Source organism: Salinisphaera sp. C84B14 (genome assembly GCF_040361435.1).
In the GTDB taxonomy this organism is placed as follows: Bacteria; Pseudomonadota; Gammaproteobacteria; order Nevskiales; family Salinisphaeraceae; genus Salinisphaera.
On sequence record NZ_APNL01000007.1, the window covers coordinates 57,672 to 173,014 of the forward strand.

The window sequence follows — 115,343 nt, forward strand, 5'->3', positions numbered from 1 at the left end:
TCCACGAGCACGCCGAGCGCCACGACCAGCCCGATGACCGCAACCTGATGCAGCACGCCGCCGCCCATGGCATAGACCGCCAGCGCCGAAAGCGTGACCAACGGCAACAAGGTGGCCACCACCAGCCCCATACGCCAGCCCATGAAGCACACCAGCACCGCCATCACCGCGGCGATCGAGCTCAGCAGATTGAGCGAAAGGTTATGCAGGCGATCCTGGGTGAGCGCCGGCTGATAGAACACTTCGCCGATCTCGAGCGGCGCGATGCGTTCGCCCACCTCGGCAGCGGCCGCGCGCAGCCGCTGGCCGAGCTCGACCTGGTTCTGGCCGCGTGCGGCCACCACCTCGACGCCCACCGCGCGCCGGCCGTTGTACCAGAACTCGTCGCGGGGCGGCGACTCGGGCATGAGCGACACGTCGGCGATCGAGGCCAGCGGCAACGTCTGGCCGGAGACCATGCGAATGGGCGTTTCGCCGATCTGTTCGATGCTCTGAAAATCGACCTGCGGATTGAGGTTGATGGAGGCATCGCCCAGACGCAGCGAGCCACCGCCCTTGACCTGATTGCTTTCGTTGATATCGCGCGCGATGCGGGCCAGCGATAGCGCATAGCGATCGATCACCGCATCTTCGATGGCGACCGTGACCTGGCGACCGGGGTCGCCATAGAGCGAGGTCGAGGCCACCCCGTCCACGTCCAGTAGCGCCTTGCGCAGGGTTCGGGCGCCCTCGGCGAGCTCCATGGGCGAGGCATCGCCGGTCACCGCCAACATCATCAGGCTCGAATCGATGATGCGGTCGTTGACGCGCGGCTCCAGCACGCCGTCCGGAAAATCGCGCTTTGCGTTGTCCAGCGCGACCCGCAGCCGATCCCATACCTCGGCGGTGTTGTAGACATTGCCGCGCAGCTCGATCGAGAAGACGCCGACATCCTGCTGGGCGATCGCGCCCAGCGTATAGATCTCGTCGATCTCGTTGATCTGCGTTTCCGCTGGCTCGAGCACCAGCCGCTCGACCCGCTCGGCGCTGGCGCCGGGAAACGGAATGATCACGATCGCGCCGCGATAGGGAAAGGAGGGGTTCTCCTGGCGGTCCATCGTATAGAAGCTGACTGCGCCCGCGATCACCAGCACCCCGACAAGCGCTGCGATCAGGCGCGCATTGGTCAGAATGCGATAAGGCCAGTCAGTCACCGCCAAGCACCCGGATACGGGCCTGATCCGCGAGGTTGTCGAGGCCTTCCAGCACCACGCGGTCGCCGGCGTTGAGCTCGCCGCGAACCAGCACTTTGCGATCCACGATCTCGAAGGTTTCTACCGGCACAGCGTGGGCGCGCCCGTCCACGGCCCGGTAAACGAAGGTCTGGTCGATACCGCCGGGGCGGGCGATGGCATCCGACGGCACCAGCACGCCGGGCTTGGGCGGCACCGATACGTGCCAGACCACGCTCATGCCCGGCACGATATCGGCCGACTTGTCGATGCCGATGACGGCCTCGAACAACCGCCCCGGCCCGCCGGCCGCATGGGAGACGGCGGTCAGGGTGCCGGTAATCTTGCGATTGTCGAACAACGGCAGGGTGAGCTGGGCCGGCTGTCCGGTTTCCACCGAGGCGAGCAGGCGTTCGGGAATGCCGATCGCCACCTCGATCTTCTGCGCCCCGGACAGGCCCACGATGGGCTGGCCTGGCGGCACCACCTCGCCCGGCTCGAACAGCACCATCTCGATCGTCCCGTCGATAGGTGCTCGCAGCGTCTGCTGGGCCACGCCGCGACTGGCCTGTTCGAGCTGGGCCTGGGCACCGCGCAACTGCGCCCGTGCCGCCTCGGCCCGGGCGCGGGCATTCTCCAGTGTCTGCTGAGTGGCGGCATCCCGCGAATACAGGGTTTGCGCGCGATCCAGATCGCGTTCTGCCTGGTCACGCTGGGCGCGCGCCTGGGCCACCTGGGAACGCGCCGCATCCTCGCCCTGCTCCAGCCCCGGCTGTTGCAGCCGCGCGATCACGTCCCCTTTCTTGACCGCGCTGCCGACCTGAACTTCGATATCCGAAATACGCCCGCCGATCTGGAATGCCAGCCGGGCCCGGCTGCCACCCCGGGTCACCCCCGACAAGGCAAACGTACGCGGCTCGTCGTTGGGTTCGACCTCGACAACGCGCACCGGCTTGCCCTTGGCGACCACCGCCGGCGCGTTTTCGGCATGGGAACCACAGCCCACGCCCAGCAGCGACACGGCGAGCGCAAACACCGCTGCCCCGACCTGTACGGCGCTCGGGTAAATACGCATCCGCGCCATCACGCCGCCCGTAACAAGTAACGGACATGTGCAGCCCTCAAACACCGGCCGCAGACAAACCCGGCGCGTTGCCCCATACCCAGCGCCGGCATGCTGGCCGAGCATATGGCATGCCGCAAACGCTCGTTATTGAACCATTGCAGGCAAGAGACGGTCTTTAAGCTACGACAGAGACTGCCGATAGTCCGATTGAATGCATTCACGGCCCTGCTCGGACGTGCATCGGGCACAAACAGGCCCAGGGCGGCGCGGATGCCGACCCGGCCTTGCCCACAGTTGCCGCCCGTGAAGCCTGGTTGCATTATGAAATTATTCATCGCCTATCTTTGCCCGAAGACCGTGTCATGACAGAAATAAGCGCCTCCAAGGCCACGCCCGAACCGGCCCCGCCCAGCAACGCCTTGTTGAGCACCGAGCTGCTGCGTAGCGTGGCAAGTCTTTCGCGCTTCATGCGCGTAAATGGTTCCTTGCGCAAATCGCTGCCGCGGGGCGAAGGCGATGTCGTACTCGTGCTGCCGGGGCTTGGCGCCGGCGACTGGTCCACCTGGCCGCTGCGCCGGCTGCTCGGCCAGATCGGCTATCGCGCCTTCGGCTGGGACCAGGGAACCAATTCCGGGGCCCGCCATCTCTATGCCGGCGCCGCGCACCGCTATGAGCATCTGCGCGATACCGTCGGCGGGCCGATCAGCATCATCGGCTGGAGTCTGGGCGGCGTATATGCACGCCGGCTCGCCAAGGACTACGCCGCCGATACGCGCTGCGTGATCACCATGGGCTCGCCGTTTGCGCATGCACCGAGCGGCTCGAACATCGCCCGGCTCTATCGCCGCCTGCATGGCCACTATCCCGGCGGCGACGATCGCGCCAGTCCGCGTATGGTCGCGCCTCCGCCGGTGCCGACGACTTCCATATTCAGCCGCAGCGACGGCGTGGTGCCCTGGCAGTCCTGTCAGGAAATCGCCGGCCCCATCGCCGAGAATATTGAAGTCACGAGCAGTCACTGCGGCCTTGGCTACGACCCTGCCGTTGTCTATGCCGTAGCCGACCGACTTGCCCAGGCACGGCGCCCGGCCTGGAAACCGTTTCGGGTACCCGGTCAACTGCGTCGAAAACTGGACCTGGGTTTCGCCTGATATCGGCACCGGCGCATCGTTGACCGGCTGCCCGGCGGGCAACACTCGCGGGGTGACCGGCACGCGGCGACAGCCAGCCCGCATGGTCAGCGGCAAAGCAGGCTTCGCCTGCAAGTGCAATCCGCGTTCTACCGCTGCCACCATTTTCGCGTCTCCTCCGCACGCTGATGCACCCAAATATTGTTTTTCGTTCTTGTCCCGTTTCTTCGACGGGTTCAATCCCACTAGGGCGTCTAATCGATAGCACAGCAGAATCAGTACAACTACCGATTTTCTTCGCAATACACTGATTGCGCAGTATGAAAACTGGCCTGCAAAGTGCCCGAAAACCCAAGCGGGACCAGCGCTTCTACCGTTGTCCCCGGCCCGGCGAACAATAGCGGAATCGACCTCAATTCGACAAGATTTCTTTTCTTAGTTGGGAAAAAATTACCCGCCGTGCGCTAAACACAGGCGGGTTTCATCGACCATGAGGACAACAACGGCGGTCGCGCAACGACCGCCGCTTTAATCAGCCCGCGGCGGTCAGCCGGGTATAGGCTTCGCGATACTTGGCCGCGGTGTTGTCGATGATCTGCTGGGGCAGGCGCGGCCCGGGGGCCGTCTTGTTCCAGTCGAGCGTTTCCAGATAGTCGCGTACGTACTGCTTGTCGAAGCTTGGCGGGCTCATGCCGACGGCATAGTCCGACACCGGCCAGAAACGCGAGGAGTCCGGGGTGAGCACCTCGTCGATCAAAACCAGTTCGCCGGCCGCATCGAGACCGAATTCGAACTTGGTATCGGCGATGATGATGCCGCGTTCGCGTGCGTAGGCCGCAGCATTCCGGTAGATCGACAACGTGGCGTCGCGCACCTCGGCCGCACGCTCGGCGCCGATCAGTGCCACCACCGCGTCGAAGTCGATGGCCTCGTCGTGCTCGCCCGCCTCGGCCTTGGTGGACGGGGTGAAGATGGGTTCGGGCAGCGCCTGGGCCTGCTCGAGCCCGGCCGGCAGCTCGATACCCGAAACCGCACCGGTGGCCTGATAGTCCTTCCAGCCGGACCCGATGATATAGCCGCGCGCCACCGCTTCGACCGGCAGCGCGTTCAGACGCTTGACCAGCATTGCCCGGGAGCCGACCTGCTCTATTTCGGCGTCGGTGAGCACCTCGGCCAAGGACATGTCGGCACGGTGGTTGGCGATATCATTGGCAAAACGATCGAACCAGAAATTCGATACCGCCGTGAGCACTTCGCCCTTGCCGGGAATGGGATCGGGCAGGATCACGTCGAAAGCCGACAGGCGATCCGTGGCCACGATCAGCAGATGATCCTCGCCCACCGCATAGACATCGCGCACCTTGCCCCGCATAAGCAGCGGTACGCTGTGCAGGTCGGATTCGAATAAGGTATCGGGCATGAGGCTAGGGCCGCTGCGGCGTTCGCTGAATGACGGACGCGATTCTAGCAGCGCCGCCGCCCCGATCGGTCATCAAGCCAGCCAGTAACGTCCGCCCGTGGCGATAACCACCACCACGAGACCGAGCACGAGATTGATCGCTGCAAACAGGCGCAGCTGGCTCATGGCCCTGCTCGCGTCCGCCAGCGCGCCGGCCGACAGGGCCACGCGCACCCGCCGCCAGGGCGAAAAGAACATATGCCCGAACAACAGAAACATCGCCCAGCCGAGTAGCTGCATCAGGTGAATATACAGCGGTGCGCTGCCCATGCCCCCGAGCATGAAGATCATGGTGTTGCCGGTCACCAGCAGCACGATGATGGCGATCCATACCCACAGAAAGAAACGCCCCATCGCAGTGGACAGCAGCGGCAGGCGATCGGCCAGCGGCACCGACGAGGCAGCCGGGCGCAGGATGCCGACCAGAAAGAACAGGCCGCCCACCCAGATCACGGCAGCGAGGGCATGCAACGATAAAAGAACGCTCATTCAAGCTCGACTGACATAGACAATCGGCAAAGCGTAAACTAGCGCCGCTATTCGATCCACGGTTTTAAGCCATGCCCCGTTCCTCGCGCGCGCCCATCATCGCCCCTTCGATTCTCGCGGCCGATCTGGCCGCCCTCGGCGATGAGTGCGAAGCCGTCATCGATGCCGGCGCCGACTGGATTCACTTCGATGTGATGGACAACCACTACGTGCCGAACCTGACCTTCGGCCCGCCGGTGGGCGCGGCGCTCGCCAAGCGGCTCAAGGCCCGGCATCCGAACGTACCGATCGACGTGCATCTGATGGTCAAACCCGTCGATGCCATGATCAGCGCCTTTGCCGAGGCCGGCGCGAGCTCGATCACCTTTCATCCGGAAGCCAGCGAACACGTCGATCGCAGCCTGCAGCTGGCCCGCGATGCCGGCTGCAAGACGGGGCTGGTGTTCAATCCGGCCACCCCGCTGGAGTGGCTGAAATACGTGCTCGACAAGGTCGATATCGTGCTGATCATGTCGGTGAACCCCGGCTTTGGCGGCCAGGCGTTCATCGAGGAGGCGATCGGCAAGATCGCCGAGGCGCGCGAAATCATCGACGCCTCGGGTCGGGATATCCGCCTGGAGGTCGACGGCGGCATCAAGACCGACAACATCGCCCGCGTGGCCGAGGCCGGCGCCGATACCTTCGTGGCCGGCTCGGCGATCTTCGGCCAGCCGGATTACGCCAAAGTCATTGCCGACATGCGCGCCGAGCTCGGCTGAGCAACGCGGGGCGATACGCGTATCGCCCCGCCCGTTCGCTGCAGGGTCGCGCTGCCCTGCCGGGTGATCAGAACCGATAGCCGATGCCGGCGCTATAGATCATGGCGTTGATTTCGAGCTCGATATCGGCATCGCCGACCGCGATATCCTCGCCGTAGCCGAGCAGGCCCAGAGTGTCGGCCAGGGCGGCGTTGTTGAGCCGTACGTTCACGTCCGACAAGCTGCCCTTCACCGTCGCGCCGCCGATATAGCGGGCGTCGACAAAGCCGAAGAACCCGCCCTGGGGCGAACCCACGTCCACGCCCGCCTGCAGGATATAGCCGGGCGTCGACGACACGTCGAAACCGGGATCGCTGACCTCGGTAAGCACGTCGTTGCTGATCTCGGCATCGTAGTTGTAAAGATATACCCCGCCCGCGCCGACATAGGGGCGCACGAAGGCATCCGGGAAGGGGTGATAGGTGAGCGTCATCATGATCGGCAGGCTCTTGACGCTGCCAAGCTCCTGACCGAGCGGCGGGATGCCGGTATCGAGCAGGCCGGTGGCGGAATTCACGGCCGAGCCGAGATCGCCGAGGGTCTGACCCAGCGCCTGTTCAAGCACGCTGTCACCGGTTACCAGATTGGCCAGATCCGCGGTGGGCGCCAGCGAGCGATCGCGCAGCGTGCCCGGCTGGGAAACGAAATCGATATCGATCGGCTTGCCGATGATCGTTTCCAGCGACAGATGCCGGCCCGTGCCCGGGATGTTGTAGCCAATGCCGATAGTCGCGATCGCCTGATTGGCGATCGTGGCCTTCGCACCTGCGATCGGGCCGTTGTCCACCGCAAGCGATGCCGGAAACTCCACGCCGGACAGGGTCAGCTCGCTGCTTTTCAGCGCGCTGAAATCCAGATAGGACACGGCCGGCTTGAGATAGAGCCTGTCCTGAATGAAGCGATCGTAAAAACCGTCGTTCGACGGCTCGCTGCCCTCGTCGCGGCCAAGCGAAGGCAAACCCTCGTTATCGCTGGCCCGCGCGATGCGCTGAGGGCCCATCCATGCAATGGCCACGAAGCACAGGGCGAGCGCCCACGGCGCGGGACGAACGTTGATAACAGGCATGACAGTCTCCTCCTGGGTATGAGTACACGGCCTCACGCCTCGCTGCCTGTTATCCCCCACGACTGCACGTCATCGAAAAACGCGGCCAACCTTCTGATTGCGCGCTATTTATTTTCTTGACGGGCGATACGCCGATCGGCGGAAAGCTATCACCACGGCTTTGAAAAAAACAATTCAACGTCATGCGCCTAAACAGGCTCGCGCGGCCAGATCCGCATGGATATTGGCTTTAACCCCAGAATTGCCGGAATCAAAATTTTCCGATGCCCGTTCTTTTCCGAGCGACTCACCGGTGCTGCGCGCAAAAACACTGCCAAAACAGCGACCTTGAGCGCAGCTCAGGCAGGATTCGAATATAACGCCCGGTACGACTAGCCAGAGACGAAGTGAAACGCCCTGCCCAGGGCCTGACGCGCGTACGCCGTCGCAGGCGCGCTCGTCGTCGCGGCCGGCACTCGGCACGCCCGTGTTTGTTCTGCCGTGCCCGGCCTGCCCGACTTGGCAAGCCCGGCCAGATAAGTCAGCATTGCGGTCGTAGTGGCACTCGACGTGCCCAAGCCGAACGACAAGACCGACATGAAATCGAATCGATTCAAAAACACCGCCAACCGCGCCTTTGATGCGGCCTGGCGATGGCGAGAAGGCGACTGGCGGGGCTGAAAAGCCCGGGCATGCCCTCGCGCGTATTTCGACCGGCCGTCAGGCCAATCGAGCGCGCACTTCTTGCGATTTTCGATCGAGTGATTTCATGAACAATTCGTCTTCTTCCCACCGCGAATCGACCCATTCGCTCCACCACCCGCGCGTGCCGCTGGTGGTCGAAGCGCTGGCCGATCTCGACACCCCGCTTTCGACCTATCTGAAGCTGGCCGATGCGCCTTATTCGTTCCTGCTGGAATCGGTCCAGGGCGGCGAGCGCTGGGGCCGGTATTCGATCATCGGCCTGCCCTGCGCCGAGCGTATACGCGTACGGGGCCATACGCTGGTTCACGAACGCGACGACGAGATTCTCGAACAGATCGAGACCGACGATCCGCTGGCCTGGATCCAGGCCTTCAACGATGCACGCCCGCTGCCGCGCCTGCCCGAACTGCCACGCCTGACCGGCGGTCTGGTCGGCTATTTCGGCTACGACACGATTCGTTATATCGAGCCGCGTCTGGCCGCGGGCGGCGCCGGCAAGAACGACCCGCTCGATCTGCCGGATATCCTGCTGCTGATCGCCGAAGAGCTGGTCATTTTCGACAACCTGTCGGGCAAGCTCTACTGCGTGGCCCACCATGTCGAGGGCGACGCGGCCGACCGGGAACGCGTGGCCGAGCGCCTCGATGCCCTGCTCGACCGCCTCGAACAGCCGCTGACCACCAGCACGACCCGCGCGAAAGCAGGGGAAACCGCGGCCGAACTGCTCGACGACAGCCGCTTCGTATCCGGGCTGACGCAGGCCGGTTATGAAGACGCGGTACGGCGTATTCGCGACTACACCCAGGCCGGCGACGTGATGCAGGTGGTGCCCAGCCAGCGCCTGTCGGCGCCGTTCAATGCCGAGCCGATGTCGTTGTACCGAGCGCTGCGCAGCCTGAATCCGTCGCCGTATATGTACTACTTCAACTTCGGCGATCACCACGTGGTGGGGGCCTCGCCGGAGATTCTGGTGCGCGCGATGGACGGCGAAGTCACCGTGCGGCCGATCGCCGGCACCAGAAAGCGCGGTGCCACGGACGCCGAGGATGAAGCCCTGGCCGAGGACCTGCTCGAAGATCCGAAAGAAATCGCCGAGCATCTGATGCTCATCGACCTCGGACGTAACGATGTCGGGCGCGTATCCCAGCCGGGCAGCGTGAAGCTGACCGAACGCATGGCCATCGAGCGCTACTCTCACGTCATGCATATCGTGTCGAACGTTACCGGCAAGCTGCGCGACGACCTGACCCCCATGGACGCGCTACGCGCGGCCTTTCCCGCCGGCACGCTCTCCGGCGCACCCAAGATCCGGGCGATGGAAATCATCGACGAAATCGAGCCGGTCAAACGTGGCGTCTATGGCGGTGCCGTGGGTTATCTGGCCGGCAATGGCAGCATGGATCTGGCGATTGCGATTCGTACCGCCGTACTCAAGGACGGCGAAATTCATGTCCAGGCCGGCGGCGGCATCGTGGCCGATTCACAGCCGACCGCCGAGTGGGAAGAAACCATGAACAAGGCCAAGGCGGTGATGAAAGCCGCGGCGATCGCCGAGCGCGGGCTGAGCACGCGGGCCCAGGCCAGTACACCGCGCAACGGGGGTGACGCATGATTCTCATGCTCGACAACTACGACTCGTTTACCTACAACCTGGTGCAGTATCTCGGCGAACTCGAGGCCGAAGTGCACGTGGTGCGTAACGACCAGGTCACGGTCGAAGATATCGAAGAACTCAAGCCGGCCGGCATCGTTGTCTCGCCCGGCCCCTGCACGCCCGACGAAGCCGGCGTGTCGGTCGAGCTGATCCAGCGCCTGGCGCATCGGCTGCCGATCTTCGGCGTGTGCCTCGGTCATCAGGCGCTGGGCCAGGCCTACGGCGGCCAGGTCACCCGTGCCCGTCAGGTCATGCACGGCAAGACCTCGGTGATTCGCCATACCGGGCGCGGCGTATTCGAAAATCTCGCCGACCCGCTGACCGCGACGCGCTATCACTCGCTTATCGTTGCCCGCGACGGCCTGCCGGGCGACTTCGAGATCACCGCCTGGACCGAGACCGAAGACGGCGAGATGGACGAAATCATGGGCCTGATCCATACGCCCACCGGCGCCGAGGGCGTGCAGTTCCATCCGGAATCGATTCTGTCCGAACACGGCCATGAAATGCTGCGCACCTTCCTCAAGCGCTGCGGCGAAGGGCGCCCGGGCACGGGAGATACGCAGTGATTGATAAAGAACTGATGAACCACATCGTCGCCGGCCGCGACCTCTCGGCCGAGCGCATGCACCAGGCGATGACCGCGATCATGACCGGCCAGGCCACCGAAGCGCAGATCGGCGGCTTTCTGATCGCCATGCGCATGAAGGGCGAAACGGTGCCGGAAATCGCCGCCGCGACGGCGGTCATGCGTGAGCTGGCCACCGATGTGCCCGTCGATGCCAACCTGGCCGATCAGCTGGTCGATACCTGCGGCACCGGCGGCGACGCGGCCGGGCTGTTCAACGTATCCACGGCGGCAGCGTTCGCGGTGGCCGCTGCAGGCGGTCATGTGGCCAAACACGGCAATCGCTCGGTATCGAGCTCGTCCGGCAGCTCCGACCTGCTCGAAGCCGCCGGCGTGGCCCTCGATACCTCGCCCGAGCAGGTGGCCGAATGCATTCGTCGGCTGGGGGTAGGTTTCATGTTCGCCCCGGCTCACCACGGCGCCATGAAATACGCGGTCGGCCCGCGTCGCGAACTGGGCGTACGCACGATCTTCAATATCATCGGTCCGCTCACCAACCCGGCTGGCGCCCGCAATCAGGTCATGGGCGTATTCAACGGCCATCTGTGCGAGCCGCTGGCCGAGGTGCTGCAGCGCCTGGGCAGCCGCCACGTCATGATCGTGCACGGCGAGGACGGCCTCGACGAGCTGTCGATCAACGCACCCAGCCGGGTCGCCGAGTTGAAGGACGGCAAGATCTCCACCTACAAGATCGCGCCCGAGGACGTCGGCCTCGAACGCGGCTCGCTGGACGCGCTCCGGGTGAAGTCCGCGGCCGAAAGCCTGGATATCGTGCGCGACGTGCTCGCCGGCAAGGCCGGGCTGGCCCTGGACATGGTCGCCTTCAACGCGGGTGCGGCGCTGTATGTGTCGGGTAACGCGCCGGATATCGCAGCGGGCGTGGCCAAGGCACGCGACGTGCTGCTCAGCGGCGCGGCCGGCGACCGCATGGCCGCGCTGTGCGAACTCACACAAACGATGACCGGCCGCGCCGGCATGGTGAACGCATGAGCATTCGTACCACCGATACCATTCTCGATCGCATCCTGGCCCGCAAGGTCGAAGAAATCGCGGCGTTTCGTGCCCAGACCTCGCGCGCCGAACTCGATGCCGCGGTCGCGCGTGCCTTCGCCCCGCGCAGCTTTGCCGACGCGCTGCGCGCCAAGGCACCGCAGGCCGTGATTGCCGAAATCAAGAAGGCCTCCCCCAGCAAGGGGTTGATCCGCGAGGATTTCGACGTTGCCTGGCTGGCCGAACGCTACGCCGCCGGCGGCGCGGCCTGCCTGTCGGTACTCACCGATCACGATTTCTTTCAGGGCGATAACGACTTTCTGGCCCTGGCCCGCCAGGCCTGCGACCTGCCGGTGCTGCGCAAGGATTTCATGATCGATGCCATCCAGGTCGATCAGGCCCGTGCCATGGGCGCGGACTGCATCCTGCTGATCGCCGCGGCCCTGACGACCGAGCTCATGACAGAACTGGCCGAGCGCGCCTTCGAGCTGGGCATGGACGTACTCGCCGAAGTGCACGACAGCGAAGAACTCGAACGTGCGCTGGAGTTGCCGGAACGTACGATTCTGGGCATCAACAACCGCGATCTGCACACCTTCGAGACCACCCTCGATACCAGCATCGATCTACGCGACACCATCCCCGCCGACCGGCTGGTGGTCAGCGAAAGCGGCATTCATACGCCGGCCGATCTGGCGCGACTGGCCGACGTGGGCTTCGGCGCCTTCCTGATCGGCGAATCCTTCATGCGCGAACCCGACCCCGGCGCTGCGCTGGCAACCTTGCTCGATCCTGCGGGATAGCGCGTTACGACACGGCGGCCAGCACTTTTTTTGACCGCAACCGGCCCCATCGTCGGGCCACCGTATCGACCATCACGATCTCGAATGAAAGCAACCATCGATTGGCAGGGCCAACTGCAGTTCTCCGGCACCGCGGATAGCGGCCACGAAGTCACTATCGACGGGCCGCCGGATATCGGCGGCGAAAACGCCGGTTTCCGACCCATGGAGATGATTCTGCTGGGCGTGGGTGGCTGCAGCGCGATGGACGTGATGCATATCCTCAAGAAATCGCGCCAGGACGTGACCGGCTGCCGTATCGAGGTGGACGGCACCCGTGCCAGCACCGAACCGAAGGTGTTCACCGACATTCATCTACAGTTTTTCGTCTCCGGCCAGAACCTCAACGAAAAACATGTCGCGCGCGCGGTGCAGCTGTCGGCCGAGAAATACTGCTCGGCCTCGATCATGCTGCAAGCGAGCGTGAACATCACCCACGACTACACGATCGAAACCGTCTGATCGGCCCATGCGCGGGCGTTGCGCTTGACGTACGCGCTCGCGCGCGGATACTGCGCCATTTCATCGCCCATCGACCCGGTCGGTCGACGCAACGTCTGGACCCATGCAGCCGAAATAATGGGCGCTACGGCCCCGTCATCGGTTCATGCAGCCCGCGTTGAGCTCAGCCGCCCTGGCCCACACCCCATCCCGAATTCGCCATGGAAAAACTGCGCCTGCACGGCTTCAACAATCTGACCAAGTCGCTGTCGTTCAACATTTACGACATCTGCCATGCGCGTACGCAGGAGCAGAAGAAGGCGTATGTCGCCTATCTGGACGACATGTTCAGCGCCGACCGCCTGACCCAGATCCTGACCGAAGTCTCGGACATCATCGGTGCGCATATTCTCAATATTGCCCGGCAGGACTACGAGCCGGAAGGCGCGAGCGTGACCATCCTCATCGCCGAGGAGGCCGCCTACGACGGGCCGACGCCGGATGCGGTGGTCGGGCATCTCGACAAGAGCCATATCACGGTCCATACCTATCCGGAGTTTCATCCGGATAACGGCATCTCGACCTTCCGCGCCGATATCGACGTATCCACCTGTGGCCTGATCTCGCCGCTCAAGGCGCTGGATCATCTGATTCACAGCTTCGAATCGGACGTGGTATCGATGGACTACCGGGTGCGCGGTTTCACGCGTGACGTGGACGGCGTGAAGCACTTCATCGATCACGAGATCAACTCGATCCAGGACTACATCCCGGAAGACATCTGCAACCGCTATCAGATGATCGACGTGAACGTGCTGGCCGAGCGTATCTTCCATACCAAGATGCGGCTGACCGAATTCTCGCTGAACGATTACCTGTTCGCGGAAAAAGCCGAAGACCTGTCCGAAGACGAGGCCGCCGAGCTGACCGATCGGATCGAGGCCGAGGTGAACGAAATTTTCTACGGCCGTAATTTCGCCAACGACGCTCAGGACGGCGAATAGCCCCGCGCGCCCTGGCATGGCGCGTATCGTGCATGATTATGCGCGTGGTGGCGGGTGTGCCGTCGTCGATCGCAGCCTGTGTTGTCCCTAGCGAGGTAGAACCGTGGAGTTGCGCCCCGACCAGTTTCAGCGCCAGGTCGACAGCCAGCCGCTGGCGCGCTGCTATGTACTGGCCGGCGACGAGCCGTTGCAGGTACTCGAAGCCGCCGATGCTCTGCGGGCGGCGGCACGCAAACAGGGCTTTGACGAACGTGAAGTCCTGCATGCCGAGCCGGGATTCGACTGGGGCCAGCTGGCAAGCGCCGGCGCGAGCCTGTCGCTGTTCTCCGAAAAACGCCTGCTGGAACTGCATCTCACCGACAAGGGCCCCGGCAAGCCCGGCAGTGCCGCGATCAGCGATTACGCCAAGAATGCGCCGGATTCCACGCTGCTGCTGATTCTGGCCACGCCGCTGGCCGCGAGCGCGCGCAAGAGCGCCTGGTACAAAGCCATCACCAAGGCCGGCGTGGCCATGTATGCCTGGCCGCTGCCGGGCGCGCGCATGGCGCAATGGGTGGAACAGCGCGCGCGTGCCAACGGTCTTGCGCTCGATCGGGACGCGGTCGCCCTGCTGGCCGAACAGACCGAAGGCAACCTGCTGGCCGCCGCCCAGGAAATCGACCGGCTCGCCCTGCTGCACCCGAACGAAAGCATTGGCGCGACCGAAATCGAAGCTGCCGCCAGCGACCACAGCCGCTTCGGCATCTTCGACCTGCCTGCCAAGGCACTCGCCGGCGATAGCGCCAGCGCCCTGAAAACGCTGGCCAAACTGCGCGCCGAAGGGGTGGATGCGGTGCCCATCACCTGGGCGCTGGTACGCGAAATCCGCATGCTCTACCAGGCCGCGCTGGCCGCGCGCGCCAACCGCCTGGACGCCATGCTGGGCAAGATCTTCATGCCGCCGGCGCGCAAGCGCCAACTCGGCGAGGCGGCCACAAGGGCCGATCCGGCCATGCTCGCCGAGCTGCTGCGCCGCGCAGCCCGGCTCGATCAGGTCAACAAGGGGGCAGCCGTCGGGCGCGCCTGGGATGAACTGGTAACATTGACCCTCGGTCTGGCAGGTCAGCCGCCGCGCGCGTCCTGCCTCGTATCCAATCGTTTTCAGTAACCAGAACTCATGAGCGCCAATCTAAGCGATCGCGAAAACCAGGACAGCAGTCCGCAAAGCCGTATCGAACGGCAGATGCAGGCCATGGGCAAACGCGCCCGTGCCGCCGCCCGGCATATGGCCGCCGCCGAGCCAGGCGCCAAGAATGCCGCGCTGTTCGCGATTGCCGAAGCGCTGATCGCGTCGCGCAGCAGCATTCTCGCCGCCAACGCCCGCGATATGCGCGAAGGCCGCGACGAGCTCGATACGGCGCTGCTCGAACGTCTGGAACTCAATGACAAGCGCCTCGAACAGATGGCCGAGGGGCTGCGCCAGGTCGCGGCCCTGCCTGATCCGATCGGCGGCATCACCGACCTCAACTATCGGCCCTCCGGTATTCAGGTCGGGCGTATGCGCGTGCCGCTGGGCGTGATCGGCATCATCTACGAATCGCGCCCGAACGTCACCGCGGACGCGGCAGCGCTGTGCCTGAAATCCGGCAATGCGGCGATTCTGCGCGGCGGCTCGGAGGCAGCACACAGCAATCAGGCGATCGCGGCCTGTATCAGCCGCGGGCTCACCGATGCCGGCCTGCCGGCCGACGCCGTACAGGTGGTGGAAACCACCGACCGCGCGGCCGTCGGCGCGCTGCTCGACATGCCCGAATACGTGGACGTGATCGTGCCGCGCGGCGGCAAGGGCCTGATCGAGTTCGTCTCCAACAATGCGCGCATGCCGGTCATCAAGCATCTGGACGGCGTGTGCCATGTCTATATCGACGACCATGCGGATCTCGACAAGGCCATTGCGATCGCGGTTAACGCCAAGACCCAGCGCTACGGCACCTGCAACACCATGGAAACGCTGCTGGTGGCCGATTCCATAGCCGAGCGCGTGCTCAAGCCGCTATCGCAGGATCTGCGTCAGGCGGGGGTGGAACTGCGCGGCTGCCAGCGTACGCGCAAGCTACTCGGCACGGGCGTGAAGCCGGCCTCGGACGCCGACTGGGCCGAGGAATATCTGGCCCCGGTGCTTGCGATTCGTATTGTCGACGACATGGACCAGGCCATCGACCATATCGAAACCTGGGGCTCGCACCATACCGATGCGATCGTCACCGAAAGCGTGACCCGGGCGCGGGCATTCATGCGCGCCGTGGATTCCGCCTCGGTGATGGTCAACGCCTCGACCCGGTTCGCCGACGGCTTCGAATATGGCCTGGGCGCCGAGATCGGCATTTCCACCGACAAGCTCCACGCGCGCGGGCCGGTCGGGCTGGAAGGGCTGACTTCGCTGAAGTACGTCGTATTCGGCGACGGCCATGTCCGCTAGCGCCCTGATCGTTTCGGGAGAAACATTTTGACCACCGCCCCTGTCGGTGTCCTTGGCGGCACCTTCGATCCGGTTCACAACGGGCATCTGCGCCTGGCCATGGAACTGGCCAGCGCGCTCGATATGGCCCATGTGCGCCTGGTGCCCTGTGCGCGGCCGCCGCATCGCGGCGCGCCCACGGCATCACCGGGCCAGCGTTCGAAATGGATTCGCGTGGCCGTGAGCACCGAGCCGCGGCTGCGCCTGGACGATCGCGAACTGCTGCGCGACGGACCGTCCTATACCGTGGATACGCTGGCCTCCATGCGCGCCGAAATGCCGGATACGCCGCTGTGCCTGATCATGGGCCGCGATGTGTTCGCCAAGCTGCCGCGCTGGCATGAATGGGAACGCATCTTCGATAGCGCGCATATCGTGCTCATCGACCGTCCCGGTATCGACTGCGAGCTCGACGGTGCAGCCGCCGACGCCCTGGCCGAACGAGGCACCGATAGCCACGAGACGTTGCATCGCGAGCTCGGTGGCCATATCTATACCTATATGCCGCCGCCGCTGGTGATTTCGGCCAGTTATATCCGCGAGCTGCTGGAGCGGGGTGAAAGTCCGCGTTACCTCTTGCCCACCGCCGTGCTCGACGACATTATGGATGCAGGCGTCTATCAGTCCCAACCGGCCACGGCCGCGAGTCAATGAATCTACAAGACAAGCCCGAAAACGCCCACAACAGCGATCCACAGGTTAACGCCTTGCTGAAGCTGGCCATCGAAGCCGTCGACGAACTCAAGGGCGAATCCGTCCAGGTGCTCGACGTCGCCGAACTGACGACCATTGCCGACCATATGGTCATTTGCAGCGGCCGCTCGGCACGCCACGTCAAGCGCCTCGGCGAAACGGTGATCGCCCACGCCAAGGAAGCCGGTATTCAGCCGCGCGTGGAAGGCCTGAGCCAGGCCGAGTGGGTGCTCATCGACCTCAACGGCGTGGTGGTGCACATCATGCAGCCGGTCACGCGTGCCTATTACCAGCTGGAAAAACTCTGGGACATGGACGCGATCGCCGGCGAAAGCTCCACCACGCACTAGTTCCGTCGCGGCGTCGGTTATGCGAATACGCCTGCTGGCGGTGGGCCGGCGCATGCCCGGCTGGGTTACCGGTGCCTACGACGACTACGCCCGTCGCCTGCCCCATGAATGCCGGCTGGAACTCACCGAAATAGCACCCGGCAACCGCAAGGGCGGCAAGCCCGAACGCGCGATCGCCGATGAAGATCGGCGTATCTGCGATGCGCTCTCGCCCGATCTGGACGTGATCGCCCTGGCCGTGGACGGCAAGCCCTGGTCGACCGAGCAGCTGGCCGGACAAATGCGCGAATGGCTGGCCGACGGCCGTGATCGTGCCCTGCTGGTCGGCGGGCCGGACGGCCTCGGCCCGAACAGTCTGGCCCGGGCGAACCGGCGCTGGTCGCTGTCGCCCTTGACCCTGCCGCACCCTTTGGTACGCGTGATCCTGGCCGAACAACTGTTTCGCGCCCACAGCATTCTCACCGGTCATCCCTACCATCGCGGCTGAGCACGCCGCCGGGCGTGGATCGGGGCGCGCTTGCAGTGGCATACGCTGTGCGCCGACAATCGAGCGCATGGCATCGAATTCCCATAACCTGCCCTGCCCATGCACACGTCGACGCAAACCGCGGTGAGCGTCTCGTGTCTGCCCGAGGCCGATCCCGAGCCCACGCGTATCGAGATCCTGGTCAACGTCTCCAAGGGTGAAACGCGTGCGGCGCACCTGGAAAACGGCGTGCTGCAGGAAATCTATATCCAGCGGGATGCGACCGGCAGCGTGGTCGGCAATATCTACCTGGGCAAGGTGCAGCGCGTACTCGCGGGCATGCAGGCGGCGTTCATCGACGTAGGCCTGCCCAGGGCCGCCTTTTTGCAGATTTCGGACATGGTGCGCCGCCCGGCCGAAACCCAGGACGTGGCGCCACGCATCCAGAACCGGCTCAACCAGGGCGACCGTATCCTGGTCCAGGTGTCCAAGGATGCGATGAGCAGCAAGGGCGCACGGCTGACCACCGACCTGGCGATTCCGTCGCGGTTTCTGGTCTATATGCCCTACAACCCGCGTATCGGCGTCTCCGCCCGCATCGAGAACGAAGCCGAACGCAACCGGCTGCACAGCGCCGTTGCCGGCATTCGCGAAGAGCTGGGTCTGACCGGCGGTTTCATCGTACGTACGGTCGGCGACGGCGCGCCCCACCATGCCCTGGCCGCCGACATGCGTTTTCTGGCCACGGTCTGGAACGATATCCTCCAGCAAAGCCGTACCGTCGCCCCGGAGACCCTGCTCTACGGCGATCTGGCGCTGCCGATTCGCATGCTGCGCGACATGCTCACGCCCGAAGTGGCGGCGATCACCATCGACGACGAAGCCGCCTGGCAGGAAATGACCGGCTTCACCCAGCGCTTTGCCCCCGAGTTCACCGAACGGACCTGCCACTACACCAAGCCGGTGCCGCTGTTCTCGCAATACGGGATCGAAGAAGCCATCGAACGCGCCCTGGCACCGAAGGTGCCGCTGCGCTCCGGCGGTTTTCTCATCATCGAACAGACCGAGGCGATGGTCACGGTGGACGTGAATACCGGCGGCTACGTCGGCACCCGCAGCCTCGAACAAACGGTGCTGCGTACCAATATCGAGGCCGCCAACACGGTGGCCCGCCAGCTGCGTCTGCGTAATCTAGGCGGCATCATCGTGATCGACTTCATCGACATGGTCGATGCCGAGCACAAGGCCCAGGTGCTCACCGCCCTGCGCGCCGCGCTCGATGCCGATCCGGCCAAGACCAGCGTGGGCGCTATTTCGCCTCTGGGACTGGTGGAAGTCACCCGCAAGCGCACCCGCGAATCGTTGCAGCAGCTCATGTGTCACCCCTGCGAGAGCTGTCAGGGCCGCGGCTTCGTCAAGACCGGCGAGACCGTCTGTTTTTCGCTGTTTCGCGAAATGGGCCGGCTGGCCCGCAGCCAGCGCGTCGAGGAACTGCTGATTCTCGCCGCTCCGGATATCATCGGCCTGTTGCTGGATGAACTGGCCGGTGCCTTTCACGACGTCTGTGCCGACACCGGGCTCGCGGTGCGTCTCCAGTCCGAATCGCTCTACACGGCCGAACAGTTCGATCTGGTGGTGATGTAAGCTGTGAGGCGCCACGACGCCCGCGAACGCCCCGGCTTGCCGCCGGACGTGCGCGATCGTCGTCGACACCGCAGCGCCGCGCCGGCCCGGTCCAGACTGCGGCGTCGCCGACACGCCTTGCGAACCCCGAGCGCGCGGCCGTGTCGAAACACCAACGCCGCCGTCCGATCGCCGCCCGACACATTCATGCCCGCTAAGCGCTTCGCCAATACAGTTTCACGCCGGCAGGCCATGCAGCGTTCGTATCGCGCCAGGGGTCAACGCCTGCCGAGTCGAGACAACGCGCCCGCGCATGGCTAGTACGACGATCATCAAACGCGCGTTCGTCGTTACGCTCGCCAGTCTCGTGATCCTGGCCGGCCTGCTGGTGGGCGGCGTGCGCCTGATCGATCATCTCGTGCCCGGCTATCGCGAAGCGCTGGCCGAACGCATCGGCCGGCGTATCGACGCCGATATCGATATCCAGGCCATCGAACTGCGCTGGCAATGGAACGGCCCGCTGCTGGAGCTGGCTGACGTGCGCGTGACCCGCCACGGCTTCAATCAGCCGGCGGTGACGCTCGCCAGCCTGGGCCTGCATTTTTCCTTTACCGACCTCATTCACGGCAAACGCCTGCCGGACGGGCTGACGCTGGAGCGGCCCACGCTCACGCTGCGCCGCGGCGAAGACGGCCGGCCACAGCTGGCGTACTGGTCGCGGCCGGGCGACGCGCCGCTGGACTGGAACACGGTCAACGAGCGCATGGCCATGCTGCGTTCGGCCCGGATCAGCGATGCCGATATCACCCTGCTCGACGCGCGCCTGCCGGACGGGCGCGGTCGTATCGAACGCCTGGATGCGCGCATCGCACGCAGCGAGAACGAAAGCTATGGCCTGCAATTCAACCTCGACGGCCTGAACTGGCTCGAGCACGCCCAGGGCCAGGCCCGTTTTTCCGGGCGTCTGCCGAACATCGATACGGCCGAATTCGAATTCAGCGTGGACGGTCTGGATACCCCTTCGCTGGCGCGCAGCACGCAGCTGATCGAGCCGGCACTGCGCGAACGGCTCTCCGGCGGCCGCCTGGCGGCCACGGTCGACGGCCACTGGCAGCAAGGGCAGCTGATCAACGCCGAAGCCCAGCTCGATCTGGCGGCGATCGCCGACACCGCGACCGACGCCGATCTGGTGCCTGCGCTGTCTGCCACTTTCGAGGCAGCCGGCATCGCGCCAGCGGCCGACGCAAACGCCAGCGCTGACGATATCCGACTGGCGATGACCGCCTTCGACGGCGACGCACCCGGGCTGGATCGCTTTGCGCTGACCGGCGCGATCGATCTCGACGAGCCGCGCCTGCGTATCGACGCCCGCCATCTGCCGGTGGGTATTGCCACGCGTCTGGCCCGGCTGCGGATCGACCGTCTTGCCGATACCGCCGTGGATGCGCAGGTCGACAATCTCGCCCTCACGCTCGGTAGCGATACGCCGTTGCAGCTGGCCCTGGACTTCAACCACCTGTCTATCGACGACCCGGCCATCACGGTCGGCCCGCTGGCAGGCAGCTATTACCAGCAGGGCGACAACCACATCCTGCAGTTCAAAAACGCCGGCGGCACGCTCAGCGCAAGACGCTATCTGCGCGGCGAACTGGCGGTGGACGACCTGGACGGCGAAATCGCCTGGCAGCGCCGCGACGGCGGCTGGCAGATCGACGCCCGCAAGCTCCAGCTCGCCAGCGCCGAAGCCGAATTCAAAAGCAGCGGCCGGATACGGCTTCGGCCCGGTCAGGCGCCGGTAGTGGATCTGCAAGCAAGCGCCAGCGCCCCGCAGGTCGCACGCCTGCTCGCACGTATTCCGCAGGCCGACGACCTGCCCAACGAAAAACTGCGCGACTGGCTGCCCAAGGCCATTACCGCCGGCACGCTCGACAGCGCCACCCTGGAACTGCGCGGGGCCATGGACCGGTTTCCGTTCGCCAACCCCCAGGGCGACGAACGCTTTCATCTGGAACTCGTGGGCCACGACGTCGACGTGACCTACAAGGACGACTGGCCGCCGCTGACAGGCGCACGCGGCAAGCTCGTACTCGACGGCGATGATCTGCGCGTGGACGTGGCCGCCGCGCGCATGCTGGACGTAGACCTCGGCCCGGCCACCGGCCGGGTGGAAAACGTGCGCGAACCGGTGCTCGAGATCGACGGCAAGGCACGCAACGCTCGGGCCGAGAAGATGCTGGCCTTCTTGGTGCGCTCGCCGCTGCGCGATCGCTTTGCGAAAATCGTCGACGCGCTCAAGGTGACCGGCCCGGCCGATCTGTCGATCGATCTGCGCATACCGCTCAAGCCCGAGCTGGGCGACGTAAAAGTGTCCGGCGATGTGCGGGCGCGCGGGGCGACGCTGCGCACTGCGGCCCTGCCCGGCCCGATCACCGCCATCACCGGCACCCTGCACTTCGACGACGCACGCGGGCTGAGCGCGCGCTCTCTCAAGGGCAATCTGCTCGGGGTGGCGTTGGATGCCGACGTGGTGCCGGTGGCCGGCCAGCGCCAGCGCATCGTCGCGCGTGCTCGGCTGCAGCTGCCGCAGGACGGCGCGGCGGTCGCCCACTATCTGCCCGAGTCGTGGCTGCGCTATGGCCACGGCGCGAGCGATTTCAACGTGGCCTTCGAGGTCGCCCGCAACGGCGACGTGTCCGACATCGACCTGAAAAGCGACCTGCGCGGCCTCGCCCTCGAGCTGCCGGAGCCGCTAGGCAAGCCCGCCGACCGGGCCGCGCCGCTGGCCATCACCGTGGCCGGCGATGCCAGCCGCGTACACGTCGGCTACGACGGCCGCGTGGATACCACCGTGCGCCTGCGCGACGGCACGGTCACCCGTATTCAGGCGCTGCTCAACGACCGCAGCCTCACCCCGCCGGATCAAGACGGTATCTGGATCGGCGGTCGGGCCGATCACGTCGACGGGCTGGGCTGGTTCACGGTGGTACAGGATCAGGTCGAAGCCGCCACCCGCGCCGCCGCCCAGTCCGGCAGCAGCGCCAGCGCACTGGATTTCATCGGCGGTGATATGCGCATCGGCGCACTGGCCTTCGACAACCGCTACTTCCAGAACACGCATCTGCGCGCGCAGACCATGAACGCGCGCCCGGGTTGGCGGATCGATTTCGAAGGCCCGGATACCCAGGGCCAGGTCACCTGGACCCAGCCCGCCGGCGGCAATATCAATATTGCCGGCAATCTCGCCCGGCTCGCGCTCAGGACACGACCACAGCAGCCCGTGGCCGCACCGGTCGAGACCAGCCCGATCATCTGGCAGGACATCGACCCGGCCGACCTGCCCCATCTGGATGTGTTCGTGGCCAATTTCGAAGTCGACGACACCGACTTCGGCCAGGCCGAAGTCAAGGCCCGCGCCCAGCCCGACGGCTGGCAACTCGACCGCTTCCAGCTCAAGAACGGGGCTATGGAGGGCTGGGCCACCGGCCGCTGGATTCACGACAACGGCCAGACCCAGGCCAGTGCCCAGACCCGCTTCGAGGGCGCCGGCATGGCCGGGCTGCTGCGAACTCTCGGCTATCCGGCCAGCGTGAACGCCGATTCCACGCGCCTGCACGCCCGCCTGAACATCGCCCCGAACCCGGCCGGACTGGATCTACGCGCGCTCGACGGCCAGGTAGAACTCGCCCTCGACAACGGCACCTTCACCGCCGTGGAACCCGGCGCGGCACGGGTGCTGGGGCTGGTTAACCTCTACGTGCTGCCACGCCGCCTGCGCCTGGATTTTCGCGACGTGGTCGACGAGGGACTGGCCTTCGACAAGGTACGGGCGAACTTCACAATCGAGAACGGCAACGCCTACAGCGACAATGTACGTATCGACACGCCGTCCTCGCAGATCCGCATGAACGGGCGCATCGGCCTGGCCGCACGCGACTACGACGAACGCGTGACCATCGTGCCCAAGGTGGGCAGCGGCGTGACCGTGGCCAGTACCGTGCTGGGCGGCCCGCTGGTGGGCGCGGCGGTATTCGCCATGCAGGAGCTGTTCAAGAAACCGATCAAGAAATTCTCGAGCATCGCGTATACCCTGAAAGGCAGCTGGGACAACCCGCGCATCGAGCAGCCCAGCGCCGAAGAATAGCCCGACCGAAGAAGCCCGCCATGACCGCCGATTCCAACCTGCCCCACGTCGCCGCCATCCAGATGAACTCGCGCGGCGAAGTCGCGCCCAATCTGGCCTGTGCCGACGACCTGCTCGCCGATGCCGCCCGGCGCGGCGCCCAGCTCGCTGTGCTGCCGGAGAATTTCGCCCTGATGGGCGCCCATGAAACCGACAAGATCGGCGTGGCCGAGGCCGACGGCGCCGGCAACGGCCATACGCCGATCCAGGACTTCCTGGCCGAGGCGGCACGCAAGTACGGCCTGTGGATCGTCGGCGGCACGATTCCGCTGGCAAGCGATGAGCCCGATCGTGTCTATCCCAGCTGTCCGGTGTATGCCGACAGCGGCGAACGCGTGGCCCGCTACGACAAGATCCACCTGTTCGACGTGGGCGTGCCGGATTCGGCCGAGGCCTATCGCGAGTCCGCCACCTTCGTGGCCGGCCCACCCACGCCCCATGTCGTGGATACGCCGATCGGCCGGCTGGGGCTGAGCGTGTGCTACGACCTGCGTTTTCCCGAGCTCTATCGCGCCATGGCCGCCGAGGGCGCAGAAATCGTGGTCGCGCCATCGGCGTTCACCCATACCACCGGCAGCGCGCACTGGCACGTGCTCACGCGTGCCCGGGCCATCGAAAACCTGGTCACGATGATCGCGCCCAACCAGGCCGGCCATCACGCCAACGGCCGGCGCACCTATGGGCACAGCCTGATCATCGACCCCTGGGGCCAGATCAAGGCCGAAGCGAAAAGCGAAGCCAACGAAGTGATTGTCGCCCCCATCGACCGGGCCCGTATCGCCAGCCTGCGCGAAGGCTTTCCCTGTCTGTCGCATCGACGTTTGTTCTAGGGCCTGCTAGAAATAGCGCATTGATTGACTGCGCTGTTTTCAAAGGAGCGCCCGATGGCCCGTCAGATCCAGTTCGCCGAGACCGGTGGTCCTGAAGTCCTGAAACTCGTCGACGTCGAGCCGCGCGACCCCGGCCCCGGCGAAATCCGTATCGCCAACCGTGCGGTCGGGCTGAACTTCATCGATATCTACGTGCGCAGCGGGCTCTACCCCTCGCAGCCGCCGAGCGGGCTGGGCACCGAGGGTGCCGGCGTGGTGGATGCCGTGGGTGAAGGCGTCGAGGATTTCGCCGAGGGTGATCGCGTGGCCTATGCCCAGGGCCCGCTGGGCGCATACGCCGAGTTCATCACCATGGACGCCGACAAGGCGATCGCCCTGCCGCAGGCCATCGATTTCGAAAGCGCCGCGGCGGGCATGCTCAAGGGCCTGACCGTGCAGTATCTGCTGCGCCAGACCTATGCCATCGGCGAAGACGACACCATCCTGTTCCATGCCGCGGCCGGCGGCGTGGGTTCGATCGCTTGCCAGTGGGCGCATGCGCTGGGCGCGCACGTGATCGGCACCGTATCGAACGAAGACAAGGCCGGTATCGCCAAGCGCAACGGCGCCTGGATGACCATCGACTACACCCGCGAATCAGTGCCCGAACGGGTGCGCGAGCTCACCGACGGCGCGATGGTACCCGTCGTCTACGACTCGGTCGGCAAAGACACCTGGCAGGACTCGCTGGCCTGCCTGGCCAAGCGCGGTTTGATGGTGAGTTTCGGCAACGCCTCCGGCCCCGTCGAAGGCGTGAATCTGGCCGAACTCAACAAGGGCGGCTCGCTGTTCGTGACCCGGCCCAGCCTGGGAGGCTATGCCGACACCCGCGAACGCTTCGAGATGATGTGCGCCGACTTCTTTGCGGTGCTCGAATCCGGCGATGTGCGGATCAACATCGGCCAGCGTTTCGCGCTCGAAGACGCCGCCGAGGCCCATCGGGCCCTGGCCAACCGCGAAACCGCCGGCTCGACGATCCTCACCCTCTGATCGTGCCAGCGGCGCCCCCAACGAGGCGCCGCGCGGTGTTAATGTGATGCGATGAAAAACGCTATCGATATCGCTTCCGATACCCTGCTCGGCCGTGCCGGCATCGACGCCGGCCAGCTGCAATCCGCGCTTCGGGGCCTGATGGTACCGGGCGTGGACTATGCCGACCTCTATTTCCAGATTCTCAAGAACGAATCCTGGATGCTCGAGGACGGCGTGGTACGCAGCGCGGGCGCGTCGACGTCACAGGGTGTGGGCGTGCGTGCCCTGGCCGGCGAGCAGACTGGTTTTGCCTATGCCGACGAGCTTGCCTTTCCGGCCTTGACCCGGGCCTCGCAGGCGGCGGCCGCGATTGCCCGGGATGGCAAGAGCGCAACCGTGAATGCGCTGACCCGTCGTGACAGCGGCGCGGCCACGCGCTATGCGCCGATCGACCCGTCTGCCACGCTCGACGCCGATGCCAAGGTCGCGCTGCTACATCACGCCGACAAGATCGCCCGCGATGCAGACGAGCGCGTGGTGCGCGTGACCGTGTCGTTGGCGGGCTCCTCAGACACCATGCTGGTCGCGGCCTCCGACGGCACGCTGGCCGGCGACGTGCGCCCGCTGGTGCGGGTGAACGTGTCGGTACAGGTTGAAGAAAACGGCGTGCGCGAATCCGCCAGCGCCGGCGGCGGTGCGCGTATGGGCTACGACTATTTCGGTACGGCCACCGGCGACGGGGCCGACCGCGTAGCCGGCTACGCCCGCGAGGCCGTACGCCGTGCATTGGTCCGCCTGCACGCGGAACCCGCGCCGGCCGGCAGCCTGCCAGTCGTACTCGGTGCCGGCTGGCCGGGCGTACTGCTGCACGAAGCGGTCGGCCATGGCCTGGAGGGCGACTTCAACCGCCGCGGTTCGTCGAACTATTCCAACCGCATCGGCGAAAAGGTCGCCTCCGATCTGTGCACCATCGTCGACGACGGCACGCTCGACGGGCGCCGCGGTTCGCTGGCGATCGACGACGAAGGCAGCCCCGCAGCCTGCAATACGCTGATCGAAAACGGCCGTCTTGTCGGCTACATGCAGGACAAGCACAACGCCCGCCTGATGGGCATGGCGCCGACCGGCAACGCGCGCCGCGAATCCTATGCGCACACCATCATGCCGCGCATGACCAATACCTATATGCGTGCCGGCGAAAGCGCGCCGGCCGATATCCTCGCCTCGGTCGACCACGGCATCTATGCAGTGAATTTCTCCGGCGGCTCGGTGGATATCACCTCGGGCAACTTCGTGTTCTCGGCCGACGAGGCCTATCGCATCGAAAACGGCAAGATCGGCGCGCCGATCAAGGGCGCCACGCTCATCGGCAACGGCCCGGACGTGCTCGAACGTATCTCCATGGTCGGCAACGACCTGGCCCTGGATGAAGGCATCGGCGTCTGCGGCAAGAATGGCCAGAGCGTGCCGGTGGGCGTGGGCCAGCCCACGCTCAAGGTGGATGCGATCACCGTCGGCGGCACCCAGCAGGGATGACCGCGCCGGCCGACCGAGGCTGAAGGTGGCGCGTCGATCGGCCAGACCGCGCCCGAACTCAAGCGCCGCTACCACCTCCGTTCGTATCATCGGCGGCGCCTGGCGCGGGCGGCGCCTGCCGGTGACCATGGCCGAAGGCCTGCGCCCTACGCCGGATCGCGTACGCGAAACCCTGTTCAACTGGCTTGCCCCGCGTATCGAGGGCGCGCGCTGCCTGGATCTGTTCGCCGGCACCGGCGCGCTCGGCCTGGAAGCGCTGTCGCGCGGAGCGGCCCACGTACAGTTCGTCGAACGCGATCGCCAGGCCATTGCGTCGCTGCGTGCCGTGCTGGACACGCTAAACGCCGCCACGCGCGCCACGCTGGTTCAAGGCGATGCGCTCGCGCTGACCCTGGCTACGCCCGCGCCGGATATCGTGTTCGTTGACCCGCCGTTTGCCGCCGAACTGCACGGCCCGGCACTGGATCGGGTGCTGGCCGCGCTGCCCGGCCATGCGCAGATCTATCTCGAATATCCGGCCCAACAAACCGATGCCCTGCATGCACTGTTTGCCGACCGCTTGGACATACGCCGCGCCAAGCGCGCCGGCGACGTCGGCTACTGCCTTGCACAGCCGCGCCCTGCCAGCGAAGATGACCCCGCATCTTTGATTTCGTAATCCATGCTCGCGCCGCGCGCACAGGCACGCGCGCGAGAAACGCCTGAGGAGAACTACGTGCGGTCAGCGCAACACAACCGGGGCCACGGACACGGCGGAGTGGGCGACAGATGAGTAGCGCACCCAATATCCGGGCGGCTTATACCGGCACCTTCGACCCGATCACCAACGGCCATGCCGACGTCATTCGACGCGCGGCCGGCATGTTCGACGAGCTGATCGTGGCGGTGGCCAGCAACGCCAGCAAGAAATCGATCTTCGATCACCAGGAGCGCGTCGAACTGGCCAAGCAGGTGCTGGCCGACGTCGATAACGTGATCGTGATGCCGGTGAGCGGGCTGGTGGTCGATTTCGCCCGCAAGCACGGGGTGAGCGTGCTGGTACGCGGCGTGCGCGGCGTGGGCGACTACGAATACGAAAAACAGATGGCCGTGATGAACCGCCATCTCGCTCCGCAGGTGGATACCATCTTTCTGGCCCCCTCGCCCGAATATGCCCACATCTCCTCCACGCTGGTCCGCGAGATCGCCTTCCTCGACGGGCGTATCAGCGGGCTGGTGCCCAGCCTTGTAGCCGACAAGCTCCACGAGAAGACCGGCGGCTAGAGCTCGGCGACTACAGGCGGTATCGTGATGATCCGCCTTTCGTTTTTCGCGGTAATGCCCATGTATGTCCGGCTTCGTCTGATCGCCTGCTCGGTGCTTGTTTCGTGCCTGCCGCTATCCAGCGCGCTGGCGGGCAACGACACACCGCCGGCCCCGGCCGTGGCCAGCGCCCATCCGGCGGCGACCGCTGCCGGCATGGAAGTGCTCGACGCGGGCGGCAACGCCTTCGATGCGGCGGTTGCCATCACCGCCGCACTCGCCGTGGTCGAGCCGCAGGGCTCCGGGCTGGGCGGCGGCGGCTTCTGGCTGCTGCACGACGCCGAAAACAATCGCGATGTCATGATCGACGGCCGCGAAGAGGCGCCGGGCGCGGCCACCCGCGACATGTATCTCGACGACGACGGCAACTTCGTTCAGGAGCGCTCGCGCAACGGCGCGCTGGCCGCCGGCATTCCGGGCGAGCCGGCCGCGCTCGCGCATATCGCCGAACGCTATGGCAAGCTGGACCTGGCGCGTACGCTCGCTCCGGCGATCCGCCTGGCACGCGACGGCTTCGAAATAAACGACCACATGCACACGCTGGCCGAGTACCGCCGCGACGTGCTGGCGAAATACCCCGCCAGCGCCGCGCTGCTGCTCGACGCGGACGGCGCCGTACTGCCTGCCGGCACCCGCTTCAAACAGCCCGACCTGGCCGCCACGCTCGAGGCCCTCGCCGAACGCGGCCGCGACGGTTTCTACGACGGCGACGTCGCACGCCGGCTGGTCGAGGCCGTGCGCAGCGCCGGCGGTATCTGGACCCGTCAGGACCTTTCGGACTACGACGTTATCGAGCGCGAGCCCACGCGCGGCACCTACCGCACGCCCAACGGCGAATACGAGATCGTATCCGGCTCGCCCCCGTCGTCCGGCGGCCCGGTGCTTGTCGAAGCGCTCAATATCCTCGAAGGCTTCGACTGGGGCACGCTCGACGATGTCGAGCGTCGCCACGTCACCATCGAGGCCATGCGCCGCGCCTACCGCGATCGCGCCGCCTATCTGGGCGATCCGGACTTCGTGGATATGCCCATCGCCCGGCTGATCGACAAGAACTATGCGGCCGGTCTGCGCGTGGGCATCCGCATGGATCGGGCCACGCCCAGCGATGAACTCGCCGGCGTGACCGCCGAGCGCGCCAGCGGCCACCACACTACCCATTTTTCGGTCATCGATGCCGAGGGCAATCGCGTTGCTGCCACCCTGTCGGTGAACTTTCCGTTCGGCTCGGGGCTGGTGGCCGCGGGCACCGGCGTATTCCTCAACGACGAGATGGACGATTTTTCGGCCAAGCCGCTGGCGCCCAACGGCTATGGGCTGGTCGGCAGTGAGGCCAACGCGATCGCACCCGGCAAACGCCCGCTGTCGAGCATGACGCCGACCTTCGTCGTGGGCGACGATCGCGAGATCGCCCTCGGCACCCCCGGTGGCAGCCGTATCACCACCATGGTGCTGCTCGGCGTGCTGGACTTCACCCACGGCGGCGACGCCGCGAGCGTGGTCGGCAAACCGCGCTACCACCACCAGTATCTACCCGATCATGTCGAATACGAGCCCGGGGCATTGTCGTCGGATACGCGTGCCGGCCTGGAGAAACTTGGCCACAGCCTCGAACGGATCAATCGCCATTACGGCGACATGCACGCGGTGATCTGGAACAAGGCCGAGAACCGAATGGACGCTGCCTCCGACCCGCGCGGCATCGGCTGTGCTGCGATCGGCGACAGCACACCGGTCTGCGAGCACGAGTCGCGCGATACGCAAACCGCGACCGCCGACTGAGCGCCCGAGTCGCAGGCCGGTCCTGGCGAAGGGCCAATCGCAGGCCCTGACCTCAGGCCAAAAAAAACCGGCGGCTCCTGCGAGCCGCCGGCCATTGTCGCCGGGCCTTTAAATCAGCCCTGGTCGTTGGGCCGATTGGCTTCGACCTCGATCTGAATATCGACTTCGTCGGCGACCATCGGCACATAGGCATCCATGCCGAATTCGCTGCGCTTGATTTCGGTTTCGGCCGAGAACCCGCAGGTATATTTCTTCTCGTCCATCGGATTGGTCTTGCAGAAGATGTCGTCGACGTCGAGCGTGACCGGCTTGGTGGTGCCGTGCATGGTCAGCTCGCCTTCGACGGTGGCCTCGTCGTCGCCGTCGAAGCTCACGCGCGTGGACTTGAACGACATCTCCGGGTACTGGTCGACTTCGAAGAAGCCTTCGGTTTCGCGCAGGTGCTCGTCGCGCTTGTCGTGGCCGGTATCGACGGTGGCCGGATCGAGGGTGACGTTCACGCTGCTGGTGTCGCCTTCGCGATCCATCACGATTTCGCCGCCGGTAACATCGATACGGCCGTGCATGGTGGACAGCCCCATATGGCCGATCTCGAAGTTGCCGTAGGTATGCGACGGATCGATCGTGTAGGTTTCCGCTGCGTTGGCGCTCATCGCCGTCGCGGCGAGTAGGCCGGTCGCGGCCAGGCTAATGATGGTTTTATTCATACTGTTCACTTGCTTGCGGTTTTGGATTGTCGTGACTGCATCCGAGTGTATCGAACTTCGGGTAAACGCTGGCTGTACAGCGCTTTTACTTGTTCACGCAGAAGAATCTCGAGAGCCGCGATGCCCGAAGGCCCCGAAATAAGACGCATGGTCGACGATATCGCAACCGCGGTCGGCGGGCAGGATGCCGACGCGGTATTTTTTGCCTTCGAGCGCTTCAAGGGATTCGAGGCCGCGTTGGCCGGGCGCCGTATCACCTCGGTTCAGGCACGCGGCAAGGGTGTACTGGTGTTCTTTGCCGCGCGCGGCGACGACGGCCCCTGGTGCGTTTACAGCCATAACCAGCTATACGGACAGTGGCGCATCGGGCGCGCCGCATCGCTGCCGACAACGAAGCGACAGCTGCGCTTCGCGATCAGCGCCGGGCCACGGGCGGCACGCCTGTACAGCGCCTCGGATATCCGCCTGGTGCGCCCGGACGCGCTCGACACGGTGCCCTATCTAGCCCGGCTTGGCCCCGATTTGCTCAACGATGCCGATGTGGACGATCACCGGCTGCTGCAACAGCTCGACGACCGGCGCTTTTGCGGCCGTGCCCTCGGCACGCTGCTGCTCGATCAGCACTTCATCGCCGGCGTGGGCAACTATCTGCGATCCGAGATCCTGTTTGTCGCCGGCCTGCATCCGCGCTACAAACCGAAGTCGCTGAACGATTCACAACGCCGCCGACTGGTGATTGCGACGCGGACGATGATCGAACAGGCCTATCGGCTCAAGGGCATCACCAACGACCCCGACCGCGCGCAGCGACTCAAGGCGCAGGGCCAATCCTTTCGCGCGCGCCGGCATCGGGTTTTCGGTCGCGCTGGGCAGGCCTGCTACGACTGCCGCGCAGCGATCGAAAAAACCACCGTTGCCAGCCGGCGGCTGTACCGCTGTCCGAACTGTCAGCCCGAACTCAGGTAATCAGGGTATAGACGAAATAGCCGGCCAGTCCGGCCGGCACCAGCCCCGCCAGCACCCAGAAGCCGTCGCGGCCAGTCAGACCCAGGCCCATGAAGGCGATGGCAAAAGCCGGCGCGGCCGCGGCGAAGGGAATGATCTCCAGCGGCACCATGCACACGCCGAGCACCACGCAGGCCAGACCGATCAGGCGGGTGGATGCGCCCTGTACGAGCACGGTCAGGCGCGGGCGTACCAGGCGATCGATACGCTGAGTCCAGGGTGTGAGGCGACGCGATACCTGGCGATAGCGATGCCGCTCGATCGACAGCCGACGCAGGCGCTTGGGCAGCCAGGGGTGGGCCTTGCCGAAGATCAGCTGGGTGGATACCAGGGCGATCGATATGCCGCAGACGCTCGGGATGCCGGGTACCGCCCCCGTCGGCAGCGCAGCGATCAGGGCCAGGATGAGCACCAGCGGGCCATAGCCGCGCTCACCAATGACCTGCAGCACTTCCCCGATCGACAGGCGGTCGTCGGCGCTGTTGCTTTCGGCATGGGTATCGGCACTGGAATCCAGCGATTCCAGCAGTCCGGTCAGGGTCGGCTGTTGGCCCATCGGGGCCTCTGTTGCAAGGGACGAATGCACCTCAGATTAGCATGCCGGCGGCAAGGTTCCCGAGCGGCTTCTACTGCTTTATTGTATACAGCATCGATTTTCCCACGGCGGTGATCAATGCACTACAAACGTCTCGGCAGCACCGGTACGAAAGTCTCGCCCCTGTGCCTGGGCACCATGACCTACGGCACCCCGGAATGGCGCGAATGGGTGCTCGACGAACAGGCCAGCCGGCCGTTCATCAAGCAGGCCCTGGATGCCGGCATCAATTTCTTCGATACCGCGGACATGTATTCGCGCGGCGAGTCGGAGCGCGTGGTCGGCAAGGCGCTGACCGACTACGCCCGGCGCGACGATTTCGTGCTTGCCACCAAGGTCTTCATGCCGATGGGCGACGGACCGAACGAGCGCGGCCTGTCGCGCAAGCACATCATGAGCGCGATCGACGGTTCGCTCGAACGGCTGGGCACCGATCACGTCGATCTGTATCAAATCCATCGCTGGGACTACGACACGCCCATCGAGGAAACCATGGAGGCGCTGCACGACGTGGTGAAGGCCGGCAAGGCCCGTTATATCGGTGCCTCTTCCATGTACGCATGGCAGTTCGCCAAGGCCCAGCAGGTGGCCGAGCGCAATGGCTGGACGTCGTTTTCGACCATGCAGCCCATGTACAACCTCGTCTATCGCGAAGAGGAGCGGGAGATGCTGCCGCTCTGTGCCGATCAGGGCGTGGGCGTGATTCCCTGGAGCCCGCTGGCGCGCGGCGTGCTGGCCGGCAAGACGACCCAGGGCGAAGGCGGCGAGTCCAAACGCGCACAGACCGACGAGAACACGCGCAAATGGCAGCTCGGCGGCGATATCGACACGCCGGTCATCGCCGCGCTACGCGAGGTCGCCGACGCGCGCAACGTGGCGATGGCGCAGATCGCCCTTGCCTGGGTGGCCTCGAACCCCGCGATCACCGCGCCGATCGTGGGGGCAAGCAAATCGCACCATCTCGAGCAGGCGATTCAGGCCATCGATATCGAGTTGAGCGCCGACGAGAAGCAAAAGCTCGAAGCGCCCTACGTCCCCCACCCGATCGCCGGCCACGAATAGCCTGCCCCGCCGCCGACGGCAAAGCCGGGCCGAGTACCCGGCTTGCCCTAGGTCAGCCCGCGGCGGCGCGAATACGGCCCAGCAGCTCGTGGGTCGGGTAGCCGTCGGCGGTCAGACCGTTGGCCTTCTGGAAAGCGCGCAGCCCGGCGCGGGTGTTCGGCCCCATGATGCCGTCCGGCGTGCCGGTGCCATAGCCGAGCTGGTTGAGCAGGCCCTGCATGTCCTTGATCTCGGTACGCGACAGGCTTGCCAGGGTGCGCGGCCAGTCGCCGTACACGCCGGGCGCGCCGTCGAGCCGGTCCGAGAGCAGGCCGACCGCCAGCGCATAGCTGGTGGCATTGTTGTAGCGCAGAATGGTGCGAAAATTCGGCCCCACCATGAAGGCCGGGCCGTGGGCACCGGCGGGCGCGATGATCGACGCCGAAACCAATGACGGCAGGCCACGGCTGTCGACCGCGCGTACGCCGGCGTCCTGCCACTGGGCGCTGCTGCGACGGGTGTCGAGCTCGGCCTGGGCATAGTCGAAATCAGGCGGCAGCACGACCTCGCGGCCCCAGGTCTGGCCCGGCTGCCAGCCGTTCTTTTTCAGGTAGTTGGCGGTCGAGCCCATGACGTCGGCAATGCTGCCCCAGATATCGCGACGCCCGTCGCCGTCTTCGTCTACCGCATAGGCCAGAAAACTGGTGGGAATGAACTGGGTATGCCCCATCGCGCCTGCCCAGGAACCGCGCATGCGCTCGCGATCGATATCGCCGTTTTCCACAATCTGGAGGGCCGCATAGAGCTGCTCTTCGGCAAAGCCCGTGCGTCGGCCGTCGTAGCCGAGTGTGGCCAGGGCATCGATGGTTTCGTAGTTGCCGAAGTTGCTGCCGTAGTTGCTTTCCACGCCCCAGATGGCGCCGATGATCGTGGCCGGTACGCCGTAGCGGGTTTCAGCCTCACGCGCCTCGGCGGCATGGCTGCCCAGCTGCTCGCGGCCCTGGCGGATACGCGCATCGGAAACCGCGCTGTCGAGATAGTCCCAGATCGCCCGCGAAAACTCGGGCTGGCGGCGGTCCAGTTCGACGATACGCGGTACGAACTCCGAGCCCTCGAACGCGGCGTCGAGGGTGCGCTCGGACACACCGCGTGCGGCGGCACGCCGGCGAAAGTCCGCGACCCAGCGATCGAAGCCGGCGGCGTCGCGCACCGCTTCAGCCGGGACCGCCTGGGTGGCTGGCGGCGCCGACATGCGCATATCGGCTGCCACATCGGCGCTGCCCTGTGCCGTATCCGAAGACTGCGCCGTCTCCACCGACTGCGATGCGCAGGCAGCGAGGGTGAGCGCGCCCACCGGCAATAACAGATGACGCCAGCTGTTCGAGACGAACCGTATCCGCATAAGACCAACCTGCTGAAAAGAGAGCCCTAGATTACCTCGCCTGCCGCCTTGGCGGAGGCCCACGCCCACTGGAAGTTGTGCCCGCCGAGATGGCCGGTCACATCGACCACCTCGCCAATGAAATACAGGCCGTCCACGTCGCGGGCTTCGAGCGTAGCCGAGGACAGCGCGTTCGTATCGACGCCGCCGATTGTAACTTCGGCGGTCCGATAGCCTTCGGTGTCGTCGGGGCTGAACGGCCAGGCCGAGAGCTGATCGACCAGGGTCGTCACGGCGGCTTCGTCCAGCTGCTTGAGGCGTGCATTGCCCGAGGTACAGCGTTCGGCCAGCCAGTTCGCCAGCCGGCGCGGGAAACGCGTCGCGAGCGCGCTGGCCAGCCGGGCGTTCGGTCGCGCAGCACGTTCGTCTTCGAGCCAGTCGCCGACGGGCGCGCCAGCAAACCAGTCGATGGCCACGGTATCGCCGGGCTGCCAATAGGAGGAAACCTGCAGCATGGCCGGCCCGCTCAGACCGCGGTGGGTAAACAGCAGCCCGGCTTCGAACAGGCCGTCGTTGCAGGCGGCTTCGACGGTTGTCCCGATGCCGGAAAGCTCGGCGAACGCAGGGCGCGCCGCGCCCGCGACGATGAACGGTACCAGCGCGGCACGGGTGGCCCGTACCGGCAGGCCGAAGTCGCGTGCAATACGATAGCCGATGCCGCTAGCGCCCATTTTCGGGATCGACAGACCGCCGGTGGCCACCACTACGCTTTCTGCATGCCAGATCCCGGCGGATGTGGTCACCTCGAAACCGCCCATGGCATCGCGAGCCACGCCGTCGATCGACGTGTTCACGCGAATCTCTGCGCCGACCGCCGCGCATTCATCGAGCAGCATCGCCACGATCTGTTTCGAGGATTCGTCGCAGAACAGCTGGCCGCGCTCCTTCTCGTGATAGGCAATGCCGTGGGCCTCGACCAGCGCGATGAAATCGGCCGGCGTGTAGCGCGCCAGGGCCGACTTGCAGAAATGCGGGTTCGCGGACAGGAAGTTGTCCGGAGCGCTGTACAGGTTGGTGAAGTTGCAGCGCCCGCCGCCGGACATGAGAATCTTCTTGCCGCAGCGCCTGCTGCCCTCGATCACGACCACGCGCCGGCCGCGCGCGCCGGCCACCGCTGCGCACATCAGCCCGGCCGCGCCGCCGCCGAGTACGATCACATCTGTCGATCGATTGCCGCCCATCTGGCCTGCCATGATGACTGAACAAAAACCGCCGAACCAACCCGGAACACGTACGAATCGGGGCTTTCCAGCGCGTGATTGTCGCACGGGCGCCGCTGCTGCCGGCGCCCCCGTGCAACAGGAACGCGGCACGCTGCGTTAACTGAAACTTGGTTTCGGCTCAGATAAAAGATATATTTTCCGAACTGCCCGTGGCGTTGCGGTCGCCGATGTCGGATATTGAGCCCAGCCCGTGACGGCGCGCGACGCTGGCGAACATGCCAGCCGCACTTACAAGAAGACGGCCCCAGCCGCAGCGCGCGTGGTGCGAGAACGTTAAGACTTACAACAATACGTAGGAGGCTTAAACGCCATGCTGAAGAGACTCTCGCTGCCCCTGGTGGCAGGCCTTGTCGTCGGTCTGAGTGGCTGCGGCCTTGTCTACAAGCCCACCGGCCACGTGCTTGCGCACTATTCGCAGGACGAGGTCGTACCCTATGTCATCGCCAGCGGCGACCTGGATCTGGCGTCCTGCGGCACCGGCATGGGGCAGCACCAGCTGCTGGGATCCTTCAGCCGCGTGATCGGCCGTCCCTCCAACGTACTGCTGAACACCAGCCTGCTTGCCGGCCTGTGCGCCGAAGCCCAGGCCCAGGAAGAGCAGCTGCGCTTTGCGCGTGCCCTGCGCGATGGCAATACCGAAGAGGCGCGCGATGCGCGTATCAATTCCCAGCGCCTGTTCCGGCGTACCGCGCTGCGCCGCTATGCGGTCTATCGCGACACCGTGGATGCCTTCGGAGAGCTGGGCACCGGCGAATGCCCTTCGCTGGGCAACGACGTCGAGGAATTCGAGTACATGGCCGGCACGCTGACCTCGGTCCAGGCCGTGCTGAGCGATATTCAGGCCTCGAGCAGCGTGGGTGTGCCCCAGGATGTGGCCGCCCGCGCCGGCCGGGCCACCGAGTGCATGGATAACGAAAAATGGTGGGGCGTCCCGAACGCTCTGCAGGCGGTCGTCTGGCTGAGCGTGCCGGGCACCACGCCGGACGGCAAGGACCCCTGGGCCCAGCTCAAGGAAGCCGCCGACCACGGCGAAAGCAAGGGCATGCCGATGGCGGCCATGCTCTACGCGATCGCCGGCTTCGGCCAGTCCGACGAGGCCCGCGAGAAAGAAGGCATTCGTCAGGTCGCGAAAATCTACAACGCGGGTGAAGCCCCCGAGGACTATCTGATCTTCAGCGAGGTCGCCTACGCCCAGGCGCTTTATCTGTCCGATCGTATCTGGACCAAGGAAACCGGCCAGCGTACGCCCTTCCTCGCGCTCGGCGATTTCCCCGGCGAAGACAGCGGTGAATCGGATTCGGACTTCGACGCGGACAGCTTCCTCAACTGATGACAAACCACAACAACGACAGCGGATCGGTTACGGCCGATCCGCACGGCGACGATCAGCCCAAAACCTATAGCGCCGGCCGTAACTGGCTGATAACAGTACCCGTAGCGGTGCTGTTGCTCCTGGCAATCCTGTTTGGCACGAGCGCGTTCATCCATGGCCAGCTGCTCAGCCTGGGCGGCGATATCTGGCGGGACTACAACATGCTCCGCGTCGACATGGCCGAACCGGCCTGCGACCCGGACATGGATATCGATGCGCGCGTGGCGCAAAGTCAGGCAAACGCCGCGCAGCCCGATGAAGACAGCCTCTTCGATGCCGGGCCGTCCGACCCGGCGGCGCTGCGTCAGTCGCTCGAAGCCCAGCGCAGCCAGTGTGTGGCCAGCTACGAGCGCTACGAATACAACCAGCAGGTCACATCGACCTCGTCGCTGCGCGCATTTCGCTCGCTCGAGCTGGGTATGGGACGGATCAACCAGCTGGGCCAGGAATTCCAAAGCTATATCCTGATCCTGCTAATCATGATTGGCGGCTTCGTCGCGCTGGTCCTCAACGAGCAGATCGCGCTGCGCGTGCCCCGGTCCCGGCTCGATTACCGCGTCAGCGCCGGCTCGCAGGTGGTGGCCAACATTGCCATGGCGGTCAGCGGATTTGCCTGGCTGCGCCTGGACTCGGGCGGTGACTTCACGCTCAATGCCCTGTGGCTGGTGACCTTCCTCGTACTGGCCATCGCCGCGGGCTATCGGTTCCTGCGTGTTCCATCCCATGCCAATGACAAGGGGTCGCTGCTCTACGCGTCACTGACCGTGCCGCTGTACTGCTGGCTGGCGCTGGTCAGCATCCTGTATTTCTTTGTCAGCGAGGGCTATCTCTCCGGACCAGCCATCCAGCTGGGCAAGATGCTGCGCTTCGCCGACCTGTATACCGCGATCGGCCTGTACGTGTGGGTGGGCATGATGCTCAAGCACACGCGCATCGCCGAACTGCTGTTCGGGGTGTTCCGCTCCTGGGAGATGCGCCCCGAGTTCGTCGTGATCATCGTGGTCCTGGCCTCGGCCTGGCCGACGGCCTATACCGGCGCCTCGGGCATCTTCGTGCTTGCGATCGGCGCCGTGATCTATCAGGAGCTGCGTATCGCCGGCACCTATCGCCAGCTGGCGGTGGCGTCGACTGCCATGTCCGGCAGCATGGGCGTGGTGCTCAATCCCTGTCTGATGGTGGTGATCATCGCCGCGCTCAATCGCCAGGTGACCACCGACCAGCTGTTCGGCTGGGGCCTGTATGTGTTCGCGCTGGCCGCGGTGATCTTCACCGGCTTCGTTTACCTCACCCGCAAGAGCCGGCCGCATCTGGCCACGCCCGACGATGCCATTCCGGCCACCCGGGTCGCGCTGGGCCCGATTTTGCCCTATGTGGTGATCGGCTTCGCGGTGGTTTTCGTCTATACCCATCTGCTGGGTCAGTCGTTCAACGAGTTTTCGGCGCCGGTGATCCTGCCGCTGGTCATGCTCGCGCTGCTCGGCTATGACCGTTGGCGTGCCCAGCGTCTGTACCAGGCGGCGATCTACAAGGCCGACCGCGGTCAGGCCGCCGGGCCGGCGTACAAGCCGTCGGGCTTCTGGAACGCCCTGCGTGCGGCCACGGCGGAAACGTCGGTGCTCATTGGCGCACTGCTCATGCTCATGGTGCTGTCGATCGTGTTCGGCGGCGTGATGGAGCGCTCGGGCGTGATGGAACTGTTCCCCGATCAGTTCGCCAGCGTGTGGTATGCCACGGCCGTGCTGGTGATCATGCTGGTCGCGATCGGCATGATCATGGAGCCCTACGGCGCCATTATTCTGGTGAGTGCGACGCTGGCACCGGTCGCCTACGACAACGGCATCAACCCCATCCATTTCTGGATGATGGTGCTGGCCGCGTTCGAGCTGGGCTATCTCAGCCCACCGGTGGCGCTCAACCAGTTGCTGACGCGCCAGGTGGTGGGCGATGACGAGATCCAGGCCGCCAAGGCCGAGGTCGCCAACGACCCCAGCTTCTGGCGCCGGCATGAGGGCATGCTGCTGCCGATTACGGTCATGGCGACCACCCTGTTGCTCGTCGCCTTCGCGCCACTGGCCTTCATGCAGCTGTTCTGATGCAGGCCTGCTGGGCACATGAATAACAACATCAGGCAATCAGCCCGTAGCACTAGAGAAGATAACCCCGGAGGATATGATCTATGCTGTCCCGAAAAATGACCTCTTATCTGGGTGCCGCCGTGGTTGGCGCCGCCGCCCTGGTTGGCGGCGCGCTGCAAACGGCAAGCGCCCAGGAAACCCGTTCGCTGTGTATCTACGATCCGATCGGCGCGAACGGCTTTATCTACCAGTCGTTCCAGGACTATGTGGTGCAGGCACGTGAATGGGGCATCAAGCTCAACACGCGCGCCTATACCGATGAAGCCGTCGCCTCGAACGACTTCAAGGCCGGCAAATGCGACATGGTGGGCATCACCGGCATTCGCGCCATTCATTTCGTGAAGTTCGCGGGCAGCCTGGACATGGCCGGCGGCCTTCAGAGCTACGACCAGGTCAAGACCGCTATCAAGGTGATGTCGAGCCCCAAGGCGGCCGATCGCATGAGCGAAGACGGCAATGAAGTGGTCGGCGTGGTGCCGCTGGGCAAGGCCTTTTTGTTCGCGCGCGACAAGTCGTATCTGGAAAGCCTGGACACCGTCGCCGGCAAGAAGATCGCGGTGATGTCCTACGACAAGCAGGCCTCGACCCTGGCCAACGTTGCCGGTGCGTCGCCGGTGGGCGCGTCCATCGCCTCGTTCGGGCCGATGTTCAACAACGGCAGCGTGGATCTGGCCTATGCGCCGTCGTTTGCCTACAACGCGCTCGAACTCTACAAGGGCCTCGGCGAGCAGGGCGGCATCGCCGACTTCGTGCTCGGCATGCTCTCGGGCCAGCTGATCATCCACGAAGACAAGTTCGACGACGGCTTCGGCCAGAAGTCGCGTGAGTGGGTGTTCAACAACATGTTCGACTCGACCCTGCGCCGGGTGAAGAACGCCGACGAGGAAATCCCGGACAAGTACTGGGTGCATATCTCCGGCGATCGCGACGCGAACTACCGCGAAATGTTCCGCAATACGCGTGAGCAGCTGTGGGACCAGAACTGGTACGACCACGAAATGCAGCACATGCTCAAGAAGATCCGTTGCTCCAGCGATGCCGGGCTAGCCGAATGCAGCCAGGCGAGTGAAGGCGGCGCGGTCAACTGATCGACCGATGCTGTACCGACCCGTCGCATGGATCATCCTGCGACGGGTTTTTTTTATCCGACGGGGCCATATCCGGCGCGTGACCGCCGCGCCAGGCGCCACCGGCATCCATACATGGAGACGCCTCTGCGACCAATCGCTGTCTGGCCCTCGTCGCGAGGCAGGCGTAGGCTCGATCGCTGCGCCTTGCAGCGCGTCTTTGAGCCACGGCCGCGCACCGCCGGCGGCCGTATCTGGCGTAATTATTGCTCCATGAACGCATGACACGGCCACGCACTCGAGCGCTGCGTGCCGGTCGATCCGCACAGGGAAGGGGAAGTCGATAATGGAATTCATTGAAACAGTGCGCGCCGCGGTCGAGGCCGTGACCTCGCCGATCAGCAACTTCATATGGACCTATATTCTGTTCTACCTGCTATTCGGCGCCGGCCTGATCTTTACCGTCGCCACCCGCTTCATGCAGTTCCGCATGCTCGGCCACATGGTGCGCATCACCTTCGATAGCCGCAGCAGCGATCAGGGGGTGAGTTCCTTCCAGGCGCTGGCCACTTCCCTGGCCGCGCGTGTGGGCACCGGCAATCTGGCCGGCGTGGCCCTGGCCCTCTGGGTAGGCGGTCCGGGCGCGGTTTTCTGGATGTGGATGACCGCGCTGGTGGGCCTGGCCACCACCTTTATCGAGTGCACGCTCGGGCAGGTCTACAAGATTCACTATGCCGACGGCGTATATCGCGGCGGCCCGGCCTATTACATCGAAAGAGCCCTCGGCCAGCGCTGGATGAGCATTATCTTCGCGGTGTTTCTCATCATCGCCTACGGCTTTGCGTTCTCCGGCGCCCAGGCCAACACCATTGCCAAGGGCATGGAGGGCGCCTTCTCGATCCCCACCTGGGCAACCGGCATCGCCCTTGTGGTAATGGCCGGCGTGGTCGTCTACGGCGGGCTTCGCTCAATCGCCAAGACCGCGGAGAAGATCGTGCCGATCATGGCGATCGGCTATTTCCTGGTCGCGGTTTATATTCTGATCGCGAACTACGATCAGGTGCCCGGCATGTTCTGGCTGATCATCCAGAGCGCGTTCGGCTTCGGGCCGGCCGTCGGCGGTGCGGTGGGTTATACCATCAAGATCGCGATGGAAAACGGCATCAAGCGCGGCCTGTTCTCGAACGAGGCGGGTATGGGCTCGACGCCGAACGCTGCGGCTACCGCCGAGGTCAATCACCCGGCCGCTCAGGGCCTGGTGCAGTCGTTCGGCGTGATCGTCGATACCCTGATCATCTGCAGCTGTACCGCGGTGGTAATCCTGCTATCCGGCGTGTATGACCAGATGCTGACCACGCAGACCGACGCCTCGATGCAGGGCATTCAGCTCACCCAGGACGCCATGTCGGATCATCTGGGCAGCTTCGGCTCCGGTTTTATCGCCATCGCCATCCTGTTCTTTGCCTATACCTCGATTCTGGCGAACTTTGCCTACACCGAAATCAACGTGGAATACCTCGCCGGCAAGCACCACAAGAAGGCGATCACCATTCTCAGGCCGCTCATTCTGGCCATGGTCATGATTGGCTCGATGGCCACGTTGTCGTTCATCTGGGATTTCGCCGATCTGGCCATGGGCCTGATGGCGACCACCAACCTGGTGGCGATCCTGCTACTGTTGCCCATCGCGCTACGGGTGCTCAAGGACTACGAGCGCCAGCGCGCCGAAGGCATAGAGGAGCCGGTATTTCACCGTGCCGTACTCAAGAATCCCGATCAGGTGGAACCGGGCATCTGGGACTGACCTCAGCCGCGTAGCCCATGGCACAGCGCGGCAGAAGACCACGCCCGCCCAAAAAAAGGCCGACCGGCAAACCGCCGGTCGGCCCGCGCTCCCGGGCAACTTGGAAGCAGGCTAGTGCCTGTTAACGCGAATGAAATCGCGCCGCACTCTATTCTTTTGCAAGACAGGGCGCAGTGTGCGTTGTGTCGCGAAGGTACATGAGCGCGCTGAAACGCCGTATGGCAGGATTTTGCGCAGCGACACGGCGATTGGCACTCGGGTTAGCAGGCCCTAGAGGACAGCCTTGCCCTGCCACCTCAGGTTCACGTTCTTGTCCGATGCGCGTTCGCGGGCGCTGGCAATCAGTGAATCGAAATCTTCCGGATTCTCGAGCGTTTCCCGAATCCTGTCCGGATCGTCGCCTTGCTGGTCGGCGATCGCCCGCAGTATTTCAACGCTGGTGTCGGTCTTTTCGCTGAGTTCGGCGAAATCGGTCATGGATCGTATCCGTTGAGAAAACGTCGACCTTATCAGCCACGCTCAGCCCGAGTTCAAACCGAGCGGATTGCGCCCTGGAATCAACCCGGCACCCCGGGCACGGCGCGCGGTCGCCGTACAGGCGTTGTGCGCCCCGGCCATGCCGACCCGACATGAGCATGGCCCAATGCCGGGTCGGTCACTCCCACGATATCGACACTTCGTTCACGCCGGCCCGCGCCGCTACAGGCTAGCGGGTGCTGCGCGCCGGCGCGCCTTACTCAGGCCGCGTTGGCACGCGTAATCGGCGCGCGCTTGCGGCTGCGACGGGTCGAAGGCCAGTTGGCCAGATCCACTTCGTCGCGGATCTCCCGGCAAACCTCGATCACGCGATTAAGCTGGCTATAGCTATGGTTGCAGTTGACCGACAGCCGGATCAGCGAGCGCTTGGTCGCGGTTGCCGGCGCACAGAATACCGAGCCGAATACGCCCCGTGATTCCAGCGCATCGCGCAGGATGATCGTCTGCTCCTCGCGGCCGGCTTCGAGCGCGATCATCTGCGCTTCGCCGCTATCGACGTTATAGCCAAGCGCGTCGAGGTGCCGACGCAGGTAGGCCGCGTTGGCGTGCAGGCGATTGCGCTCGTTGTCGGCGCGCTTGATCAGATCGAGCGTCCGCGAGAGTGCAGCAATATCGTGGGGCAGCAGCGAGGAGCTGAAAATCGCCGGGAACGAGTTGTACTTGATGAACTGACGCAGCCGCTCGCTGCAGGCAATCACGCCGGCGCGCCCGGCAAAGGCCTTGGCCAGACTGGCGGTGACGAAATGCACCTCGGACTCCAGGCCGAGACCGGCCACGAGACCGCGGCCCTGCTCGCCATGCGTACCCAGAGAGTGAGATTCGTCAACGATGATCACACACCCGTGGCGGTTGGCCACTTCGACGATCTCCTTCAGGGGCGCGATGCTGCCGGTGGTGCTGTAGATCGAGTCGACCACGACGATGCCGGGGCCGTTACGGCTGATCATCGTCTCCAGATGGGACGCATCGTTGTGCCGGAATGGCTTCCATTCCAGGCCCGCGCTGCGTACGCCTTCCCAAAGCGAGGCATGCGCAAACATGTCGACATAGACCGGCGTGCCCGGGGCGCCAATCGCCTGGATCAAGCCGACGTTGGCCGCATAGCCGGACTGACAGAGCAGACTCGACTCCATGCGCATCCAGCGTGCCATGCGCCGCTCCAGATGCAGCTGCGGGCTGTCCCCATGCAGGTACACGCCGGACATGACGACGGTATTGTCCGATCCGCGCAGGCAATCGATCTGGGCCTGGATCACCTCCGGATGGTTGGCCAGATCCAGATAATCGTTGGTCACCATGAGGATGGCGTTCGCATCGGGCTGACGGCCATGCATGATATGCCCGCCCTGCCAGGTCTTTTCGACGCGCTCACGAAAATAATGGTCGACATGGCGCTGCAGAAACGCCGGTTCGGCGACAGACGTCGGGCACAGCGAAGAGTGGCGGGAGACTGGGAATTCGTTCATGACAACCTCGTATTGATATTGATATGACGGTTTATTGCCTCATTCGACTGACGCCTGGCCAGTCCGGCAATTTTCTATTTAACTCTATTTATATTAAATAGATGTGCCATACCAAACTACACGTCGTTAGTCGCGTGCAATTTTATGTTTATCAATACATGGCCGAGCCGCCATGGAATACATGATTGAAAAGCATGCGACAGCGCGCGCTTTCTGCTGCCGCGCGAACTTTTCAGCATCCGCCGCATGTAAGGCGTATCAGTCGTTTGCGCCGTTCGAGTAGAGACTGGCCGCCGCCCGTCGCGCGGGTCTCACATCAGCGAATAACCCACCGTGTCCAGCCATTCGAGATAGCGATTGAAGGTCGCTGTGGGTCGGGTTATGCCATGTTCGCGCGGGTCGGATTCGAACACCGCCCAGCGATAGATGCGCGCGCCTTCGACACGCTCTGCCACCCGCATATGCGATTTCCAGTGACGATAGGCATCCGATGGCGCGCTGCGCGCGCGATTCATGAAGGCCGGATCGAGCAGGTTGTCGCCGGCGCGCAATAATCGGATGCACTCATCGGGCGCATCCAGGGCGACGGCGCGCTCCACCATCGCCCGGTGCTCGGCTTCATCGACGATCACCAGCCGATAAAGCCCTCCATCGCCGTCGATGAGTACGAAGCCGGTGGGGTTGAACACCATGTAGTATTCCACGAACTCGTAGCGCGAGCGCAGCGTGGCCAGCAACTGCCTTATCGTGTCGTCGCCGAGCAGCGGCGGCACGTCGACGTCGAACACGTCGATCGCGGTCTTGAACGTCTCCAGTATATGGGTGTGCTGGAGTTCGCGGATCGTGCGGTTGAGGTGCTCGTACACGTTGTGATCGCTCTTGCGGATATAGCGATCGATCACGCCGTCGTTAAAGCCTTCGACGGCCTCCGCCTCCGTGGCCACCCCGGTGAACAGAATCTTCTTGATATGGGGATCGCGAATCCGGCTACAGAATTCCAGGCCATTCATGCGCGGCATGGCGTAGTCGATCATCGCGATCGAGATACGTGAAAAGCGGTTGGTGAAATGCATCTCCCGCGCCAGCGCTTCGTTATCGAGCGTGACCCGGCGGCGCCCGTCACGCTCCTCCTCGAGGCGAAAGAAGCGCTGGCGCGACGGGCTCTCATCGTCGCGATCGTTGATATAACCCAGGGCCTTTTCGGTGGAGTCGAACAACAGATACGGCAGATCCGCCTCCAGCTGCAGGCTCAGGTTGCCGAGAAAATCGATGTCGTCGTCGACGAGCACGATCTGGGTGGGATGAAAATACGGCGCTAAACGGGTTCTATTCATCGCGACCTACCGCAGGGAACAACATTACGAATTCGGTATAACGTCCGACCACGGAACGACAGCGGATATCGCCGCCGAAACTCTCCATCACCATACGCGCGAACGCCAAACCGATGCCCGTACCCTGGCCGTGCGGCATACCGGAATAGAACCGCTCGAAAATGCGCGGCAACACGTCCGGCGCAATTCCGGGCCCCGTGTCTCGAAAATACAGGCGGTGGGCATCGCCCGGGCCCTGCTCGATCCATATCCGGATATGGCCATCGTCCACGCGGGCCAGAAAATACAGCGCGTTCTTCAACAGATTGAACAGCACGTGCACCATCAAAAGCGGCGAGCCAAGAAAGCGGAAGTCCGACTCCGGTTCCCAGTGCACCCGTTCGCGCTCGCGCGCCGAATGAAACGGGTAGCGCTCCAGCGCCGTTTGCACACAGCCGCCAATCGACGTGACTTCGAAGGTGCTTTGATCGATGGTGGTACGGCTCGAGTTCACCAGCAACATGTCCAGAATGATGTTGGTGTACTCCGCTTCCGTATTGATGCGATCGAGCACCGCATGCATCTCTCGATAGTGCGCGGTACGTATACGCTTGACCGGTAGCCCCTGGGCCCGCGCCATTTCGAACCCCTCGAATATCGCCGGCAGATAGTTCTGCAACCCGCGGGCACCGCTTCGAATACCCAGCAGCGGCGTCCGCAATTCGTGTGCCATCGTGCCCACCGCCGATGTAATGGCCGCGAACTTCTCACGCGCGACCAGCTCGGTCTTGTAGTTGAATACACTGCCGCCGAGCAGCGCGAAAAGATAGGTCGGTACCAGTTGGCGCAGCGTTTCGGACTGTTCGCTCATGTCACCGCCGATCGCGAGATAAACCAGGCAGGCCGCCACCGTACCGATCAGCGCCATCAGCATGATCATCAGCCAGTCGAACACCAGCAGCACAAGAAACAGCGATGCCGCCATCGTCGAGAGGGCCCAGACGGTGACGAACTGGTTCATCAGCGACATGAACACGAAAAAGAAAGGCAGCTGATAGACCAGGATAAGGAACCAGTAGACGGTAATGCCGCGCCGCCATTCGCCGGCGCGAAACAGCTGGCGCTCGAAAAGCATCGGCAGCGCAACCACGACGCTGAACACACGCAGCCATATGCTTTCGAAGACCTGGGGCTGGAATTCGGTCCAGTACAGATAAAAAAGCGGATGCCCCACGACCGCCACGATCGCGAACATTCGCATATTGGGCAACGAATAGGTCGCACTCTGACTGAGTGAGGCGAGCAGGCGCACCCGCAGCCGTCGGCACAGATACGCGATTTGCCTGAAAAGCAATGTGATTGGGCGCAACAAAACCACGTTAGCGACCCGGATGCCGGGCCCGCAGTGCGGGTGTTCGTTGATATAAGTCGGCGAGCATCGCCTCATCCTATACTTTGCCCGGCAGAATTCGTAGTATCGAGCTTCGGGTTTCATGTCTTTTCAGCGGCTTGTCATACCGTTCGCGCTATCATTCGAGTCTGCAATCGCCCTTGAGGCCTTGGAAAAAATCATGCTTTCCCATCGCTGCGCATGCGTCGCCATTGACCGCTTCTTGAAGCGGTACACGATCCCTCGGCCATGAGTCGCCTGCCCCGCCGCCTGGTCGCCGTCGCGCTCGCGCTCGGCGTCGTGCTCGCAAGCCAGTTCGTCGTGCTGGGGCTGAGTTATCGCGCCGACACGATCACGGCCACGGCGGTGCTTGTCCTGACCCTGTTCTCGATCACCGCCGCGCTGGTTTTGTGCTGGTATGCGCTACGCGAAATCCGCGTCGACGACGAAAAGGCCATGGCGCCATTGATCAGCTGGCTGGACCAGTCGGATATCGTCGGTCGCGCGGCCGCGCGCCGACCACCGATCATTCGCGGTGCCAACGCCCGGCTGGTCGACGCGGTAGAGAACCTCGTCGATCGCGTGCAGCGCTATCACGACAAGCTGCTCGCGCGTCACCAGCGTGTGCAGCGCCTGCTGCGCAACGTCACCGATGTGCTCTATCACACCGATCAGGACGGCCGTATCACCTGGATCACCGATACGGTGACCGACATGCTCGGCTACCGCCCGGGCGAACTCGAAGGCCGCCCGCTGTCCGATGTGCTGGCCAACCCGCACGATGAGCGGCTGCTGTTGAGCAGTGCACAGCTGCATCGCCACCCCACGCGGGTGTACCGGCGCAATGGCGATATCGCGTGGCTGCTGATCTCGTCGCGCCGTATCGACGACGCCGAGGGCAACGCCATCGGCAGCGAAGGCATTTGCCGCGACGGAACCCGACTGATCGAGACGCAACAGGCGCTCAACGACGAAAAGGAACGTGCCCAGGTCACCCTCGCCTCGATCGGTGACGCCGTGATCACCACCGATGCGAGCGGCGCGGTGGACTACCTCAACCCCCGCGCCGAGCAGATGCTCGGCGTAAATATTCAGGACGCCATCGGGCGGCACTTCGACAAGCTCTGCGATTTCGTCGACACGGCACGGGATGTGGCCGTCAGCGGCCTCGTGAATCGCTGCCTCACCCAGGGCACGCTGCAGGAACACGACGAAGACCTCACGCTTTACGACCGCGCACCGCAAAAGACCGGTCATACCGTGAAGGTCACCATCTCGCCGATCCGCGATAGCGCCCAGCGGGTCAGCGGCGCCGTGATCGTGCTGCACGACATCACCCGCCTGCAGCAGATTTCGCGCGAGATGACCTACCAGGCTAACCACGACCTGGTGACCGACCTGCCCAACCGGCGCGCGTTCGAACAACTACTCGATCAGGCGCTGACCGAGGTGGACGACAAGCACAGCCATGCCCTGTGCTATATCGATCTCGACCAGTTCAAGCTGGTCAACGATACCTGCGGTCATAACGCCGGCGATGAAATGCTGCGCCAGATCGCCGCCCGGCTCGGCGGCTGTATCCGCGGCAACGATACCCTGGCGCGGCTGGGCGGCGACGAGTTCGCCCTGATCATGCGCAACATGTCGATCACCGATGCGCAGTCGAAAGCCGAGGATCTGCGCACCGCAATCGATCGCTTTCGTTTTCGCTGGGACGACAAACTTTTCCGGCTGGGCGCGAGCGTCGGCGTGGCCTCTATCGACCGCGAGGCGGTGGATGCCACCGAACTGCTGCGGCGCGCCGATACCGCCTGTTACATGGCCAAGGAGAAAGGCCGTAATCAAGTGTATGTCTACCGCGGAGACAGCGACGAAACGCTTACTCGCCACGGCGACATGCAGCGCATGCAGCAGATCAGCGAGGCGCTGGACAGCGACGGCTTCGAGCTGTTCGCCCAGTTCATACAGCCGATCGACCGCCGCGAGCACCAGCGGTGCGGTGTGGAGCTGCTGCTGCGCGTGCGCGACACGGACGGCTCGATTCTCTCCCCGCAGAATTTCCTGATCACCGCCGAACGCTATAACGCCGCGCCGCGTATCGACCGCTGGGTACTGCGGCGCGCGATCCGCCTGATCACCAAGGCAGGCGACGAACACGCGGCCATCGAGCACTACAGCATCAACATCTCCGGCCAGTCGATCACCGACGAACATTTCGTGGACTACGCCCGCGGGCTGATCGAAGCTTCCAGCGTCGATCCACGCCGTCTGGTATTCGAAATCACCGAAACCGCGGCAGTCACCAACACCCACCGCGCCGGCGAGCTTATTCACTCGCTGCGCGCGCTGGGGTGCCGGTTCTCGCTCGACGATTTTGGCAGTGGCCTGAGCTCGTTTTCCTACCTCAAGAATCTGCCATCGGATTTCATCAAGATCGACGGCAAGCTGGTGTCCAATATTCTTACCGATCCGGTCGAGCGATCGATCGTGGAGGCCATCAATCAGGTCGGCCAGGCCATGGGCCTGCTGACCGTGGCCGAACACGTGGAAAGCCGTGCCATGCTCGATGCGCTGCGCGCCATCGGCGTGGACTATGCGCAGGGCTATCACGTGGCCCGCCCGATCCCCTTCGAGATGCTCTCCGCGGCGCTTGGCACGCGCGAACGGGTGGTCCGAGCACGCTGATTGCGCCGCCGCGGAATCCACAGCGCGCGCGGAGCGCGTAGTATCGGAATAAATCCCGATAACGAAAGACCTCGATGACAGCTGTTCACAAAATCGCTGTTCTGCTCGCCCCGCTGTGGCTGGCAGCCTGCAGCCTCATGCCGCCGGCCGATTTCCCGGTGGAAGACAACGTCGATATCGACCGCTATATGGGCAAATGGTATGTCATCGCCCATATTCCGCCGAGTGCGACCGAAAACGCCTACAACTCGATCGAGCGCTACGAACAGACCGAGCCCGGTACCATCGAAACCACCTTCACCTATCGCGAGGGCGGCTTCGACGGCGAACAACAGACCATGCACCCGGTGGGCAGCGTGCTCGAGGGCACGAACAACGCCGTATGGGCGATGCGTTTCTACTGGGTGCTGCGCATGCAGTACGTCATCTCCTATGTCGACGACGACTATCAGACCACGATCGTGGCCCGCGACAAGCGCGACTATGTCTGGATCATGGCGCGTACGCCGCAGATCGACGAGGCCACCTACGATTCGCTCGTCAAGAAGGTCGCCGACTACGGCTACGACACCGCCAAGCTGCGCAAGGTACCGCAACAGCCGCTCGATGCGCGCGACGACGGCTAGACAAACCCTGCACACCACCTGCGATACCGTGCCGGCCACCTGAGGCCGGCACGGCCCGACCTGGATTGATTTGAACGACGACTCGACGCAAAGCGAGGCGCCGCGGGACGAGTGGCACCGCCTGTCCCGGCTCTGGCCCTATCTGTGGGAGCATCGCCTGCGCGTGGGACTCGCGCTGGCACTGCTGATCGGCGCCAAGGGCGCGACGGTGCTACTGCCGATCGTACTCAAGCATATCGTCGACGCGCTCGACGCCAACGAAAGCGCGCGCGTGACCCTGCCGGTGGTATTGCTGCTGGCCTACGGCGCCCTGCGGCTGGCATCGGTCTTGTTCGGCCAGCTGCGTGACCTGGTGTTCGGCCGGGTCACCGAACGCGCGATGCGGCGTATCGCACTCACCGTATTCGAACACCTGCACGCGCTGGACATGGACTTCCACCTGTCGCGGCGTACAGGCGGCTTGTCGCGGGATATCGAACGCGGCATTGGCGGCATCAGCTTCCTGCTGCGCTTCATGCTGTTCAACATCATTCCCACGCTGCTGGAAATCGCCCTGGTCGCCGGTATTCTGCTGTTCTACTACAGCGCCTGGTTCGCGGTGATCGTGCTGGTGAGCGTGGTCGTCTACATCGCGGCCACTACCCTGCTTACCGAATGGCGTACCCGTCATGTGCGCGAATCCAACCGGCTCGACGCCCGCGCCAATACACGCGCCGTGGATAGCCTGCTCAACTACGAAACCGTCAAGTACTTCGGCAACGAACGCTACGAGGCCGACCGCTACGACCGCGAGCTGCGCGAGTGGGAGGCCGCACTGCGCCGCTCGCGCCTGTCGCTGGGTACGCTCAACACCATCCAGGCCACCGTGATCGCCATCGCCATCACCGCCATGATGATGCTGGCCGGCACGCGGGTGGTCTCCGGCGACATGACGATCGGCGATCTGGTAATGATCAATGCCTACATGATCCAGCTGTTCGTGCCGCTGAACTTTCTCGGCTTCGTTTATCGCGAGCTCAAGAAATCGCTCGCCGATACGGCCCGCATGTTCCGTCTGCTCGATGTCGAGGCCACGGTCGCCGACGACCCTGACGCGCGGCCGCTGGCGGCCACCCGCCCCGAGGTGCGGTTCGAAAGCGTCGCCTTCGGCTATCAGGCCGAGCGCCAGATCCTGCGCGGTATCGACTTCGCCATCGCGCCCGGCAGCAAGCTGGCCGTGGTCGGCCAGTCGGGGGCCGGCAAGTCCACGCTCGCGCGCCTGCTGTTTCGCTTTTACGACGTCGATGCCGGGCGTATCACCGTCGACGGTCACGATATCCGCCGGCTCAGCCTGGCCAGCCTGCGTGACACCATCGGTGTGGTACCGCAGGACACCGTGCTGTTCAACGACACCATCGAATACAACATCGCCTACGGCCAGCCCGGCGCCACGCCCGAAGCCGTGGCCCGCGCCGCCCGCATGGCCCACTTGGACGGGCTGATCGCACGCCTGCCCGACGGCATGGACACGCTCGTGGGCGAACGCGGGCTCAAGCTCTCCGGCGGCGAGAAACAGCGGATCGCCATCGCCCGGGCCATTCTCAAGAACCCGGCGATCCTGATCTTCGACGAAGCCACCTCATCGCTCGACAGCCATGCCGAACAGGCGATCACTGCCGCGCTGGCCGAGCTGGCAGCCAACCACACGACGCTCGTGATTGCCCATCGACTGTCCACCGTGGTCGATGCCGACGAGATCGTGGTCATGGACGACGGCCGTATCATCGAACGCGGTCGGCATGCCGAACTTCTGGCCGCGAACGGCCACTATGCGGCCATGTGGCGGCTACAGCAGCGCGAATCCGGCTAGCGCCTAGCAACCTGCCTTATCGCCCCTGGGCTTGCCGGACGGTCAGTCCGCTGCCCGACGCCGCAGGAGCAGGCTGATCAGCGCCAGCGCTGAAAGCACCGCCACCGCCATCGAAAAGCCGATGCCGGCGGTGCGTAGACCCAGCGTCTGCGCGGCCACACCGATGCCCACCACGGGAATCGAGATGGCGACATAGAGCACCACGAAGAAGGTGGAGGCCACTTCGCCGCGACGCGCGGCCGGGCTCGCGGCGGTCACTGCCCCCATCCCGGCCCGGAACGCCACGCCCTGGCCAATGCCGGCCACGATCGCGCCGGCAACCAGAAACGCCAGCGACGATTGCAGGATGGCCAGTGCCACCAGGGCAATACCCACGATCAGGCCGATACAGCCGAGCGGCAGGCGCCAGCGCTCGGGCAGGCGCGATTGACCGACCTGGCCCAGGGTCGACGCCACGAATAAAAGGAATCCCACCGCGCCGGTCAGCGCATGGTTGTCGTAGTTCAGGATCTTGCCCATAAAGGCGGGAGCAATGGCCGTGAACAGACCGAGCACCGAAAACCCCGCAAAACCGGCGATGGCCGCCGGAATGAACACGCCGCGTACCGCGGCCGGCACCTGCAGGGACTGAATCCGCAGACGTGGCCGCGCAGGCCGTTCGGCGGTTTCGGGCACGAGTGCGACGGCCACACCCGCCAACGCAATCAGCACGAGGTCGGCCACGAAGCACAGCGTGAGCGGCGCCGGCAGGTACTGCGACAGCACGCCCGCGAACAGCGGCCCGAGCCCCAGGCCGCCCATGTTGGCGGCGGTGGCGATCAGGGTGGCGCTGCCGGCCCAGGCTGCTGGGGCCAGCTCGACGACGGCCACGGTGGCAGTGCCGGTGAATATGCCCGCCGAAATACCCGATAGCACGCGCCCGAGCAACAGCGGCGCCAGGCCGCCGCCCCACAGAAACGCACAGGCGCTGGCGGCCGAGAACATCAGCCCCAGGGCCAGCATGGGCCGACGGCCGAGCTGGTCCGACCAGCTGCCGGTCACGATCAGCGCCCCGATCACGCCGACCGCATAGGCGGCAAAGATCACCGTGATGATCAGCTGCGAAAAACCCAGCTCTGCCTGATAGATCGGATAGAGCGGCGTGGGCAGCGTCGTACCCATCATGGTGACGACGAACGTAAGCGCCGCGCCGAAGAACAGCGCGGTGGATCGATTCGACTCGGTCATTCGATAATCCTGCAAATGGCCAGCACGTCGGTTCCAACGTACAAGCGACTGAACGGGCTCAAAGGCTAACAGCCTTCATTATGCAGCGACATCGTCGGCCACCGAGAGCGGCCACAAAAAAGGCCCGGCTGGGCCGGGCCTTGGCGAGCGCATCATACGCAAACGCGATCAGCTTTCTTCGAACCAGCCATCGATCTGGTCGCCATGCTCATCGATATAGCTCTGGATGGCTTCTTCGTAGCTCGTTTCCTGGGCCTTGTACATCGCGGCCTGGAGATCTTCGAGATCCAGCTTGTAGTTGCTCAGGAAGGTGGCGACTTCCGGGTAGTCGTTCTTGAAGCCCTTGCGCGCGATCACGTCGACGTGCTGCGCTTCGCCCAGCGTGCCTTTCGGGTCGTCGAGAAAACGCAGGTCCCAGCGTCCGAACATCCAGTGCGGCGTCCAGCCGGTCACCACGATCCATTCGTCGCGCTTTTCGGCTCGCGCGAGCGCGGCGGTCATTGCGGCACCGCTGGCCGACACCAGGCGATAGTCGCCGAGTTCATAGGCATCCATCGCCTTGTCCGACAGCTGCATCAGCCCCGCCCCCGGATCGATGCCCTGGATCTTGCCGTCGAGCTTGTCCTGTACCTCCGGCTTTTTCAGGTCTTCGATCGAGGCAACCTGGTCTTCCGGCACATAGCTCGGCACGACCCAGCCCAGACGGGCACCGTCGTACATCGTGCCCAGGTTGTCCACGTCGTCCTTGACGCGTTCCATGTACTCACCGTGGGTGTCCGGCAGCCAGGCCATGAGCATGGCGTCCAGATCGCCGTTGGCCACACCCTGGTACTGCACGCCGATCGCCGACAGCGTGAGCTTGACGTTGTAGTCGGTGTGTTCCTCGATGACCTGTTTGGCCAGCTTGGTGATGAACTCGGCATCGGCCCAGGCCGTCCAGCCGAACTCGATCGTGTCGTCGGCGGCCTGGGCCGAGCCGAACGCGCCGAACGTCAGGCCGGCGGCCATCGCGGCCGTACCCAGCCACTGCTTGAATGAATGCTTATGCATGCTCTCGGTCTCCCTTCGAATGATCTGATGCCCCGATAACGCCCGGCTTCCGGTGCGCTATATCAGTTGCCGGGCGCGTCCTGTCGGCGCCCGAAAAACTCTTTCAACCGCGTACTGATCGCGGTGCGCTGGCGGCTGCGCTGGGCAAAGCTCTGGGTGAGACGGTCGAGGATGATGGCCAGAATCACCACCCCGAGCCCGCCTTCGAAACCGGTGCCCAGACGCAGCTGCTGAATGCCCGCAAGCACCGGGTCGCCCAGGCCACCGGCGCCAATCATCGAGGCGATTACCACCATCGACAGGGCCAGCATGATGGTCTGATTGATGCCGGCCATGATCGAGGGCAGCGCCAGCGGCAGCTCCACCTTGAACAGCAGCTGTAGAGGATTGCAGCCAAAGGCGCGCCCGGCCTCGACGTTCTCGGCCGGGACCTGGCGAATGCCCAGGTTCATCATGCGCACCGCCGGCGGCATGGAAAAGATCACCGTCGCGATCGTGCCCGGCACGCGGCCGGTGCCGAAAAAGATCACCGCCGGAATCAGATACACGAACGCCGGCAGCGTCTGCATGAAATCCAGCACGGGGCGTACAAACGCCGCCAGCAGATCGCTCTTGGCCATGGCCACGCCCAGCGGCAGCCCCACGCCGAGCGCGGCCAGGGTGGCGGCAATCACCAGCCCCAGCGTATCCATGGACTCCGGCCACAGATCCATGCCCATGACCACATAAAGCCCCAGCAGCACGAACAGTGCGAACTGCCAGCCCACCCGCCAGAGCGCGAGTACGGCGAGCACGCCGAACACCAGCTGCGGCGGCAGATAGTTGAAAAAGGCGGTGAGGTTGTCGGCGACGAAGCTGATCGCATCGGCGATGGCAGTAAAGAAGAGGTCGAAATGCGTCTGCATGAAATCGACGACCGCGGTAAAGCCCTCGCCGATGGGCAGATCGACCACGAAAGCGTCCTTGAGCGCCTGCCAGAACGCGCCGATACCGGCGTAAAGACTGATCATGCCGCCCCCTTGTCCGTACGATCGAGCGTATGCAGCAGCGTCGCCCGTGAAATCGTGCCCTTGTAGCGCCCGCCCTCGTCCACGACCGGCACCGGGTACGGGCTGTGTGCCACCTGGGTCATGAGCTCGGTCAGCGGCGTATCGACAGAAACCGGCTCGATCTCGTTGATGAAGGCATCCTCGATATGCCCGTCGTCGCGTCGCCCCAGGCCGTCGATACAGGCGATGAGCGAATCGATACTCACCACGCCCTGATAACGGCCGCCGCGATCGTGCACCACGGCCGCCGAGCCATCGTGACCGCGCAGGCGTTCCAGCGCGGCGCGCAGACTCACCCCGGGCCGCTCCATGACCGTGACCTGATCGCGCCGGGCCACGTCGGCAGCGGTGAAGACGTGGCTGACATCCACGCCGCGGAAAAACGAGCGTACGTATTCGTTGGCCGGTTCGCGCACGATCTCCTCGGGCGTGCCGACCTGGACGACCGTACCGCCCTGCATGATGGCGATGCGATCGCCCACCCGCATGGCTTCGTCCAGATCGTGGGTGATGAACACCACCGTCCGGGCCTGCTCGGATTGAAGCCGCAGCAGCTCATCCTGCATCTCGGTGCGAATAAGCGGATCAAGCGCCGAAAACGCCTCGTCCATGAGCAGAATACCGGGATCGACCGCCAACGCCCGCGCCAGCCCCACGCGCTGTTTCATGCCGCCGGAGAGCTCGTCGGGATAACTGTGGGCGTTGGCCTTGAGACCGACCGCATCCAGTGCCGCCAGCGCTTTCTGCTCGCGCTGTTCGCGCGCGACACCCGCGACGGCCAGGCCAAAGGCGGTGTTTTCGATAACGCTTTGATGCGGCATGAGCGCAAACGACTGAAACACCATGCTGATCTCACGACGACGCAGCGCGATCAGCTGCTTGCGTGTCATGCGGGTGATGTCCTGGCCGTCGATACGAATCGAACCTGCGGTCGGCTCGATCAGGCGATTGAGCATGCGAACCAGCGTGGACTTGCCCGAGCCGGACAGGCCCATGACCACGAATATCTCGCCTTCCTCAACCTCGAAACAGGCGTCGGACACGCCCACCGTCATGCCGGTGGCGGCAAATATTTCGTCCTTCGTCTGCCCTTTTTCGATGCGCTCCAGCGCGCGTTTCGGGTGCGCGCCGAAAACCTTGTAGACGTGCTCTACCGATAATTTAGTGTTCAAACGCCCCCCGACGCTTCCCCCAGGAACTCGCACTACCCTAACGCAATTTCCACGCCAGTGCGGCCCCTGCCCGCGACGTTCAACGCTCGGACGGCCGCTCGGAATTCAGTCGAGCGCGCGTATCCAGAAGACCAGGCGCTTGTCTGTTTCCCGGCCCTGATCGATATCCTGCCAGCGATAAATCGCGCCGATATCGTCGCGACGCGCAAAACCGCGACGCTGCCAGAACGCATCCAGCGGCTCGTAGCCGGGCGGCCGCAGAGGGTGGTCTTGGGGACGCTCGACCGTGCAGAAGCAGGCATGTGAAAAATCGCCCGCCTGTCGTGCCCAGGCCTCGCGCTCGTCGAAAAAGCGATGCCCGAGACCGTGGCCGCGATAGTCGCCCAACAGCAGCGATTCGCCGAAATAGAACACTCGATCAACGTCGAAGCCGGCCTCGGCGAGCGGCGCTTTGAACGCGGCCTCCTCGTCTGCCAGGGGCAGCGCGGTGGTCGCGCCGACGAGCCGATCACCGTCGTGTACCAGGAAAGCGAGTGAGCGCGGCGAGTTCACGTAGGTCGCCAGATACTCGCGCTCGTAGTCGAGATCGCCGTCGTAGAGATAGGGGAAATCGCGAAACACGCGGATACGCAATGCCGCCAGCTCATCCACATGCGCCTGGATTTCACCGGCGCTGCAGCGCTTGGTGGTCAGTTGTGCCATGGCCTGCGAGCCTGCCGAACGGGTCTTACACGAGTGTAAGGCTTGCGCGGGCGCAGATGCACGCGAACAGCCGTTTGCATCAGCGCTGCTTCAGCGCGATATGCGGTCAGTCCACGGGGAGAAAAAGATGGTGGCCGGAGGTGGAATCGAACCACCGACACTGCGATTTTCAGTCGCATGCTCTACCAACTGAGCTATCCGGCCAGATCGTGCAAGCGATCTTGGAGAGCGCGTATTAAACCGATCCCCGCGCCCAACGTCAACCTCGGCGACGTATCGGTGGGCTACTGTTCGGGCGGCACGTAGTGCGTTTCGGCGGTCTGGCCGCTGCCGAAGAAATATTCTTCGGTTTGCTCCATCAGGAACTCGCGCGCTTTCGGGTCGGCCAGGTGCAGGCCGTACTCGTTGATCAGGCGCGTCTGTTCGGTCATCCATTGCTGCCAGGCCTGCATCGACACATTCTCGTGGATGCGTTTGCCAAGCTCGCCGGGTAGCGGCGGCCGCGGCAGGCCTTCGGCCTCTTGATCGAGTTTGACGCAGTGTACGGTGTGGCTCATAGCGCTAGCGTGTGTTGCGGACTGTCCAGAAGCTTGGCAATGGGCGCCGGCACGCCGGGACGCGCGTTGGGCTCGAACCATTGCAGCGAGCCTTCCATGATACGTGCCCCACGCCCGGCCTGCACACGCGTGGCATGAATCAACAGCTCGAAATGGGTGAAGCCGTGATGGATGGGCGCAAGTTCCTGCGCGTTTTCCACGGGCAATCCGAAGCGCGTCGCGCATACGTCGGCGATATCGGCATCCACTGCCACTTCCGGCAGGCTCCATAGGCCGCCCCATATGCCGGCGGGCGGGCGTTTTTCCAGCAGCAGGCGATCGGCCGTATCGGTGACCACCAGAACCCGGGTTTCGCGCTGCGGGCGCTTTTTGCGCTTGCGCGGTGTGGGGATACGCGCCTGGTCGCCCTGTGCATAGGCCGCGCAACCCTCCGACAAGGGACAGCGAGGGCAGTCGGGCGCACTACGGGTACAAAGCGTCGCGCCCAGATCCATGATCGCCTGGGTGTAGTCGGTTACACGCTGTTTCGGCGTATAGCGCTCGGCCAGCTGCCAGAGCGGCTTTTCGTAGGCGGCGGTGCCGGGTGTGGCCGTGAGCGCGGCCAGGCGGGCGATCACGCGCTTGGCGTTGCCGTCGAGAATCGGTGCCCATACCCCAAAGGCCTGGGCCGCGATCGCACCGGCGGTGGAACGACCGATCCCGGGCAGCGCCATCAGCGCTTCGACATCGCGAGGGAACTCGCCGCCGTGCTCGGCGACCACGGCCTGGGCCGCAGCGTGGAGGTTGCGGGCCCGTGCGTAGTAGCCCAGGCCGGCCCAGTGCGCCATGACGTCGTCGCTGGGCGCGGCTGCCAGCGTTTGAACATCGGGAAAACGTGCCATGAAGGCATTGAAGTAATCGATGACGGTGGCCACCTGGGTCTGCTGGAGCATGACCTCGGCCACCCATACCCGATAGGCGCTGCGTGGATGCTGCCAGGGCAGGTCGTGGCGGCCGTGGACATCGAACCAGGCCAGCAGGGCGTCGGCTATCGCAGCCGGGGCGCGTTCAATCGCCGGAGTAGGTGTCGTCTTCATAGTCGCTGGCCAGCCGTTCGATGGATTCGGCGGTCACCCGCGCCTGGCGGCGCAGTTCGCGCGCGATGAGATAGGGGCCGATCAGGGGCGGCACCCAGAAGTCGGGCTGGATTTCGGCGGCAAACACCATGCGCGTGGTGTTCGCATCCTCGGCGCTGAACGTCCAGTCGGCAAAGCCCGCCTTGATATCGCCCGCGCCCGGCACGACCTGCATGGCGATCGAATCCGGCGGCGTCTGCTGGTAATGCATGACCTGTTCGATGCGTTTGCAAAACAGCGCCACGCATAGCCGGATGGTCGAACGCAGGCGCTCGCCCGGCAGCCGCTGACTGGCGATCACGCTCGGGTTGAACTCCGGCAAGCGCTCGTAATCGCTGGCCGCTCGAAAGGCCTGGCGCTGCGAAACCGCCAGGCGCATGGACGCCGCGATGGTATAGCGGTCGTGCTCGCGTTCGACCTGCATGGTTTCGATCACCGCCGCGGCGGCCGGGCCGGCCGCGACGACGAGCGCGAGCGCGGCCGCGCAAGCCGCTACGCGCACCCGGCTGCCCGTCATGGCCCGCTACTGGGCCGGGGATTGGGCGTTTTCCTGCGCGGCGGCCTCGTTGTTCTCGCCGGCGCGGTTCTCTGCCTCTACCCCGGCATCGCCGCCTTCGCCTTGTTCGGCGGGCGCAGCCGGCGTGCTGGCGCTATCCGTGCCGTCGTCAGCGGCCGCCTTTTTGCTGCTGCCGCCCAGCAGGCTGTTCAGGCCTTTTTCGATACGGGCACGCGTATCGGCATCGACTTTCTTGCCGCGCTCTTCGAGCTTTTCGCGCACCTTGTTCTTGAGGTCGTCCGATTCTTCCTGCAGCCGCTTTTCAGCCGCGCCGCGCAGCGCAGTCTTCACGTCGAGGCTGTAGTCCGGCGACAGCAGGTTGCCGGTGAGCTTGATCGGCACCTGCAGGCCGGCCAGGTCGGCGAGTTTGCCGGAGCTGTCTTCCGGCACCATCGCGGCGACCGTGTAGTCGAGCTGGTTGTCGGCCAGATCATAGCTGCCCGAGCCGGTGGCCTGAAGCACCCGCGTGACCAGATTCAGGTCCTTGCCGGCCAGCACGCCGTCGCTGATGCTGAAAGACGCCGCGAACCGGTTGAACGGCGTCTGCTCGTCGCTGCCGATGCCCCCGGCATCCGAGCCGACCTCGTCGCCGGCCAGCCGCGTACGGGCGGCTGCGATCACCTCGGCCAGATTGAAGCCGTTAAAGGCGCCGTCGCGCAGATCGAAGCTCAGATTGCCGTTAAGCGCACGCTTCATGGAGGCCACCTGCTTGCCGGCGCTGGTGACGTCCACGCTCATATTGGCCAGCGCGGCGACCCGGTCGGTATCGGCCACGTCCTTGAGCAGCGGCTCGAACTGCAGGCCGTTGAGGTTGCCCTTGAACGCATAGCGCGGCGTATCTCTGGAAGCATCCACGCGCGCGCTCACGCGCACGTTGCCGTCGTAGAGATCTGCCGTGAGCGGCTCGATGGTAAGAACGCCGTCGCGTGCCGCCACCGTAAGCTCGGCATGGGTGACCTCGATATTCGCGGCCGTCAACGAACCGGCCGACAGCTGACCGTTCAGGCGCAGATCCTTAAGCGCCGACAGGTCGATCTCGGCGGCTTTCTGCTTTTCGCCGCCGCCGGTTTCGGCCGGCTGTTCGCTCTGGGCCTGCTCGGCGCTGCCCGGCGGCAGATAGTCGTCCACGTTGAGCTGATCGAGATCGAGATCGAACTTGAACGCGGGGCGCTCGAAGTTTTCGACCCTGGCCGACCCTTTCAGCGAGCTTTCGTCGAGCGTGGCGAGTATCTGCTTGAACTCGGCACGGTCGTTGTTGATATCGAACTGGGCATCGAAGCCCGCCGAGGACAGCGCGCCGGACTTCTGCGTCGCCGGCGCGTCCATGCCCAGTTCGTTCATGACCGCGCGCGGGTCGAAACGCTTGAACGTCACGCGCCCGGCATAGGCGGGCTTGTCGTTGAGCCCGATGCCGTCGACGTTGGCGGTGACGTTGAGGCCGGCGCCCTGGAAGGTCATGCCGGAAAGCTTCAGGCGGCCCTCGGCGGCGTCGTATTCGCCGTTGCCGGAAAGCGAGGCCTGCTGCTTGCCGTTGGGCACGCCCTCGCCCGTGGCCAGCACGCTGAGCGTCATGTCCGAAAAGCGATAGAACTGATCGGCGATATTGGGCTCGACCCGGGCCACCAGGTTGAAGTCGGCGGCAAGATTTTCCTTCGGTGCGGCGAGATCGCCGGAAAAATCCAGCCGTACCGGCTGGCCGTCAACGAGACGCCCCGTGCCCAGGCGCACGCCGGTCAGGCGATAGTCCGCGCCGGTGGTTTCATCGCGCCAGGAGATGGCGGCATCGGACACATCGATCGCGCCGATCTGCAGCGATTCCAGGGTGAAGCCGCCCTCGGTCTGGGTCCCGGTATCGACGTCGTCGTCGGGGGCTTCGGTCTGCTCGGCTTCCTCGGCTTCGGCCTGACCCTCGCTCAGGTGTTCGCTGATATCGGCCCAGTTACTGCGGCCGTCGGCGTTGCGGGCCAGGCGCAGGCGCAGGCCGTTAAGCGTAACCGTGCCCACCTCGATATCGCGCTGAATCAGCGGCAGCAGCTTGACGCTCACTTCGGCGGAATTCATTTCCGCCATCGGCTTGTCGCCAAAGCCCTCGGCGTTGGCCACCTCTACCCGGCCCAGCTCGAGACCGAGCCAGGGAAAAACCGACAGGCCAATATCGCCGCTGATGTTCACCTCGCGTCCGATCTGGCGTTCGATGGCGGCGTTGATCTGCGGCTTGTAATCGTTGGGGTCGAAAATCAGCGGCAGGGCGATCACCGCCACCACGATCAGCGCAACGAGCACGCCCAGCACGGCAAGCAGAATGCGAAGAGTACGTTTCATGCGGGCAAGGCCATATTGAGAATTGTCAAAGCGGCGCGCGGCACGCCTGGGTCGGGGCCAGTGGACCACCCGTTGCCGCCGCGTGTTCCCGGCGAACGATGGCGCCTGCATCCCGGCCGGCGCAAGTCGCATGCAACCGCGAGGCGCGTTATTCTAGCGCGTCTCGACAGGCCGTACGGCCCGATCGACGCGGCAGCAGGAATCTTAATGCCGTATCGGGCGCGCATGCCGCGACCGTCAACGGCCGAGATACTCTCGCAAAAAGCCGCCAAGCTCGGCTGCACAAGCCAGATCACCCATCACTATCGACGACGTCGGACAACATCATGCAGATCGAAGTCAACGGTGCCCCCACTGAGTGCGCGGAGCATGCCACGCTCGCGCAGCTGGTCAGTGACCTGGGCTATGGCGATCAGCGTATCGCGGTGGAACACAACGGCCAGATCGTACCCCGCGAGCACTACCCGCAGACGATGATCGGCCCGGGCGACACGCTCGAAATCGTGCATGCCATCGGCGGCGGCCAGGCTGTGGCCGAAGCCGACAGCCTCACTATTGCCGGGCGCAAGTTCGAATCGCGTCTGCTGGTCGGTACGGGCAAGTATGCCGATCTCGATCAGGCCGATGCCGCGATTCGGGCCTCCGGCGCGGAGATCGTCACCCTGGCAATTCGGCGCACACCGGCGCTGAACGACCCCGAGGCGGCCAAAAAGCGCAACCTGCTGGACATCATTCCGCCGGAAAAATACACGCTGCTGCCCAATACGGCCGGCTGTTTCAATGCCCAGGATGCGGTGCGCACCTGTCGCATGGCGCGCGAACTGCTCGACGGCCATAACCTGGTCAAGCTCGAGGTGCTGGGCGACAAGAAGACGCTCTATCCGGACATGAGCGAAACCCTGGTCGCCGCACAGCAGCTCGTCGACGACGGCTTCGAGGTGATGGTGTATACCAGCGACGACCCGATCGCCGCGCGCCGCCTGGAAGACATCGGCTGTGTCGCGATCATGCCGCTGGCCGGGCCGATCGGCTCCGGCCTGGGTATCCAGAATCGCTACAACGTGATCGAAATCGTCGAGAACGCCAACGTACCGGTACTCGTCGATGCCGGGGTCGGCACCGCCTCGGATGCCTCGATCGCCATGGAAATGGGCTGCGACGGCGTACTCATGAATTCGGCCATTGCCCATGCCAACAAGCCGGTACTCATGGCCCAGGCCATGCGCCACGCCGTGATCGCCGGGCGCATGGCGTTTTTGGCCGGGCGCATGCCGCGTCGCCGCTATGCGTCGGCGTCTTCGCCGATGACCGACCTGCCGTTCTAGCGTTATCCGCCGCCGGCTGTTCGCCTTGCGGACAATGCCGGGCGAACGTCGTATTTGCCAGGAAGAGATGACGTGAATACAACGCACGCACGCCGTATCCGCAGCTTCGTACGCCGCGAGGGCCGTCTGACCAGCGGCCAGCAGAAAAACCTCGACCTGCTCTGGCCGCGCTATGGCCTGAGCATGCCCGAAGCGCCTATCGACTGGGCCGAGGAATTCGGCCGCGAAGCGCCGCGTACGCTGGAGATCGGTTTCGGCGCGGGCGAAGTGCTGGCCGATTTGGCGACACATCGTCCGGACGAGGACTTCATCGGCATCGAAGTCTATCTCACCGGCGTCGGCCGGCTGCTGGGGGCGATCGATGCCGCCGGAGCAACAAACGTACGCGTATTCAACCTCGACGCGGTCGAAGTGCTGGCCGCCGGCTTTGCCGATGCCAGCCTCGACAACGTGCTGCTCTACTTCCCCGATCCCTGGCCGAAGAAACGCCACCACAAGCGGCGCATCGTGCAGCCCGGCTTTGCCGACGAGATCGCCCGTGTTCTCAAGCCGGGCGGCCTGTGGCGGCTGGCCACGGACTGGGAAAACTATGCCGAACACATGCGCGAAACGCTCGACGCGCACGCATCGTTCGAGAACATCGGCGATCGCGACGGCTTTGTAAGCGAACCGCCGCGTACCGGCACGCGCTTCGAAGCCCGCGGCCTGCGCAAGGGCCACGGCGTATTCGATATGGCCTATCGCCGCCTGCCCTGAGTCATCGAGCCTGCCGCGCGCCATCGAAAGGCCCGTTTCAGCCCCGGCCGCTCGCATGTGGCACCGCTTTTGCTAACCGTGAACGGCATGGCAGGAGGGGCGCTCACGACAACGCCGTTCGTCGAATGGCGAGTAGCGAAGGTTCGACGATGCCTGTACCTTCAAACAACGGGGCCGAGGACAACCGACATTACCGCTGTTCGGATTTGCGCGCCGGTCGACCTCTTCGTCGACCAAGCCAAGCGCAGCGGTCGGCGATAGTCGCAGGCGAATGAAGCGAGGCGAATACATGAATCAATCCAGCGCTGACCAGCGCAAGGACCGCAACATCATCCTCGTGGCGCTTAACGCCATCGATCAGGCCTTCGGCTGGCTCGAGCGTATTGTCGTCGCCGGCAGCGTCCTGGTCATGGCCGGCCTGATGAGCCTTCACGTCGTAACAAGCCTGCTATCCGGCCTGTTGACCGAGTACGAGACGACGCCGGGGCTGACCTGGCTTGCCCACATCAACGCAGTCATACCCAGCGGCATTGCCGGCACGTACGAAGTGACCGAAATGCTCATCGTGGTGATGACGTTCGTGGGCGTGGGTTATGCGGCACGCTGTGCCCGCCATATCAGCATGTCGGCGATCTACGACCAGCTCAGCGGCTGGCTGCGCAAGACGCTGCTCATCATCATTTGCCTGGGCACCGGCACCCTGATGTTCTACTTCGCCTACAAGTCGGCCCAGTACGACATGACGCTTTATGAACGCGGCCGTACCAGCTCGGCGCTGGGCATCCCCCTGTGGACGGTCAATCTGGCGCTGCCGATCGGCTTTACGCTGGCCGGCGTGCAGTACCTGCTGACCATCGTTCGCAACCTGGTCAGCGACGATATCTATCGCTCCTTCAACGAAAAGGAAGAGTATTCCGACGTACCGCTGGACGACAGCGGCCAGACCCACGCAAGTGCCGAAAGACATGGCGTCTGAGCGTCGGCAGTGGCCTGCAAGCAAAATGATGACGAGGGATAGCGCATGCTGATGTGGTTGGGCTTGATCATGCTCGTGCTTTTGATGCTCGGGTTTCCGATGATGGTGCCGCTGGCCGTCGGCACGCTTTACATGATGTTCACGGGCATGACCTTCTTCGGTCCGGACCAGGCCGTGAGCTGGATGATCAGCGGCGTGGGCAGCTGGGTACTCGCCGCGGTGCCGATGTTCATCTTTGCCGCGGATATCCTCACCAAGGGCCATACCGCGAATCGCCTGCTCGATCTGGTGGATGCCTTCACCCGCCACATGCGCGGCGGTCTGCCGATTACCACGGCTGCTTCCTGTGCGCTGTTCGGCGCTGTCTCCGGCTCCACCCAGGCCACGGTGGTCGCCATGGGCGGGCCCATGCGCCCCCGGCTGCTGGCCAAGGGCTATTCCGACAAGTTCGCCCTGGCGCTGATCATCAACGCCTCGGATATCGCCCTGCTGATCCCGCCCTCGATCGGTTTCATCGTCTACGGCGTGGTCATGAAGACCTCGATCGGCGACCTGTTCCTGGCCGGCATCCTGCCGGGGCTGTTGATTCTGGGCATGTTCGCGATCTACTGCTATATCGGCGCCATCGTCCAGGGCATTCCGGCCGAGCCCAAGGCCAGCTGGGGCGAACGCTTTACCGCGCTGCGCAAGACCCTGCTACCACTTGGATTTCCGGTACTGGTCGTAGGCGGCATCTACGGCGGCTATTTCAGCGCGGTGGAAGCGTCGGCGGTGGCGGTCGCCTATGCGCTGATACTTGAAGTGGTCATCTATCGCCAGGTCTCCATTCGCGATCTTGGCCCGCTGGCCCTGTCGACGGGCATGATCACCGCCGTGGTGTTCATCCTGGTGGCCGTGGGCGCGGCGTTTTCGCAGACGCTGGGCACCGCGGGCGTGCCCGAACAGCTGCTCGGCCCGGCGATCGATGCCATCGGCGACAATCAGATACTCGCCCTGCTGCTGATCGCGGCCGCCTTCTTCGTGGGCTGCATGTTCGTCGATCCGATCGTGGTCATCCTGATTCTGGTGCCGATCTTCAAGCCGCTGGTGCAGTCCGCCGGACTTGATCCGGTTCATGTCGGCGTCATCGTGACGCTGCAGGCCGCGATCGGCTCGGCCACGCCGCCCTTCGGCTGCGACATCTTCACCGCCATCGCGGTATTCCGTCGGCCCTATATGGAAGTGATTCGCGGCACCCCGCCGTTTATCGCGATCCTCATGCTGGCGACCTTCATACTGATCCTGTTTCCGCAGATCTCGCTGTTCCTGCCGTCGATCGGGGGGCAGTAGCGAAGCGGGAGCGCAGAACCACGCCGATTGCGGCCTATGGCCAACACCGACGCGCAGCGGTCGGCGCGACACGGCCCATGCACACCAATCGCGCCCCGTTACGGGGCGCTTTTATGATGCAGGTAGAGTCTTGCGATGACCGTACTTCGCACCGCACGCCAAGACGATCTGAACGTGCTCATCCAATGGATCGGCTCGCCGCAGCAGTGTCTGTATTGGGCCGGCCCCCGGGTGTCGTATCCGATCAACAAGGCGCAGCTGGCCTAACAGATCGAACGGGATCGTGCCGATGCGTTCTGCCTGGTCGGCACGCAAGAACTGCTGGGCTTCGGTCAGGTGATGCCGAAACCACGAAACCGTCTTCATTTCGCCCGGCTGATCGTCAGTCCGTCGCAGCGCGGCTAGGGTTACGGATTCGAACTCGTGAACGCGCTACTCCGCTGGGCTCTGGCCCGGCAGCCGACATCCGTTTCTTTGAACGTATTTCGCGATAACGCGGCAGCGATTGCGGTGTATCGGCGACTGGGATTCACCGAGGCCGGTCCCGTGGCGGACTATTCCCGGTCCGCGGCGCTGCATATGCGCTACGCACGCTGAGTTCGGCGTGGCGGCGCTCGCCCAGCAACCACCGGCGACGCTGTGAATCGGTCCAGCAGCGCACACGCGCGAACATAAGACGACCGGCGCGGCCGTTGCGTAACCCGGGCACCGTTTCAGACACAAAAAAGCCCGGGCAGCGAACTGCCCGGGCCGGGTTGGCTGGGTCTGACCGCCAGGTCAGCCGTGCTCGCCAAGCACGTTTTATTCGTCGTCGCTCGAGCCGGTTTGCTTGACCGCACTCAAGAGCGCGTCGAGCGATTTCTGAGCGCCGTCGCCAACGTCGTTGACGAAGGTCTCACGCACCGGTTTGACCATCTTGCGGAACGCCGCGCGCTGCTCGTCGTTGAGCTCGATGATTTCGATATCGCTCTTGGACTTGATCGTGTCCAGACGCTCGGAGTTGAACTTCGTCTGGATGTCGTAGCCCGTCTTCACCAGCTGCTGGGTGACGTCCTTGACCATCTTCTGCTGTTCCGAAGACAGGTCTTCGTACCAGTCCAGATTGCCCATCAGGGTCGCCACGAACTGCGACTGCTTGGCAAAGATCATGGCCTTCTGTACTTCGTAGAAGCCCATTTCCTCGTGCGCGAAGACCGGCTGGATGTTGCCCTCGGCCTGGCCCTGCTGCAACGCGCTGTAGAGCTCGCCATAGGCAATCGTGATCGGCGACGCGCCGTAAGCCCGATAGGTCGAGCGCAACAGGCTGTTATCCATCACCCGGATTTTCAGGTTCTTCATGTCGGCCGGGGTCTTGATCGGCTTGTTGGCCGTCCAGACCTGATAGCCCTCGGTCAGTTCCGCCAGCGGCACGAGGCCACGGTTGCGAAACGAGCTCTGCCACGCATCGCTTTGCAGGAACGTATCGGAGTTGAGCGCCTGGGCGGTCGCCCACTGGTCCGACGGCATGACGAAGTTCAGGCTCAGCAGCTGGCTTTCCGGCACGGTGCCGCCGAGCGCGCCCGAGCCGAAGCCGATCTGGATCGCGCCGTTCTGGACTGCGTCGTAGAGCGCGGAATAGCTCGAACCCCACTTGCCGTACGGCAGCAGCTGCACGGTGATGTCACCGTCGCTCTTCTCTTCGATCAGGTCCTTGAATTCCTTGGCGTACTGGTACTGGACGCTGCCCTCGATCTCTTCGAGACCGAAGCGCCAGGTTTCGGCGTTTGCCGAGCCCGCGACCGTGACGAGCCCGAACGCGATGGCCAAACCGATGGCTTTGAGCCGCATAAATCCCCCTTCGTGGATTCTGAATAGAGTGGTTTCACTAAATGGTAAAGGCCGGTTCATGTCAAGCCAGGCGGCGCGGCGAACCGGTTTATCAATCGCCGCAATGAACCGGTCACAGTGGTCTTGCAGCGTGATCCACAACGTATGCAAAAGCTGCGCCGGGCGGATACGACATCCTGCGATCCAGCGCACTGCGGTGGTATGGTTGTCGATCGATGAGCGCGGTTTAAGCGCCCGTTCATCGTTACCCTGTTTGCGCATCCTGGGCGGTGTCATCGCATCGCCCGCACGCGCCAACACCGGCCGTACTGGGAGTATCGCAACATGTCCGTTATCCATCCGATCGTCGCGGTGACGGGTTCATCCGGTGCCGGCACCTCGACCGCCCGTATTGCGTTCGAGCACATCTTCCACCGGCTGCACGTACGCGCGGCTTATATCGACGGCGATGCCTTCCATGCCTATAGCCGGCGCGAGATGGCCAAGGCAGTTCGTCGCGCGACCATTCGCGGCGAGAATTTCAGCCATTTCGGTCCGGGCGCCAACCGTCTCGATCGCCTGCAGAAACTGTTTGCCGAATACGGCGATCGCGGCACCGGCGAGACGCGCCGCTATCTGCACGACGAAATCGAAGCCGCCGAGTTCGGTCTGGAACCGGGCACGTTTACCGAGTGGGGTCCGATCGCTGCCGATACCGAACTGCTGCTCTACGAAGGCCTGCACGGCGGCGTGGTCACCGACCAGGTGGACGTGGCCCAGCACGTGGATCTGATGGTGGGCGTCGTGCCCACCATCAACCTGGAATGGATTCAGAAGATTCGGCGCGATATCGACGTACGCGGCTATGCACCAGAAGACGTCGCCAAGGTGATCCTGCGGCGCATGCCCGACTACGTGCGCTATATCACGCCCCAGTTCACCCGCACCGACGTCAATTTCCAGCGCGTGCCGCTGGTGGATACGTCCAACCCGTTCGTGGCCCGCGACGTACCCAACGATGACGAATCCATGGTGGTGATCCGGTTCCGCGATCCGGCGCACTGGGCGGTTGATTTTCCCTATCTGCTGACCATGATCCATGGATCGTTCATGTCGCGCCCGAATACCGTGGTGGTACCGGGCACGAAAATGCGCATGGCCATCGAAATCATCATTGGACCGATCATCCGGCGCCTGCTCGAACAGCGCGAAGCCGCGCTGTCGCGTTGAGCGCACCCGACACGTCAATAAAGAAGACCTTCATGCAATACCGCAAACTCGGCCGCAGCGATATCGACGTCAGCCGTATCGCGCTGGGCACCATGACCTTCGGCGAACAGAACAGCGAAGACGAAGCCCACCGCCAGATCGACTATGCCCTCGATCAGGGCGTGAACTTCATCGATGCCGCAGAGATGTACCCCGTGCCGCCCAAGGCCGACACCCAGGGCCGCACCGAGGAGTACATCGGTTCGTGGCTCGCCGCCTCCGGCCGGCGCGACGACGTGGTGCTGGCCAGCAAGGTCACCGGCCGCTCAAAAATGGACTATCTGCGCGACGGCTTCGAAACGCGCCTGACGCCAAAACAGATTCGTAGCGCCCTGGAAGCCAGCCTCGACCGCCTGCATACGGATTATCTCGACCTGTATCAGGTGCACTGGCCGGACCGCTCGACCAACACCTTCGGCAAGCGCGGTTACACCCATGCCGAAGACGACGACGCCGTACCCATCGAGGACACGCTGGGCGAACTCGGACGTCTGGTCGAGGAAGGCAAGATTCGCTGCGTCGGCCTGTCCAATGAAACGCCGTGGGGTCTGATGCGCTATCTGCGCGCGGCCGAAAACGAAAACCTGCCGCGCGTGGTGTCCATCCAGAACCCCTACTCGCTGCTCAACCGCACCTTTGAAATCGGCCTGGCCGAATGCGCCGAGCGCGAGGACGTCCGCCTGCTGGCCTATTCACCGCTGGCCTTCGGCATGCTTACCGGCAAGTATCTCGACGGCGCCGCGCCGGAAGGCGCGCGCCTGACGCGCTGGGAGCGTTTTTCACGCTATACCAACGCCCGCGGCAAGCAGGCCACCGCCGACTATGTGGCGCTGGCCCAGAAGCACGGCGTGGACCCCGCCCAGATGGCGCTGGCCTATGTGAACAGCCGCAGCTTTCTGACCTCGAACATCATCGGGGCAACCACGATGGAACAGCTGGAAACCAATATCGCCAGTGCCGATATCGAGCTTTCGGACGAACTCGTCCAGGCGATCGAGGCAATCCACGCCGATAACCCAAACCCCTGCCCGTAGCAACAGCGGGCTAGCCGTTCAACCGCGGGCGCGATCAGCGCCTGCGGTTTATTGCTCCGGCAGCAAACCAGCTGGCTGTGTCGGCTGGCTTCATGGCCGTTGGCCGTAGCAGGCCTGCTTTCGCAGACACGCGTTATCAGCGCGAAAAAATCATCTGTTGAATGGTCTATTCTTGGGCCGGGTTAATAACGTATGGCCGTTGGCGACATAGCGGTAGTACTCGATACCCACATCGCTAAAGCCCGGCTCGTCACGCTCGCCGATCGCATCGACCACGAACTCGTCGTGCGCGGGCACCGGGTCCAGCGCGGCGACGCGGCCGTCATGCAGGGCAACATACTGATCCTGATCAAGATCCAAGGGGTCGCCCAGGGCGCTCATGAAGTTGATCCGCTCGGCTGCGCCACGCCAGTCGTCGGCCACGCGCATCGGCAAGGCCTCGGCGGCATCGCCGCTGCCATAGCCCAGCGCCAGCCAGCGCTGGCCGTCCAGATTCACGTCTTCGCGCAGCGCCTGCACGAAGCCGGCCGCCAGCCAGGCTGGCAGCGCCGCCGTATAGAGATTGCCCAGATCGCGCATCATCTCGCTGCCCAGTGACAGCTTGGCAACGACCAGCTGTTCCCAGAATTCGCTGCCGCGCAGGCTGCGCAGCAGCAGCGACGCCAGCGGAAAGGCATCGTCGCCGCTCAGCCCGGCCTGTACACGCTGGCGCATGTCCGGGGCCGCGCCGCCGATCTCGGCCAGCAAGGCGTCGTAGTCCATATTGGCCTCGACACAGTAATCGCGCAGCTGGGCGCGCGCGGCGTCATCGCCCTCGGCGAGCGCGAACAGATAGGCCATGGCCCAGCCGGAAGCCGGCATCTTGTGATACGGCCGGTGCATGAACACCGCATCCACGCCCCTGAAATAATCGGGCCCGCGCTCGCTCTGGCGCGCGAGCAGCGCGTTCATGGCATGACGGGTGGCATCGATATAACAGCTGGTCGAATAGCGACCGTTGAATACCGGCAGATCCTGCATCTGCCCGTCGATGCGGCTGGGCTGGCCGCGAAAACGGGCGAACGGCTTGCGAAAATCCACCATGCGATAGTCCGAGGCGCTGCCCGCGCCGGCCAGATCCACGTGCAGCAGCCGCGGCTCGGCTTCGAGGAGCATGGCCACCGCCCCGGCGCCCTGGGTAGGCTCGCCGCTGCTGCCGCGCTCGTATTCGGCGATATCCGAACAGATCACGATCGCCTTGCGCGTGGCCCCGTCGGTGGCCAGATAGCGCAGCGCGCCCTTCATTGCATATACGCCGCCCAGACAGGCGTGCTTGTATTCCGGCACCTCGCATTCGCGCGACATCGCCGGCATTTCGTGGGCCGCCAGCGCATCGTCGAGCATGCCCTTGACGATTACCGAGCCGGCCGAGTTGTCGCTGGAGGATTCCGTGCCCAACGCCAGATAGCCGATCTCGCGCGGGTCGATATCGTAGGCCTGGATCAGGCGCCAGGCCGCGTTCGCCGCCAGCGTATACACGCTCTGTTCCGGGCCGCGCATACGAAAACTGCGCCCCACGACGTTGCGGATCTTGTCCCAGGGCTGGTCGTTCCATTCGCACCAGTCGGCGAGCTGTACACGATAGGGCGGCAGATATAGCGCCAGTCCACTGATTCCAGGCATCGCGGTCTCTTGTCTTCGCGGGCATGCCGAACGACGGCAGGCCGATTTGAATGGCGGTATGCTAGCAAATGCTGCGCTTTGTATTACGCATGGCCACTGCGCCGCCACAATGCTTTCGCGTATCCTTTCGCCCTCTTCTCGACTGGCCCTGGGCTTAACGAATGAGTGCCGCACCGCTTTCGCCTGCCACCGCCCGCGCGCACAGCAACATCGCCCTGATCAAGTATTGGGGTAAACGTGATGCCGCGCTCAACCTGCCGGCCGTGGGCTCGATTTCGATCACCCTCGATGCGCTGTATACCGATACCCGGGTCGGGTTTCATGCCGGCATCGATCGCGACAGCGTGGATATCGGCGGGCGCAAGGTCGATGCCGCCCCGTTTACCCGCTTTCTCGACCTGATCCGGGCACGCGCCGGTATCGAGCATCGAGCACGGGTGGAATCCTGGAACAATTTCCCGACCGGCGCGGGCCTGGCGTCGTCGGCTTCCGGCTACGCCGCGCTGGCCGTGGCGGCCTGTCGCGCCGCCGGCCTCGACACGAATGCGCGCGAGCTGTCGATGCTCGCCCGCCAGGGCTCGGGCTCGGCCGCGCGCTCGATTTTCGGCGGCCTGGTGGAGATGCATCGCGGCGACAGCGATAGCGGCGAAGACGCCTACGCCGAACCATTGCTTGGCGCTGCGGACTGGCCGTTGGCTGTGGTCGTGGCCATTACCGATCGCAACGCCAAGCGGGTGAATTCCACTGCCGGCATGAGCGGCCTCGATGAGCGCTCCGACTATTACGACGCCTGGGTGGCCCGTGCGCCCCGCGACCTCGCCGACATGCGCGACGCCATCGCCGCGCGCGATTTCGAAACCGTCGGCGCGCTCACGGAAATGAGTTGTCTCAAGCTGCATGGGCTGATGCTGTCGACACGGCCCGGCCTGCTCTACTGGAACGCAGCGACCGTGGCGGCCATGCACGCCGTTCGCGAACTGCGCGAAGCGGGCACGCCGGTCTACTTCACGATCGATGCCGGCCCCCAGGTCAAGGCGATCTGTGCGCCCGAACATACCGCCGAGGTCGCCCGCGTACTGGCCGACGTGCCCGGCGTGCTCGACACCCGCGTCAGCGGCCTCGGCCCGGACGCCCATCGGCTCGACTGAACGTGATCGTCGAAGCCAGCGCCCCCGGCAAGCTGTTTCTGGTCGGTGAGTATGCGGTGCTCGACGGCGCGCCGGCCCTGCTGAGCGCGGTCGATCGGCGCGTGCATGTCGCCTGCGAGCCGGCGCCGGACGGGCACTGGCGGCTCACCGCGGACAATCTTGGCATTCATGGCCTCGATCTGGGCAACGACCTGGATATCCCGGCCGGCCTCGACGCCGAAACCCGCCGCAGGATCGCCGTCTTCGAGGCCGTACGCGCCCACAGCGCGCAGGCGCTCGGCGCGCATCTGACAGCACAGCACGTCGCCATCGACAGTCGGGCTTTTGCCCAGGACGGCCACAAGCTCGGCCTCGGCTCGAGTGCGGCCGTGGCCGCCGCGCTTACCGCGGCGCTGTCGCAGGCCAGCGGTGAAACGCTCGATCGCGCCGCCTTGGCAACGCGCGCGATCGCGGCCCATCGCACAGCCCAGAACGGCCGTGGCAGCGGCGGCGACGTCGCCACCGCCGTCTACGGCGGGTTGATCAGCTATACCCGCGATCAAACCCCGATACCGCTGACATGGCCGGCCGATCTCGCCGCCCATGCTCTGGTGACCGGCACCGGCGCGAGCACGCCCGACCTGGTCGCCCGCGTTGCCGACTACGCCGCCCGGGCGCCCCAGGCATACGGCCGATACCTCGCACAGCTGCACGCGTTGGCCGACCGCGTCATCGACAGCCTGGCCGATAGCCGCGCCTTCATCGCCCTCGCAGCCGACTATTTTGCTGCACTTTGTCGACTGGATGCCGCCGCGCATGCGGGCATCGTCACAGCGCAGCATTTTCGTCTGGCCGAGCTGGCCGCGCCCCATGGCGGCACGTTCAAGAGCTCGGGGGCGGGAGGCGGCGATGTGGGACTTGTGTTCACGCATCGCGGCGACGCCGAAAAGCACCTGCGCGAGGCGCTGGAAACGGCCGGCGCACGTTTCGTCGACCTGCAATTTGGCGCGCCCGGCGTGCGCTGCGAAACACGCCCATCGCCGGGCTGACACGCGGGTACGATAAACTGCGCGCCTGATTCCTTCGCGCGAACCCGGCTGCGGCTGGGTTGTGCCTCTTCCTACACGCTTTCGATCGCGATGAGCCAATCCCGGATACCCTCGTTCTACAAGTTCTCCGTGGCCAACCGGCTGCGCGTTCTGCTCGAACGCGAGGTGATCGACGAACGCGAGTACGAAATGCTCGTCGCCGGCACCCACCTGATGAACGCCGATCAGGCCGATCGGCTGATCGAGAACGTCATCAGCGTGTTCGGCCTGCCCATGGGGCTGGGCCTGAACTTCCAGATCAACGGACGCGACTACCTGGTGCCCATGGTGGTGGAGGAGCCCTCGATCATCGCGGCGGTGAGCTCCGCGGCCAAGATCGTGCGCGGCGCGGGCGGCTTCGAAAGCCATGCCGAGCGCCCGCTCCTGATCGGCCAGATCCAGGTCGTGGACGTACCGCATGCCGCCCGCGCCCGCCAGGCGCTGCTGCAAAACGCCCAGGAAATTCTCGACCTGGCCAACAGCCTGCACCCGAACATGGTCGCCCGCGGCGGCGGCGCCCGCGAAATCGAGGTGCATACCCACGGCACGACCGCCGACCACGGTGAAATGCTGGTGGTGCATCTGCTGGTGGATACCCGCGATGCCATGGGCGCGAACCTCGTCAACACCATGTGCGAAGGTGCCGCGCCGCTGGTGGAGAAGATTTCCGGCGGGCGCGTGTTCCTGCGCATTCTCTCCAACCTCACCGATCGCGCGCTGGTGCGCTCGAAGGCGGTCATCCCCACCGATCGGCTGGCCGCGGGTGATTATTCGGGCGAAGAGGTCCGCGACGGCATCATCCTGGCCAACGAGTTCGCCGAACTCGACCCCTATCGGGCCACGACCCATAACAAGGGCATCATGAACGGCATCGACGCCGTGGCGATCGCCACCGGCAACGACTGGCGCGCCATCGAAGCCGCTGCCCATGCCTATGCCGCCCGCACCGGACGCTACAGCTCGCTGACCCGCTGGTACGCCAACGCCGACGGCGATCTGGTGGGCGAACTGGATATTCCGCTCAAGGTCGGCACCGTCGGCGGCCAGGTCGAGTCCAACCAGGCGGTACGCATCGCGCATCGCGTGCTGGGTATCGAATCGGCCGCGGAGCTGGCCCAGGTGATGGGCGCAGTGGGCCTGGCCCAGAACTTTGCCGCCATCAAGGCACTATCGACCCACGGCATCCAGCGCGGCCATATGACCCTGCATGCACGCAGCGTGGCCATGGCCGCCGGCGCGGATGCGGCGATCTTCGACGACGTGGTCGACCGGCTCGTCGCGGCCGGCGATATCAAGGTCTGGAAGGCACGCGAAATCATCGCCGAGCTCGAAGATACCGCCCGCGTGCAACAAACCGCGGCCCAGCCGCGCCAGCAGGTCATCGAGCACAGCGATACCGCCGGCGATATCGGCTACGGCAAGATCATCCTGCTCGGCGAGCATTCCGTGGTCTATGGCCGGCATGCCATCGCGGCCCCCATTCCGCTGCACGTACGGGCAGAAGTCACTGCCCAGGCGCGCCATATCGAGCTGCTCATCCCGCGCTGGGGCGTGGAAATGCGCCTGGCCGAGCCGGAGCGCGGCGTGAGCTCGCTGCATGCCTCGATCACGCTCATCGCCGAACGGCTGGGCCTGGCCGAGCGCGGCATGCGTATCGACGTGTTCCCGCATATCCCGCGCGCCAACGGGCTGGGCGCCTCGGCCGCGCTCGCGGTGGCCGTGATCCGGGCCATGGCGCGCTGTTTCGGTATCGCGATCAGTGAGCGCGAGATTTCCAACCTGGCCTTCGACTGCGAAAAGATCGCCCACGGCACGCCGTCCGGCATCGACAACACGCTGGCCACCTTCGGCCGGCCGATTCTGTTTCGTCGCGACAACGCGAACAGCCGCGCCGAGATCCAGGATCTGACCACCCCGCAGCCGATACCGGTCATCATCGGCCTGTCGGGCGTGGCCACGCTCACCATGCAGACGGTGGGCAGCGTACGTGCCGCCTGGCAGAAAAACCCCGAGCGCTACGAGTCGATCTTCTCGCAGATCGATACGCTGGCCCTGGCCGGCGCCGAGGCCATGCGCAAAGGCGATCTCGCCGAGCTGGGCGAACTGATGAATATCGATCATGGCCTGCTCAACGCCCTGCAGGTGTCCTCGCGCGAAATCGAGGAACTGGTGCAGATCGCGCGCGACAACGGCGCGCTCGGTGCCAAACTCACCGGCGGTGGCGGCGGCGGCGCGATGATCGCGATCAGTGAGCCCGAGCGTACGCAGACGATTGCATCCGCCATGCGCAGCGCCGGCTACAACACATTCATTACCGAAATTCGTTAACCCTTCATGTCCGCCCCTTCTACCGCCGCCCCGATCGTGTCCTTCGACGACGAGCCGCTCATTCTCGTCGACAGCGAAGACAACGTGCTCGGCTACAAGCCCAAGGCCGAGGCCCACGAAGGCGACGGCGTGCTGCATCGCGCGTTTTCGATCTTTCTGTTCGACGGCGCCGGCAAGGTGTGGCTGCAACAGCGCGCGCCCGGTAAACAGCTCTGGGGCGGCTACTGGGCCAACAGCTGTTGCAGCCACCCGCGCCGCGGTGAAACCGTCGACGCCGCGGCCGGCCGCCGGCTGCACGAAGAACTCGGCGTGAACGCCGATCTCACCTTCCTGTATCGCTTCGAGTATCACGCCCGATTCGGCGATGTGGGCGCCGAACACGAGCTGTGCTCGGTCTATGTCGCGCAATCCGATACGCCCGTGGCCGCCAACGTTAACGAAATCGCGGCGAGCCAGGCCGTCAGCCCACAGACGCTGGATCGTGAACTCGTCGACAACCCCTCGCTCTACACGCCCTGGCTCAAGCTCGAATGGCCGCGTATTCGTGCCGAGCACTGGCATACGGTCGAAGCCCTGCTGGCGAACTGAACCTCGCCCCAGTGCTTTAGGGAAGCTCTGCATAACCTGTCACGGTCGCGCCGGCGTGCTTTGCGCGTGATTGACAAGGAAGTGAGAGCGTAGCGTGCTCGTTGCACGGTAGCAAACACTGACGCCGATCAAGCGCGCGCAAAGCCCCGGCACAGAAGGGGTTCGGCCTCACCGCCGCCGCGGCCGCGTTGACAAGCTTGACCTGCCAATAAGGCAGGCGCTCCGCCTGGACGCCTTGCCGCACCGTCTGTGAGGACTCGAACGCGATCCGTGAGAGGTTTATGCAGAGCTTCCTTAGACGCGCGGCCCGCCTTCCAGGCGCCGCTCCAGCCCGCCAAACAGCGCTTTGGGCGTATCGCGCGGCATCAGCCGGGCCGTTTCAGGTCCGGAAAAACCGGTGGCCGGGGACACCCCCACGACACGCCACTCGCCCGCGTCGCGAGCCACGGTATAGCGCGTGACCCGGCGCATGCCGTGAGAGTCGATGAGCGCGACTTCCACCTGGCGCGAATCGCGCCCTAGCGATCGCAGACCACAGATATCGAAGCGCTGGCCGGCATAGTGATTGTAGGTATGCGCATAGCGAGCGATCAGCGACTCGCGAAGACGTGCGGTATAGCCCCGGCGTTTGTCCTTGCTCAGCTGCGACCAGCGATCGCCGAGCCGATGACGGGCAATCCGCCGAATATCGAAATCCTGATCGATGCGCTGGGCAAGCTTGTCGTAGCGATCGTCGAACGAGAGCTGCTCGCCCTGTTTCATGGTGGTCAGCAACAGGCTGTCGAAGCGCTCGACCACCGCCTGGGCCGGCTCGCTGGCGGCCGCGCTCCATACGCCCAGACACACGACGATCACGACACTGGCCACGATACAGGTCAGGGTCTGCTGCAAAGAGTCGCTATAAACGCCCATGCTCGGCTCCCGGCAATACGATCGATGGGATGAATCACGACAAAAAATCAGACCACGGGCAACGGCCCACAGTTCGCTGCCGGCACAGGCTGTCATCGAATCTTCATACCGGTGGCCATAGCGGATAGGCGAGCGGTATTTGACCGCCCCGCGCTTTAGTGGCTAGCTAGCGCGCCATCGCTCACTCTCGCGCCGGGCGAACCGGCTTGCCTGAACATGGCCCACGACGCCTCCACCGATATCCGCGCCCGTATCGAGGCTGCCCTCGAACGCGCCCTGCCGGGCGCAACAACCGAACCCGCACGGCTGCACGAAGCCATGCGCTATGCGGTACTCGGCGGCGGCAAGCGCATCCGCCCGCGGCTGGTGCATGCCACGGGCGAAACGCTCGGCATCGCCGCCGAACGCCTGGACGCGCCGGCCACGGCGGTGGAACTCATCCATGCCTATTCGCTGGTCCACGACGACCTGCCGGCCATGGATGACGATGCCCTGCGCCGCGGCCAGCCGACCGTGCATATCGCCTACGACGAGGCGACCGCCATCCTTGCCGGCGATGCCCTGCAGAGCCTGGCCTTCGAAGTGCTGGCCGGGGACCCGAGCGTGGCCGACTGCCCCGAGATCGGTGCTGCGCGTACGCATACGCTGGCCCTGGCCTGTGGCTCGCGGGGGATGGTGGGCGGCCAGGTTCTGGATATGGCCAGCGAAGGCCGAGCCATCGATCAGGCCACGCTCGAGCGCCTGCATCGACACAAGACCGGCGCCCTGCTGCGTGCCTGCGTACGCCTGGCCGCGGATACCCAGCCGTCGCTTAACGTCGATTGCCGCGAGGCGCTCGATCGCTTTGCCGATCATATCGGCCTGGCGTTTCAGGTACGCGACGACGTGCTCGATATCGAATCCGATACGCAGACCCTGGGCAAGACCCAGGGCGCGGATATCGCCCATGCCAAGGCCACCTATCCCGCCCTGCTCGGCCTGGACGCGGCCCGCGATTACGCAAACCGTCTGTACGAGCACGCGCTCGCGGCACTGGCACCATTCGGCGACGATGCCGACCCGCTGCGGACGATCGCTGCCGAGATCGTCAAGCGCGACCACTAGCCGCGCGCACCAACCGACTCAGGTACCCACGACTAAAACGCGCTCTGCGTCGACGATCATCGCCTGGGTGTTGCTCAAGGGCCGCAGCGCGAGCTTTGTGCCATAGGTGGCCATGATCTGTTCGGCGGCCTCGGCAAACGGGGCGTTGCCATAATGCGGAACCGGAAAGAAGTCGATCAGCCCCAGCCCGCTAAAGTCCTCGAGATCGGCGGCTGCCGAGAGGTCGTCCATCGCCTGCGCATATTCGATATGCGGTGCGACGACCATCGCGCCTGCCGATTCACCCAGGTAGGGCGTGCCCGACTCGACTTCTTGAACCAGATCTTGATCGGCGCCTGTCCTTCGCAGTTCCTGGCGTAGATAGAACGTATTGCCGCCGCTGACGTAGATATAGTCGTTGTCTTGCAGCATGCGGCGCCTGTTTTCTGGCTTCGCCGTTGAAATATCCAGCATATCGACCTCGAGGCCCTGGCGCTGCAACGCCTGCCGCCCCTGCTCGACGTAGAAATTCACGTTCTCCACCACGCTGGCCGTGGCAATGAAGGTCACGTGTTTGCCTGCGCCGTCATCGCCGACAAATCCTGCGAACGCATCTTCGACCTGGGCAAACGACGAGGACAGGAACAGTTTTTTCATCTGCTTTCAAATCCCGATTCTTTCAAAGCCATTCGCTCGACGCGATCGAAGCTCATGTCAGGACTCATCCGAGCGCAGGCCCAGCGTGCGCAGCCGCAGTACCCAGCGGCCAAGCGCGCGCGCACCCACCACGACGCCGAACGCCAGCACGCAGCGCAGGGCGACAACCACAACCTGCAACCACTGGCCCCGTGTCGGCGAGCCCGCACCGGCCTCGCGCTCCAGAAGCACGGCCTGTACCGCGTTCCATATCAGCTGTGGCAGGCCATGGAGCAATACCACCGTGCCGGCTACGCCGAAAGCGATCGCCGCGACCGACTCGGCAGTCAAGCCACCGGTGTCGACAGGCTCGCTACCGGCGCCACTCATGGCGTTGGCAAGCCACGGCGCGCCAAGCCACAGCAAAGCGGCCAGGCTGATCGGCATCACCAGCTGCAGCAGCACGCTCAGCTGCAGCAGCGACGCGTCTTCGACCGGATCGCCCGCCCATGCGTACGGCACACTCTGGACAGCCACTAGAAGACCGCGCGCCACCAGGTAGAGAGCGATCAGCCGGATACCAATGACCGCCAGATCGCGCGTGGCCATCGTCTAGTTGGACCAGGTGGCGGTGTAACGCAGCGTCTTGTCGCCGTTGGCAGGCACATCGATCTGCCACTGGGCGGTATTGGCGGGCGTCTTGTCCATGGCTTCGGGCTCGGCCGATTCGACGGTCGCGCCCTGCGGCAGATGTTCGATGACGTTTACCGTGGCCGTATCCGCGCTGGCGTTATACAGCTTGATTTCGATGGTACGACGCTGCTCGTTCTCGCCGGTGTTCTTCTCGCCTGTCTTGCGATCCTCGACCAGACGCCGTTCACTGGTCAGATCGAAAGCCGTGCCGAGCGTGAGCGTGACCGGCGCCTTTTTCGGCGTGTCGTCGATACGATCCTCGCCCATCAGCTGCGCGCTGCCCGCGCTATCGTAGATTCGCACCACGCCGGCCGGCAGCGGTACATCGGCCGTATTCTCGAATGCGAGCCGAATCTGGGCATGGCTGCGCTCGCCGTCGCGGCTCACCGAATAGAGGCTGTTCTCGACGCGATAGCTGCGCTCGGCCTCGAAGGTCTGCGGGGCCATGATCGACACCGCACGCGTGCCCCCGGCAGCCACGTCGAGCCCGTTGTCGAGGGCGTAGCGATAGCTATCGCCGCTGGCCTCGGGCGCGCCGGCATCGCTTTGCTTGGCTTCGGAGCGGGCCATCATCATCGGCGCCGGCGCATTGCCGCCACTACGCGCCACATCGCCGGCGACCAGCCAGGCCTTGTCGGCGGCCAGACGTGCGCCGCCCCTGTTATCGATCACGGCCATGCTGGCCAGTTCGAGCTGGCCGGCCTTGGCGTCGAAACGCCCGGTATAGCTGGCCTGCCAGCTCGGCCCGTCGATCTGGTAGATCGCGGTCAATGCCTGCTTGCCGGCCTTGTCGGCATCCAGATCCAGTTGCAGCCTGTCGCCGTTGTCCGTATCGGCCGGCCAGGCGACGCGCCAGGGGGAATCACCGGTCAGGCGCTCGATGCGGTCGTCGATACGTACCAGCAGCGTATCGCCGTTGATGCCCACGAGCGTGGCCTCGCGGGATCGCGCATCGCCGGCATCGTTGTCACGCAACAACGTGACCGACTGGCCGATACGCGAAGCCAGCAGTCCCTGGCCGTCGTTGTCGCCTGCATCCGTGCTGAGGCCGGTCAGGCGCACACCCTCGCCTTCGAGCCAGACGGTATCGGCACGCAGGCGCCCGGCCAGCGGCCAGCCAACGGTCTGGCCGCCGGCTTCGAGCTCGATATCACGCGTGTTCTGGACCACGGCCGCGCCGCGGTTGTACAGCGCCATGGCATCGACGCGATTCGTGTCAGACGAGGCACCCGCCAACGCGGCCAGCGGTGCGAGGCTGGCCGGCAATACGACGACCAGTGCTTTGAGCCAATACGGTGAATGCTTCATGAAGACGTCGATTCCTGTCGCTTGTGGGCCGGCGTTTCATGCCGGTGGATATAAAACAGGCCTACGGCCAGAACAATCGCCGGAATGCCGGCGAGCGCGGTGTAGCTGAAAAACGGCATGTATCCGAAGTTGTCGACCACCCAGCCCGAATAGCCGCCGATGTACTTGCCGGGCAAGGTCATCAACGACGAAAACAAGGCGTACTGCGTAGCCGTGTATTGAGTGTTCGTCAGGCTGGATAAATAGGCGATGAACGCGGACCCGGCCATGCCACCCGAGAGATTGTCCGCCGACACGGTCAGCGCCAGCGACAGCAGGCCGGGATTGCCCGGCTGCCAGGGCATGTTCAACGAAGGCGCCCATAGAAAGGCAGCCGGGTCGGCGCGCATGGCCATATCCATCAGGCCGCTGTTGAACAGCTGCATGGTTTGCGCGTCCGCGCCCTGCGAGGCCAGCCAGGCAAAGGCCAGATTGGTGGACGCGGCCAGAATGGCGCTGGCCAGCAGCGGTTTGAGAATGCCGTAGCGCACGATCAGTATGCCGCCGAGCGCCGCGCCACCCAGCGTCATGGCAATCCCGAACAGCTTGGTTACGCTCGCGATCTCGTTGAGCGAATAGTGCATGTCCAGGTAGAAGGGATTGGCCATTACGCCGAGGGTGATATCCGTAACCCGGAACAGGCTCACGAACAGCAGAATGATGATCGCCGGCACGCCGTAACGGGCAAAGAAATCCACCAGCGGACAGACCACCGCGCCGAGCACCCAGCCATAGGCCTTGCGTAGCGGCTCGGGCAGAAAAGCGCAGCGCTGCAGATGCGCCTGCACCCAGGGTTCTTCCGGCAGCAGCGAGGCCCGGGCCGACGCTTCCGGTTCGGCCACCAGCAGCACCGTGATCATGCCTACGCCCACCAGGCCGGCCATGACCAGATAGGTGAACGGCCACGTTGTGCCGGAGGCGATATAGAACGCCCCCGCGCCGGCGGTGAGCAAAGCGATGCGATAGCCGGCCTGATAGGTCGCCGCCATGGCGCCCTGGATGCTTTCATCCACGGCCTCGATACGCCAGGCGTCGATGGCCACGTCCTGGGTGGCCGAGGAAAACGCGACCAGCAGACCGAACCAGGCGAGCGCGGTCAGATTTTGCGTGGGATCGGTCAGCGCCATGGCGACCAGCCCCACGATAAGCCCGATCTGGGCGAGCAGCATCCAGGCCCGTCGTCGGCCCAACAGCCGGCCCAGCACCGGCAAGGGAAAGCGATCGACCACCGGCGCCCAGAAGAACTTGATCGAGTACATCATCCCGATCCACGAGAAGAACCCGATCGTGGTCTTGGATACGCCTTCCTGGGCCAGCCAGGCCGAGAGCGTGGAAAACACCAGCAGAAACGGCAGCCCCGACGAGAAGCCGAGGAACAGCATGCCGACGACCCGCGGCTGGACATAGACCTCGAGTGCTGCCCGCCAGTCGCGCTTGGGCGGGGTATTCGCGTCGGCAGCGCTAGAACTGGACATCGTAATCGATCGTCAGCGGGGCATGATCGGACAGCCGCTCGGCGCGATACACCGATTCGGCCGTGGCCTTCGCGGCCAGTCCGGGCGTGGCGACGTGATAGTCGATACGCCACCCGACGTTGTTGTCCCAGGCCCGGCCGCGGTTCGACCACCAGGTGAACTGGTCTTCGTTGGGGTTGATCTCGCGAAACACGTCGACCAGCCCCATTTCGCCGAACAGGCGATCCATCCATTCGCGCTCGTGGGGCAGAAAGCCCGAGTTCTTCTTGTTGTTCTTCCAGTTCTTCAGGTCGATTTCCTTGTGCGCGATATTCAGGTCGCCACAGACCAGATAGTCGCCCGGCGCGGCGGCGCGTGCAGCCAGCAGTTCGGGGAAATGCACCAGATAGCGCTCCTTGGAATCCTGGCGATGATCGCCCGAGGAGCCGGAGGGCGCATACAGGCTGGCAATGTTCAGGTCGCCCTCGGGCATGGCAAAACGCGCTTCGATATAGCGGCCTTCCGCGTCGAACTCGTCGTGGCCCATGCCGCGAATGATTTCATCGGGCTCGCGCTTGGAATAGATGGCCACCCCGGAGTAGCCCTTGCGATTGGTCGCCTCTTCGTAGAAGCAGTGATAGCCCTCTGGCCAGAACGCGGCGACGCCCTCCAACTGATGCTGCTGGGCCTTGAGTTCCTGGATACAGACCACGTCCGGGTCCTGGGTGGCCATCCACTCGAAGAAACCCTTGCGCTGCGCGGCTCGAATACCGTTGGCGTTGAAGGACATGACCCGCATCGACGACTTCCTTGTTTGACTCATATGACTTCGCGAACAAGCGCTTGCCCGGCGGGTGGCGGTTTGCGAACCGGTCGCCGCGGCTGTGCGCAGGCCTTATCATACGTACTTGCCAAGCCTGCACGATCCGACCACCCCGGGAATCGCCCATGCCTGCCGAGCCGACCGACCCCAGCCAGGATTTTCTGGCCCTTGCCGATAACTACGACGCGCTCAAGTTCGGCGAGTTCAAACTCAAGTCCGGCCGGGTGAGCCCCTACTTCTTCAATATGGGCGCGATCGCGTCCGGCGCCGGCATGCAGCGCCTGGCGGCCGGCTACGGCGCCGCCCTGATGCGTTCGGGCATCGAATACGACAGCCTGTTCGGCCCGGCCTACAAGGGCATACCGCTGGTGGCCACCGTTGCCTGCGCGCTGGCCGACCATGGCCTGGACATCCCGTTTACCTATAATCGCAAGGAAGCCAAGGATCATGGCGAAGGCGGCACTCTGGTCGGCGCGCCGCTGGGCCAGCGCGTGGTGATCGTGGACGACGTCATCACCGCCGGGACCGCCGTGCGCGAAGCCATTGCCATGATTCGCAACGCCGGCAGCGAAGTGGCCGGCGTGCTCATCGCGCTCGATCGCCAGGAGCGCGGCGTGGATAAGCGCTCGCCGCTGCAGGCACTGGCCGCCGACGAGGGCATTCCCACCGTGGCGGTGGCCACCCTCGACGACGTGATCGGCTATGCCGAACGCGCCGGCCTCGCAGAGGACCGCCTGGCCGCAATCAAACAATATCGCGACGAATACGGCGTGCTGTGAGCGAACACGCAGCGGGCATCGATCATGGCGTTGGCCTCGACCGGCCCACCCGCTATGCGTTGATCGCGCTTGCGCTGGCCCAGGCACTCGCGCTTTACGCCCTGGCACGCGCAAGCGACGCAAACGTCGATCTTCGCTGGCTGTACGGCGGCTGTGCCCTGGCCGGCCTGTTGCCCCCGCTGTTTTACCTGGGCTGCAACCGCTTCTACGACTGGCGCAACCTGGTCGCGGCCTTGCTGGCCGGCCCGCTGCTGTTCGCGCTCGGCTGGCATCTGGGATGGCTGTACGGCCCGGCCGCTGCCGGCAGCAACCCACCGGACGACTTCATTTTCAGCTTCGCAGTAAGCATGGGCGTGGCGGTTTTCGTGCTCGCCAGCTATCTGCGCGCCTGGTCGGCCCATCAACGACCGGTCTTTCGCTATCCGGAACTGTTGCTCTACACCCACGAGCAGCTGTTCAGCATCGTCCTCGTAGTCGTCTTTTCGGGCATCGCCTGGGCGCTGCTTGCGCTCTGGGCCGCGCTGTTCGACGCGATCGGCATTCGCCTGTTCTCCTGGCTGTTCCAGCAGCCACTTTTCGTTTGGCTTGGCCATGGCCTGATCGCCGGTATCGCGCTGGCAGTCATCCGTAGCCAGCCGCGGCTCATCGCTACCTTGAGCGCGATGACCCGTGCCCTGCTACGGGTCCTGCTGGTGCCGGTGGCCACTGCGATCCTGCTGTTCGTGCTGGCCCTGCCCTGGGTTGGCCTGGAACCGATATGGGACACCGGCCAGGCGGCTTCGCTGATGATGGCCCTCAGCCTGGTGCTGCTGGCCCTGTTCGCCACCGCATTTCTGCCCGACGCTAGCGACAGCGGCTATCCCCGGCCGGTACGGGCGCTGATCTGGCTGGCTGTCGTCATATTGCCGATCAACGTGGCCCTGGCCGCCTGGGCACTCGGGCTGCGTATCGACCAGCACGGCCTCAGCGTCGACCGGCTCTGGGCCGCGATCATGCTGGCGTTTATCGCCGCCTACGCGCTCGGCTATGCGCTGGTCATCCTCTGCTCGCCGGCAAAGGCCAGCGCGCGGCTGCAACGAATCAACGTCGTGCTGGGGCTGGTGGTGGCCGGCACGCTCATTCTGGTCAACACCCCGTTGGCCGATCTGCGCGCGCTGAGCGCCCACGATCAAGCGCAACGGCTGCTCCAATCCCGCATCGCACCGGAGCGATTCGACTATGCCTACCTGCGCCGCGAGCTCGGCCCCTATGGCATGGCCGAGTTAAAGCGCCTGCGCGACAGCGATTTTGCCGCCGAGCACCCCGCGGCCGCCCAACGCATTGCCCGCGTTATGAAAAGCCCGACGGCTGCAGACCCCGAGCCGTTGCTCGATACCCGCGACCCCGAGGCCGTCGCCGCTGCTTTTGACATCGTGCCGAGCGATGTTCGCGTGCCGGAACAAGTCGCGAAACTGGCCGTGCAGGCAAGCCCGCGCTGCCTGCGGTCGCCGCGGCAATGCCGGCTCGTACAGGCAGTGCACGCCGACATGACGTTCTGGTGGGAGATCACGCGCAGCGGCGGTAACAACCGCTACGGCACGGCGTTCGCCGAAATCGATGGCCGATGGCGCAACGTCGGCTCGGTCGTATCGCGTGGCTGTCGCGACAAGCCGGCATCGGCAGATGACGATCACACCGCCCCTCGTGCCCTGGGCGGCCCGTTCGCCGCGTTTGTCGACGATCACTGTATATACGTCATCGATCCAAGCGCCGATTTCCTGACCCGGCGCGGTGCGCTGCGCTAATTTTGCGCTTTGCAGCATATTCCTAACCGTCGGATTCTTATCGATTCATTGCTGCCTTCGGAGCGGACGAAGAGGCCGTGAAGCCTTTTTACGGCGCGGTTTTCAGGCCACGAGTCCGGCGTATTTGCCGGCTGGATCTGCGACCAAAGCACTATCGGTGCAAATTGCACACAAAAAAAAACTTAAATCAATACCCAATTAGGCCGATAAGAAAATTGTCATCTTCTACCGGCCCATTTAATGCTCAACCGTCTGACTATCGGCTCGCGCCTCGCCCTTGGCTTTGGGCTATTGACGCTGCTCCTGATCATCGATACCGCCGTGGCGACCTACGGCCTTAGACACGTGTCGGCAACCGCCGACCGCGCCATTCAGGTCGATACCCAGGTCGCCCTGAACGCGGTCAAGCTTCAGAACCAGGCGCTGGATGCCCGGCGCTACGAGAAAGACGTCTTGATCAGCATCGACGATGCACAGGAACGTGCGGCGTTCAAGCAGAAATGGGACGACAACTACGCCGTACTGGCCGAGGCCGTGCGCCGTGGCGCGCAAACCGCCGAAAGCGATGACCAACGCGCGCTATATCGGCAGGCCGCCACACTGCTCGGCACCTATGGCGACGGCTTCAACCGAATCCATGACCGCATCCGGGATGGCGAGCTGGTGTCGACCAACGCCGCCGACGCTGCTCTGGAAGAGTACAAGGCGCCCATTAACCAGTTCGAGCAGATTGCGCACGATATAGACATCGAAGCCGAGGCCCATATGGCGGAAATGGTCGAGGTGATGGACGCTCAGCAACAGCAGGCGCTGGTCGCGCTGCTGGCTTTCGCGGCGGTCTGCGTCGTGCTGGCCGTACTGCTGGCGTGGCTGATCACCCGCAGCATCACCCGCCCGGTGCGGTATGCGGTGAGTGTGGTCGAGGATGTGGCGGGCGGCAACCTGCGCCGCGATATCTCGGTGGACGGGCGCGATGAAATCGCCCAGTTGCTCACCGCGATGAGCAAACAGCGCCAGACCCTTGCTGCTCTGGTACTCAGCCTGCGCCAGCTCAGCGAAAGCGTTTATACCGGCGCCCGCGAGATCGCGCTGGGCAACGACGAACTGAGTACGCGCACCCAGGAGCAGGCCGCCAACCTGGAAGAAACCGCTGCATCGATGGAACAGATGACCTCGACGGTCAAGCAGAACGCCGACAACTCGGCGCAGGCCGATCAACTCGCGCGCCAGGTGCGCAGCCGCGCGGGCGAAGGCAACGCGGTGGTCCAGACCGCGGTCCAGGCCATGGACGAAATCAACGCCTCGAGCCGACGGATCAGCGAAATCGTGGGGCTGATCGACGATATCGCCTTCCAGACCAACCTGCTCGCACTCAACGCCTCGGTCGAAGCGGCCCGTGCCGGCGAGCAGGGCCGCGGCTTTGCCGTGGTGGCCTCGGAGGTACGCAACCTTGCCAGCCGCAGTGCGGCTGCGGCCAAGGACATCAAGAAACTCGTCGAAGACAGCGCCAACAAGGTGGCCGACGGCTCCAAGCAGGTGGCCCTGTCCGGCGAGGTGCTCAGCGAAATCGTCGAATCGATCAACAAGGTGGGCGATCTCATCTCCGAAATCGCGGCCGCCGGCAACGAACAGGCCAACGGCATCGACCAGGTCAATATCGCGGTATCGCAGATGGATACCATGACCCAGCAGAATGCCTCGCTGGTCGAGGAGTCGGCGGCAGCGAGCGTGTCGCTGGAAGAACAGGCGGCCAGCCTCGACAAGCAGATCGCATTCTTCCAGCTGCCCGATCAGGCGACGAACGCGCCAGCGCCTCATGCGGCGGCCGAAAAGACGCCGACGGCCACATCGAGCAAGCCGAGCACCGCGCCTGCGCCTGCAAAACCGAAGCAAAGCGCGGCCAGAGCCCAGTCGAAGCTCGAGGAAGAAGACGCCGACTGGGCCAGCTTCTAGGCCCGATTAAACACCACCGGCAAAGCGCCCGACCCGGCCTGGACTTCAGGCCGGCTCGGGCTCGTTGGCGGCCGGGGGCTCGGCCGGCTGACGGGTGATCTGGGTGCCCACGCCGGCATCGGTAAACAGCTCCAGCAACACCGCGTTTTCCACCCGGCCATCCACGATATGGGCCGAGGTGACCCCCGAAGCCACGGCATCCAGCGCGCACTGGATCTTGGGCAGCATGCCGCCGTGAATCACCCCGCTGTCGATCAGTTCCCGCACCTGCCCCGGTGCCAGGCCGGTCAGCAGATGGCCCTCGCCGTCGAGCACGCCGGGGGTGTTGGTGAGCAGCATGAGCTTTTCGGCTTCCAGCACGGAGGCAATCTTGCCCGCCACCAGGTCGGCGTTGATGTTGTAGCTGCGCCCGTCCGCGCCCACCCCGATCGGGGCGATCACGGGGATGAAGTCGTCCGCCTCCAGACGCTTCACGATATGCGGATCGATATGCGACACCTCGCCGACGAAGCCGAGGTCGGTATCGTCACCCACCAGGGCGAGCTTGCGGGCATGAATCAGCCCGCCGTCCTTGCCGGTCAACCCGACCGCACGGCCGCCGTGCTGGTTGATGAGATTCACGATCTCCTTGTTGACCAGCCCGCCGAGCACCATTTCGACCACGTCCATGGTTTCCTCGTCGGTGACCCGCATGCCCTTGATGAACTCGGTCTGCTTGCCGACGCGCTCGAGCAGCTTGCCGATCTGCGGCCCACCGCCGTGCACCACCACGGGATTGAAGCCGACCAGCTTCATGAGCGCGATATCGCGGGCAAAACCGGACTTCAGTTCGGGATCGGTCATGGCGTTGCCGCCATACTTGATCACCACAGTCTTGCCGGCAAAACGGCGGATATAGGGCAGGGCTTCGCCCAGCACGCGGGCCACGCGTGCGGCCTGTTCGGGATCGAGAGACATACGTTTGTTCTGTTCGAAAGGCGTCATGCGCGACCTCAACGGGTGCCGGTCGAACCGAAGCCGCCTGCGCCGCGCGCGCTGTCGTCGAAGGCCTCGACCACCTCGAGCTCGGGGGCGACCACCGGCACGAGCACGAACTGGGCAATACGCTCGCCGACATCGATGGTGAATTCGGCCGTGCCGCGGTTCCAGCAGGACACCATCAACGGCCCCTGATAGTCGGAATCGATCAGACCGACCAGATTCCCGAGAACGATGCCATGCTTATGCCCCAGCCCGGACCGCGGCAGAATCATACCGGCCAGGTTCGGGTCGGCGATATGAACCGCAAGCCCGGTGGGAATCAGCTCGCAGGCCCCCGGCGCGAGGGTTAGCGGCGCCTCGAGCATGGCGCGCAGATCGATCCCGGCCGAACCGGCCGTGGCCCGCTGCGGCAGATCGAAATCGCGACCCCAGCGCGGGTCGAGTACCTTGACTTGCAGGCTGGCCATTACAGCGTTCCTTCGGATGAATCGGGCAGCAGGCCGACTTCGGCGGCCATGCGCTCGGCGATAAGCGCGACGAGCTGTTCGGCCAGCTCGTGCTTGCTGGCTTTCGCGAGTTCACGCTCGCCGCCTTCCCAGACCACATAAAGCGCGTTGTCCTCGCGCCCGAAGGCATGCTCCGGGCCGACGATATTGCCCGCCACCATGGACAGTTTCTTGCGCTCGCGCTTGGCCCGGGCGCTGGCCTGCATGCCCGTGGTTTCGGCGGCAAAGCCCACCGTGAACAGATAGGGATGGGCGGCGGCCACGTCGGCAATGATGTCGCGGGTGCGAGTGAGCGCCAGGCTGGTATCGCCTTCGGATTTCTTGATCTTGTCGGCGGCGGTGGTCGCTGGCCGATAATCGGCGACCGCCGCCGCACCGATGAACACATCGGCGCTATCGATTACCGCCATGACGGCCGCGTGCATATCTGCCGCCGACTGGACGTCCACCCGCTCCACGCCGGGCGGCACGTCGAGCGCGGTCGGCCCGGAGACGAGCGTAACGATCGCGCCCGCATCCACGCAGGCCGCGGCCAGGGCATAGCCCATGCGGCCCGAGGAATGATTGGTGATGAAACGCACCGGATCCAGCGCTTCGCGCGTAGGCCCGGCCGTGATCACCACATGCCGGCCCGCAAGCAGACCATCCTCGCTGGTGGCATCGAAATAGGCCGCGACGGCGTCGCGAATCGCTTCGGGTTCGACCATGCGCCCGGCCCCGGTTTCGCGTTCGGCGAGTTCGCCTTCCGCGGGGCCGACCATATGTACGCCGCGTGCAAGCAGTGTTTCGACATTGGCGCAGGTCGCGGGATGGGCCCACATGACGTGGTTCATGGCCGGGGCAACCAGCACATCGGCATGGCTTGCCAGACACAGCGTCGACAACAGATCGTCCGCGCGCCCCGCGCACAGCCGGGCCAGCGTATCGGCCGTGGCCGGCGCGATCACGATCAGGTCCGCCCAGCGAGCCAGTTCGATATGGCCCATGTTCAGTTCGGCGGTCTCGTCCCAGAGGCTGTCGCGTACGCCGCGACCGGACAGCGCGGCCAGCGTCATCGGCGTGATGAAGCGCTTCGCCGACTCGGTCATCACCACCTGAACCTCGGCGCCGGCCTCCACCAGCCGACGCGTCAGCGCGGCCGCCTTGTACGCGGCGATGCTCCCGGTAACGCCGAGCAGAATTTTGCGATGGGCAAGCATGGACATGCCCAGCATTGTACCTATCTGACTGGACGCCGCCCGCCCCGGACGACAGGATTATCAATTCAGCATGAAGCTATTTTCAGAACATGCTGACGATCAACTGCTGCGACTGACGTTGACCAAAGACAGGGGGCATTGCATGGGTATCTCCGACTGGCCGGCCGCGGAGCGGCCCAGGGAAAAACTGCTGGCGCGCGGCGCGGGCGCGCTTTCCGACGCCGAGCTGCTGGCGATATTCCTGCGCGTGGGCGTACGCGGCGCAAGTGCGGTCGATCTCGCCCGTCAGCTGCTCAGCGAATACGAAAGCCTCGGCGCGCTACTGGCCGCCGACCAGCAAACCTTCTGTGCGACCCGCGGCCTGGGCGTGGCCAAGTTCGCGCAGCTGCAGGCCGTGATGGAAATGGCCCGTCGCCACGCCACGGAAACGCTGGCCGAGGTGGACGTGCTGTCCGCGCCCGAGGCCACCCGGCGCTATCTCACCCTCAAGCTAGCGCATGTGCCGCACGAGGTGTTTGCCTGCGTGTTCCTCAATACCCGCAATCACGTCATCGCCTTCGAGGAACTCTTTCGCGGCACCATCGATGGCGCGGCGGTCTATCCACGCGAAGTGGTCAAGGCCGCGCTGCGCCACAACGCCGCGGCCGTCATCCTGGCGCACAACCACCCGTCCGGGGTGGCCGAACCCAGCGCCGCCGACCGCGATATCACTCATCGCCTGGCCGACGCGCTCGCGCTGGTGGACGTGCGCGTACTCGATCACCTGGTCATCGCTGCGCGCCAGACCGTCTCTTTCGCCGAACGCGGCTTGCTGTAACCTCGATAACCCAAGGCATTCAGACACCTTAACGCTCGCGTTAATGTTTCGTTAATTTAAAATTAAGATGATGTGCGCAGACAGACGCTCTGTCCGCAGCCGGAACCGCTTCCGGCACCACCGATTTGGAGTACATCATGAAAAAGACCGCGATCCTGCTTAGCGCCGCCTGCGTACCGTTTGCCGCCATGGCGGCCCCGACGAACCACGAGGGTCCGAGCTATACCTATGTCCAGGGTGACTACATCCCCTACGGCAAGATCGACGGCACCAGCGCCGACTACGACGGTTTCGGTCTCGAAGGTTCGGCCGCAATCGTGCCGCACGTCTACGTCAAGGGCCGGTATGACCGTCTCGACGTGGACAATTCCCGTACCGACGTCGACCGCGGCAGCCTGGGCGTGGGCCTGAACGATTTCTACGACTACGGCGGCGCGGAAGGCACCGGCCTGGGCTACTACGGTCAGGTGTCCTACGAGCGCCTGCAGTTCGACGACGTCGTCGGCAGCGCCGATACCAGCGCGACCGGCTACGGCATCGACGCCGGCCTGCGCTGGATGGTCGATCCGGCCGTCGAAATCAACCCGAACATCGGCTATGTCGACTACGGCAGCAACTCCGGCGACGGCGTCGATCTGGGCAAGGCCGACGGCATGCGCTACAGCCTGCGCACGGTTGGCTACCTGACCGACAACCTGGCGCTGTCGGCCGAATACGCCAAGACCGATTACGACATCGGTGCTGCCGATCTCGACTTCGGCAACGAAGTCCGGGTCGGCGCGCGTTACAGCTTCTAGGCGAACGCGTATAGGTTCATGCGGTCGCGCGGGTGCGCGGCCGCGGTCCCGGCACCCCGCTACGGCGGGGTGTTTTATTTAAGGAAGCTCTGCACAACCTGTCACGGTCGCGCCGGCGTGCTTTGCGCGCGATTGACAAGGAAGTGAGAGCATAGCGTGCTTGCTGGACGGTAGCGAACACTAACGCCGATCAAGCGCGCGCAAAGCCCCGGCCCGCAAGGGGTTCGACCTCACAGACGCCGCGGCTGCGTTGCCAGGCTTGACCTGCCAGAAAGGCAGGCGCTGCGCCCGGACGCCTTGCCGCACCGTCTGTGAGGACTCGAACGCGATCCGCGAGAGGTTATGCAGAGCTTCCTTAAAGCCTGCAAGCCGTTGGTCTTTGACAGACTTCAAAGGCAGCGCCACCATCGTATAAATCCTTTCTGTTCAAATCCTTGAGCAGAAAAGACCTCCACGAACAACTCAGAATGATCCACATGAAAAATACTGCCATTGCCCTTGGGCTCGCCGTTGTGCCGTTGGTTGGCTTCGCCGCACCCAACGATATGCCCGGCGCCCCGAGCTACAGCTACTTCCAGGGCGACTGGGTCGTCGACGGCAACGCCAACGGCACCGGCCAGGATTACGACGGCTACGCGCTGGAAGGCTCGGTCGCGATCACGCCGAATGTGTTCGTCAACGGCCGCTACGACTGGCTCGACGTTGACAGCAGTTCGTTCGACGCCAACCGCACCAGCATCGGCATCGGCGCCAACGACTTCTACGACTTCGGCCGCGGCGACGGCACCGGCGTAGGCTACTACGGTCAGGTCTCGTTCGAGCGCCTGAACCTCGAGAACGTGCCCGGCACCGGCAATCGCGACGCCGATTCCAACGGCTATGGCGCGGATGTGGGCCTGCGCTGGATGGTCGACCCGCAGATCGAAATCAACCCGCATCTGGGCTGGGTCGATTACGGCACCCTGGGCGCCGGCCTGGGCAGCGCCGACGGCATCCGTTATGGCGTACGCGCGCTGGGTCATATCAACGACGCCGTCGCCCTGACCGCCGACTTTCAGGCCAGCGATATCGAAACCGCGAACCGCGATCTCGGTTTCGATAACGAAATCCGCCTCGGCGCCCGGGTGAATTTCTAGTACCCTGACGCACGCTGTGGGCGGCTCGCTTTGGCGATGCCGCCCGCGATTTCTGGCGCACAACGGTTGTGTCGCGCGGTTTTTGATGGTTAAATGCGCGGCTCGCTGACGCATGAGCGCGCGACCCAGGAGTTAGTCATGTCCCAGATCTGTCAGGTTACCGGCAAGAAGCCGGTCACCGGTTACAACGTCTCGCACGCCCACAACAAGACGAAACGTCGCTTTGTGCCCAACCTGCACTGGCACCGTTTCTGGGTGGAATCTGAAAAGCGCTATGTGCGCCTGCGCGTCTCTGCGAAGGGCATGCGCATCATTGACCGCCAGGGTATCGACACCGTGCTTGCCAAGATCCGCAAGCAGGAGAAAGCATAATGCGCGAAAAAGTACGCATGGTCTCGACCGCGGATACCGGGTTCTTCTACACCACGTACAAGAACAAGCGGAACACGCCCGACAAGCTCGAGATGAAGAAATACGATCCCAAGGCGCGCAAGCACGTGATCTTCAAGGAAGCGAAGATCAAGTAAGCGTTCGTCTATCGGCACGAGCCGATCAGGATTGCGAAAAGCCGGCCGCGAGCCGGCTTTTTCGTGTCCGGTCGTTTTCCCGGGCAAGGCTGCCCCGTGGCGTGCCTGCCGGGCGGCGCTCAAGCAGGTGCGAGTGGAACGGCGCGGCCTGCCTAGCAACGACGGCTTTTCGACGTGGACAGCGGCCGCTATCCGCGTTCGAGCAGCAGATTGCCCTTGCGGTCGACCGAAGCGGACCAGCCCGGCGCCACCCAGGTCGTCGTCACGGTTTCGCGCAGAATCGCCGGGCCGTCGAAGCACTGACCCGCGCGTAGCGCCTGTCGCGCGTAGACCGGCACCTCGCCATCGCAGCCGTGGACGGCGACCGTTTCGGCCGGCGTCGGTGCGCCCGTGCCGGTTTCGATATCCGGCAGCGCCACGTCGGGCACCGGCCCGGCCCGATGCAGGCGCAGATTGACCAGCTCGACGCTCAGATCGAAACGATGCCCGTAGCGCGCTTCGTGGGCCTGGTGGAACCCGTCTACCAGCTCGGCCGGCTCACGCCAGGCGAGATTGAGCGACGCGCTCTGGCCGGCGTAGCGCAGATCGGCGCTCAGGCGTTCTTCGATATCGACCGCGTCGATGCCTTCGTCTACCAGCTCGTCGCGGGTGGCCTCGCGCAGCGGCGCCAGCCAGGCATCTATTTCGTCCGCGTCCATCTCGGCCAACGGCTGCAGAATACTCAACGAGCGCTCGCGTGAGCGCCGGGCAACGAGCATACCCAGCGCCGACAGGACCCCGGCAAACACGGGAATGAGCACCCGCTTCATGCCCATGCCCTGAGCCAGTGCGCAGGCATGCAGCGGCCCGGCGCCACCGAAACACAGCAGACTGTCGTCAGCCACGGATTCGCCGCGGGCCACCGAAATCACCCGCAGCGCGCCGGTCATGGCTTCATCGGCGATGCGCAGAATGCCCGCGGCGGCTTCTTCCACCGACATATTCAACGGTTCGGCGATACGCGCGACCGCACGGCGCGCGGCCTGCACGTCCAGCCCCATATGGCCGCCCAGCTGGGTCGAGGCCGGCAGGCGCCCGAGCACCACATGGGCATCGGTCACGGTCGGCTGCTCGCCGCCCTTGCCATAGCAGGCCGGCCCCGGTTGCGCACCGGCCGAGGCCGGGCCGACCTGCAACAGGCCGCCCGCATCCAGCCACGCGATCGAGCCCCCGCCGGCGCCGATGGTATGCATATCCACCATGGGCACGGCCACGGGATAGCCGGCGATCCGGGTCTTGCTGGTCAATGCCAGTTCGTCGGCCACCAGAGCCACATCGCTGCTGGTGCCGCCCATATCGAGCGTGAGTACGCGCTCGAGTCCGGCCGAACGCGCCACGAAACGGGCGCCGAGCAGGCCGCCGGCGGGGCCGGACAACAGCAGGTTCACGGCGTTGTCGGCGGCCTGATCGACGCCGACCGTGCCGGCCGCGCCGTGCATGATCGCCACCCGTTCCAGCGCGTTTTCCAGGCGCCGCAGATAGCCGCCCACGGCCGGCCCGAGCGCGGCGTTCAGCCACGTTGCAATACCGCGTTCATACTCGCCGTATTCCGGCAGCACGCGGCTGCCGCGCGCGATGGCCAGCTCCGGCAGTGCCTTGCGCAGCGCGGATTCGATGGCGGCTTCGTCGTCGCCGTTCAAGAAGGCGAACAGCAGGTTGATGGCCACTGCCTCGACGCCCGCCTCGCGCAGCTGTGCCACAAGCGCGTCACACATCGCCTCGTCGAGCGCCACGAGCGACTGCCCCAGCGCATCGCTGCGCGCGTCGACCTCGAAACACAGTTCGGACGCCACCGGCACCGGGTTGGGCGCGGGTTCCAACGCATACAGCTCGCGCCGGGCCTGGCGGCCGATGGTCAGCACATCGGCAAAGCCCGTGTTCGCGATATAGGCCGTACGCGCCAGATTGTTTTCCAGCAGGGCGTTGGTGGCCACCGTAGAACCATGCACGATGCGCCAGTCGGCGGCCGCCTCACCGGCAAAATGGCGTACGCCGTCGATCACGGCCTGCTCCGGTGCCTGCGGCGTGGACGGGATCTTGTACACCGCCAGCGCGCCGTTCTCGCGGGCGATCACGTCGGTGAAGGTACCGCCGGTATCCACGCCCAGCTCGCCGGCGCTGCGCGAAATCGATTGCGGCTTTGTCGAACGATCGTCGTGGTTTAGGGTCATGATCCTGTCAGCGGATGATTCGGCATCGTCGTCCCCGTGTTGTACGGGCTGGACGCTGTCGGTGTGCCGGGAAACCATCATGAAAAGCGATTTGAAGCTCGTAGCGCAAGGGCTGGTCCGCGATTATGCCGGCCGACGCGCGGTCGACGGCGTGGATCTGTCGCTCGCCCGCGGCGAGGTGCTGGGCCTGCTCGGGCCCAACGGCGCCGGCAAGTCCACCACCCTGCGCATGCTCGCCGGCACCCTCGCGCCCGGCGCCGGGCGCATCGAGATCGCCGGCTTCGACATGGCGCGCTCGCCCCTGCAGGCCAAGCGCCATCTGGGCTATCTGCCCGAGCATCCGCCGGTGTACGCAGAACTGACCGTCGATGAATACCTCACCTTCTGTGCCCGGCTGCACCGTATCGGCCGCGGCCAGCGCCCTGCGGCCATCGACCAGGCCAAGGCCGACTGCGGGCTCGAGGACGTGGGCCGGCGCCTGATCGGCAACCTGTCCAAGGGCTATCAGCAGCGCGTGGGCATTGCCCAGGCGATCGTGCATCGTCCGGACGTGCTCATCTTCGACGAACCCACCGCCGGGCTCGACCCGAACCAGCTGCGCGGTATCCGCGAGCTGGTGGCACGGCTGGCAGCGCGCCATAGCGTGATCGTATCCAGTCATATCCTGTCGGAAATCGAGGCGGTCGCCGCACGCGTGGTGATATTGCACCACGGCCGGATCGTGCTCGACGAGCGCACCGGGGGTATCGAGCATGCCCCGGCGATGGTCGATATCATGCTGCGCGCCAGCCCCGATCAGGACACGCTGGCCGCGCTGGCCGGCGTCCAGTCAGTGCAGCGCATCGGCGACGGCCGCTGGCGCATTGTCCCCGAAGCCGGGCGCGATATTCGCGGCGCGCTGGCCGAAACCGCCGTGCAACAGGGCTGGCAGCTGCTGGAAATGCAAAGCCACACGCCCGATCTGGAGAGCCGTTTTCGGGCCCTCACAAGCGACAGCCCGGACCACGCAGCATGAATGCCACCCGTGCCATCACCGCCCACGAACTCAACCGGCTGTTCGTCTCACCGCTGTCGTGGACACTGCTGGCCGTCACCCAGCTGCTGCTGGGCATTCTCTTCGCCCTGTCGCTAACCGACATCAGCCTCAACCCGCAAACCGTGGGCGAGTACGACGGGATTTCCGCCATCGTCGGCGGCGGCGTGTTCCGTTTTGCCACGGTGGTGCTGTTGCTCGTGGTGCCGCTTTTGACCATGCGCGCCTTTGCCGAGGAGCGTAAGAGCGGCAATCTCGACCTCATGCTGGCCGCGCCCGCGCCGCTCTGGGCCATCGTGCTCGGCAAGTTCACCGCGGTGATGGGCTATCTGAGCCTGATGTTCGTGCTGATTGCCGCCATGCCGCTGTCACTGGCCCTGTTCACGCCGCTGGATCTCGGCCTGTTGTACGCGGGTCTGATCGGCCTTTGGCTGGTCATGGCCGCTTTTTCGGCCATCGGCCTGTTCGTGTCGTCGCTCACCCGCGAGCCCACGCTGGCCGCGGTGGCTACGCTCGGCGTGCTCATGCTGCTGTGGCTGTTCTATGCCGTATCGACGTTCGACTGGCAGCCGGTGGTGCTCGGCACCACCCTGCCGTTCGGCGATATCGCCCATGCGCTGTCGCTGATCGGCCACCACGATGCGCTGCTGCGCGGGGTGTTCTCGAGCGCGGACGTGCTCTATTTCCTGATCTTCACCCTGTGTTTTCTCGCCCTGACCGTGGTGCGACTCGATATGGATCGTCACTGATGCGTGCCAGTCACGGCCTGTCGCTTGCGCTGATCGTTGTCGCCGCGCTCATGGCCGGCGCGGTCAGCCAGCGCTTTTCGATCAGCGCGGACTGGACCGCCGGCAATCGCAATTCGTTGTCGCCTGCCAGCCGGCAGGTGCTGGATGCCCTCGACGCCGGCCCCGTTTCCTTCACCGCCTATATCTATCCCGGCCCGCGCCGTGCCGAGGTCGCCGAGCGGCTGGAGCGCTATACCCGCGCCAGTTCGCAGGTGCATCTGGACTTCGTCGATCCGGCCCGCGACCCGCAGCAGGTGCGTGCGCTGGGCATCGGCGATCAGGGCGCGGTTCAGATCCGCTATCAGGGGCGTAGTCAGACGGTGACCGACTTCAGCGAAAAAAGCGTAACCAACGCCCTGCAGAAGCTCTCGGTGGCCAAGAACCAGTGGATGGTGTTTCTGTCCGGACACGGCGAACGCTCGCCTGCCGAGGAATCCAACGGCGGCTACAGCGAACTCGCGGCCGCGCTCGATGCCCAGGGCATGGCTACCCGCAGCCTGAATATCGCCGAGGCAGCGGCCATTCCCGACAACGCGGCCCTGGTGGTCGTGGCCAGCCCCCAGCGCAGCCTGCTGCCCGGCGAAGTGCGCATGCTGCGCGACTATGTCGAGCGCGGCGGGGCCCTGCTCTGGGCCGACGACCCCGGCCCGCGCTATGGTCTGGAACCGCTGGCCCGGGATCTGGGCCTGAGCTGGCTGCCCGGTACGGTCATCTATCCGGATTTTCGCGAGCTGGGCACCGGCCACCCGGCCATCGCGCTGGTCGCCAACTATCCGAATACGCCGATCACCGAAAACCTGACCCAGATCGGCCTGTTCCCCTATGCCGGCGCGCTGGCACGGCTCGATAATGCCGCCGCCAAAGGCTGGAAAGCCGAAACCTTTCTGCGTTCGAGCACGCGCAGCTGGCTGGAAACCGGCCCGATCGACGGCCAGCAAAGCCTGACCTTCCAACCCGACCAGGGCGATATCCGCGGGCCGCTGGACATGGGCATCGCCCTGACCCGTGCCGTACAGACCGACGCCGGCCGGTTCGCCCAGCGCGTAGCCGTCATCGCCGACAGCGATTTCATGACCAACGGCCATCTCGAACGGCTCGGCAACCGCCCGCTCGCCCTGGCCCTGTTCCAGTGGCTGGCCTTTCGCGATGCCCAGATCGCGGTCGATGTCGCCAAGGCGCCGGATACCCGCCTACAGCTCAGCCCGGCCCAGATCCGCGGCTTCTGGTGGGTGTATGTGCTGATCCTGCCGCTGGGCCTGATCGGCTTCGGCCTGTTGCGCTGGCAGCGCCGACGCCGCCGGTGAGCCGTCCATGAACCGCAAACGCCTGATCTTCAATGCGGTACTGGTGCTGGGCATCGTGGTGCTCGCCATTCTGCTGTGGCAGTTCCGTACCCCGGCACCCACGCCGCCAGAAACCGTCTCCGCCATCGACCCCGACGCGCTCACCCATGTGGAAGTGCATCTGCCGGATGCGGTGGTCGAACTCGATCGTGCCAATCCGGATGCCGACTGGCGGCTGCAGGAGCCGATTTCCGCACCGGCCGATACAGCCCCGCTGCAGGCCCTGCTGGCCCTGGCCGAGGCCACGCCCAGCCAGCGCTACGAACGCGGCGCGATCGACGACGGCACTACCGGCCTCGACGACCCGGCGCTGGTGGTTCGCTTCAACGGCCAGGCCCCCATTCTGGTGGGCAACGCGGGCCCGGCGCCGACCAGCCGCTATGTCGCCACGCCCCATGCCCTGCTGCTGGTCAAGGCCGAACGCCTGGCGCGATTGCCCGCCACCTGGCGCAACTGGGTCTCGCCTACGCTCATAGCCGACGATGCCGACCTGACCCAGCTCACGCTGCCGCGGCTGACGCTCGCGCGCAGCGAAACCGGCGGCTGGCAGGTAGAGCCGAAGAGCGCCGATCGCGGCGCCGACTATGCCCAGGCCACGATCGATGCCTGGCGCCATAGCCGTGCCCTGTCGCTGGAACCGGTGGATGCCTCTCGCGCCCGCATTGCGCGGGTGACGTTGCGCTACGCCGACGAGCGCATCCGGCGGCTGGACGTGATCGAACGCGAGCCCGAGCTGATCCTGCGCGACGACGACCGCGGCATCGACTACCACTTCGCCCCGCATCTGGCTGCGCCGCTGCTGGACATGCAGCATCCGGACACGCTCGGCGCCGGGCGCGCACGCAGCCTGCAGCCCTCGGCCATTCCGTTGACCCCGAGCGGAGACACGACGAACACCGCGCCTGCCGCCGACTAAAGGACGCTACGACGCTTTCTTGACCCGAACGGTCTTTCCAGAGCCGCGGCTGTGCCGCGTACGCGCCGGCGCGCGAACTGCTGACTCAACGCGATCGAATCAGGCCGATTTCGCCGTCCGCCGTTCACTCAACTGCAGCACACCGGTCAGCATCGCGGGCAGAAAAGTGACCGTGGTGGCCATCGTGAACAACAGCCCGAACATCACGATCGCGCCCAGGCCGCGATAGAGCTCGGTACCCGCGCCCGGCAGAAACACCAGCGGCGCCAGGCCGAAGGTGGTGGTGATGGTGGTCATCAGAATCGGGCGCAATCGTACGGCCACGGCGTCCTGGACCGCCTCGATCGCGGCCATGCCGGCGGCCACGTTGGCCCGCGCCCGCTCGACGATGAGAATCGGGTTGTTGACCACCGTGCCCACCAGAATGAGAAAGCCCAGCATGGTGATCAGGTCGAAAGGCTGCGACAGCGCCGTGAGCCCGACCAGCGGCAGCAGCGCGCCGACGCCGTTGAGCATGGCCAGCCCCACCACGCCGCCGGCAATACCCAGCGGCACGGTGGTGAGAATGAGCAGCGGATAGCCCCAGTGGGAAAAGATGGCGACCAGCAGCAGGTAGCACACGCCGATGGCGACGCCATAGTTGCCCATGAGCGCATTGCGGGTGACTTCCAGTTCGTCGCTGGCCCCGGAAATATCCAGCGCCAGCGAGGCATCGATCGCGCCCTGTTCGCGCAGATGGTCGATCACCTCCCGGTTGACCCGATCCACGCCGGCTTCCAGCGGTACGCTGGACGGCGGGATGACGCGAATGGTGACCGTACGCCGGCTGTCCAGGCGTCGGATCACGTCGGTATCCACCGTCGGCACCACATCGGCCAGCGCGATCACCGGCAGCACGCCTTCGGATGTAGCGATGGGCAGCCGCGATATGGCATCCACGCTGTCCGGCTTGCCGGCGGCGTCGTAGAGATAGATATCGACCTTGTCGTCCGAGAAGAAATACTCGTCGACATAGGCACCGTCGGTGAGCGCGGCGATGGTATAGCCCATATCGGCCGCGTTCAGGCCCAGCTCGGCAATACGGGCATGGTCGGGCTCGATACGCAGCAGCGGCTGGCCGAGGGTGAGCGTGGACGGCTCGGCGAGCACCTGCGGGTTGTCGAACACCGTATTGGCACGGGCATAGATCGCCTCGGCCGCGGCATAGATGGTGGCCAGGTCCGCGCCCGAGATATCGATATTGATCGCCCGCGTACCGCCGTCGTTGGACGAAATGATCGAACCCTTGGTGGAGAAGGCGCGCATGCCCGGATAGGCCTCGAAGCTGTCGTTGAAGGCCGTCATGAGCGCGCCGATCTCGCGGTCGTTGACCGGCTCGGCGATCACGCGCAGCTGGTTGGTACTCACGCTCATGTTCAGATAGGCGATCGCCGGCATGGCACCGTCGTCGGCTTTGATATCGCCGTTTTCGTTCGGCACGTAGCGCATGAAGCGCTCACGCAGCTCGTCGGCAATGTCGCCGAGTTCGGTGAGGTTGTAGCCGGCCGGCGGCAGCATGGAAGAAAACGTCTTGGCCTCCTCGCCGTCGGGCAGATATTCCGCCGGCGGCGTAAGCACGAACACGCCTAAGCCCAGCGCGCCGGCAATCGATGCCATGGTCAGGTAACGCCGCGTACGCATCGCGATAATCCAGGCGCACAGCGCCAGAATGCCGCGCGATAGCGGCCCGTTCGCGGTCTGCGCCGCGCCCGAGTCGCGGGGCAGGATGCGTGCCGCCGCGGTCGGCACCACCATGATCGCGACCAGCATCGACACCAGAATCGCCGCCGAGATGGCGATGGAAATATCCGAGAACAGCTGGCCGGCCTTCTGGGTGATGAACAGCACCGGCGCGAACACCATCACCGTAGTCAGCGTAGAGGCCAGCACCGCCGGCCAGACCTCGCGCACGCCGTCTATGGCTGCCTGCCAGCGGCGGGCGCCTTCGCTGCGCTTGCGGGCGATGTTTTCGAGTACGACGATGCTGTTGTCCAGCGTCATGCCGATGGCAAAGGCAATGCCGGCCAGCGAGATCACGTTGATGGTGCGCCCGAACGCGGCCAGGCCGATGAACGCCGCGATCGCACAGATGGGAATACCCAGAATCGCGATCAGCGTGGCGTAGACCGAGCGCAGGAACACGAACATCACGATCGCCGCCAGCACGGCGCCGATCGCCAGATTGCGATACACGCTGGCGATGGACGCACTGACATAGCGCACGTCGTCGGAGGTCAGGCGCATGCGCATGCCCGCCGGCTCGAGCACGCTGGCATTCAGCTCGGGCAGCAGCGCGAGCATGTCGCGCTTGATATCGATCACGTTGGAGCCGGGCTGACGGCGTACCTGCAGGTTGACCACCGGCTGATCGTTGTAGAACCCCAGCTCGCGCACCTCGGCATGGTCGAGCTGAATTTCGGCCACGTCGCCGAGCGTGGTCACCGAATCGCCGCGCCGCGAGAGCACCACGTTGGTCAGACCCGAGACGTCGTCGAAGCGACCGACCGTGCGCACCAGATAACGGCGCTTGCCGGCATCCATGTCGCCGCCGGAAATATCCTGGTTGCGGGCACGAATCGCATCGCGCACGTCGGTCATGGAGATATTGCGGGCCGCCAGCTTCGACGGATCGATATGGATCTGTACCTGGCGTTCGGCGCCGCCGCCGACCTGCACGTCGGCCACGCCTTCGACACGCTCCATGCGCCGGCGCACCTCGTCGTCGACGAAATCGCGCATGAACGCCATATCCAGGCCGGCCGGATTGCCGGCCTCGGCCGCCACGCTCAGATACATGAACGAGTTCTGGGAAAAGGAGGCCGCGACCACCTCCGGCTCGTTCACGTCCTCGGGGTAGCTGGGCACCTGCATGAGCGCGTTGGTCACGCGGATGAGGGCTTCGTTGACGTCGGTGGAGAAAGGAAACTCCAGCTCGATCTCGGCCTCGCCGGTCTTGGCCTCGGCGCTCATGCGCTGCAGGCCGATGATATTGGCGAGATATTCCTCCTGCTCGATGAGGATTTCGTTTTCCACGTCCTGCGGCGTGGCGCCCGGCCAGCTAGTGGTCACGGTGATCGTGCGTACCGCCAAGTCGGGAATCATCTGTACCGGAATGCGCATCGCCGCGAGCACACCAAACAGACAGATCAGCAGCACGACGATGGTCATCAGCGTGCCGCGCTTGATCAGCGCTTCGAACATCGATCAGCCCCCGGGCTGCGACAGCCGCAGGCTTCGCCGGTCGCGGGCCGGCGGGCTGGCCGACCGTTCCTCGACGGATGTTCGCTCGTCGCGTATGCGTACCGGCTGACCCGCTTCGAGGCTTTCGTTACCGCGTACCACCACGCGATCCCCGGCTTCCAGGCCATCGAGCACTTCCACTTCGTTGTCGGCGCTGCGTCCGAGCGAGACCTGGCGCTTGACCGCGCGCAGCGTCCCGTCGTCATCCTCGCGCACCAGCCACATGCGGGTTCCGCCGCCGGGCACGCGCACCAGCGCATCGCGGGGTGCGATCAGTACCGCCTCGGCGGTTTCGAGTTCCAGCATCGCCTTGGCCGACATGCCCGGCGTGAGCGCGCCGTTGGCGTTGTCCACGAACATACGCACCAGAAAACTGCGGGCACTGGCATCGCTGGCCCCCACGATCACGTCGACCTTCGCCGTCAGCGGCGCGTCGAGCGACGTCTCCGGTTCGACCCGTACCTGCATGCCGGGCTCGATCAGGCCGAAGTACTGCTGCGGCGCGGACACATCCAGGCGCAGCGTCTCGGTGGCCACCAGCGATACCGCGGGGGTGGTCTGGGCCACGTATTCCCCGGGGTCTACCAGCCGCGCCCGCACCTCGCCATCAAAGGGCGCGATCAGCGTATGCCGGGTCAGGCGCTCGCGCTGGGCGGCCACTTCCGCGCGCAGGCGTTGCAGCGCTGCCGCACGCACCGCCACCTGCGAACGCCGGGCTTCGAGTTCGCTCTGCGACACCGCGCCGCGCCCGGCCAGCCGGTCGGCTTCGCGCAGCAGCCGTCGTGCTTCGTCGAGCTGGGCCGCGGCTTCGTCGGCCGACGCCTGGAGCGTGTCCAGTTCCAGCCTGGCCAGCGCCCGGTCGAGTTCGATAAGCGTATCGCCTGCGGCGACCCGGTCGCCCGCATCCACGGCCACCGTGTCCACCAGGCCCGCGATACGCGGCGTCACTTCGGCATCGCGGGGCGAGGTCAGCGTGCCGTAGAGCGGTACCGTCTGCTGCCAGCGGCGCTCGTCCACGCGCGCCGTATCCACCACGGCCGGCTCGGCCGCCGCCAGCAGGCTCGCCGTCAGGCTTAGCAAAGCCCCCAGCAGCCACTGTCTCGGCTGAATCTGTGCGGCACGGCCCGGCGCCGGTGTGCAATCGTTCACCCTTCCCCCTGTCGATTGGTTCGCACATCAGCGGATGTGCCCACGCAATAGAAGTGCGTATCCAAGAATCAGCTACTCATATAGAACCCGCGCAGACGCATAAGGTTCCGGCGTGCTGGTGGTCGGTCGACCACTGTGGGTATGCTGGCCGCCATCGGTTCTTCAATGCTCGACCGCCATGAATCCACGCGCCATCGCCTATGCGCTGACCGTCGTCGTTTGCAGCACGGCCTTCGCCGCCACCGCCCAGGCCGACAACGCCAGCAAGACGCAGGCCACCGATCTCGGCCCCAATCTCGAAAACTACGACTACCCCTGGCCGGTCTCGCGCTTCCAAATCGATGAACCCAGGGGCAGCGTATCCATGGCCTACATGGACATCGCGCCGACCGACGACATCAGCGACGCCCCGGTGGCGGTGCTGCTGCACGGCAAGAACTTCTGCGGCGCCTACTGGCAGGACACCGCCCAGGCCCTGGCCGACAACGGCTACCGCGTGATCGTGCCGGACCAGATCGGCTTCTGTAAGTCCGACAAGCCGGCCGCCTACAGCTACACCTTCCATCATCTGGCCGCAAACACGCAGGCGCTGCTGGAATCGCTGGATATCGACAACGCCACCATCATCGGCCATTCCATGGGCGGCATGCTGGCCATGCGCTATGCGCTGATGTACCCCGACACCATCGACCAGCTGGTGCTGGTCGACCCGCTCGGCCTGGAAGACTGGAAGGCCAAGGGCGTGCCCTATCGCGGCATGAACGCCTGGTATGCCCGCGAGATGAAAAAAGACTACGCGGCCATCAAGTCGTATCAGGTCAAAAGCTACTACGACGGCGAATGGAACGACGACTACGCCGAGTGGGCGAAAATGCTCGCCGGCATGTATACCGGCAGTAAAGAAGACAAGGCAAAGGTCGCCTGGGCCCAGGCCGCGACCTACGACATGGTCTATACCCAGCCGGTGTTCTACGAGTTCGAGCATATCGACGTGCCCACCACCCTCATGATCGGCACCCGCGACCGCACCGCACTCGGCAGCGATCTGGTCTCCGACGAACTCGCCGCCGAACTGGGCGACTACCCCACCCTGGGCCGCGAAGCCGTCGCCCGCATGCCCGATGCGGAACTGGTGACGTTCGAAGGCATCGGCCATCTGCCGCCGATCGAATCGCCCGAGCTGTTCAAGCAGGCGCTGTTCGACGCCCTGAGAACGCCGCGCAGCGAAAGCGAAAGCGAAAGCCAGTAACGCTTATTCAAAGTTCGAGAACGACAAGGACAACGATCCGATGACCGATATCCATCAACTCAGCGCCGGTGAACTGGCCGGCGCCATCGCGCGCGGCGACATCACCAGCCGCGTAGCGCTCGACCACTATCTGGCGCGTATCGAAACGCTCGGTGAACCAATCAACGCCGTCGTGGCCATGGATATCGAAGCCGCACGCCAGCGCGCCGACGAGGCCGATGCCGCGATCGCGGCCGGTCAGAACTGGGGCCCGCTGCACGGCGTGCCGATGACCATCAAGGACACCTACGAAGTCGCCGGCCTGCCCACCGTCGTCGGCGAACCCAAGCTCAAGGACTATCGCAGCAGCGACGATGCCGTGGCCGTGGCCCGCCTGCGCGCAGCCGGCGCCGTGATCTTCGGCAAGTCCAACACGCCACGCCTGGCCCAGGACGTACAGACCTTCAACCCGATCTACGGCACGACCAACAATCCGTGGAACACCGAGCGCACCTCGGGTGGTTCTTCCGGTGGCGCAGCGGCCGGCCTGGCCGCCGGTTTCACGCCGCTGGAACTGGGTTCGGACCTGGCCGGCTCCATTCGTACGCCCTCGAGCTGGTGCGGCGTGTACGGGCACAAGACGTCCTACGGCGTGATTCCCATGCGCGGCCATATTCCCGGCCCGCCCGGTACGCGCGGCGAACCGGATCTGTGCGTGGCCGGCCCGTTGGCCCGCCACCCGGCCGACCTGGCGCTCGCACTCGACGTGATGGCCGGCGCCGACACCATCGAGGCCAGCGTCTGGCAGGCGAAGCTGCCTGCGCCGAAGCCCACCACGCTGGCCGATTTCAAGATCGGCTATCTGTTCGAGCACGACTTCTGCCCGATCTCGGCGGCGGTGAAAGCACGCCTGGAAGACGCGCTCGAAGCCGCGCGCCGCGCGGGTGCCACGGTCACGAAACTCGACGACCTGCCAGGCGGTTTCGAAGCCAGCTACGAAACCTACGACCGCCTGCTCAACGGCCTGGTCGGCGCCTCCATTCCCGACAAGCTCTATACCAAGGCCAAGCGCGGCGCCAAGTTTCTGGGGCTGGTCGGCAAGAACGAAATGGGCACCACAGGCGGCTTTGCCGAACGGGCCACCGCCAGCCATCGCGACTGGGCCCAGGCCGACGAAGCCCGCCACAAGCTGCGCGCGAAGTGGCACAGCCTGTTCGCCGACTACGACGTGCTGCTGCTACCCAGCGTCTGCGTGCCCGCCATCGCCCACGATCACGGCGGCAACGTGCTCTCGCGCAAGATCGACGTGGACGGCAACAGCCACGGCTATACCAACCTGTTCCGCTGGATCGCCCCGGCCACCGTCGCCGGCCTGCCCGCCACCAGTGCGCCGGTGGGCCTGACCGACGACGGCCTGCCCGTAGGCCTGCAAATCGTCGGCAACTACGGCCACGACCGCACCACCATCGCCTTCGCCCAGCATCTGGCGGCCGCCGGTGTGGAAGCGCCGGCCTGTCCGTATGCCGGCAAGTCCATAGCCTGAACCGGGCGTTGCATCGCCCGGCGGCCTACACGCCGCTGGGCGCCTCCCGTTCACTGGCCCGGGCCACGAAGAAAACCGAGACGCGCCCGCCGGGACCATGCGTGGGCTCGCAACTCACGCACAAGCCCCGCCGCAAATTGAAACGCCTGCTACGCCCAGGACCGATCATCACGCGGCAGGCGGTGCCAGTCGTCGTTGACGGCCACCTGATACGGCGGTGTGGGTTGCCAGCGCCAGAACACGATATTGCGACCGCTTCCATGGGCGCCGACCGCGAACGAGGGCACGACAATGGCGCCGACGCCGGCCTCGATCAGCCGGTCGGCCAACGCCCAGCTAGGCGGCATTGCGCCTTCGTAGGCGATCAGTTCCCAGGCACAGGCGAGGTCTTCGAATACCACCTCGGCTGCATCGCAGGCAGCCGGCGTGGACAGGTCGAGCACGCTTTCGTGCGCGACGTCGTAGCTGACGATGGTGAGCGGTTGGAGCTTGTAGGCAAGGCCCTGGTGGGCTTCCGCGATCGCGAGTTCGTAGCTGCTGCTGGTATACAGCGCCGGCACGCCGGGGCGGTTGAAGCGCCCGCCGTGCTTGGCGGCACCGGCGCCCGAGTCGGGCGCGAACGACCAGCGCGGGTTATGCGCGCGATAGACCGTGCCGCTGAAGTGGTCGCCCGCCATGCCAAGGAATCTAGCTGGCCCTAGGGCGTGTCGTCATAAGATAAGGCGGCGCATCGGCAGCCAAGCGCCGGCAAGACAAGGCATCGCGAGCGTCGCGTGGCCATGCCACGTGAGCGAGCGATAACGCCGGGTTGCCGGGGCTTGGCCGCCGACCCTCCGGGTTGCCCGCGTCGGACGCGCCATGCGGCGTTGCGGACCTTGACCGTGGCGGGCCACGCTCGGCGGCCCGCGCCTTGCCTGACACGCCCGATGCGGGCAATGCGACGTCATATCTCATGACGACACGCCCTAGGCATAGCCGCCTTCGTTGATTCGAGACAGATAGGCTTTCACGGCGTCGGCGCGCCCTTCCTTGACCAGTTCTTCGGCGGTCTGATCGCCGAACGACGGCAGGGGCTGGGAGCGATACCACGCGAACGCCTGGTTGACCGAGCCGGCCCAGGGCTGGGCGCGATTGATGATCTCGATCATGTCGCGCATTCGAGTCTGCACCCGCACGGCACGCTCGCGGTTGCTGCGCCGCAGGGAATCAACGCCAATTCCGAGCACGTCGGCAAGCTGCGTCTTGTTGACGTGCAAGCGCTGTGCGATCGCCCGGGATTCGATCGCCTCGTCGCCGGCGAGATGAAAGAAGCGGTCGTCGCTGTCGTTCACGCTCATGGGCACGCCATACGTATTGCCATCAATGTCGTCATATTAGCATGTGTGTACGGCCTGACAGCGCGCTCGCCAGACCGAGCTGCGATGGCGATCGAACGGGCCGCGACCACCAACCACTCCCCGATTTCACGGTTGCGCAGCGGCCTGCGGTTTCGCGTCGATCAGCGGCGCGAGTTTCGGCCACACGGCATCGAGCATGGCGGGCTGGGCCTGGGCATTCGGATGTACGCCGTCGTTCTGGAAATTGCCGCGGTCATTCGCGATGTCTTCCAGAAAGAAAGGCACGAAAGCCACGTCGGTTTCGTCGGCCAGATCGACGAAGGCCTGATGAAACTGGTCGGCATAGCGCTTGCCGTAGTTTGACGGGATACGCATGCCCAGCAGCAGCACTTTCGCGCCGGACGCGCGGCTGGTGTCGATCATGGCGGCGAGGTTGTCCTTCATGGTTTTGATCGGCAGCGCGCGCAGGCCGTCGTTGCCGCCAAGCTCCAGAACGACGACGTCCGGCTCGTGGCGTTTCAGCGCTGCGTCCAGGCGCCCGCGCCCGCCGGCGGTGGTTTCGCCGGAGACGCTGGCGTTGACCACTTCAACGTCGCGCTCGTTTTCGTCGAGGCGATCGCGCAGCAGCGATACCCAGCCCTGGCCGCGATCGAGTCCATAGCCGGCGCTAAGGCTGTCACCAAAAACCAGGACGCTCGTCTGTGCGTATGCGAAGCTGCATGTCGCAAACAGCAGCGCCGCGGTCATTGTGACCACTGCGCGGCGTAACCCCCTTTTTTCGGACCAAGAAACTCGGCTCAATGTCATCTCCTGCATTAGAAGCGGTCGATCTGTCCAAGACGATCGAAAGCGGCGAGCGTTCGCTCACCATCCTCGACGGTATCGAACTATCGCTGAACATGGGCGATACGCTCTCGATCGTGGGTACGTCCGGCTCGGGCAAATCGACGCTTTTGGCTCTGCTCGCCGGGCTGGATACGCCTACGCGCGGCCGCCTGGCCCTGCTCGGGCGCGAAATGTCGGCGCTGGACGAGGATGCACGCGCGGCGTGGCGCAGCGGCCAGGTGGGCTTCGTGTTTCAGTCGTTCCAGCTGCTCTCCGGCCTGTCGGCGCTGGACAACGTCACCCTGCCGCTGGAGCTTATCGGCACCGATCTGGGCGAGGCGCGCGACACCGCACAGCGGCTGCTCGAACAGGTGGGCCTGGCGCATCGCGTCAAGCACACGCCGCGCCAGCTTTCCGGCGGCGAACAGCAGCGGGTGGCGTTGGCGCGTGCCTTTGCCTGCCGGCCGAAGATTCTTTTTGCCGACGAGCCCACCGGCAACCTCGACGGCGCGACCGGGGCCGAGGTGATCGACCAGCTGTTCGAACTCAATGCCGAGCAAGGCACGACGCTCGTACTGGTCACCCACGACGAAGACCTGGCCGCACGCTGTGCGAGGCGTACCCGGCTGGCCGACGGGCAGCTGCATGCGCACTGATCGCACCTCGGCCATGCGTCTGGCCTGGCGCCAGATCGGGCGCAGCCGCCGCGACGGCTCGGCCTGGATTCTGCTGATCGCGCTCGTGGTGGCCGTGGCCGCCGTGGGTGCGGTCAGCCAGATGACCGATCGCGTGCGCGCCGGCATGGAACGCCAGGGCGCCGCAACGCTCGCCGCCGACCTGGAACTGGAGCTGCGCGCGCCGCTGGACGACAAGCGGGCCGCCATCCTCGACGAGATCGGCGTGGCCCACCACGGCGTGACCGTGTTCCCGAGCGTGGTCAGCCACGACGATGAGATCACGCTGGTTTCGGTCAAGGCCGTCCAACAAGGCTATCCGCTGCGCGGCGAAGTCACGTTGCGGCGCGGCGACCCGGGCAGCCCGACGGAAACGGTCACGCAGCCCCCCGAGCCGGGCACCGCCTGGGTGGCCCAGCGTATTCTCGATGCCCAGCAGCTGGCCGTCGGCGATACGCTTGCGCTCGGCGATGCCAAACTCAAGATTGCGGCCGTGCTGGTGATCGAACCCGACCGCGGCCAGGGCTTTGCCAATATCGCGCCGCGCGTGCTCATTCGCAGCGCCGACGTGGCCGCAACCGGCCTGCTCGGCCCCGGCAGCCGGGCGAATTACGACGAGCGCATCGCTGGCGACCCGGCTGCCCTCGAACAGGTGCGCGAACGCCTTGAGCCGACCCTGCAGCCCGGCGAAAAACTGCGTACCCCGGCCGAATCCAACCGCGCGCTGGCGCGGGCGCTGGATCGGGCCGATGTGTTCCTGGATCTGGCCGCGCTGGTGGCGGTGGTACTCGCGGGCGTGGCCATCGCATTGACCGCGCGCCAGCATGCATCGTCGCGACTGGACGAAATCGCCCTGCTCAAGACCCTGGGTGCGGCCCGTGGCTTGATCGCGCGGCTGCTGGCCTGGCAGCTGGTATTCGTGGGCGCGATCGGTATCGGCCTGGGGCTTCTCGTCGCCTGGCTGGCCCAGCTGGGTATTTCGCAGCTGATCGCGCGTGCGTTCGAAATCCAGCTGCCGGCTGCATCGTGGTTTGCGCTCTGGCCCGCAGCCGCCACCGGCGCGGTGCTGCTGGCCGGCTTCGCCTGGCCCGCACTGGCTCAGGCCCGCGCCACGCCGCCGGCGCGCGTGCTGGCCCGGTCGCTGGCCGAACAGCGCGGGCGCATGTGGCTGATCTATGCAGCCGCGCTGGCGAGCGTGGCCCTGCTGGCGGCGGCCGCCACCCGCGATATCACGCTCACCGCCTGGGTGGTGGGCGCCACCCTGGGCGGCACCGCCGTGCTCTGGCTTGTGGCGCTAGCGCTGCTGGCCGGTATCGACTGGCTACGACCGCGTATCGGCAACCGCGGCGGGCCGGGCCTGCGCCTGGCGCTATCAGCGCTGGCGCGCCGGCGTCAGGCCAGCGCGCTGCAGATCGTGGCCTTCGGCATCGGCCTGACCATGCTGTTCATGCTCGTGATCGTACGCGGCGACCTACTCGCCGGCTGGCAAGCCGATATCGCCGCCGACGCGCCCAACCGGTTTTTGATCAACATCACCCGCGAACAACAGCCGGCGGTCGCCGAACGTCTGCAAGAAGCCGGCCTGGACGCCGACTTCTACCCGCTGGTCCGCGGGCGGCTGACGGCGGTGGACGGCACCGCGATCGAAGACGATGCGGCACTGGCCGAGCAGGCCGGCGAGCTGACCCGGCGCGAGCTGAACCTGTCGTGGATCGACAATCTGAAAAACGATAACCGCATCGTGGCAGGCCAGTGGTTCGATGCCGACGATACCGGCAAGCCGCGCATGTCCATCGATACCTCGGTGGCCGAACGTCTGGATGTGGGCGTGGGCGACAGCCTCACCTTCGATATCACCGGCACGCCGGTCACGGCGACCATCGAAAGCATTCGCGAAATCGACTGGTCCAGCCTGCAGGCGAATTTCTATGTGCTGTTCGCGCCGGGCGTGCTGGATGAATTCTCGGCGACCTACATCACCAGCCTGTACGTGCCCGACAGCGCCCACGGCGTGATCGGCGCGCTGGTGCGCGAGTTCTCCAATATCAGCGTGATCGATATTGCCGCCATCCTCGACCAGCTCACCACGCTGATCGACCGGCTGAGCCTGGCGATCGAGCTGGTATTCGGCTTCACCCTGGCCGCGGGGCTGGTGGTGCTGCTGGCGGCGATGCAGGCCAGCCGCGCCGAGCGCCTGCGCGAAGCCGCGCTGCTGCGCGCACTCGGCGCCCGTTCAAGCTGGCTGCGCCAGGCCACCTTCGGCGAATGCCTGCTCATCGGCCTGTGTGCCTCGCTGCTGGCGGCCGCGATCGCCCAGGTCACGGCCATCGTGCTCGCCGTCTGGGTGTTCGATCTCGGCTATGCCTGGCGCTGGCCGCTGTGGCTGATCGCGATCACCAGCGCCACTGCCGTAATCGCCCTCTCCGGGCTGGCCTCGCTACGCGATGTGTTGCGCCAGCCGGCCTGGACCAGCCTGCGCGCCAGCGACGCATAAGCGGGCGGCGTTGCATACGATCGCCCGCGCATCGACACTCGGCGCTGACCTATAACGATCAGATCGAGGAGACACCATGGCCACCAAAAGCCCGGCCGCTGAATTCTGGCGCGATATCCCGCCGATCCCGAACAGCTTCAAGCCGGATACGCTGCCGGAAGTGCATATCGCCAATGCGCCCACCGAGGACGAGCGCTACTACGTGCCCTTCAGCGATACCGTGTCGTCTCGGCCGCTATGGATCTCGCCATCGTCGAACCGCTGGTGCGACGTGCTCATGGCCAAGGGCGCGGGCCTGGTCAACCGTCACTACCACCCCAACGAAGTGTTCGCCTACACCATCTCCGGCAAATGGGGGTATCTGGAACACGACTGGGTGGCCACCGCCGGCGATTTCGTTTACGAAACCCCGGGCGAAGGCCATACGCTGGTGGCCTACGAGCACGAAGACCCGATGCGCGTGTTCTTCGTGGTCAAGGGGCCTTTGATCTGGCTCGACGAGAACGGCGAGTCGGACGGCTATTTCGACGTTCACGACTATATCGCCCTGTGCCGCGAACACTACGACCGGGTCGGCATCGGCGCCGACCATATCGATACGCTGTTTCGCTAGGCCGCAGAACCCGCCACGGCTCAATCTGCGACAAGCGCGTCCTGCAGCCAGGCCGTGAACAGGGCGACGCGACGCGTATGGGCGCTCAATGGCCCGGCCACCCGTCGATAGACATGGCCGGGTAGTCGCACCGTCGGCCGCCAGGCCACGAGCCAGCCGCGGGCCACCATATCCCGCACCAGCAGTTCGCTGACCAATGCCACGCCCTTGCCCGCCAACGCTGCCTGCACCACCTCCTGCTCGTGCGCGAAGCCACGGACCGTGGCGTTGTCGGGCAGCGTTTCGACGGCCGCGGCCTGCCATGCCCGCCAGTCGACCGGCGGCAGCCCATTCGATGCCCAGCGGGTGACCAGGAATTCGGCCGTCTCCGGCCCGGCATGACGGGCCAGATAATCCGGGCTGGCAAACGCAGCCACCGATTCCTGCACCAGCATCTGCCCCTCGGGCGCGGCGGCATCCGCCGCCGAATAGCGAATCGCAATATCCACCTGGCGATCGCGCGTCATATCAACCGGCGCGGTGGACGACAAAACCTGCACCCGCAGCCCCGGATGACGCTGTTCGAAGTCGTCGATACGCGGGGCCAGCCAGAGCGTGGCAAACGCCGGCGTCGTGGATATGACCAGCCGGTTTTCGTTGTCTCGAATCGCGGCCACTGCGGATTCGAGCTCGGCAAAGGCACGCGAGGCGGATTGCGACAACACCCCGCCGGCTTCCGTAAGCGTGATCGCGCGCGTCTGGCGCAGAAATAGCGATACGCCCAGCTGTGCTTCCAGCCCCCGGATATGGTGCGACACCGCGGTGGGCGACAGATGCAGCGCTTCGGCCGCGGCCTTGAAGCTGCCCAGGCGGGCCGCCGCCTCGAAGGCCCGGAGTGCGGCGAGAGAAGGAAACGACACGGCGGTTCAATAACGGATGAGTTTTGCTCACCTATAGGTGTTTTCTTTGCCTTTGTCACGCTCGTCAACGACGGCGGATAGTTGCGCTGAACTTATCCATGCACCGTTGCAGAAGAATCCGCCATGACCACGATCTTGCGTATCGACGCCAGCGCCCGACAGGCGCGCTCTCTCAGCCGTATGCTCGGCGACCGTTTTATCGACCGCTGGCAGCAGGCCGAGCCACAAGCCGCGATCATTCGCCGCGATGTCGGCACTCAGCCGCCGCCGGCCATCTCGGAAGCGTGGATCGCCGCCGCGTTCACGCCGGCCGACGAGCGCAGCGCACAGGCCACGGCAACACTGGCCCTGTCGAACACGCTGATCGACGAGCTGGAACAAGCGGACGTACTTGTCATCACCACGCCCATGTACAACTACGGCATGCCCGCCGCGCTCAAGGCATGGGTCGATCAGGTCGTACGCATCAATCGTACGTTCACCTTCGATCTCGGCCGCGGCGACCGACCGCTGGAGCCGATACTCGGCGGCAAACAGCTGGTGGTGCTTACATCCTCGGGCGA

General features: G+C 64.9%; 101 protein-coding genes, 1 tRNA gene and 1 pseudogene (2 of these 103 cut by a window edge). 62 read left to right on the top strand and 41 right to left on the bottom strand.

Annotated elements, in window-relative coordinates:
* Positions 1-1,193: the 5' end (the start) of an efflux RND transporter permease subunit gene (locus C84B14_RS07690; protein ID WP_353223091.1), read on the bottom strand. It extends 3,646 nt beyond the left edge of the window; 1,193 of the gene's 4,839 nt are visible here — the first part of the coding sequence; it begins with the start codon at positions 1,191-1,193; its stop codon lies off the left edge, out of view.
* Entirely contained in the window at positions 1,186-2,286 is a 1,101-nt protein-coding gene (locus tag C84B14_RS07695; RefSeq protein WP_353223093.1) for an efflux RND transporter periplasmic adaptor subunit, read from the bottom strand. Before C84B14_RS07695 ends, C84B14_RS07690 begins: the two co-directional genes overlap by 8 nt.
* A gap of 353 nt (positions 2,287-2,639) precedes the next feature.
* On the opposite strand from C84B14_RS07695, the gene C84B14_RS07700 reads away from it, so the two are divergent.
* Positions 2,640-3,428 carry an esterase/lipase family protein gene (locus tag C84B14_RS07700; protein WP_353223095.1) on the top strand — a complete coding sequence of 263 codons (789 nt, stop codon included), beginning with the start codon at positions 2,640-2,642 and terminating at the stop codon, positions 3,426-3,428.
* A gap of 511 nt (positions 3,429-3,939) precedes the next feature.
* Here C84B14_RS07700 and C84B14_RS07705 read toward each other — a convergent pair.
* A complete protein-coding gene (locus tag C84B14_RS07705; RefSeq protein ID WP_348764800.1) occupies positions 3,940-4,827 on the bottom strand; it encodes a phosphoribosylaminoimidazolesuccinocarboxamide synthase in 888 nt (295 codons plus the stop codon).
* A 72-nt stretch (positions 4,828-4,899) separates the two neighbouring features.
* Positions 4,900-5,355, bottom strand: a complete 456-nt coding sequence (locus tag C84B14_RS07710) for a CopD family protein (protein ID WP_293624496.1) — start codon at positions 5,353-5,355, stop codon at positions 4,900-4,902.
* 71 nt (positions 5,356-5,426) lie between these two features.
* Between C84B14_RS07710 and rpe the strand changes: the two genes are divergently transcribed.
* A complete protein-coding gene (gene rpe / locus C84B14_RS07715; RefSeq protein WP_348764801.1) occupies positions 5,427-6,113 on the top strand; it encodes a ribulose-phosphate 3-epimerase in 687 nt (228 codons plus the stop codon).
* A 67-nt stretch (positions 6,114-6,180) separates the two neighbouring features.
* On the opposite strand, the gene C84B14_RS07720 is transcribed toward rpe, so the two are convergent.
* Positions 6,181-7,218 carry an OmpW family outer membrane protein gene (locus tag C84B14_RS07720; RefSeq protein WP_348764802.1) on the bottom strand — a complete coding sequence of 346 codons (1,038 nt, stop codon included), beginning with the start codon at positions 7,216-7,218 and terminating at the stop codon, positions 6,181-6,183.
* A gap of 537 nt (positions 7,219-7,755) precedes the next feature.
* Here C84B14_RS07720 and C84B14_RS07725 point away from each other — a divergent pair.
* The 20 genes from C84B14_RS07725 to ggt all read left to right on the top strand — a co-directional run bounded on the left by C84B14_RS07725 (position 7,756) and on the right by ggt (position 29,728).
* Complete coding sequence (locus tag C84B14_RS07725) at positions 7,756-7,878, top strand: hypothetical protein (protein WP_353223098.1); 123 nt, start codon at positions 7,756-7,758, stop codon at positions 7,876-7,878.
* Positions 7,879-7,966: 88 nt separating this feature from the next.
* On the top strand, positions 7,967-9,514 hold the full coding sequence (gene trpE / locus C84B14_RS07730; protein WP_353223100.1) for an anthranilate synthase component I: 1,548 nt from the start codon (positions 7,967-7,969) through the stop codon (positions 9,512-9,514).
* On the top strand, positions 9,511-10,125 hold the full coding sequence (locus C84B14_RS07735) for an anthranilate synthase component II (RefSeq protein ID WP_353223102.1): 615 nt from the start codon (positions 9,511-9,513) through the stop codon (positions 10,123-10,125). The genes trpE and C84B14_RS07735 overlap by 4 nt, the downstream gene beginning before the upstream one ends.
* Positions 10,126-10,139: 14 nt before the next feature.
* The gene (gene trpD, locus C84B14_RS07740; protein ID WP_502949900.1) at positions 10,140-11,174 is read left to right on the top strand and encodes an anthranilate phosphoribosyltransferase; all 1,035 of its coding nucleotides are present in this window, start codon (positions 10,140-10,142) and stop codon (positions 11,172-11,174) included.
* Positions 11,171-11,977, top strand: coding sequence for an indole-3-glycerol phosphate synthase TrpC (gene trpC, locus C84B14_RS07745; protein ID WP_353223103.1), 807 nt, complete (start codon positions 11,171-11,173; stop codon positions 11,975-11,977). Before trpD ends, trpC begins: the two co-directional genes overlap by 4 nt.
* An 84-nt stretch (positions 11,978-12,061) precedes the next feature.
* The gene (locus C84B14_RS07750) at positions 12,062-12,478 is read left to right on the top strand and encodes an OsmC family protein (protein ID WP_353223105.1); all 417 of its coding nucleotides are present in this window, start codon (positions 12,062-12,064) and stop codon (positions 12,476-12,478) included.
* 200 nt (positions 12,479-12,678) lie between these two features.
* Positions 12,679-13,461 carry an adenosylmethionine decarboxylase gene (gene speD / locus C84B14_RS07755; protein ID WP_348764808.1) on the top strand — a complete coding sequence of 261 codons (783 nt, stop codon included), beginning with the start codon at positions 12,679-12,681 and terminating at the stop codon, positions 13,459-13,461.
* 103 nt (positions 13,462-13,564) lie between these two features.
* Positions 13,565-14,608 (top strand): DNA polymerase III subunit delta, encoded by a 1,044-nt coding sequence (gene holA / locus C84B14_RS07760; RefSeq protein WP_353223107.1) that lies wholly within the window; start codon positions 13,565-13,567, stop codon positions 14,606-14,608.
* A 75-nt stretch (positions 14,609-14,683) separates the two neighbouring features.
* The gene (locus C84B14_RS07765; RefSeq protein ID WP_353223287.1) at positions 14,684-15,919 is read left to right on the top strand and encodes a glutamate-5-semialdehyde dehydrogenase; all 1,236 of its coding nucleotides are present in this window, start codon (positions 14,684-14,686) and stop codon (positions 15,917-15,919) included.
* Between the two features lie 27 nt (positions 15,920-15,946).
* Positions 15,947-16,612 carry a nicotinate-nucleotide adenylyltransferase gene (nadD, locus tag C84B14_RS07770; protein ID WP_353223109.1) on the top strand — a complete coding sequence of 222 codons (666 nt, stop codon included), beginning with the start codon at positions 15,947-15,949 and terminating at the stop codon, positions 16,610-16,612.
* Positions 16,609-17,001, top strand: coding sequence for a ribosome silencing factor (gene rsfS / locus C84B14_RS07775; RefSeq protein ID WP_348764811.1), 393 nt, complete (start codon positions 16,609-16,611; stop codon positions 16,999-17,001). Before nadD ends, rsfS begins: the two co-directional genes overlap by 4 nt.
* A gap of 19 nt (positions 17,002-17,020) precedes the next feature.
* On the top strand, positions 17,021-17,488 hold the full coding sequence (gene rlmH, locus C84B14_RS07780; protein ID WP_348764812.1) for a 23S rRNA (pseudouridine(1915)-N(3))-methyltransferase RlmH: 468 nt from the start codon (positions 17,021-17,023) through the stop codon (positions 17,486-17,488).
* Between the two features lie 99 nt (positions 17,489-17,587).
* Positions 17,588-19,111, top strand: coding sequence for an Rne/Rng family ribonuclease (locus tag C84B14_RS07785; protein ID WP_353223111.1), 1,524 nt, complete (start codon positions 17,588-17,590; stop codon positions 19,109-19,111).
* Positions 19,112-19,403: 292 nt separating this feature from the next.
* Positions 19,404-23,231, top strand: coding sequence for a YhdP family protein (locus tag C84B14_RS07790; protein WP_353223113.1), 3,828 nt, complete (start codon positions 19,404-19,406; stop codon positions 23,229-23,231).
* A gap of 20 nt (positions 23,232-23,251) precedes the next feature.
* Positions 23,252-24,100, top strand: a complete 849-nt coding sequence (locus C84B14_RS07795; protein WP_353223114.1) for a carbon-nitrogen hydrolase family protein — start codon at positions 23,252-23,254, stop codon at positions 24,098-24,100.
* Between the two features lie 54 nt (positions 24,101-24,154).
* On the top strand, positions 24,155-25,129 hold the full coding sequence (locus tag C84B14_RS07800; protein ID WP_353223116.1) for a quinone oxidoreductase family protein: 975 nt from the start codon (positions 24,155-24,157) through the stop codon (positions 25,127-25,129).
* A gap of 51 nt (positions 25,130-25,180) precedes the next feature.
* Positions 25,181-26,647 (top strand): metalloprotease TldD, encoded by a 1,467-nt coding sequence (tldD, locus tag C84B14_RS07805; protein ID WP_353223118.1) that lies wholly within the window; start codon positions 25,181-25,183, stop codon positions 26,645-26,647.
* Between the two features lie 25 nt (positions 26,648-26,672).
* Positions 26,673-27,305, top strand: a complete 633-nt coding sequence (gene rsmD / locus C84B14_RS07810) for a 16S rRNA (guanine(966)-N(2))-methyltransferase RsmD (RefSeq protein WP_353223120.1) — start codon at positions 26,673-26,675, stop codon at positions 27,303-27,305.
* 110 nt (positions 27,306-27,415) lie between these two features.
* A complete protein-coding gene (gene coaD / locus C84B14_RS07815) occupies positions 27,416-27,910 on the top strand; it encodes a pantetheine-phosphate adenylyltransferase (protein WP_293624458.1) in 495 nt (164 codons plus the stop codon).
* A 54-nt stretch (positions 27,911-27,964) separates the two neighbouring features.
* Positions 27,965-29,728 carry a gamma-glutamyltransferase gene (ggt, locus tag C84B14_RS07820; protein ID WP_502949901.1) on the top strand — a complete coding sequence of 588 codons (1,764 nt, stop codon included), beginning with the start codon at positions 27,965-27,967 and terminating at the stop codon, positions 29,726-29,728.
* 113 nt (positions 29,729-29,841) lie between these two features.
* Here ggt and C84B14_RS07825 read toward each other — a convergent pair whose 3' ends face one another.
* On the bottom strand, positions 29,842-30,435 hold the full coding sequence (locus C84B14_RS07825; protein WP_353223124.1) for a YceI family protein: 594 nt from the start codon (positions 30,433-30,435) through the stop codon (positions 29,842-29,844).
* A 120-nt stretch (positions 30,436-30,555) separates the two neighbouring features.
* On the opposite strand from C84B14_RS07825, the gene nei reads away from it, so the two are divergent.
* A complete protein-coding gene (nei, locus tag C84B14_RS07830; RefSeq protein WP_353223125.1) occupies positions 30,556-31,401 on the top strand; it encodes an endonuclease VIII in 846 nt (281 codons plus the stop codon).
* Here nei and C84B14_RS07835 read toward each other — a convergent pair.
* Positions 31,394-31,996 carry an exopolysaccharide biosynthesis protein gene (locus C84B14_RS07835; protein WP_348764822.1) on the bottom strand — a complete coding sequence of 201 codons (603 nt, stop codon included), beginning with the start codon at positions 31,994-31,996 and terminating at the stop codon, positions 31,394-31,396. The two genes, nei and C84B14_RS07835, sit on opposite strands and share 8 nt — an antisense overlap.
* Before the next feature lie 117 nt (positions 31,997-32,113).
* On the opposite strand from C84B14_RS07835, the gene C84B14_RS07840 reads away from it, so the two are divergent.
* Entirely contained in the window at positions 32,114-33,097 is a 984-nt protein-coding gene (locus tag C84B14_RS07840; protein ID WP_353223127.1) for an aldo/keto reductase, read from the top strand.
* Between the two features lie 52 nt (positions 33,098-33,149).
* Here C84B14_RS07840 and C84B14_RS07845 read toward each other — a convergent pair whose 3' ends face one another.
* Together C84B14_RS07845 and C84B14_RS07850 are read right to left on the bottom strand one after the other, a co-directional pair.
* Complete coding sequence (locus tag C84B14_RS07845) at positions 33,150-34,478, bottom strand: lytic murein transglycosylase (protein ID WP_353223129.1); 1,329 nt, start codon at positions 34,476-34,478, stop codon at positions 33,150-33,152.
* Between the two features lie 26 nt (positions 34,479-34,504).
* Positions 34,505-35,710, bottom strand: coding sequence for a BaiN/RdsA family NAD(P)/FAD-dependent oxidoreductase (locus tag C84B14_RS07850; protein ID WP_353223131.1), 1,206 nt, complete (start codon positions 35,708-35,710; stop codon positions 34,505-34,507).
* Positions 35,711-36,050: 340 nt separating this feature from the next.
* Here C84B14_RS07850 and C84B14_RS07855 point away from each other — a divergent pair, with 340 nt between their 5' ends.
* From C84B14_RS07855 to C84B14_RS07870, 4 genes are all read left to right on the top strand, one after another.
* On the top strand, positions 36,051-37,070 hold the full coding sequence (locus C84B14_RS07855) for a hypothetical protein (RefSeq protein WP_353223133.1): 1,020 nt from the start codon (positions 36,051-36,053) through the stop codon (positions 37,068-37,070).
* Positions 37,070-39,205, top strand: a complete 2,136-nt coding sequence (locus C84B14_RS07860; RefSeq protein WP_353223135.1) for a TRAP transporter large permease subunit — start codon at positions 37,070-37,072, stop codon at positions 39,203-39,205. Before C84B14_RS07855 ends, C84B14_RS07860 begins: the two co-directional genes overlap by 1 nt.
* Before the next feature lie 83 nt (positions 39,206-39,288).
* Positions 39,289-40,335 carry a putative solute-binding protein gene (locus C84B14_RS07865; protein ID WP_353223137.1) on the top strand — a complete coding sequence of 349 codons (1,047 nt, stop codon included), beginning with the start codon at positions 39,289-39,291 and terminating at the stop codon, positions 40,333-40,335.
* A 325-nt stretch (positions 40,336-40,660) separates the two neighbouring features.
* Positions 40,661-42,118, top strand: a complete 1,458-nt coding sequence (locus C84B14_RS07870; RefSeq protein ID WP_353223139.1) for an alanine/glycine:cation symporter family protein — start codon at positions 40,661-40,663, stop codon at positions 42,116-42,118.
* Between the two features lie 270 nt (positions 42,119-42,388).
* Here C84B14_RS07870 and C84B14_RS07875 read toward each other — a convergent pair whose 3' ends face one another.
* The 4 genes from C84B14_RS07875 to C84B14_RS07890 all read right to left on the bottom strand — a co-directional run bounded on the left by C84B14_RS07875 (position 42,389) and on the right by C84B14_RS07890 (position 46,689).
* Entirely contained in the window at positions 42,389-42,595 is a 207-nt protein-coding gene (locus tag C84B14_RS07875) for a hypothetical protein (protein WP_353223141.1), read from the bottom strand.
* 260 nt (positions 42,596-42,855) lie between these two features.
* Entirely contained in the window at positions 42,856-44,121 is a 1,266-nt protein-coding gene (cqsA, locus tag C84B14_RS07880; protein WP_348764831.1) for an alpha-hydroxyketone-type quorum-sensing autoinducer synthase, read from the bottom strand.
* A gap of 311 nt (positions 44,122-44,432) precedes the next feature.
* Positions 44,433-45,455: a response regulator transcription factor gene (locus tag C84B14_RS07885; RefSeq protein WP_353223143.1), complete on the bottom strand. Its 1,023-nt coding sequence runs from the start codon at positions 45,453-45,455 to the stop codon at positions 44,433-44,435.
* The gene (locus tag C84B14_RS07890; RefSeq protein ID WP_353223145.1) at positions 45,448-46,689 is read right to left on the bottom strand and encodes a sensor histidine kinase; all 1,242 of its coding nucleotides are present in this window, start codon (positions 46,687-46,689) and stop codon (positions 45,448-45,450) included. The genes C84B14_RS07885 and C84B14_RS07890 overlap by 8 nt, the downstream gene beginning before the upstream one ends.
* 384 nt (positions 46,690-47,073) lie before the next feature.
* Here C84B14_RS07890 and C84B14_RS07895 point away from each other — a divergent pair, with 384 nt between their 5' ends.
* From C84B14_RS07895 to C84B14_RS07905, 3 genes are all read left to right on the top strand, one after another.
* Positions 47,074-49,509, top strand: a complete 2,436-nt coding sequence (locus C84B14_RS07895) for an EAL domain-containing protein (RefSeq protein WP_353223147.1) — start codon at positions 47,074-47,076, stop codon at positions 49,507-49,509.
* A 74-nt stretch (positions 49,510-49,583) separates the two neighbouring features.
* Complete coding sequence (locus tag C84B14_RS07900) at positions 49,584-50,135, top strand: lipocalin family protein (protein ID WP_353223149.1); 552 nt, start codon at positions 49,584-49,586, stop codon at positions 50,133-50,135.
* A gap of 70 nt (positions 50,136-50,205) precedes the next feature.
* Complete coding sequence (locus C84B14_RS07905) at positions 50,206-51,984, top strand: ABCB family ABC transporter ATP-binding protein/permease (RefSeq protein ID WP_353223151.1); 1,779 nt, start codon at positions 50,206-50,208, stop codon at positions 51,982-51,984.
* A gap of 42 nt (positions 51,985-52,026) precedes the next feature.
* On the opposite strand, the gene C84B14_RS07910 is transcribed toward C84B14_RS07905, so the two are convergent.
* The 10 genes from C84B14_RS07910 to C84B14_RS07955 form a co-directional block, all read right to left on the bottom strand.
* On the bottom strand, positions 52,027-53,211 hold the full coding sequence (locus tag C84B14_RS07910) for an MFS transporter (protein ID WP_353223152.1): 1,185 nt from the start codon (positions 53,209-53,211) through the stop codon (positions 52,027-52,029).
* A 168-nt stretch (positions 53,212-53,379) separates the two neighbouring features.
* Entirely contained in the window at positions 53,380-54,261 is an 882-nt protein-coding gene (locus C84B14_RS07915) for a glycine betaine ABC transporter substrate-binding protein (RefSeq protein WP_353223154.1), read from the bottom strand.
* Between the two features lie 62 nt (positions 54,262-54,323).
* Positions 54,324-55,268, bottom strand: a complete 945-nt coding sequence (locus tag C84B14_RS07920) for an ABC transporter permease (RefSeq protein ID WP_353223289.1) — start codon at positions 55,266-55,268, stop codon at positions 54,324-54,326.
* The gene (proV, locus tag C84B14_RS07925; RefSeq protein WP_353223156.1) at positions 55,268-56,482 is read right to left on the bottom strand and encodes a glycine betaine/L-proline ABC transporter ATP-binding protein ProV; all 1,215 of its coding nucleotides are present in this window, start codon (positions 56,480-56,482) and stop codon (positions 55,268-55,270) included. Before proV ends, C84B14_RS07920 begins: the two co-directional genes overlap by 1 nt.
* A gap of 105 nt (positions 56,483-56,587) precedes the next feature.
* On the bottom strand, positions 56,588-57,184 hold the full coding sequence (locus C84B14_RS07930; RefSeq protein ID WP_353223158.1) for a GNAT family N-acetyltransferase: 597 nt from the start codon (positions 57,182-57,184) through the stop codon (positions 56,588-56,590).
* Between the two features lie 128 nt (positions 57,185-57,312).
* Positions 57,313-57,388, bottom strand: a tRNA-Phe gene (locus tag C84B14_RS07935).
* A gap of 80 nt (positions 57,389-57,468) precedes the next feature.
* Entirely contained in the window at positions 57,469-57,741 is a 273-nt protein-coding gene (locus tag C84B14_RS07940; protein ID WP_293623743.1) for an oxidative damage protection protein, read from the bottom strand.
* A complete protein-coding gene (gene mutY, locus C84B14_RS07945) occupies positions 57,738-58,817 on the bottom strand; it encodes an A/G-specific adenine glycosylase (protein ID WP_353223160.1) in 1,080 nt (359 codons plus the stop codon). The genes C84B14_RS07940 and mutY overlap by 4 nt, the downstream gene beginning before the upstream one ends.
* On the bottom strand, positions 58,789-59,373 hold the full coding sequence (locus C84B14_RS07950) for an SRPBCC family protein (protein WP_353223162.1): 585 nt from the start codon (positions 59,371-59,373) through the stop codon (positions 58,789-58,791). The genes mutY and C84B14_RS07950 overlap by 29 nt, the downstream gene beginning before the upstream one ends.
* A 6-nt stretch (positions 59,374-59,379) precedes the next feature.
* Positions 59,380-61,866 carry an AsmA family protein gene (locus C84B14_RS07955; RefSeq protein ID WP_502949899.1) on the bottom strand — a complete coding sequence of 829 codons (2,487 nt, stop codon included), beginning with the start codon at positions 61,864-61,866 and terminating at the stop codon, positions 59,380-59,382.
* 194 nt (positions 61,867-62,060) lie between these two features.
* On the opposite strand from C84B14_RS07955, the gene thiS reads away from it, so the two are divergent.
* From thiS to C84B14_RS07985, 6 genes and pseudogenes are all read left to right on the top strand, one after another.
* Complete coding sequence (gene thiS, locus C84B14_RS07960; protein ID WP_353223166.1) at positions 62,061-63,059, top strand: sulfur carrier protein ThiS; 999 nt, start codon at positions 62,061-62,063, stop codon at positions 63,057-63,059.
* A gap of 72 nt (positions 63,060-63,131) precedes the next feature.
* Positions 63,132-63,815, top strand: a complete 684-nt coding sequence (trmB, locus tag C84B14_RS07965; RefSeq protein ID WP_353223168.1) for a tRNA (guanosine(46)-N7)-methyltransferase TrmB — start codon at positions 63,132-63,134, stop codon at positions 63,813-63,815.
* 289 nt (positions 63,816-64,104) lie between these two features.
* On the top strand, positions 64,105-64,791 hold the full coding sequence (locus C84B14_RS07970; protein WP_353223169.1) for a TRAP transporter small permease: 687 nt from the start codon (positions 64,105-64,107) through the stop codon (positions 64,789-64,791).
* 45 nt (positions 64,792-64,836) lie between these two features.
* Positions 64,837-66,120, top strand: a complete 1,284-nt coding sequence (locus tag C84B14_RS07975) for a TRAP transporter large permease (RefSeq protein WP_348764846.1) — start codon at positions 64,837-64,839, stop codon at positions 66,118-66,120.
* Between the two features lie 135 nt (positions 66,121-66,255).
* Positions 66,256-66,387, top strand: coding sequence for a hypothetical protein (locus C84B14_RS07980; RefSeq protein ID WP_353223171.1), 132 nt, complete (start codon positions 66,256-66,258; stop codon positions 66,385-66,387).
* 150 nt (positions 66,388-66,537) lie between these two features.
* Positions 66,538-66,717, top strand: a pseudogene (locus C84B14_RS07985) (GNAT family N-acetyltransferase); the annotation flags it as partial.
* A 204-nt stretch (positions 66,718-66,921) separates the two neighbouring features.
* Here C84B14_RS07985 and dctP read toward each other — a convergent pair.
* Positions 66,922-67,947, bottom strand: a complete 1,026-nt coding sequence (dctP, locus tag C84B14_RS07990; protein WP_353223173.1) for a TRAP transporter substrate-binding protein DctP — start codon at positions 67,945-67,947, stop codon at positions 66,922-66,924.
* Between the two features lie 324 nt (positions 67,948-68,271).
* On the opposite strand from dctP, the gene C84B14_RS07995 reads away from it, so the two are divergent.
* Together C84B14_RS07995 and C84B14_RS08000 are read left to right on the top strand one after the other, a co-directional pair.
* On the top strand, positions 68,272-69,156 hold the full coding sequence (locus tag C84B14_RS07995) for a phosphoribulokinase (protein ID WP_348764848.1): 885 nt from the start codon (positions 68,272-68,274) through the stop codon (positions 69,154-69,156).
* 32 nt (positions 69,157-69,188) lie between these two features.
* Entirely contained in the window at positions 69,189-70,229 is a 1,041-nt protein-coding gene (locus C84B14_RS08000; protein ID WP_348764849.1) for an NADP(H)-dependent aldo-keto reductase, read from the top strand.
* Between the two features lie 150 nt (positions 70,230-70,379).
* Here the strand turns inward: C84B14_RS08000 and C84B14_RS08005 are convergent, their stop codons facing one another.
* Positions 70,380-71,891 (bottom strand): hydroxymethylglutaryl-CoA synthase, encoded by a 1,512-nt coding sequence (locus C84B14_RS08005; RefSeq protein WP_348764850.1) that lies wholly within the window; start codon positions 71,889-71,891, stop codon positions 70,380-70,382.
* Positions 71,892-72,052: 161 nt separating this feature from the next.
* On the opposite strand from C84B14_RS08005, the gene mvaD reads away from it, so the two are divergent.
* The 4 genes from mvaD (at position 72,053) to idi (ending at position 77,022) form a co-directional block, all read left to right on the top strand.
* A complete protein-coding gene (gene mvaD / locus C84B14_RS08010; protein ID WP_353223176.1) occupies positions 72,053-73,039 on the top strand; it encodes a diphosphomevalonate decarboxylase in 987 nt (328 codons plus the stop codon).
* A 2-nt stretch (positions 73,040-73,041) separates the two neighbouring features.
* Positions 73,042-74,067: a mevalonate kinase family protein gene (locus tag C84B14_RS08015; RefSeq protein WP_353223178.1), complete on the top strand. Its 1,026-nt coding sequence runs from the start codon at positions 73,042-73,044 to the stop codon at positions 74,065-74,067.
* A gap of 90 nt (positions 74,068-74,157) precedes the next feature.
* Positions 74,158-76,434, top strand: coding sequence for a hydroxymethylglutaryl-CoA reductase, degradative (locus C84B14_RS08020; protein WP_353223180.1), 2,277 nt, complete (start codon positions 74,158-74,160; stop codon positions 76,432-76,434).
* Between the two features lie 6 nt (positions 76,435-76,440).
* Complete coding sequence (gene idi, locus C84B14_RS08025; protein ID WP_353223182.1) at positions 76,441-77,022, top strand: isopentenyl-diphosphate Delta-isomerase; 582 nt, start codon at positions 76,441-76,443, stop codon at positions 77,020-77,022.
* A gap of 294 nt (positions 77,023-77,316) precedes the next feature.
* Here the strand turns inward: idi and C84B14_RS08030 are convergent, their stop codons facing one another.
* Positions 77,317-77,934: an ABC transporter substrate-binding protein gene (locus tag C84B14_RS08030; protein ID WP_353223184.1), complete on the bottom strand. Its 618-nt coding sequence runs from the start codon at positions 77,932-77,934 to the stop codon at positions 77,317-77,319.
* Positions 77,935-78,150: 216 nt separating this feature from the next.
* Here C84B14_RS08030 and C84B14_RS08035 point away from each other — a divergent pair, with 216 nt between their 5' ends.
* Positions 78,151-79,038, top strand: coding sequence for a farnesyl diphosphate synthase (locus tag C84B14_RS08035; RefSeq protein WP_353223186.1), 888 nt, complete (start codon positions 78,151-78,153; stop codon positions 79,036-79,038).
* Positions 79,039-79,056: 18 nt separating this feature from the next.
* On the opposite strand, the gene C84B14_RS08040 is transcribed toward C84B14_RS08035, so the two are convergent.
* The 5 genes from C84B14_RS08040 to C84B14_RS08060 are packed head-to-tail and all read right to left on the bottom strand — an operon-like array spanning position 79,057 to position 83,946.
* Positions 79,057-79,674, bottom strand: a complete 618-nt coding sequence (locus tag C84B14_RS08040) for a Type 1 glutamine amidotransferase-like domain-containing protein (protein ID WP_353223188.1) — start codon at positions 79,672-79,674, stop codon at positions 79,057-79,059.
* Between the two features lie 57 nt (positions 79,675-79,731).
* A complete protein-coding gene (locus C84B14_RS08045; RefSeq protein WP_353223189.1) occupies positions 79,732-80,262 on the bottom strand; it encodes a hypothetical protein in 531 nt (176 codons plus the stop codon).
* A 3-nt stretch (positions 80,263-80,265) separates the two neighbouring features.
* On the bottom strand, positions 80,266-81,654 hold the full coding sequence (locus C84B14_RS08050; protein ID WP_353223191.1) for a DUF4139 domain-containing protein: 1,389 nt from the start codon (positions 81,652-81,654) through the stop codon (positions 80,266-80,268).
* Positions 81,651-83,168 carry an AmpG family muropeptide MFS transporter gene (locus tag C84B14_RS08055; RefSeq protein ID WP_353223193.1) on the bottom strand — a complete coding sequence of 506 codons (1,518 nt, stop codon included), beginning with the start codon at positions 83,166-83,168 and terminating at the stop codon, positions 81,651-81,653. Before C84B14_RS08055 ends, C84B14_RS08050 begins: the two co-directional genes overlap by 4 nt.
* Complete coding sequence (locus tag C84B14_RS08060) at positions 83,155-83,946, bottom strand: exodeoxyribonuclease III (RefSeq protein ID WP_348764875.1); 792 nt, start codon at positions 83,944-83,946, stop codon at positions 83,155-83,157. The genes C84B14_RS08055 and C84B14_RS08060 overlap by 14 nt, the downstream gene beginning before the upstream one ends.
* A 149-nt stretch (positions 83,947-84,095) precedes the next feature.
* Between C84B14_RS08060 and pyrE the strand changes: the two genes are divergently transcribed.
* From pyrE to C84B14_RS08075, 3 genes are all read left to right on the top strand, one after another.
* The gene (gene pyrE, locus C84B14_RS08065; protein ID WP_353223195.1) at positions 84,096-84,749 is read left to right on the top strand and encodes an orotate phosphoribosyltransferase; all 654 of its coding nucleotides are present in this window, start codon (positions 84,096-84,098) and stop codon (positions 84,747-84,749) included.
* The gene (locus C84B14_RS08070; protein WP_353223197.1) at positions 84,746-86,533 is read left to right on the top strand and encodes a DUF4153 domain-containing protein; all 1,788 of its coding nucleotides are present in this window, start codon (positions 84,746-84,748) and stop codon (positions 86,531-86,533) included. Before pyrE ends, C84B14_RS08070 begins: the two co-directional genes overlap by 4 nt.
* A 240-nt stretch (positions 86,534-86,773) precedes the next feature.
* Positions 86,774-88,486: a methyl-accepting chemotaxis protein gene (locus tag C84B14_RS08075; protein ID WP_353223199.1), complete on the top strand. Its 1,713-nt coding sequence runs from the start codon at positions 86,774-86,776 to the stop codon at positions 88,484-88,486.
* A gap of 45 nt (positions 88,487-88,531) precedes the next feature.
* Here C84B14_RS08075 and argB read toward each other — a convergent pair whose 3' ends face one another.
* From argB to coaBC, 3 genes are read right to left on the bottom strand one after another with little or no spacing between them, the layout of a single operon-like run.
* On the bottom strand, positions 88,532-89,443 hold the full coding sequence (gene argB / locus C84B14_RS08080) for an acetylglutamate kinase (RefSeq protein ID WP_348764864.1): 912 nt from the start codon (positions 89,441-89,443) through the stop codon (positions 88,532-88,534).
* A gap of 35 nt (positions 89,444-89,478) precedes the next feature.
* Entirely contained in the window at positions 89,479-89,934 is a 456-nt protein-coding gene (gene dut / locus C84B14_RS08085; protein ID WP_348764866.1) for a dUTP diphosphatase, read from the bottom strand.
* Positions 89,934-91,178, bottom strand: a complete 1,245-nt coding sequence (gene coaBC, locus C84B14_RS08090; protein ID WP_348764867.1) for a bifunctional phosphopantothenoylcysteine decarboxylase/phosphopantothenate--cysteine ligase CoaBC — start codon at positions 91,176-91,178, stop codon at positions 89,934-89,936. Before coaBC ends, dut begins: the two co-directional genes overlap by 1 nt.
* A gap of 136 nt (positions 91,179-91,314) precedes the next feature.
* Between coaBC and radC the strand changes: the two genes are divergently transcribed.
* The 5 genes from radC to rpmG all read left to right on the top strand — a co-directional run bounded on the left by radC (position 91,315) and on the right by rpmG (position 94,449).
* Positions 91,315-91,989: a RadC family protein gene (gene radC / locus C84B14_RS08095; protein ID WP_348764868.1), complete on the top strand. Its 675-nt coding sequence runs from the start codon at positions 91,315-91,317 to the stop codon at positions 91,987-91,989.
* 137 nt (positions 91,990-92,126) lie between these two features.
* Complete coding sequence (locus C84B14_RS08100; protein WP_348764869.1) at positions 92,127-92,786, top strand: outer membrane beta-barrel protein; 660 nt, start codon at positions 92,127-92,129, stop codon at positions 92,784-92,786.
* Positions 92,787-93,262: 476 nt separating this feature from the next.
* Entirely contained in the window at positions 93,263-93,922 is a 660-nt protein-coding gene (locus C84B14_RS08105; RefSeq protein ID WP_353223202.1) for a hypothetical protein, read from the top strand.
* A 138-nt stretch (positions 93,923-94,060) separates the two neighbouring features.
* Positions 94,061-94,294, top strand: a complete 234-nt coding sequence (gene rpmB, locus C84B14_RS08110; RefSeq protein ID WP_006912358.1) for a 50S ribosomal protein L28 — start codon at positions 94,061-94,063, stop codon at positions 94,292-94,294.
* Positions 94,294-94,449, top strand: a complete 156-nt coding sequence (rpmG, locus tag C84B14_RS08115; protein ID WP_293623709.1) for a 50S ribosomal protein L33 — start codon at positions 94,294-94,296, stop codon at positions 94,447-94,449. Before rpmB ends, rpmG begins: the two co-directional genes overlap by 1 nt.
* Before the next feature lie 188 nt (positions 94,450-94,637).
* Here rpmG and C84B14_RS08120 read toward each other — a convergent pair whose 3' ends face one another.
* Complete coding sequence (locus C84B14_RS08120) at positions 94,638-96,659, bottom strand: hydantoinase/oxoprolinase family protein (protein ID WP_353223204.1); 2,022 nt, start codon at positions 96,657-96,659, stop codon at positions 94,638-94,640.
* Positions 96,660-96,738: 79 nt separating this feature from the next.
* On the opposite strand from C84B14_RS08120, the gene C84B14_RS08125 reads away from it, so the two are divergent.
* The 4 genes from C84B14_RS08125 to C84B14_RS08140 are packed head-to-tail and all read left to right on the top strand — an operon-like array spanning position 96,739 to position 100,739.
* Positions 96,739-97,674 carry an ABC transporter ATP-binding protein gene (locus tag C84B14_RS08125; RefSeq protein ID WP_353223206.1) on the top strand — a complete coding sequence of 312 codons (936 nt, stop codon included), beginning with the start codon at positions 96,739-96,741 and terminating at the stop codon, positions 97,672-97,674.
* Positions 97,671-98,441, top strand: coding sequence for an ABC transporter permease (locus tag C84B14_RS08130; protein WP_353223208.1), 771 nt, complete (start codon positions 97,671-97,673; stop codon positions 98,439-98,441). Before C84B14_RS08125 ends, C84B14_RS08130 begins: the two co-directional genes overlap by 4 nt.
* Positions 98,441-99,784, top strand: coding sequence for a GldG family protein (locus C84B14_RS08135; protein ID WP_353223210.1), 1,344 nt, complete (start codon positions 98,441-98,443; stop codon positions 99,782-99,784). The genes C84B14_RS08130 and C84B14_RS08135 overlap by 1 nt, the downstream gene beginning before the upstream one ends.
* 7 nt (positions 99,785-99,791) lie before the next feature.
* Positions 99,792-100,739 carry a DUF4340 domain-containing protein gene (locus C84B14_RS08140; protein ID WP_353223212.1) on the top strand — a complete coding sequence of 316 codons (948 nt, stop codon included), beginning with the start codon at positions 99,792-99,794 and terminating at the stop codon, positions 100,737-100,739.
* A 99-nt stretch (positions 100,740-100,838) separates the two neighbouring features.
* Here the strand turns inward: C84B14_RS08140 and C84B14_RS08145 are convergent, their stop codons facing one another.
* Both C84B14_RS08145 and C84B14_RS08150 read right to left on the bottom strand, forming a co-directional pair.
* Positions 100,839-103,979 carry an efflux RND transporter permease subunit gene (locus tag C84B14_RS08145; RefSeq protein WP_353223213.1) on the bottom strand — a complete coding sequence of 1,047 codons (3,141 nt, stop codon included), beginning with the start codon at positions 103,977-103,979 and terminating at the stop codon, positions 100,839-100,841.
* A gap of 3 nt (positions 103,980-103,982) precedes the next feature.
* Positions 103,983-105,167, bottom strand: coding sequence for an efflux RND transporter periplasmic adaptor subunit (locus C84B14_RS08150; RefSeq protein ID WP_353223215.1), 1,185 nt, complete (start codon positions 105,165-105,167; stop codon positions 103,983-103,985).
* Positions 105,168-105,345: 178 nt separating this feature from the next.
* On the opposite strand from C84B14_RS08150, the gene C84B14_RS08155 reads away from it, so the two are divergent.
* Together C84B14_RS08155 and C84B14_RS08160 are read left to right on the top strand one after the other, a co-directional pair.
* The gene (locus tag C84B14_RS08155) at positions 105,346-106,416 is read left to right on the top strand and encodes an alpha/beta fold hydrolase (RefSeq protein ID WP_353223217.1); all 1,071 of its coding nucleotides are present in this window, start codon (positions 105,346-105,348) and stop codon (positions 106,414-106,416) included.
* Positions 106,417-106,456: 40 nt separating this feature from the next.
* Entirely contained in the window at positions 106,457-107,938 is a 1,482-nt protein-coding gene (locus C84B14_RS08160) for an amidase (protein WP_353223219.1), read from the top strand.
* Between the two features lie 149 nt (positions 107,939-108,087).
* Here C84B14_RS08160 and C84B14_RS08165 read toward each other — a convergent pair whose 3' ends face one another.
* The 3 genes from C84B14_RS08165 to C84B14_RS08175 all read right to left on the bottom strand — a co-directional run bounded on the left by C84B14_RS08165 (position 108,088) and on the right by C84B14_RS08175 (position 110,022).
* The gene (locus C84B14_RS08165) at positions 108,088-108,615 is read right to left on the bottom strand and encodes an RES family NAD+ phosphorylase (protein ID WP_353223220.1); all 528 of its coding nucleotides are present in this window, start codon (positions 108,613-108,615) and stop codon (positions 108,088-108,090) included.
* Between the two features lie 288 nt (positions 108,616-108,903).
* A complete protein-coding gene (locus C84B14_RS08170) occupies positions 108,904-109,275 on the bottom strand; it encodes an antitoxin Xre/MbcA/ParS toxin-binding domain-containing protein (RefSeq protein ID WP_348767828.1) in 372 nt (123 codons plus the stop codon).
* A gap of 126 nt (positions 109,276-109,401) precedes the next feature.
* Positions 109,402-110,022 carry an arylesterase gene (locus tag C84B14_RS08175; RefSeq protein WP_353223222.1) on the bottom strand — a complete coding sequence of 207 codons (621 nt, stop codon included), beginning with the start codon at positions 110,020-110,022 and terminating at the stop codon, positions 109,402-109,404.
* A 53-nt stretch (positions 110,023-110,075) separates the two neighbouring features.
* Here C84B14_RS08175 and C84B14_RS08180 point away from each other — a divergent pair, with 53 nt between their 5' ends.
* The 3 genes from C84B14_RS08180 to C84B14_RS08190 all read left to right on the top strand — a co-directional run bounded on the left by C84B14_RS08180 (position 110,076) and on the right by C84B14_RS08190 (position 113,881).
* On the top strand, positions 110,076-110,756 hold the full coding sequence (locus C84B14_RS08180) for an ABC transporter ATP-binding protein (RefSeq protein WP_353223224.1): 681 nt from the start codon (positions 110,076-110,078) through the stop codon (positions 110,754-110,756).
* Positions 110,746-113,268: an ABC transporter permease gene (locus C84B14_RS08185; protein WP_353223225.1), complete on the top strand. Its 2,523-nt coding sequence runs from the start codon at positions 110,746-110,748 to the stop codon at positions 113,266-113,268. The genes C84B14_RS08180 and C84B14_RS08185 overlap by 11 nt, the downstream gene beginning before the upstream one ends.
* Before the next feature lie 76 nt (positions 113,269-113,344).
* Positions 113,345-113,881, top strand: coding sequence for a 2,4'-dihydroxyacetophenone dioxygenase family protein (locus tag C84B14_RS08190; protein WP_353223226.1), 537 nt, complete (start codon positions 113,345-113,347; stop codon positions 113,879-113,881).
* Between the two features lie 20 nt (positions 113,882-113,901).
* Here the strand turns inward: C84B14_RS08190 and C84B14_RS08195 are convergent, their stop codons facing one another.
* On the bottom strand, positions 113,902-114,780 hold the full coding sequence (locus C84B14_RS08195; RefSeq protein ID WP_353223227.1) for a LysR substrate-binding domain-containing protein: 879 nt from the start codon (positions 114,778-114,780) through the stop codon (positions 113,902-113,904).
* A gap of 123 nt (positions 114,781-114,903) precedes the next feature.
* On the opposite strand from C84B14_RS08195, the gene C84B14_RS08200 reads away from it, so the two are divergent.
* A protein-coding gene (locus tag C84B14_RS08200) for an FMN-dependent NADH-azoreductase (protein ID WP_353223229.1) crosses the window boundary here: on the top strand, positions 114,904-115,343 show its 5' portion. The gene runs 205 nt beyond the window's last position; only the first 440 of its 645 coding nucleotides appear in the window; it begins with the start codon at positions 114,904-114,906; its stop codon lies beyond the right edge, outside the window.

Excerpts from the sequence above, each read along its gene's own strand:
- C84B14_RS07695 (WP_353223093.1), bottom strand. The coding sequence starts at position 2,286 with ATGCGTATTTACCCGAGCGCCGTACAGGTCGGGGCAGCGGTGTTTGCG.
- C84B14_RS07700 (WP_353223095.1), top strand. The coding sequence starts at position 2,640 with ATGACAGAAATAAGCGCCTCCAAGGCCACGCCCGAACCGGCCCCGCCC.
- C84B14_RS07705 (WP_348764800.1), bottom strand. The coding sequence starts at position 4,827 with ATGCCCGATACCTTATTCGAATCCGACCTGCACAGCGTACCGCTGCTT.
- C84B14_RS07710 (WP_293624496.1), bottom strand. The coding sequence starts at position 5,355 with ATGAGCGTTCTTTTATCGTTGCATGCCCTCGCTGCCGTGATCTGGGTG.
- rpe (WP_348764801.1), top strand. The coding sequence starts at position 5,427 with ATGCCCCGTTCCTCGCGCGCGCCCATCATCGCCCCTTCGATTCTCGCG.
- C84B14_RS07720 (WP_348764802.1), bottom strand. The coding sequence starts at position 7,218 with ATGCCTGTTATCAACGTTCGTCCCGCGCCGTGGGCGCTCGCCCTGTGC.
- trpE (WP_353223100.1), top strand. The coding sequence starts at position 7,967 with ATGAACAATTCGTCTTCTTCCCACCGCGAATCGACCCATTCGCTCCAC.
- C84B14_RS07735 (WP_353223102.1), top strand. The coding sequence starts at position 9,511 with ATGATTCTCATGCTCGACAACTACGACTCGTTTACCTACAACCTGGTG.
- trpD (WP_502949900.1), top strand. The coding sequence starts at position 10,140 with ATGAACCACATCGTCGCCGGCCGCGACCTCTCGGCCGAGCGCATGCAC.
- trpC (WP_353223103.1), top strand. The coding sequence starts at position 11,171 with ATGAGCATTCGTACCACCGATACCATTCTCGATCGCATCCTGGCCCGC.
- C84B14_RS07750 (WP_353223105.1), top strand. The coding sequence starts at position 12,062 with ATGAAAGCAACCATCGATTGGCAGGGCCAACTGCAGTTCTCCGGCACC.
- speD (WP_348764808.1), top strand. The coding sequence starts at position 12,679 with ATGGAAAAACTGCGCCTGCACGGCTTCAACAATCTGACCAAGTCGCTG.
- C84B14_RS07765 (WP_353223287.1), top strand. The coding sequence starts at position 14,684 with ATGCAGGCCATGGGCAAACGCGCCCGTGCCGCCGCCCGGCATATGGCC.
- rsfS (WP_348764811.1), top strand. The coding sequence starts at position 16,609 with ATGAATCTACAAGACAAGCCCGAAAACGCCCACAACAGCGATCCACAG.
- rlmH (WP_348764812.1), top strand. The coding sequence starts at position 17,021 with ATGCGAATACGCCTGCTGGCGGTGGGCCGGCGCATGCCCGGCTGGGTT.
- C84B14_RS07785 (WP_353223111.1), top strand. The coding sequence starts at position 17,588 with ATGCACACGTCGACGCAAACCGCGGTGAGCGTCTCGTGTCTGCCCGAG.
- C84B14_RS07790 (WP_353223113.1), top strand. The coding sequence starts at position 19,404 with ATGGCTAGTACGACGATCATCAAACGCGCGTTCGTCGTTACGCTCGCC.
- C84B14_RS07795 (WP_353223114.1), top strand. The coding sequence starts at position 23,252 with ATGACCGCCGATTCCAACCTGCCCCACGTCGCCGCCATCCAGATGAAC.
- C84B14_RS07800 (WP_353223116.1), top strand. The coding sequence starts at position 24,155 with ATGGCCCGTCAGATCCAGTTCGCCGAGACCGGTGGTCCTGAAGTCCTG.
- tldD (WP_353223118.1), top strand. The coding sequence starts at position 25,181 with ATGAAAAACGCTATCGATATCGCTTCCGATACCCTGCTCGGCCGTGCC.
- coaD (WP_293624458.1), top strand. The coding sequence starts at position 27,416 with ATGAGTAGCGCACCCAATATCCGGGCGGCTTATACCGGCACCTTCGAC.
- ggt (WP_502949901.1), top strand. The coding sequence starts at position 27,965 with ATGCCCATGTATGTCCGGCTTCGTCTGATCGCCTGCTCGGTGCTTGTT.
- C84B14_RS07825 (WP_353223124.1), bottom strand. The coding sequence starts at position 30,435 with ATGAATAAAACCATCATTAGCCTGGCCGCGACCGGCCTACTCGCCGCG.
- nei (WP_353223125.1), top strand. The coding sequence starts at position 30,556 with ATGCCCGAAGGCCCCGAAATAAGACGCATGGTCGACGATATCGCAACC.
- C84B14_RS07835 (WP_348764822.1), bottom strand. The coding sequence starts at position 31,996 with ATGGGCCAACAGCCGACCCTGACCGGACTGCTGGAATCGCTGGATTCC.
- C84B14_RS07840 (WP_353223127.1), top strand. The coding sequence starts at position 32,114 with ATGCACTACAAACGTCTCGGCAGCACCGGTACGAAAGTCTCGCCCCTG.
- C84B14_RS07845 (WP_353223129.1), bottom strand. The coding sequence starts at position 34,478 with ATGCGGATACGGTTCGTCTCGAACAGCTGGCGTCATCTGTTATTGCCG.
- C84B14_RS07850 (WP_353223131.1), bottom strand. The coding sequence starts at position 35,710 with ATGGCAGGCCAGATGGGCGGCAATCGATCGACAGATGTGATCGTACTC.
- C84B14_RS07855 (WP_353223133.1), top strand. The coding sequence starts at position 36,051 with ATGCTGAAGAGACTCTCGCTGCCCCTGGTGGCAGGCCTTGTCGTCGGT.
- C84B14_RS07860 (WP_353223135.1), top strand. The coding sequence starts at position 37,070 with ATGACAAACCACAACAACGACAGCGGATCGGTTACGGCCGATCCGCAC.
- C84B14_RS07865 (WP_353223137.1), top strand. The coding sequence starts at position 39,289 with ATGCTGTCCCGAAAAATGACCTCTTATCTGGGTGCCGCCGTGGTTGGC.
- C84B14_RS07870 (WP_353223139.1), top strand. The coding sequence starts at position 40,661 with ATGGAATTCATTGAAACAGTGCGCGCCGCGGTCGAGGCCGTGACCTCG.
- C84B14_RS07875 (WP_353223141.1), bottom strand. The coding sequence starts at position 42,595 with ATGACCGATTTCGCCGAACTCAGCGAAAAGACCGACACCAGCGTTGAA.
- cqsA (WP_348764831.1), bottom strand. The coding sequence starts at position 44,121 with ATGAACGAATTCCCAGTCTCCCGCCACTCTTCGCTGTGCCCGACGTCT.
- C84B14_RS07885 (WP_353223143.1), bottom strand. The coding sequence starts at position 45,455 with ATGAATAGAACCCGTTTAGCGCCGTATTTTCATCCCACCCAGATCGTG.
- C84B14_RS07890 (WP_353223145.1), bottom strand. The coding sequence starts at position 46,689 with ATGTTCGCGATCGTGGCGGTCGTGGGGCATCCGCTTTTTTATCTGTAC.
- C84B14_RS07895 (WP_353223147.1), top strand. The coding sequence starts at position 47,074 with ATGAGTCGCCTGCCCCGCCGCCTGGTCGCCGTCGCGCTCGCGCTCGGC.
- C84B14_RS07900 (WP_353223149.1), top strand. The coding sequence starts at position 49,584 with ATGACAGCTGTTCACAAAATCGCTGTTCTGCTCGCCCCGCTGTGGCTG.
- C84B14_RS07910 (WP_353223152.1), bottom strand. The coding sequence starts at position 53,211 with ATGACCGAGTCGAATCGATCCACCGCGCTGTTCTTCGGCGCGGCGCTT.
- C84B14_RS07915 (WP_353223154.1), bottom strand. The coding sequence starts at position 54,261 with ATGCATAAGCATTCATTCAAGCAGTGGCTGGGTACGGCCGCGATGGCC.
- C84B14_RS07930 (WP_353223158.1), bottom strand. The coding sequence starts at position 57,184 with ATGGCACAACTGACCACCAAGCGCTGCAGCGCCGGTGAAATCCAGGCG.
- C84B14_RS07940 (WP_293623743.1), bottom strand. The coding sequence starts at position 57,741 with ATGAGCCACACCGTACACTGCGTCAAACTCGATCAAGAGGCCGAAGGC.
- mutY (WP_353223160.1), bottom strand. The coding sequence starts at position 58,817 with ATGAAGACGACACCTACTCCGGCGATTGAACGCGCCCCGGCTGCGATA.
- C84B14_RS07950 (WP_353223162.1), bottom strand. The coding sequence starts at position 59,373 with ATGACGGGCAGCCGGGTGCGCGTAGCGGCTTGCGCGGCCGCGCTCGCG.
- C84B14_RS07955 (WP_502949899.1), bottom strand. The coding sequence starts at position 61,866 with ATGCGACTTGCGCCGGCCGGGATGCAGGCGCCATCGTTCGCCGGGAAC.
- thiS (WP_353223166.1), top strand. The coding sequence starts at position 62,061 with ATGCAGATCGAAGTCAACGGTGCCCCCACTGAGTGCGCGGAGCATGCC.
- C84B14_RS07970 (WP_353223169.1), top strand. The coding sequence starts at position 64,105 with ATGAATCAATCCAGCGCTGACCAGCGCAAGGACCGCAACATCATCCTC.
- C84B14_RS07975 (WP_348764846.1), top strand. The coding sequence starts at position 64,837 with ATGCTGATGTGGTTGGGCTTGATCATGCTCGTGCTTTTGATGCTCGGG.
- C84B14_RS07980 (WP_353223171.1), top strand. The coding sequence starts at position 66,256 with ATGACCGTACTTCGCACCGCACGCCAAGACGATCTGAACGTGCTCATC.
- dctP (WP_353223173.1), bottom strand. The coding sequence starts at position 67,947 with ATGCGGCTCAAAGCCATCGGTTTGGCCATCGCGTTCGGGCTCGTCACG.
- C84B14_RS07995 (WP_348764848.1), top strand. The coding sequence starts at position 68,272 with ATGTCCGTTATCCATCCGATCGTCGCGGTGACGGGTTCATCCGGTGCC.
- C84B14_RS08000 (WP_348764849.1), top strand. The coding sequence starts at position 69,189 with ATGCAATACCGCAAACTCGGCCGCAGCGATATCGACGTCAGCCGTATC.
- C84B14_RS08005 (WP_348764850.1), bottom strand. The coding sequence starts at position 71,891 with ATGCCTGGAATCAGTGGACTGGCGCTATATCTGCCGCCCTATCGTGTA.
- mvaD (WP_353223176.1), top strand. The coding sequence starts at position 72,053 with ATGAGTGCCGCACCGCTTTCGCCTGCCACCGCCCGCGCGCACAGCAAC.
- C84B14_RS08020 (WP_353223180.1), top strand. The coding sequence starts at position 74,158 with ATGAGCCAATCCCGGATACCCTCGTTCTACAAGTTCTCCGTGGCCAAC.
- idi (WP_353223182.1), top strand. The coding sequence starts at position 76,441 with ATGTCCGCCCCTTCTACCGCCGCCCCGATCGTGTCCTTCGACGACGAG.
- C84B14_RS08030 (WP_353223184.1), bottom strand. The coding sequence starts at position 77,934 with ATGGGCGTTTATAGCGACTCTTTGCAGCAGACCCTGACCTGTATCGTG.
- C84B14_RS08035 (WP_353223186.1), top strand. The coding sequence starts at position 78,151 with ATGGCCCACGACGCCTCCACCGATATCCGCGCCCGTATCGAGGCTGCC.
- C84B14_RS08040 (WP_353223188.1), bottom strand. The coding sequence starts at position 79,674 with ATGAAAAAACTGTTCCTGTCCTCGTCGTTTGCCCAGGTCGAAGATGCG.
- C84B14_RS08045 (WP_353223189.1), bottom strand. The coding sequence starts at position 80,262 with ATGGCCACGCGCGATCTGGCGGTCATTGGTATCCGGCTGATCGCTCTC.
- C84B14_RS08050 (WP_353223191.1), bottom strand. The coding sequence starts at position 81,654 with ATGAAGCATTCACCGTATTGGCTCAAAGCACTGGTCGTCGTATTGCCG.
- C84B14_RS08055 (WP_353223193.1), bottom strand. The coding sequence starts at position 83,168 with ATGTCCAGTTCTAGCGCTGCCGACGCGAATACCCCGCCCAAGCGCGAC.
- C84B14_RS08060 (WP_348764875.1), bottom strand. The coding sequence starts at position 83,946 with ATGCGGGTCATGTCCTTCAACGCCAACGGTATTCGAGCCGCGCAGCGC.
- pyrE (WP_353223195.1), top strand. The coding sequence starts at position 84,096 with ATGCCTGCCGAGCCGACCGACCCCAGCCAGGATTTTCTGGCCCTTGCC.
- C84B14_RS08075 (WP_353223199.1), top strand. The coding sequence starts at position 86,774 with ATGCTCAACCGTCTGACTATCGGCTCGCGCCTCGCCCTTGGCTTTGGG.
- argB (WP_348764864.1), bottom strand. The coding sequence starts at position 89,443 with ATGTCTCTCGATCCCGAACAGGCCGCACGCGTGGCCCGCGTGCTGGGC.
- dut (WP_348764866.1), bottom strand. The coding sequence starts at position 89,934 with ATGGCCAGCCTGCAAGTCAAGGTACTCGACCCGCGCTGGGGTCGCGAT.
- coaBC (WP_348764867.1), bottom strand. The coding sequence starts at position 91,178 with ATGTCCATGCTTGCCCATCGCAAAATTCTGCTCGGCGTTACCGGGAGC.
- radC (WP_348764868.1), top strand. The coding sequence starts at position 91,315 with ATGGGTATCTCCGACTGGCCGGCCGCGGAGCGGCCCAGGGAAAAACTG.
- C84B14_RS08100 (WP_348764869.1), top strand. The coding sequence starts at position 92,127 with ATGAAAAAGACCGCGATCCTGCTTAGCGCCGCCTGCGTACCGTTTGCC.
- C84B14_RS08105 (WP_353223202.1), top strand. The coding sequence starts at position 93,263 with ATGAAAAATACTGCCATTGCCCTTGGGCTCGCCGTTGTGCCGTTGGTT.
- rpmB (WP_006912358.1), top strand. The coding sequence starts at position 94,061 with ATGTCCCAGATCTGTCAGGTTACCGGCAAGAAGCCGGTCACCGGTTAC.
- rpmG (WP_293623709.1), top strand. The coding sequence starts at position 94,294 with ATGCGCGAAAAAGTACGCATGGTCTCGACCGCGGATACCGGGTTCTTC.
- C84B14_RS08120 (WP_353223204.1), bottom strand. The coding sequence starts at position 96,659 with ATGACCCTAAACCACGACGATCGTTCGACAAAGCCGCAATCGATTTCG.
- C84B14_RS08125 (WP_353223206.1), top strand. The coding sequence starts at position 96,739 with ATGAAAAGCGATTTGAAGCTCGTAGCGCAAGGGCTGGTCCGCGATTAT.
- C84B14_RS08130 (WP_353223208.1), top strand. The coding sequence starts at position 97,671 with ATGAATGCCACCCGTGCCATCACCGCCCACGAACTCAACCGGCTGTTC.
- C84B14_RS08135 (WP_353223210.1), top strand. The coding sequence starts at position 98,441 with ATGCGTGCCAGTCACGGCCTGTCGCTTGCGCTGATCGTTGTCGCCGCG.
- C84B14_RS08140 (WP_353223212.1), top strand. The coding sequence starts at position 99,792 with ATGAACCGCAAACGCCTGATCTTCAATGCGGTACTGGTGCTGGGCATC.
- C84B14_RS08145 (WP_353223213.1), bottom strand. The coding sequence starts at position 103,979 with ATGTTCGAAGCGCTGATCAAGCGCGGCACGCTGATGACCATCGTCGTG.
- C84B14_RS08155 (WP_353223217.1), top strand. The coding sequence starts at position 105,346 with ATGAATCCACGCGCCATCGCCTATGCGCTGACCGTCGTCGTTTGCAGC.
- C84B14_RS08160 (WP_353223219.1), top strand. The coding sequence starts at position 106,457 with ATGACCGATATCCATCAACTCAGCGCCGGTGAACTGGCCGGCGCCATC.
- C84B14_RS08165 (WP_353223220.1), bottom strand. The coding sequence starts at position 108,615 with ATGGCGGGCGACCACTTCAGCGGCACGGTCTATCGCGCGCATAACCCG.
- C84B14_RS08170 (WP_348767828.1), bottom strand. The coding sequence starts at position 109,275 with ATGAGCGTGAACGACAGCGACGACCGCTTCTTTCATCTCGCCGGCGAC.
- C84B14_RS08175 (WP_353223222.1), bottom strand. The coding sequence starts at position 110,022 with ATGACCGCGGCGCTGCTGTTTGCGACATGCAGCTTCGCATACGCACAG.
- C84B14_RS08180 (WP_353223224.1), top strand. The coding sequence starts at position 110,076 with ATGTCATCTCCTGCATTAGAAGCGGTCGATCTGTCCAAGACGATCGAA.
- C84B14_RS08185 (WP_353223225.1), top strand. The coding sequence starts at position 110,746 with ATGCGCACTGATCGCACCTCGGCCATGCGTCTGGCCTGGCGCCAGATC.
- C84B14_RS08190 (WP_353223226.1), top strand. The coding sequence starts at position 113,345 with ATGGCCACCAAAAGCCCGGCCGCTGAATTCTGGCGCGATATCCCGCCG.